100 protein-coding genes and 1 riboswitch (1 of these 101 only partly in view) are annotated in these 115,343 nt (G+C 56.1%); of the genes, 52 read left to right on the top strand and 48 right to left on the bottom strand.

What is annotated here, in order from left to right; all coding sequences use genetic code 11:
- The 5 genes from carB to folA all read left to right on the top strand — a co-directional run.
- Positions 1–1,104, top strand: the final stretch of a protein-coding gene (gene carB / locus IM273_RS12185; protein WP_041911263.1) for a carbamoyl-phosphate synthase large subunit. It extends 2,121 nt beyond the left edge of the window; the window shows 1,104 of its 3,225 coding nt (coding positions 2,122–3,225); its start codon lies off the left edge, out of view; it ends in the stop codon at positions 1,102–1,104.
- Positions 1,105–1,244: 140 nt separating this feature from the next.
- Complete coding sequence (locus IM273_RS12180; protein WP_003856439.1) at positions 1,245–1,478, top strand: YgdI/YgdR family lipoprotein; 234 nt, start codon at positions 1,245–1,247, stop codon at positions 1,476–1,478.
- Positions 1,479–1,583: 105 nt separating this feature from the next.
- Entirely contained in the window at positions 1,584–2,114 is a 531-nt protein-coding gene (kefF, locus tag IM273_RS12175; RefSeq protein WP_059355617.1) for a glutathione-regulated potassium-efflux system oxidoreductase KefF, read from the top strand.
- Positions 2,107–3,972 carry a glutathione-regulated potassium-efflux system protein KefC gene (gene kefC / locus IM273_RS12170; protein WP_045259435.1) on the top strand — a complete coding sequence of 622 codons (1,866 nt, stop codon included), beginning with the start codon at positions 2,107–2,109 and terminating at the stop codon, positions 3,970–3,972. Before kefF ends, kefC begins: the two co-directional genes overlap by 8 nt.
- Before the next feature lie 114 nt (positions 3,973–4,086).
- Positions 4,087–4,566: a type 3 dihydrofolate reductase gene (gene folA, locus IM273_RS12165; protein ID WP_006173915.1), complete on the top strand. Its 480-nt coding sequence runs from the start codon at positions 4,087–4,089 to the stop codon at positions 4,564–4,566.
- Between the two features lie 35 nt (positions 4,567–4,601).
- Here the strand turns inward: folA and apaH are convergent, their stop codons facing one another.
- Genes apaH through lptD form a run of 6 tightly spaced genes read right to left on the bottom strand, consistent with a single transcriptional unit; the run spans position 4,602 to position 11,331 of the window.
- Positions 4,602–5,450 carry a bis(5'-nucleosyl)-tetraphosphatase (symmetrical) ApaH gene (gene apaH / locus IM273_RS12160; RefSeq protein WP_048957865.1) on the bottom strand — a complete coding sequence of 283 codons (849 nt, stop codon included), beginning with the start codon at positions 5,448–5,450 and terminating at the stop codon, positions 4,602–4,604.
- Between the two features lie 4 nt (positions 5,451–5,454).
- Positions 5,455–5,832: a Co2+/Mg2+ efflux protein ApaG gene (gene apaG / locus IM273_RS12155; protein ID WP_014882505.1), complete on the bottom strand. Its 378-nt coding sequence runs from the start codon at positions 5,830–5,832 to the stop codon at positions 5,455–5,457.
- A gap of 3 nt (positions 5,833–5,835) precedes the next feature.
- Positions 5,836–6,657, bottom strand: a complete 822-nt coding sequence (gene rsmA, locus IM273_RS12150) for a 16S rRNA (adenine(1518)-N(6)/adenine(1519)-N(6))-dimethyltransferase RsmA (protein WP_028015479.1) — start codon at positions 6,655–6,657, stop codon at positions 5,836–5,838.
- Positions 6,654–7,640: a 4-hydroxythreonine-4-phosphate dehydrogenase PdxA gene (gene pdxA / locus IM273_RS12145; RefSeq protein ID WP_028015480.1), complete on the bottom strand. Its 987-nt coding sequence runs from the start codon at positions 7,638–7,640 to the stop codon at positions 6,654–6,656. Before pdxA ends, rsmA begins: the two co-directional genes overlap by 4 nt.
- Entirely contained in the window at positions 7,640–8,926 is a 1,287-nt protein-coding gene (surA, locus tag IM273_RS12140) for a peptidylprolyl isomerase SurA (protein WP_028015481.1), read from the bottom strand. The genes pdxA and surA overlap by 1 nt, the downstream gene beginning before the upstream one ends.
- Before the next feature lie 53 nt (positions 8,927–8,979).
- Positions 8,980–11,331 (bottom strand): LPS assembly protein LptD, encoded by a 2,352-nt coding sequence (lptD, locus tag IM273_RS12135; RefSeq protein ID WP_028015482.1) that lies wholly within the window; start codon positions 11,329–11,331, stop codon positions 8,980–8,982.
- A gap of 239 nt (positions 11,332–11,570) precedes the next feature.
- Here lptD and djlA point away from each other — a divergent pair, with 239 nt between their 5' ends.
- Positions 11,571–12,386, top strand: a complete 816-nt coding sequence (gene djlA / locus IM273_RS12130) for a co-chaperone DjlA (RefSeq protein WP_028015483.1) — start codon at positions 11,571–11,573, stop codon at positions 12,384–12,386.
- Positions 12,387–12,416: 30 nt separating this feature from the next.
- Here djlA and rluA read toward each other — a convergent pair whose 3' ends face one another.
- From rluA to araB, 6 genes are all read right to left on the bottom strand, one after another.
- Entirely contained in the window at positions 12,417–13,076 is a 660-nt protein-coding gene (rluA, locus tag IM273_RS12125; protein WP_028015484.1) for a bifunctional tRNA pseudouridine(32) synthase/23S rRNA pseudouridine(746) synthase RluA, read from the bottom strand.
- A 12-nt stretch (positions 13,077–13,088) separates the two neighbouring features.
- The gene (rapA, locus tag IM273_RS12120; RefSeq protein ID WP_193050415.1) at positions 13,089–15,995 is read right to left on the bottom strand and encodes an RNA polymerase-associated protein RapA; all 2,907 of its coding nucleotides are present in this window, start codon (positions 15,993–15,995) and stop codon (positions 13,089–13,091) included.
- A gap of 128 nt (positions 15,996–16,123) precedes the next feature.
- Positions 16,124–18,481, bottom strand: a complete 2,358-nt coding sequence (polB, locus tag IM273_RS12115) for a DNA polymerase II (protein WP_193050417.1) — start codon at positions 18,479–18,481, stop codon at positions 16,124–16,126.
- Between the two features lie 74 nt (positions 18,482–18,555).
- Positions 18,556–19,251, bottom strand: coding sequence for an L-ribulose-5-phosphate 4-epimerase (gene araD / locus IM273_RS12110; RefSeq protein ID WP_028015487.1), 696 nt, complete (start codon positions 19,249–19,251; stop codon positions 18,556–18,558).
- Between the two features lie 47 nt (positions 19,252–19,298).
- Positions 19,299–20,801 carry an L-arabinose isomerase gene (gene araA, locus IM273_RS12105; protein ID WP_048960667.1) on the bottom strand — a complete coding sequence of 501 codons (1,503 nt, stop codon included), beginning with the start codon at positions 20,799–20,801 and terminating at the stop codon, positions 19,299–19,301.
- A 10-nt stretch (positions 20,802–20,811) separates the two neighbouring features.
- Complete coding sequence (gene araB / locus IM273_RS12100; protein ID WP_193050419.1) at positions 20,812–22,521, bottom strand: ribulokinase; 1,710 nt, start codon at positions 22,519–22,521, stop codon at positions 20,812–20,814.
- 335 nt (positions 22,522–22,856) lie between these two features.
- Between araB and araC the strand changes: the two genes are divergently transcribed.
- Positions 22,857–23,702, top strand: a complete 846-nt coding sequence (araC, locus tag IM273_RS12095; RefSeq protein WP_028015490.1) for an arabinose operon transcriptional regulator AraC — start codon at positions 22,857–22,859, stop codon at positions 23,700–23,702.
- Positions 23,703–23,820: 118 nt separating this feature from the next.
- Positions 23,821–24,588, top strand: a complete 768-nt coding sequence (locus IM273_RS12090) for a DedA family protein (protein WP_193050422.1) — start codon at positions 23,821–23,823, stop codon at positions 24,586–24,588.
- A 43-nt stretch (positions 24,589–24,631) separates the two neighbouring features.
- On the opposite strand, the gene thiQ is transcribed toward IM273_RS12090, so the two are convergent.
- The 4 genes from thiQ to sgrR form a co-directional block, all read right to left on the bottom strand.
- Positions 24,632–25,333, bottom strand: a complete 702-nt coding sequence (thiQ, locus tag IM273_RS12085) for a thiamine ABC transporter ATP-binding protein ThiQ (protein ID WP_045259446.1) — start codon at positions 25,331–25,333, stop codon at positions 24,632–24,634.
- Complete coding sequence (gene thiP, locus IM273_RS12080) at positions 25,317–26,927, bottom strand: thiamine/thiamine pyrophosphate ABC transporter permease ThiP (RefSeq protein WP_193050424.1); 1,611 nt, start codon at positions 26,925–26,927, stop codon at positions 25,317–25,319. Before thiP ends, thiQ begins: the two co-directional genes overlap by 17 nt.
- Positions 26,903–27,886, bottom strand: coding sequence for a thiamine ABC transporter substrate binding subunit (gene thiB / locus IM273_RS12075; RefSeq protein WP_028015494.1), 984 nt, complete (start codon positions 27,884–27,886; stop codon positions 26,903–26,905). The genes thiP and thiB overlap by 25 nt, the downstream gene beginning before the upstream one ends.
- A gap of 31 nt (positions 27,887–27,917) precedes the next feature.
- Positions 27,918–28,018, bottom strand: a riboswitch (TPP riboswitch).
- A 36-nt stretch (positions 28,019–28,054) separates the two neighbouring features.
- Positions 28,055–29,710 (bottom strand): HTH-type transcriptional regulator SgrR, encoded by a 1,656-nt coding sequence (gene sgrR / locus IM273_RS12070; RefSeq protein ID WP_045259448.1) that lies wholly within the window; start codon positions 29,708–29,710, stop codon positions 28,055–28,057.
- An 88-nt stretch (positions 29,711–29,798) separates the two neighbouring features.
- On the opposite strand from sgrR, the gene sgrT reads away from it, so the two are divergent.
- The 3 genes from sgrT to IM273_RS12055 all read left to right on the top strand — a co-directional run bounded on the left by sgrT (position 29,799) and on the right by IM273_RS12055 (position 31,619).
- Complete coding sequence (gene sgrT / locus IM273_RS12065; protein WP_032644974.1) at positions 29,799–29,951, top strand: glucose uptake inhibitor SgrT; 153 nt, start codon at positions 29,799–29,801, stop codon at positions 29,949–29,951.
- Positions 29,952–30,071: 120 nt separating this feature from the next.
- Entirely contained in the window at positions 30,072–31,250 is a 1,179-nt protein-coding gene (locus IM273_RS12060) for a sugar efflux transporter (protein WP_028015496.1), read from the top strand.
- A gap of 216 nt (positions 31,251–31,466) precedes the next feature.
- Complete coding sequence (locus IM273_RS12055) at positions 31,467–31,619, top strand: Hok/Gef family protein (protein WP_010427008.1); 153 nt, start codon at positions 31,467–31,469, stop codon at positions 31,617–31,619.
- Between the two features lie 92 nt (positions 31,620–31,711).
- Here IM273_RS12055 and leuD read toward each other — a convergent pair whose 3' ends face one another.
- The 5 genes from leuD to leuL form a co-directional block, all read right to left on the bottom strand.
- Complete coding sequence (gene leuD / locus IM273_RS12050; RefSeq protein WP_028015497.1) at positions 31,712–32,317, bottom strand: 3-isopropylmalate dehydratase small subunit; 606 nt, start codon at positions 32,315–32,317, stop codon at positions 31,712–31,714.
- A gap of 10 nt (positions 32,318–32,327) precedes the next feature.
- Complete coding sequence (gene leuC, locus IM273_RS12045; RefSeq protein WP_045259449.1) at positions 32,328–33,728, bottom strand: 3-isopropylmalate dehydratase large subunit; 1,401 nt, start codon at positions 33,726–33,728, stop codon at positions 32,328–32,330.
- 2 nt (positions 33,729–33,730) lie between these two features.
- The gene (leuB, locus tag IM273_RS12040) at positions 33,731–34,822 is read right to left on the bottom strand and encodes a 3-isopropylmalate dehydrogenase (RefSeq protein WP_045259450.1); all 1,092 of its coding nucleotides are present in this window, start codon (positions 34,820–34,822) and stop codon (positions 33,731–33,733) included.
- Entirely contained in the window at positions 34,822–36,393 is a 1,572-nt protein-coding gene (gene leuA, locus IM273_RS12035; RefSeq protein ID WP_028015499.1) for a 2-isopropylmalate synthase, read from the bottom strand. Before leuA ends, leuB begins: the two co-directional genes overlap by 1 nt.
- 91 nt (positions 36,394–36,484) lie before the next feature.
- A complete protein-coding gene (gene leuL, locus IM273_RS22735) occupies positions 36,485–36,568 on the bottom strand; it encodes a leu operon leader peptide (RefSeq protein WP_193050466.1) in 84 nt (27 codons plus the stop codon).
- A gap of 608 nt (positions 36,569–37,176) precedes the next feature.
- Here leuL and leuO point away from each other — a divergent pair.
- From leuO to mutT, 23 genes are all read left to right on the top strand, one after another.
- The gene (leuO, locus tag IM273_RS12025; RefSeq protein WP_041911249.1) at positions 37,177–38,121 is read left to right on the top strand and encodes a transcriptional regulator LeuO; all 945 of its coding nucleotides are present in this window, start codon (positions 37,177–37,179) and stop codon (positions 38,119–38,121) included.
- A gap of 380 nt (positions 38,122–38,501) precedes the next feature.
- Positions 38,502–40,226 carry an acetolactate synthase 3 large subunit gene (ilvI, locus tag IM273_RS12020; protein ID WP_028015500.1) on the top strand — a complete coding sequence of 575 codons (1,725 nt, stop codon included), beginning with the start codon at positions 38,502–38,504 and terminating at the stop codon, positions 40,224–40,226.
- Between the two features lies 1 nt (position 40,227).
- Positions 40,228–40,719, top strand: coding sequence for an acetolactate synthase small subunit (ilvN, locus tag IM273_RS12015; RefSeq protein WP_045259452.1), 492 nt, complete (start codon positions 40,228–40,230; stop codon positions 40,717–40,719).
- A gap of 179 nt (positions 40,720–40,898) precedes the next feature.
- Positions 40,899–41,906 (top strand): catabolite repressor/activator, encoded by a 1,008-nt coding sequence (gene cra, locus IM273_RS12010; RefSeq protein WP_014168621.1) that lies wholly within the window; start codon positions 40,899–40,901, stop codon positions 41,904–41,906.
- A 599-nt stretch (positions 41,907–42,505) separates the two neighbouring features.
- Positions 42,506–42,964 carry a division/cell wall cluster transcriptional repressor MraZ gene (mraZ, locus tag IM273_RS12005; RefSeq protein ID WP_014882537.1) on the top strand — a complete coding sequence of 153 codons (459 nt, stop codon included), beginning with the start codon at positions 42,506–42,508 and terminating at the stop codon, positions 42,962–42,964.
- Between the two features lie 2 nt (positions 42,965–42,966).
- Positions 42,967–43,908 (top strand): 16S rRNA (cytosine(1402)-N(4))-methyltransferase RsmH, encoded by a 942-nt coding sequence (gene rsmH / locus IM273_RS12000; RefSeq protein ID WP_028015503.1) that lies wholly within the window; start codon positions 42,967–42,969, stop codon positions 43,906–43,908.
- Entirely contained in the window at positions 43,905–44,270 is a 366-nt protein-coding gene (ftsL, locus tag IM273_RS11995; RefSeq protein WP_006173860.1) for a cell division protein FtsL, read from the top strand. The genes rsmH and ftsL overlap by 4 nt, the downstream gene beginning before the upstream one ends.
- Positions 44,271–44,285: 15 nt before the next feature.
- A complete protein-coding gene (locus IM273_RS11990) occupies positions 44,286–46,052 on the top strand; it encodes a peptidoglycan glycosyltransferase FtsI (RefSeq protein ID WP_028015504.1) in 1,767 nt (588 codons plus the stop codon).
- On the top strand, positions 46,039–47,526 hold the full coding sequence (murE, locus tag IM273_RS11985) for a UDP-N-acetylmuramoyl-L-alanyl-D-glutamate--2,6-diaminopimelate ligase (RefSeq protein ID WP_045631154.1): 1,488 nt from the start codon (positions 46,039–46,041) through the stop codon (positions 47,524–47,526). Before IM273_RS11990 ends, murE begins: the two co-directional genes overlap by 14 nt.
- Positions 47,523–48,881, top strand: a complete 1,359-nt coding sequence (murF, locus tag IM273_RS11980; protein WP_048960680.1) for a UDP-N-acetylmuramoyl-tripeptide--D-alanyl-D-alanine ligase — start codon at positions 47,523–47,525, stop codon at positions 48,879–48,881. The genes murE and murF overlap by 4 nt, the downstream gene beginning before the upstream one ends.
- Positions 48,875–49,957, top strand: coding sequence for a phospho-N-acetylmuramoyl-pentapeptide-transferase (mraY, locus tag IM273_RS11975; RefSeq protein ID WP_008501985.1), 1,083 nt, complete (start codon positions 48,875–48,877; stop codon positions 49,955–49,957). The genes murF and mraY overlap by 7 nt, the downstream gene beginning before the upstream one ends.
- Before the next feature lie 2 nt (positions 49,958–49,959).
- Positions 49,960–51,276, top strand: a complete 1,317-nt coding sequence (gene murD, locus IM273_RS11970; RefSeq protein ID WP_028015507.1) for a UDP-N-acetylmuramoyl-L-alanine--D-glutamate ligase — start codon at positions 49,960–49,962, stop codon at positions 51,274–51,276.
- Positions 51,276–52,520 (top strand): cell division protein FtsW, encoded by a 1,245-nt coding sequence (gene ftsW / locus IM273_RS11965; protein ID WP_028015508.1) that lies wholly within the window; start codon positions 51,276–51,278, stop codon positions 52,518–52,520. Before murD ends, ftsW begins: the two co-directional genes overlap by 1 nt.
- A complete protein-coding gene (gene murG / locus IM273_RS11960) occupies positions 52,517–53,581 on the top strand; it encodes an undecaprenyldiphospho-muramoylpentapeptide beta-N-acetylglucosaminyltransferase (RefSeq protein ID WP_049000503.1) in 1,065 nt (354 codons plus the stop codon). Before ftsW ends, murG begins: the two co-directional genes overlap by 4 nt.
- A 56-nt stretch (positions 53,582–53,637) precedes the next feature.
- Positions 53,638–55,113: a UDP-N-acetylmuramate--L-alanine ligase gene (murC, locus tag IM273_RS11955; protein ID WP_028015510.1), complete on the top strand. Its 1,476-nt coding sequence runs from the start codon at positions 53,638–53,640 to the stop codon at positions 55,111–55,113.
- The gene (locus IM273_RS11950) at positions 55,106–56,026 is read left to right on the top strand and encodes a D-alanine--D-alanine ligase (RefSeq protein ID WP_041911244.1); all 921 of its coding nucleotides are present in this window, start codon (positions 55,106–55,108) and stop codon (positions 56,024–56,026) included. Before murC ends, IM273_RS11950 begins: the two co-directional genes overlap by 8 nt.
- A gap of 1 nt (position 56,027) precedes the next feature.
- The gene (ftsQ, locus tag IM273_RS11945; protein WP_045259458.1) at positions 56,028–56,870 is read left to right on the top strand and encodes a cell division protein FtsQ; all 843 of its coding nucleotides are present in this window, start codon (positions 56,028–56,030) and stop codon (positions 56,868–56,870) included.
- A complete protein-coding gene (gene ftsA, locus IM273_RS11940) occupies positions 56,867–58,123 on the top strand; it encodes a cell division protein FtsA (RefSeq protein WP_006173845.1) in 1,257 nt (418 codons plus the stop codon). Before ftsQ ends, ftsA begins: the two co-directional genes overlap by 4 nt.
- A 63-nt stretch (positions 58,124–58,186) precedes the next feature.
- On the top strand, positions 58,187–59,338 hold the full coding sequence (gene ftsZ / locus IM273_RS11935) for a cell division protein FtsZ (protein ID WP_008501978.1): 1,152 nt from the start codon (positions 58,187–58,189) through the stop codon (positions 59,336–59,338).
- A 101-nt stretch (positions 59,339–59,439) separates the two neighbouring features.
- A complete protein-coding gene (lpxC, locus tag IM273_RS11930; RefSeq protein ID WP_006810110.1) occupies positions 59,440–60,357 on the top strand; it encodes a UDP-3-O-acyl-N-acetylglucosamine deacetylase in 918 nt (305 codons plus the stop codon).
- A gap of 280 nt (positions 60,358–60,637) precedes the next feature.
- Positions 60,638–61,141 carry a secA translation cis-regulator SecM gene (gene secM / locus IM273_RS11925; RefSeq protein WP_028015513.1) on the top strand — a complete coding sequence of 168 codons (504 nt, stop codon included), beginning with the start codon at positions 60,638–60,640 and terminating at the stop codon, positions 61,139–61,141.
- A 58-nt stretch (positions 61,142–61,199) separates the two neighbouring features.
- On the top strand, positions 61,200–63,905 hold the full coding sequence (gene secA / locus IM273_RS11920; RefSeq protein WP_049137746.1) for a preprotein translocase subunit SecA: 2,706 nt from the start codon (positions 61,200–61,202) through the stop codon (positions 63,903–63,905).
- Positions 63,906–63,962: 57 nt separating this feature from the next.
- The gene (gene mutT / locus IM273_RS11915; RefSeq protein WP_028015515.1) at positions 63,963–64,355 is read left to right on the top strand and encodes an 8-oxo-dGTP diphosphatase MutT; all 393 of its coding nucleotides are present in this window, start codon (positions 63,963–63,965) and stop codon (positions 64,353–64,355) included.
- Between the two features lie 34 nt (positions 64,356–64,389).
- Here the strand turns inward: mutT and yacG are convergent, their stop codons facing one another.
- From yacG to coaE, 3 genes are read right to left on the bottom strand one after another with little or no spacing between them, the layout of a single operon-like run.
- On the bottom strand, positions 64,390–64,584 hold the full coding sequence (gene yacG, locus IM273_RS11910) for a DNA gyrase inhibitor YacG (protein WP_028015516.1): 195 nt from the start codon (positions 64,582–64,584) through the stop codon (positions 64,390–64,392).
- 9 nt (positions 64,585–64,593) lie between these two features.
- The gene (gene zapD, locus IM273_RS11905) at positions 64,594–65,337 is read right to left on the bottom strand and encodes a cell division protein ZapD (protein ID WP_193050426.1); all 744 of its coding nucleotides are present in this window, start codon (positions 65,335–65,337) and stop codon (positions 64,594–64,596) included.
- Positions 65,337–65,957: a dephospho-CoA kinase gene (coaE, locus tag IM273_RS11900; RefSeq protein ID WP_028015518.1), complete on the bottom strand. Its 621-nt coding sequence runs from the start codon at positions 65,955–65,957 to the stop codon at positions 65,337–65,339. The genes zapD and coaE overlap by 1 nt, the downstream gene beginning before the upstream one ends.
- Positions 65,958–66,185: 228 nt before the next feature.
- On the opposite strand from coaE, the gene IM273_RS11895 reads away from it, so the two are divergent.
- On the top strand, positions 66,186–67,229 hold the full coding sequence (locus IM273_RS11895; RefSeq protein WP_028015519.1) for a GMP reductase: 1,044 nt from the start codon (positions 66,186–66,188) through the stop codon (positions 67,227–67,229).
- A 41-nt stretch (positions 67,230–67,270) separates the two neighbouring features.
- Here IM273_RS11895 and hofC read toward each other — a convergent pair whose 3' ends face one another.
- The 4 genes from hofC to nadC all read right to left on the bottom strand — a co-directional run bounded on the left by hofC (position 67,271) and on the right by nadC (position 71,343).
- A complete protein-coding gene (gene hofC / locus IM273_RS11890; protein WP_193050428.1) occupies positions 67,271–68,455 on the bottom strand; it encodes a protein transport protein HofC in 1,185 nt (394 codons plus the stop codon).
- A complete protein-coding gene (gene gspE, locus IM273_RS11885; protein WP_193050429.1) occupies positions 68,445–69,827 on the bottom strand; it encodes a type II secretion system protein GspE in 1,383 nt (460 codons plus the stop codon). Before gspE ends, hofC begins: the two co-directional genes overlap by 11 nt.
- Before the next feature lie 10 nt (positions 69,828–69,837).
- The gene (gene ppdD / locus IM273_RS11880; protein ID WP_193050431.1) at positions 69,838–70,275 is read right to left on the bottom strand and encodes a prepilin peptidase-dependent pilin; all 438 of its coding nucleotides are present in this window, start codon (positions 70,273–70,275) and stop codon (positions 69,838–69,840) included.
- 174 nt (positions 70,276–70,449) lie between these two features.
- On the bottom strand, positions 70,450–71,343 hold the full coding sequence (gene nadC, locus IM273_RS11875; protein ID WP_193050433.1) for a carboxylating nicotinate-nucleotide diphosphorylase: 894 nt from the start codon (positions 71,341–71,343) through the stop codon (positions 70,450–70,452).
- Between the two features lie 87 nt (positions 71,344–71,430).
- On the opposite strand from nadC, the gene ampD reads away from it, so the two are divergent.
- Both ampD and ampE read left to right on the top strand, forming a co-directional pair.
- Positions 71,431–71,982 carry a 1,6-anhydro-N-acetylmuramyl-L-alanine amidase AmpD gene (gene ampD, locus IM273_RS11870; protein ID WP_116342530.1) on the top strand — a complete coding sequence of 184 codons (552 nt, stop codon included), beginning with the start codon at positions 71,431–71,433 and terminating at the stop codon, positions 71,980–71,982.
- A gap of 9 nt (positions 71,983–71,991) precedes the next feature.
- Positions 71,992–72,846: a beta-lactamase regulator AmpE gene (gene ampE, locus IM273_RS11865; protein WP_028015525.1), complete on the top strand. Its 855-nt coding sequence runs from the start codon at positions 71,992–71,994 to the stop codon at positions 72,844–72,846.
- A gap of 18 nt (positions 72,847–72,864) precedes the next feature.
- Here the strand turns inward: ampE and IM273_RS11860 are convergent, their stop codons facing one another.
- From IM273_RS11860 to IM273_RS11845, 4 genes are all read right to left on the bottom strand, one after another.
- A complete protein-coding gene (locus IM273_RS11860) occupies positions 72,865–73,815 on the bottom strand; it encodes a family 43 glycosylhydrolase (RefSeq protein WP_193050435.1) in 951 nt (316 codons plus the stop codon).
- A 10-nt stretch (positions 73,816–73,825) separates the two neighbouring features.
- Positions 73,826–75,223 (bottom strand): glycoside-pentoside-hexuronide (GPH):cation symporter, encoded by a 1,398-nt coding sequence (locus tag IM273_RS11855; protein ID WP_045259469.1) that lies wholly within the window; start codon positions 75,221–75,223, stop codon positions 73,826–73,828.
- A gap of 164 nt (positions 75,224–75,387) precedes the next feature.
- Entirely contained in the window at positions 75,388–76,758 is a 1,371-nt protein-coding gene (gene aroP, locus IM273_RS11850) for an aromatic amino acid transporter AroP (protein WP_028015528.1), read from the bottom strand.
- A 46-nt stretch (positions 76,759–76,804) separates the two neighbouring features.
- Positions 76,805–77,032 carry a hypothetical protein gene (locus tag IM273_RS11845; protein WP_071993741.1) on the bottom strand — a complete coding sequence of 76 codons (228 nt, stop codon included), beginning with the start codon at positions 77,030–77,032 and terminating at the stop codon, positions 76,805–76,807.
- A gap of 263 nt (positions 77,033–77,295) precedes the next feature.
- Here IM273_RS11845 and pdhR point away from each other — a divergent pair, with 263 nt between their 5' ends.
- The 4 genes from pdhR (at position 77,296) to lpdA (ending at position 84,360) form a co-directional block, all read left to right on the top strand.
- Positions 77,296–78,060 (top strand): pyruvate dehydrogenase complex transcriptional repressor PdhR, encoded by a 765-nt coding sequence (gene pdhR / locus IM273_RS11840; RefSeq protein WP_006173806.1) that lies wholly within the window; start codon positions 77,296–77,298, stop codon positions 78,058–78,060.
- A gap of 123 nt (positions 78,061–78,183) precedes the next feature.
- Positions 78,184–80,847 carry a pyruvate dehydrogenase (acetyl-transferring), homodimeric type gene (aceE, locus tag IM273_RS11835; RefSeq protein WP_028015529.1) on the top strand — a complete coding sequence of 888 codons (2,664 nt, stop codon included), beginning with the start codon at positions 78,184–78,186 and terminating at the stop codon, positions 80,845–80,847.
- Positions 80,848–80,861: 14 nt separating this feature from the next.
- A complete protein-coding gene (gene aceF, locus IM273_RS11830) occupies positions 80,862–82,760 on the top strand; it encodes a pyruvate dehydrogenase complex dihydrolipoyllysine-residue acetyltransferase (protein WP_193050437.1) in 1,899 nt (632 codons plus the stop codon).
- A gap of 175 nt (positions 82,761–82,935) precedes the next feature.
- On the top strand, positions 82,936–84,360 hold the full coding sequence (lpdA, locus tag IM273_RS11825; protein WP_023332094.1) for a dihydrolipoyl dehydrogenase: 1,425 nt from the start codon (positions 82,936–82,938) through the stop codon (positions 84,358–84,360).
- A gap of 52 nt (positions 84,361–84,412) precedes the next feature.
- Here lpdA and IM273_RS11820 read toward each other — a convergent pair whose 3' ends face one another.
- The gene (locus IM273_RS11820) at positions 84,413–85,204 is read right to left on the bottom strand and encodes a DUF2950 family protein (protein WP_193050439.1); all 792 of its coding nucleotides are present in this window, start codon (positions 85,202–85,204) and stop codon (positions 84,413–84,415) included.
- 10 nt (positions 85,205–85,214) lie between these two features.
- On the bottom strand, positions 85,215–86,762 hold the full coding sequence (locus IM273_RS11815; RefSeq protein WP_193050441.1) for a DUF3300 domain-containing protein: 1,548 nt from the start codon (positions 86,760–86,762) through the stop codon (positions 85,215–85,217).
- 892 nt (positions 86,763–87,654) lie between these two features.
- On the opposite strand from IM273_RS11815, the gene acnB reads away from it, so the two are divergent.
- Together acnB and yacL are read left to right on the top strand one after the other, a co-directional pair.
- A complete protein-coding gene (acnB, locus tag IM273_RS11810) occupies positions 87,655–90,252 on the top strand; it encodes a bifunctional aconitate hydratase 2/2-methylisocitrate dehydratase (RefSeq protein WP_193050442.1) in 2,598 nt (865 codons plus the stop codon).
- Positions 90,253–90,442: 190 nt separating this feature from the next.
- On the top strand, positions 90,443–90,805 hold the full coding sequence (gene yacL / locus IM273_RS11805) for a protein YacL (RefSeq protein WP_041911228.1): 363 nt from the start codon (positions 90,443–90,445) through the stop codon (positions 90,803–90,805).
- Between the two features lie 31 nt (positions 90,806–90,836).
- Here the strand turns inward: yacL and speD are convergent, their stop codons facing one another.
- The 3 genes from speD to IM273_RS11790 all read right to left on the bottom strand — a co-directional run bounded on the left by speD (position 90,837) and on the right by IM273_RS11790 (position 92,964).
- Entirely contained in the window at positions 90,837–91,631 is a 795-nt protein-coding gene (speD, locus tag IM273_RS11800; RefSeq protein WP_028015535.1) for an adenosylmethionine decarboxylase, read from the bottom strand.
- Positions 91,632–92,501: a polyamine aminopropyltransferase gene (gene speE / locus IM273_RS11795; protein ID WP_028015536.1), complete on the bottom strand. Its 870-nt coding sequence runs from the start codon at positions 92,499–92,501 to the stop codon at positions 91,632–91,634.
- A 115-nt stretch (positions 92,502–92,616) separates the two neighbouring features.
- Entirely contained in the window at positions 92,617–92,964 is a 348-nt protein-coding gene (locus IM273_RS11790) for a YacC family pilotin-like protein (RefSeq protein ID WP_014882582.1), read from the bottom strand.
- 145 nt (positions 92,965–93,109) lie between these two features.
- Here IM273_RS11790 and cueO point away from each other — a divergent pair, with 145 nt between their 5' ends.
- Positions 93,110–94,669, top strand: a complete 1,560-nt coding sequence (gene cueO, locus IM273_RS11785) for a multicopper oxidase CueO (protein ID WP_193050444.1) — start codon at positions 93,110–93,112, stop codon at positions 94,667–94,669.
- A 74-nt stretch (positions 94,670–94,743) separates the two neighbouring features.
- Here cueO and IM273_RS11780 read toward each other — a convergent pair whose 3' ends face one another.
- Entirely contained in the window at positions 94,744–97,134 is a 2,391-nt protein-coding gene (locus IM273_RS11780) for a glucose/quinate/shikimate family membrane-bound PQQ-dependent dehydrogenase (protein ID WP_193050446.1), read from the bottom strand.
- Positions 97,135–97,342: 208 nt separating this feature from the next.
- On the opposite strand from IM273_RS11780, the gene hpt reads away from it, so the two are divergent.
- Positions 97,343–97,879, top strand: coding sequence for a hypoxanthine phosphoribosyltransferase (gene hpt / locus IM273_RS11775; RefSeq protein WP_032644976.1), 537 nt, complete (start codon positions 97,343–97,345; stop codon positions 97,877–97,879).
- 61 nt (positions 97,880–97,940) lie between these two features.
- Here hpt and can read toward each other — a convergent pair whose 3' ends face one another.
- Positions 97,941–98,603 (bottom strand): carbonate dehydratase, encoded by a 663-nt coding sequence (gene can, locus IM273_RS11770; protein WP_014882586.1) that lies wholly within the window; start codon positions 98,601–98,603, stop codon positions 97,941–97,943.
- A 107-nt stretch (positions 98,604–98,710) separates the two neighbouring features.
- On the opposite strand from can, the gene IM273_RS11765 reads away from it, so the two are divergent.
- The 4 genes from IM273_RS11765 to IM273_RS11750 all read left to right on the top strand — a co-directional run bounded on the left by IM273_RS11765 (position 98,711) and on the right by IM273_RS11750 (position 102,260).
- Complete coding sequence (locus tag IM273_RS11765; RefSeq protein ID WP_028015540.1) at positions 98,711–99,637, top strand: ABC transporter ATP-binding protein; 927 nt, start codon at positions 98,711–98,713, stop codon at positions 99,635–99,637.
- Positions 99,634–100,404 carry an ABC transporter permease gene (locus tag IM273_RS11760; protein ID WP_193050448.1) on the top strand — a complete coding sequence of 257 codons (771 nt, stop codon included), beginning with the start codon at positions 99,634–99,636 and terminating at the stop codon, positions 100,402–100,404. The genes IM273_RS11765 and IM273_RS11760 overlap by 4 nt, the downstream gene beginning before the upstream one ends.
- A gap of 104 nt (positions 100,405–100,508) precedes the next feature.
- The gene (locus IM273_RS11755; protein ID WP_126300281.1) at positions 100,509–100,949 is read left to right on the top strand and encodes a PTS sugar transporter subunit IIA; all 441 of its coding nucleotides are present in this window, start codon (positions 100,509–100,511) and stop codon (positions 100,947–100,949) included.
- Positions 100,950–101,012: 63 nt separating this feature from the next.
- On the top strand, positions 101,013–102,260 hold the full coding sequence (locus IM273_RS11750; RefSeq protein WP_126300282.1) for a polysaccharide deacetylase family protein: 1,248 nt from the start codon (positions 101,013–101,015) through the stop codon (positions 102,258–102,260).
- 3 nt (positions 102,261–102,263) lie between these two features.
- On the opposite strand, the gene panD is transcribed toward IM273_RS11750, so the two are convergent.
- The 9 genes from panD to thpR form a co-directional block, all read right to left on the bottom strand.
- Entirely contained in the window at positions 102,264–102,644 is a 381-nt protein-coding gene (gene panD, locus IM273_RS11745) for an aspartate 1-decarboxylase (RefSeq protein ID WP_003856284.1), read from the bottom strand.
- A 32-nt stretch (positions 102,645–102,676) separates the two neighbouring features.
- Entirely contained in the window at positions 102,677–103,528 is an 852-nt protein-coding gene (gene panC / locus IM273_RS11740; protein WP_008501942.1) for a pantoate--beta-alanine ligase, read from the bottom strand.
- An 11-nt stretch (positions 103,529–103,539) separates the two neighbouring features.
- Entirely contained in the window at positions 103,540–104,331 is a 792-nt protein-coding gene (gene panB / locus IM273_RS11735; protein ID WP_193050450.1) for a 3-methyl-2-oxobutanoate hydroxymethyltransferase, read from the bottom strand.
- 123 nt (positions 104,332–104,454) lie between these two features.
- A complete protein-coding gene (folK, locus tag IM273_RS11730; protein WP_047367349.1) occupies positions 104,455–104,934 on the bottom strand; it encodes a 2-amino-4-hydroxy-6-hydroxymethyldihydropteridine diphosphokinase in 480 nt (159 codons plus the stop codon).
- On the bottom strand, positions 104,931–106,328 hold the full coding sequence (gene pcnB, locus IM273_RS11725) for a polynucleotide adenylyltransferase PcnB (protein ID WP_028015552.1): 1,398 nt from the start codon (positions 106,326–106,328) through the stop codon (positions 104,931–104,933). The genes folK and pcnB overlap by 4 nt, the downstream gene beginning before the upstream one ends.
- 42 nt (positions 106,329–106,370) lie before the next feature.
- A complete protein-coding gene (gene gluQRS / locus IM273_RS11720) occupies positions 106,371–107,261 on the bottom strand; it encodes a tRNA glutamyl-Q(34) synthetase GluQRS (RefSeq protein ID WP_193050451.1) in 891 nt (296 codons plus the stop codon).
- Positions 107,262–107,320: 59 nt separating this feature from the next.
- The gene (gene dksA, locus IM273_RS11715; RefSeq protein ID WP_013095632.1) at positions 107,321–107,776 is read right to left on the bottom strand and encodes an RNA polymerase-binding protein DksA; all 456 of its coding nucleotides are present in this window, start codon (positions 107,774–107,776) and stop codon (positions 107,321–107,323) included.
- A 176-nt stretch (positions 107,777–107,952) separates the two neighbouring features.
- Positions 107,953–108,657: a DNA/RNA nuclease SfsA gene (gene sfsA / locus IM273_RS11710; protein WP_045259482.1), complete on the bottom strand. Its 705-nt coding sequence runs from the start codon at positions 108,655–108,657 to the stop codon at positions 107,953–107,955.
- Positions 108,647–109,201 carry an RNA 2',3'-cyclic phosphodiesterase gene (gene thpR, locus IM273_RS11705; protein ID WP_059357885.1) on the bottom strand — a complete coding sequence of 185 codons (555 nt, stop codon included), beginning with the start codon at positions 109,199–109,201 and terminating at the stop codon, positions 108,647–108,649. The genes sfsA and thpR overlap by 11 nt, the downstream gene beginning before the upstream one ends.
- Before the next feature lie 73 nt (positions 109,202–109,274).
- Here thpR and hrpB point away from each other — a divergent pair, with 73 nt between their 5' ends.
- From hrpB to IM273_RS11690, 3 genes are all read left to right on the top strand, one after another.
- Entirely contained in the window at positions 109,275–111,704 is a 2,430-nt protein-coding gene (gene hrpB / locus IM273_RS11700) for an ATP-dependent helicase HrpB (RefSeq protein WP_193050452.1), read from the top strand.
- A gap of 101 nt (positions 111,705–111,805) precedes the next feature.
- Positions 111,806–114,331 (top strand): bifunctional glycosyl transferase/transpeptidase, encoded by a 2,526-nt coding sequence (gene mrcB / locus IM273_RS11695; RefSeq protein ID WP_193050453.1) that lies wholly within the window; start codon positions 111,806–111,808, stop codon positions 114,329–114,331.
- Between the two features lie 333 nt (positions 114,332–114,664).
- Positions 114,665–115,237 (top strand): fimbrial protein, encoded by a 573-nt coding sequence (locus IM273_RS11690; RefSeq protein ID WP_193050454.1) that lies wholly within the window; start codon positions 114,665–114,667, stop codon positions 115,235–115,237.
- Positions 115,238–115,343 lie beyond the last annotated feature (106 nt).

The raw sequence follows: 115,343 nt of genomic DNA, 5'->3' as shown, positions 1-115,343 counted from the left end.
ATTGGCTACCCGCTGGTGGTGCGCCCGTCCTACGTGCTGGGCGGCCGCGCGATGGAAATCGTCTACGACGAAGCCGACCTGCGCCGCTACTTCCAGACGGCGGTGAGCGTTTCCAACGATGCGCCAGTGCTGCTTGACCGCTTCCTCGACGACGCGGTTGAGGTGGACGTGGATGCCATCTGCGACGGCGAAATGGTGCTGATTGGCGGCATCATGGAGCACATCGAGCAGGCTGGCGTGCACTCCGGCGACTCCGCCTGTTCTCTGCCAGCCTACACGCTGAGCCAGGAAATTCAGGACGTGATGCGCCAGCAGGTGCAGAAGCTGGCCTTTGAGCTGCAGGTTCGTGGCCTGATGAACGTTCAGTTCGCGGTGAAAGACAACGAAGTTTATCTGATTGAAGTCAACCCGCGTGCGGCGCGTACCGTACCGTTCGTCTCTAAAGCGACCGGCATTCCGCTGGCGAAAGTGGCGGCGCGTGTGATGGCTGGCCAGACGCTGGCGCAGCAGGGCGTGACAAAAGAGATCATCCCGCCGTATTACTCGGTGAAAGAGGTGGTGCTGCCGTTCAACAAATTCCCGGGCGTTGACCCGCTGTTAGGGCCAGAGATGCGCTCGACCGGGGAAGTAATGGGCGTGGGCCGCACTTTCGCAGAAGCGTTTGCCAAGGCGCAGCTGGGCAGCAGCTCTACCATGAGAAAATCGGGCCGTGCGCTGCTCTCCGTTCGCGAAGGCGATAAAGAGCGCGTGGTTGACCTGGCCGCCAAGCTGCTGAAACAGGGCTTCGAGCTGGACGCAACCCACGGTACGGCGATTGTGCTGGGTGAAGCCGGTATTAACCCGCGTCTGGTGAACAAAGTGCATGAAGGTCGTCCGCACATTCAGGATCGTATCAAGAATGGCGAATATACCTACATCATCAACACCACCGCAGGACGCCAGGCGATTGAAGACTCCAAGCTGATTCGCCGCAGCGCGCTGCAATACAAAGTGCACTACGACACCACCCTGAACGGCGGTTTCGCAACAGCGATGGCGCTGAATGCGGATGCTACCGAGAAGGTGATTTCGGTGCAGGAAATGCACGCGCAGATTAGCAAGTAACCCCCATTGCCCGGTACCGTTCGGTTACCGGGCAATTTTCCCATCTTAAGAACCTTCTGGTTTTTCATCCGCTTTCAGTCAGTTAGCCTAAAATAGTTAGGTCGATAACGAAAATTCAACTGAGAGCAGGGGAAAACACCATGCAAAATAAATTACTGATCGCTTCCGTTCTGGCTGCCACCGCAATGTTTACCGTCGCGGGCTGTTCGTCCAATCAGGCAGTAAAAACCACCGATGGTAAAACCATCGTGACTGACGGGAAACCGCAGGTGGATGACGATACCGGCCTGGTGTCGTACAAAAACGCCGAAACCGGTCAAACTGAACAGATTAATCGCGACCAGGTGAAATCCATGGGCGAGCTGGATAACTAATTCAGAATTCTGACGTAAGCCCGTCAATAATATTCACTATTAGCCTGTTGAATTACTGTCTACACTCTTCTGGTAAAAGAAGGCAGTAAAACAACAGGCTACTCAATGATTCTGATAATTTATGCGCACCCTTATCCGCAGCACTCGCATGCGAATAAGCGGATGCTTGAGCAGGCAAGGACGCTCGAAAACGTAGAGATACGTTCCCTCTATCAACTCTATCCCGATTTTAATATTGATATCGCCGCTGAACAGGAGGCGCTCTCCCGTGCCGATCTGATCGTCTGGCAGCACCCGATGCAGTGGTACAGCACGCCGCCGCTCCTGAAGCTGTGGATTGATAAAGTCTTCTCCCACGGCTGGGCTTACGGCCACAACGGCAATGCGCTAAAAGGCAAAAGCCTGATGTGGGCGGTTACCACCGGCGGTGGGGAAAGCCACTTTGATATTGGTACCTTCCCGGGGTTTGACGTCCTGGCGCAGCCGCTGCAGGCTACGGCGCTTTACTGCGGGCTGAACTGGCTCCCGCCTTTTGCGATGCATTGCACCTTTGTTTGCGACGATGAAACGCTGCAGGCGCAGGCTCGCCATTATAAACAACGCTTACTCGAGTGGCAGGAGACGCACCATGGATAGCCATACGCTGATACAGGCGCTGATTTATCTCGGCGCGGCGGCGCTGATTGTGCCGGTGGCGGTACGTCTGGGGCTGGGGTCGGTTCTCGGCTACCTGATTGCGGGCTGCGTCATTGGGCCCTGGGGCTTTCGACTGGTAACGGATGCGGAGGCGATCCTCCATTTCGCTGAAATTGGCGTCGTGCTGATGCTGTTTGTGATTGGTCTGGAGCTTGATCCGCAGAGGTTATGGAAACTTCGCGCCTCGGTATTTGGCGGAGGCGCGCTGCAGATGGTGGCCTGCGGCCTGCTGCTCGGTGGGTTCTGCATCCTGTTGGGCATGGACTGGAAAGTAGCGGAGCTTATCGGCATGACGCTGGCGCTCTCCTCGACGGCCATCGCCATGCAGGCGATGAACGAGCGAAATCTGACGGTCTCGCAGATGGGACGCAGCGCGTTCTCGGTGCTGCTGTTCCAGGATATCGCCGCTATTCCGCTGGTGGCGATGATCCCGTTGCTGGCGGCAAGCGGCTCATCCACGACGCTGGGGGCGTTTGCGCTGTCGGCATTAAAAGTCGTGGGGGCGCTGGCGCTGGTGGTCCTGCTTGGCCGCTACGTGACCCGCCCGTTACTGCGGTTTGTTGCCCGTTCAGGCCTGCGAGAAGTGTTCAGCGCCGTGGCGCTGTTCCTGGTGTTTGGCTTTGGTTTGCTGCTGGAGGAAGCCGGACTGTCGATGGCGATGGGGGCGTTCCTTGCAGGCGTTCTGCTGGCGAGCTCTGAATATCGTCACGCCCTGGAAAGCGATATCGAGCCGTTCAAAGGGCTGCTGCTGGGGCTGTTTTTCATCGGCGTGGGGATGTCTGTCGACTTCGGCACGCTGGTCACGCACCCGCTGCGGATCGTCATCCTGCTCGTCGGTTTCCTGATCATTAAAATGGCGATGCTGTGGCTAATTGCGCGTCCATTGAAGGTGCCGAACAAGCAGCGCCGCTGGTTTGCCGTACTGCTGGGTCAGGGGAGCGAATTTGCATTCGTGGTCTTTGGTGCCGCGCAGATGGCAAACGTGCTCGATCCCGAGTGGGCGAAAGCGCTGACGCTGGCGGTCGCGCTGTCGATGGCGGCAACGCCTGTTCTACTGGTGGTGCTGACGCGTCTGGAAAAATCAGGCAGCGAGCAGGAGCGCGAAGCCGACGAGATCGATGAGGAGCAGCCGCGCGTCATCATCGCCGGATTTGGTCGCTACGGGCAGATCGTCGGGCGTTTACTGCTGTCAAGCGGGGTGAAAATGGTGATTCTCGATCACGATCCTGACCATGTCGATACCCTGCGTAAATTTGATATGAAGGTGTTTTACGGCGATGCGACTCGCGTCGATCTGCTGGAATCCGCCGGGGCGGCAAAAGCTGAGGTATTGATTAACGCCATTGACGATCCTGAGACCAGCATGCAGATGGTGGAGCTGGTAAAAGAGCATTTTCCGGGGCTGACCATTATCTCCCGCGCGCGCGATGTGGATCATTACATCCGGCTGCGTCAGGCGGGCGTAGAGGCGCCGGAGCGTGAAACGTTCGAAGGCGCGCTGAAGTCTGGCCGCCTGGCGCTGGAGAATCTGGGGCTCGGCGCGTATGAAGCGCGCGAACGTGCGGACCTGTTCCGCCGCTTTAACACCGGGATGGTGGAAGAGATGGCGGCGATGGCCGGCAGTACGGCCACGGAGCGTGCGGCGGTGTTTAAACGCACCAGCGCCATGCTGACAGAAATCATTAACGAGGACCGCAATCACCTGTCGCTGATCCAACGTCATGGCTGGCAGGGCACGGAAGAGGGCAAGCATACCGGCGATCCGGCTGACGAGCCCGAGAGTAAACCTTCCGCGTGAAGTGGAGTTGCCAGCAATAATAAAAAATTTCTTTATCTTTACTCTGCCGCCAGTCGACGAAAGATTAAGCTTTCCGTATAGTGGCGGCAATTTTTTGCATCCGGGAAATTTTCAATGATCAGTCTGATTGCAGCGCTGGCGGTGGACCGCGTTATCGGTATGGAAAATGCCATGCCGTGGAACCTGCCTGCCGATCTCGCATGGTTTAAACGTACTACGTTAAACAAGCCGGTAGTGATGGGCCGCCTGACCTGGGAGTCGATTGGTCGTCCATTGCCGGGCCGTAAGAATATCGTTATCAGTAGCCAGCCGGGCACTGACGATCGCGTCGAATGGGTTAAGTCCGTTGATGAAGCGATTGCCGCCTGCGGTGACGCCGAAGAGATCATGGTGATCGGCGGCGGCCGCGTGTATGAGCAGTTCCTGCCAAAAGCGCAGAAGCTGTATCTGACCCACATTGATGCGGAAGTGGAAGGGGACACCCATTTCCCGGATTACGATCCGGACGAGTGGGAATCGGTATTCAGCGAGTTCCACGACGCGGATGCACAGAACTCCCACAGCTACTGCTTCGAGATTCTGGAACGTCGTTAAGTGATGTCCCTCTCCCGTCCGGGAGAGGGAATGATTCAGGAGGCAACGGCCTCACTTCCCCCTAAGTCCAGCTGTCGGTTGGACGGCTGAACAAAGTAAGTTTTATCTTCCCAGCGTAAGCAGGTCAACTCTCCGCCCCAGCAGCATCCGGTATCCAGACCGTAGATCCCGTCCGGCGTGCCTTTTCCTTCCAGCGCAGCCCAGTGGCCAAAGACGACATTGTACTCGCTTGTCACGGGGCCAGGAATGGCAAACCACGGTTTGAGCGGGGCAGGCGCGCTTTCCGGCGTCTCTTTGGAATACATGTCCAGCTGCCCGTTCGGGAAGCAGAAACGCATGCGCGTAAAAGCGTTGGTAATAAAGCGCAGGCGGGCCAGACCGCTGAGATCCTCGCTCCAGTGATTCGGCATATCGCCGTACATGGCATCAAGGAAGAAGGGGTACGAGTCGCTCGCCAGCACCGCCTCAACGTCACGCGCGCAGGTTTTAGCCGTCTCAAGATCCCATTGCGGGGTGATCCCGGCATGAGCCATGACCAGCTTTTTCTCCTCATCGACCTGCAGTAAAGGCTGGCGGCGCAGCCAGTTAATCAGTTCGTCCGCGTCTGGCGCATCCAGCAGGGGAGAGAGGCGATCTTTAGGTTTGTTGCGGCTGATCCCGGCAAATACGGCCAACAGGTGAAGATCGTGATTGCCCAGCACCATGCGCACGCTGTCGCCCAGAGATTTGACGAAACGTAAAACCTCAAGCGAGCCCGGGCCACGCGCGACTAAATCGCCCGTCAGCCAGAGCGTGTCCTGTCCTGGCGTAAAGTCGACCTGTTTTAACAATGCGATCAGTTCATCGTAGCAACCGTGAACGTCGCCAATCAGATATGTAGACATTAGATTAATGAATGAGTGTGGTTACGGCGAGACGGAACACAGGAATAGCAACGCGGAACACATTGCCATCGACGTCGACCATTTCATAATGGCCTTGCATGGTACCCAGAGGCGTTTCAATTACCGCGCCGCTGGTGTACTGATACTCTTCGCCAGGGGCGATGTGGGGCTGTTCACCGACCACACCTTCACCCTGAACTTCAATTTCGCGGCCATTGCCGTTGGTGATAAGCCAGTAGCGCCCGCGCAGCTGCACGGGCATCCGCCCCAGATTGCGAATGGTCACGGTGTAAGCAAAGACAAAACGCTCTTCATCCGGCGAGGATTGCGATTCAACATAGACGCTTTGTACATGGACACATACGCGGGGCGAATCAATCATGGCTTAACTCTCCTTCGGCGGCGCATTTTCGCTGATGTAATTAGCCAGCTTGCAGTACTGCTCTACGGAAATGTTTTCCGCACGCATTGCCGGGTCGATCCCCAGCTCTGCTAACACCTCAACGGTAAACGAATTGCTCAGACTGTTACGGATCGTTTTACGGCGCTGGTTAAAGGCTTCCGTGGTGATGCGGCTCAGTACACGCAGATCTTTAACCGGATACGGTTTCGTTTTGTGCGGCACAAGGCGCACAACCGCAGAATCTACTTTCGGTGGCGGCGTGAACGCTGATGGCGGTACTTCGAGTACCGGGATCACGTTGCAGTAATATTGTGCCATCACGCTTAAACGACCATACGCTTTACTGTTCGGCCCTGCAACCAGACGGTTAACAACCTCTTTTTGCAACATGAAGTGCATGTCGGCAATGGCATCAGTATAGCTAAAGAGGTGGAACATTAGCGGCGTGGAGATGTTATACGGCAGGTTGCCGAACACGCGCAGCGGCTGGCCCATTTTTTCCGACAGTTCGCCAAAGTTCATGGTCATGGCATCCTGCTGATAGATGGTCAGCTTTGGTCCGAGGAACGGGTGCGTTTGCAGGCGTGCGGCCAGGTCGCGGTCCAGTTCGATAACGGTCAGCTCGTCGAGGCGTTCGCCTACCGGCTCGGTCAGTGCGGCAAGGCCCGGGCCGATTTCGACCATAGCCTGGCCCTTCTGCGGATTAATAGCAGACACGATGCTGTCGATCACGAACTGATCGTTGAGAAAGTTTTGCCCGAAGCGTTTACGGGCTAAGTGGCCCTGATGGACTCGATTAGTCATTGAGTATTAACAATCATTTTGATGGCGAGATTAAGCGCCGTAATAAAACTGCCGACATCCGCTTTCCCGTGGCCTGCCAGATCCAGCGCAGTGCCGTGGTCAACGGACGTTCGAATAAAGGGTAAACCGAGGGTGATATTCACCCCGCGGCCAAAGCCCTGGTATTTTAGCACGGGCAGACCCTGATCGTGGTACATCGCGAGGACGGCGTCGGCATTATCCAGGTATTTTGGCTGGAAAAGGGTGTCCGCAGGCAGCGGCCCGCTGAGATTCATCCCTTTGGCGCGCATTTCTTCAAGCACCGGAATAATGGTGTCGATCTCTTCGGTACCCATGTGACCCCCTTCACCCGCGTGCGGATTGAGGCCGCAGACCAGAACGTGCGGCCGCTTGATGCCGAACTTCGTTTGCAGGTCGTGATGCAGGATCCCGATGATCTCCCGCAGCAGTTCCGGGGTGATGGCATCAGGAATGGCCTTGATCGGTAGATGGGTGGTCACGAGAGCAACGCGCATCGCTTCCGTCGCCAGCATCATCACCACTTTCGGGCTGTGCGAGCGCTCTTCGAAGAACTCGGTATGCCCGGTAAAAGGGATGCCCGCTTCGTTGATGACGCCCTTATGCACGGGGCCGGTGATCAGAGCGGCAAACTCCCCCTTCAGGCAACCGTCGCAGGCGCGGGCAAGGGTTTCCACGACGTAGTGGCCATTTTCCGTGCTGAGCTTGCCTGGAATAACGGGTGTACGAAGGGGAACAGAAAGAAGAGTGAGCGTACCGGCCTGCTGTGGTGCGGGCTGTTGGCCTTCAACGTAAGGGATGAGCGTTAAGGGCAGACCGAGCAGATTCGCCCGGTCTTGTAACAGTGTTGCATCCGCGCAGACAACCAGTTCTACTGGCCAGCTGCGCTGGGCGAGCTGGACAACGAGGTCAGGCCCAATCCCGGCGGGTTCGCCGGGAGTGATAACAACACGATGCTGTTTCATTAGTTGCTCAGGACTTTCACGTAAGCACTGGCGCGCTGTTCCTGCATCCAGGTTGCCGCTTCTTCGGAGAACTTACGGTTAAACAGCATACGATAGGCTCTGTCTTTCTGCGCCGCATCCGTTTTGTCCACGTTGCGGGTGTCCATCAGCTCGATCAGATGCCAGCCAAATGAAGAGTGAACCGGGGCACTGATCTGGCCTTTATTCAGCTTCATCAGCGCATCGCGGAAGGCAGGATCGTAAATGTCCGCAGCCGCCCAGCCCAGATCGCCGCCCTGGTTCGCAGAGCCAGGATCCTGAGAGAACTCTTTCGCTGCATTGGCAAACGACGTTTTACCGCTCTTAATATCTGCGGCAATTTGCTCCAGCTTCGCACGCGCCTGATCGTCAGTCATGATCGGTGACGGCTTCAGCAGAATGTGGCGAGCGTGAACTTCAGTCACGGAGATATTCTGGCTCTGACCGCGCAGATCGTTCACTTTCAGAATGTGGAATCCCACCCCTGAACGGATTGGACCGACGATATCGCCTTTCTTCGCCGTGCTCAGCGCCTGAGCAAAGATAGATGGCAGCTCCTGGATACGTCCCCAGCCCATCTGGCCGCCTTTCAGGGCCTGTTGGTCAGCAGAGTAGGTGATAGCCAGCTTGCCAAAGTCGCCGCCGTTACGCGCCTGGTCGACAATTGAACGTGCCTGACTTTCTGCTTCCGCAGCCTGATCGGACGTTGGGTTCTCTGGCAGTGGGATCAGAATGTGGCTCAGGTTCAGCTCTGTGCTCGCATCGTTCTGGTTGCCCACCTGTTTTGCCAGCGCATCCACTTCCTGCGGCAGGATCGTGACGCGACGACGCACTTCGTTGTTACGCACTTCTGAAATCAGCATCTCTTTACGGATCTGGTTACGGTAGGTAGCGTAGCTGATGCCGTCATAGGCCAGACGGCTGCGCATCTGGTCCGGCGACATGTTGTTCTGCTTTGCAATGTTAGCGATAGCCTGATCGAGCTGCTCGTCGGTCACCTTCACGCCCATTTTCTGACCCATCTGCAGGATAATCTGATCCATGATCAGACGCTCCAGGATTTGGTGGCGCAGCGTGGCGTCATCCGGAAGTTGCTGACCCGCTTCGCCCGAATTGAGCTTCACGGATTTCATCAGACCATCAACGTCACTTTCGAGCACGACGCCGTTGTTAACGACAGCGGCGACCTTATCAACAACCTGGGGGGCCGCGAAGCTGGTATTCGCAACCATAGCGACACCAAGCAGCAGCGTTTTCCAGTTCTTCATACTTTTTCCATTTCAATTAACCGCAAAGCGGATTACGTTGTAAATCAAGCACATTACAAAGAACTACTGTACGGCAGAATGTTCGAACGCAGCATCTGATGCGTGCCCAGGCCGTAGTTGGAGCTCAGGCCGCGCAGTTCGACATTAAAGCCAATCACGTTATCGTATTTGCTCTGATTGTTTACAGTGTCCCAGCCGTTAAGCTTACGCTCGTAACCGACGCGCAGCGCGTAACAGCAGGAGTTATATTGCAGACCTACCATCTGGTCCGCTGGCTTATTCGCGTTAGTGTCAAAGTAGTAAGCGCCTACGATTGACCAGCGGTCGGCGATAGGCCAGCTTGCTGCACCACCAACCTGCGAGATGCCGTCTTTATACTGTTCTGCGCCTGCATAAGAAGGCAATGTTGCCTGAATATATTCCGGACTGGCATAACGATACGTCAACTGTACCATGCGGTCTTCATCGCGACGGTACTCAATAGCGGCACTGCTTGTGGCGATATTATCGAGGCGAGTGTCATATTGCACACCACCACGCAGGCCCCAACGGTCAGTCATGCGCCAGTACGTATCTCCCGCCCATACCAGCGATCCCGTTTTGTTGTCTTTCTCCCACTGAATGTTGTCATCACCGGTACGTGACTCGGTGAAATAGTAGATTTGACCAACAGAAACGTTAAAACGTTCAACGGCGGCATCATCATAAACGCGTGTTGTGACGCCGGTCGTTAACTGGTTAGCGGATGCGATACGGTCCAGACCGCCGTAAGTACGATCGCGGAACAGGCCGCTGTAGTCAGACTGCAGTAAAGACGAGTCGTAGTTCTGAATCTTGCTCTGATCGCGATACGGCACGTACAAATACTGCATACGCGGCTCAAGCGTCTGGGTATAACCATCCGCCAGCAGGCCCATATCACGCTCGAAGATCAGCTTCCCGTCCATTTTGAACTGCGGGAGCGTTCGGTTAACCGACTCTTCCAGATGCGCATTGTTCGTGGTGTTGTAATTATCAACATTTTTTTGCTGATAGTGCGTCGCCATCAGTTTGGCTTCGGTATTCAGGCTTGCCCAGTCGTTAGACCACGGCAAATTGATCGTCGGCTCCAGGTGAATACGCGTAGCTTCCGGCATGTCCGAATCCGTGTTCACGAAATGTACCGCCTGAGCGTAAACCCGGGTGTCGAATGGACCTACATTATTCTGATACCAGTTAACGTCCAGCTGCGGCTCTGCACCATAGGTAGGCGTGGACTGATCAGAGAATACCTGGAACTGTTTGGTTGAGACGGTTGCATCAAAGTTCTGCACCGCATAGCCTACGCTGAACTTCTGCGTGGCATAGCCATCCGTGCTTGAACCGTATTTAGACGAAAAGTCGTTAAAATAAGATGAGTCGCTAACTTTGGTATAGTCAACGTTAAAGCGCCACACCTGATCCATCACTCCGGCATGCTGCCAGTAGAATAGCCAGCGGTGTTTATCGCCTTCTGTAGGATGCTCATCCTGGAAGACCTTATCCGACGGCAGATAATCCAGCTCCATCAGGCCAGCACCGGCCTGAGTCAGGTAGCGGAACTCGTTTTCCCACATGATGTTGCCGCGCTTGTGAATATAGTGCGGCGTGATCGTGGCGTCCATGTTGGGCGCGATGTTCCAGTAATACGGCAGGTAGAACTCAAAGTAGTTCGAGGTGCTGTATTTAGCATTCGGGATCAGGAAGCCCGAGCGACGCTTGTCACCCACGGGAAGCTGGAGATAAGGGCTGTAGAATACCGGCACCGGACCCAGCTTAAAGCGTGCGTTCCAGATCTCTGCGACCTGCTCTTCACGGTCATGGATAACTTCGCTCCCGACCACGCTCCAGGTATTTGAACCCGGCAGACATGATGTAAAGGAGCCATTCTCCAGAATCGTATAGCGGTTTTCACCGCGCTGTTTCATCAGGTCCGCTTTACCGCGTCCCTGGCGACCCACCATCTGGTAATCACCTTCCCAGACGTTAGTATCTTTGGTATTCAGGTTTGACCAGGCTTTCGGACCTTTCAGGATGACCTGATTGTCGTCATAGTGCACATTACCCAGCGCATCCACCGTTCGTACCGGCTCGACCGCGCCTTCCGGCTGCTTCTGGTGCAACTGCACTTCATCAGCCTGCAGGCGGCTATTGCCCTGGTTAATATCCACATTGCCCGTAAACGTGGCATTGTCAGGATAAGTACCTTTGGAGCTATCGGCAGTAATGGTTACCGGCAAGCTATTTGTATCGCCCTCCACCAGTGGGCGATTATAACTTGGGACGCCAAGCATACACTGCGAGGCGAGATCGGCCGCCAGCCCCTGTTGACTGTACAGGGCGGAGCCAATCATTGTGGCCAGGAGGGTGGGGATACGTTTTTTCATACGTTATATTTTATTGTTCCGTCATCAGTGGCTACGGCTTACAAACGCTCAGAGACTATCTTACTCATCAGCGCAGTACCAGCGTTAATCCTGCCCGTTTGCGCGCCAGAGTGTTAGGCTCGCTATCGAATGACGAGTATGATAAAGCAAATTATAGGCGATGTCCTTCAATTGACCGTGGCTTGAACACTGTGATGATGACGTTGCGTCGGCAGGGAATATGACTATCCGGGGAGTATATGCAGTATTGGGGTAAAATAATCGGCGTTGCGTTCGCCATCATCATGGGTGCCGGGTTCTGGGGAATTGTGCTTGGGCTTATCATTGGCCATATGTTTGATAAGGCACGCAGCCGCAAAATGGCCTGGTTTGCCAATCAGCGCGAGCGCCAGTCGCTCTTTTTCTCCACCACCTTTGAGGTCATGGGGCACTTAACCAAATCCAAAGGACGCGTGACCGAAGCGGATATTCAGATTGCCAGCGTTTTTATGGATCGCATGAACCTGCATGGTGAGTCCCGCCTGGCGGCGCAGAATGCGTTTCGCATCGGTAAATCGGATAACTATCCGCTGCGTGAAAAGATGCGCCAGTTCCGCAGCATCTGCTTCGGACGTTTTGATTTAATTCGGATGTTTCTGGAAATCCAAATCCAGGCGGCGTTTGCCGACGGCTCGCTTCATCCCAATGAACGCGATGTCCTGTACGTTATTGCGGAAGAGCTGGGTATCTCCCGTATGCAGTTTGACCAGTTCCTGCGCATGATGCAGGGCGGTGCCCAGTTTGGCGGCGGCTATCACCAGCAGTCTTCCGGCGGTGCATGGCAGCAGGCGCAGCGTGGCCCGACGCTGGAAGATGCCTGCAACGTGCTTGGCGTGAAGCCCACGGACGATCAAACCACGATTAAACGTGCTTACCGTAAGCTGATGAGCGAGCATCATCCTGACAAGCTGGTGGCGAAAGGCTTACCGCCGGAAATGATGGAGATGGCGAAGCAAAAAGCGCAGGAAATCCAGAAGGCGTACGAACTCATTAAAGAGAAGAAAGGTTTCAAATAAGAAAAAGCCCGACAATGTCGGGCTTTTTTTTCAGAAGTCCACCGGGGCTTTAAACGTCATCGCGTTACCGAAAGTAGGGTGGGTGATGGTGAGCGTCTGCGCATGGAGCTGCAGGCGTGGCGCTAACGCCAGGGCCTCTGGCGGGGCGTAGAAGCGGTCACCCAGAATCGGGTGACCCAGCGCAAGCATATGCACGCGCAGCTGGTGTGAACGTCCGGTAATCGGCTTAAGCAGGACGCGCGCGGTGTTATCCGGCGCGTACTCCAGCACTTCATATTCGGTTTGCGCGGCCTTGCCGGTTTCATAACACACCTTCTGCTTTGGCCTGTTCGGCCAGTCGCAAATCAGCGGTAAATCCACCAGCCCTTCCGCCTGCGCCGGGTGGCCCCAGACGCGGGCAACATACTGCTTCTTCGGCTCGCGCTCGCGGAACTGACGCTTCAGCTCGCGCTCCGCCGCTTTATTCAGCGCCACCACAATCACGCCGCTGGTGGCCATGTCCAGGCGATGTACGGACTCGGCCTGCGGATAATCGCGCTGAATGCGCGTCATCACGCTGTCCTTGTGCTCATCCAGACGGCCCGGCACGGACAACAGGCCGCTCGGTTTGTTGACCACCATAATGTGTTCATCCTGATACAGAATGACCAGCCAGGGATCCTGCGGCGGATTATACGGCTCCATCACCATCTTGCGCTCCGTTTACTGATGCGTCACAACGATAAGACGCAGGGCGTCGAGACGCCAGCTTGCCTGATTCAGGCTTTCCAGCACCTGCTGACGGTTGCTTTCAATTGCCGCCAGTTCGTCGTCGCGGATGTTCGGGTTGACCGCTTTTAACGCTTCCAGACGGGACAGCTCGGCAGACAGTTTCTCGTCGGCTTCATTGCGCGCGGCGTCAATCAGGTCTCGGGCCGCTTTTTCGATCTGGATTTCGCCCTGCTGGAGAATGGCGTGCACGTCCTGCTGCACCGCGTTCACCAGCTTGCTGCCGGTATGGCGGTTCACCGCGCTCAGCTGGCGGTTGAAGCTTTCGAACTCCACCTGTCCTGCCAGGTTCGTACCGTTTTTATCCAGCAGCAAACGCACCGGCGTTGGCGGCAGGAAGCGGTTGAGCTGAAGTTGTTTCGGCGCCTGTGCTTCCACAACATAGATCAGCTCCAGCAGCAGCGTGCCTACGGGCAGCGCCTTGTTTTTCAACAGGGAGATGGTGCTGCTGCCGGTATCACCGGAGAGGATCAGATCCAGCCCGTTGCGGATCAGCGGGTGTTCCCAGGTGATGAACTGAGCATCTTCGCGGGACAGCGCCACGTCACGCTCGAAGGTGATGGTACAGCCATCTTCCGGCAGGCCCGGGAAATCGGGCACCAGCATGTGGTCTGACGGGGTTAACACGATCAGGTTCTCGCCACGATCGTCCTGGTTAATCCCGACAATGTCGAACAGGTTCATGGAGAAGCCGATCAGGCTGGTGTCGTCATCTTGTTCTTCAATGCTCTCGGCAAGCGCCTGCGCTTTTTCGCCACCGTTGGAGTGGATCTCCAGCAGGCGGTCGCGCCCCTGTTCAAGCTGCGCCTTCAGCGCTTCATGTTTCTCGCGGCAGGATTTAATCAGATCGTCAAAACCGTCGGTATTTTCCGGTGCGGCCAGGTAACCGATCAGATCGCCATGCACCTGGTCATAAATGGTGCGGCCCGTCGGGCAGGTATGCTCAAACGCATCCAGACCTTCGTGGAACCAGCGCACCAGCACGGACTGAGCGGTTTTTTCCAGGTACGGCACGTGGATCTGAATATCATGCGCCTGGCCGATACGATCCAGACGGCCGATACGCTGCTCCAGCAGATCCGGGTTGAACGGCAGATCGAACATCACCAGATTGCTGGCGAACTGGAAGTTACGCCCTTCAGAACCGATTTCGGAGCACAGCATCACCTGCGCGCCGCTGTCCTCTTCACTGAACCACGCCGCCGCGCGGTCGCGCTCGACGATGGACATGCCTTCGTGGAACACGGCGGCACGAATGCCTTCGCGCTCGCGCAGAACCTGTTCCAGCTGCAGCGCGGTGGCAGCTTTGGCGCAGATCACCAGCACTTTCTGGGAGCGGTGCGCGGTCAGGTAGCCCATCAGCCACTCCACGCGCGGGTCGAAGTTCCACCAGGTGCCGGTATCGCCTTCAAATTCCTGATAAATCTGTTCCGGGTAGAGCATGTCACGCGCGCGCTCTTCCTGAGTTTTGCGCGCGCCCATAATGCCGGAGACTTTAATCGCCGTCTGATACTGCGTCGGCAGCGGGAGCTTGATGGTGTGCAGTTCGCGTTTCGGGAACCCTTTCACGCCGTTACGGGTGTTGCGGAACAGCACGCGGCTGGTGCCGTGACGGTCCATCAGCATGTCGATCAGCTCTTTACGCGCGGATCCCGCATTCTCGCTGTCGCTGTTCGCGGCCTGCAGCAGCGGTTCGATATCCTGCTCGCCAATCAGATCGCTCAGAGTGTTAAGTTCGTCGTTTGAGAGACGTTTACCCGCCAGCAGCAGCGCGACGGCATCCGCAACAGGACGGTAGTTGTTCTGCTCTTCCACGAACTGAGCGAAGTCGTGGAAACGGTTTGGATCGAGCAGGCGCAGACGGGCGAAGTGACTTTCCAGACCGAGCTGCTCCGGCGTTGCGGTCAGCAGCAGGACGCCGGGCACGCGCTCGGCAAGCTGTTCAATCGCCATATATTCGCGGCTTGGGGCATCTTCGCTCCACACCAGGTGGTGCGCTTCGTCGACGACCATCATGTCCCATTCGGCATCGCACAGATGCTCAAGACGCTGCTTGCTGCGGCGCACGAAATCCAGCGAGCAGATCACCAGCTGTTCGGTTTCAAACGGGTTGTCCGCGTCGTGCTGCGCTTCGGCATAGCGCTCGTCGTCGAACAGGGAGAAGCGCAGGTTAAAGCGGCGCAGCATCTCCACCAGCCACTGGTGCTGGAGGGTTTCAGGCACGACAATCAGCACGCGCTCGGCAGCGCCAGAGAGCAATTGCTGGTGCAGGATCATGCCTGCTTCGATGGTTTTGCCCAGGCCCACTTCGTCGGCAAGCAGCACGCGGGGCGCATGGCGACGGCCCACGTCATGGGCGATATTCAGCTGGTGGGGGATCAGGCTGGTGCGCTGACCGCGCAGGCCACTCCACGGCATGCGGTACTGTTCGCTCTGGAACTTACGCGCGCGGTAGCGCAGGGAGAAGCGATCCATACGGTCGATTTGCCCGGCAAACAGGCGGTCCTGCGGCTTGCTGAACACCAGTTTGCTGTCGAGCAGCACTTCACGCAGGATGACGTTCGTCTCTTCGGTATCAAGACGCGTTCCGATGTAGGCGAGCAGTCCATTCTCTTCTTTTACGTCTTCAACCTTTAGCTGCCAGCCTTCGTGGCTGGTCACGGTGTCGCCCGGATTGAACATTACGCGGGTCACAGGGGAGTCATTGCGGGCGTACAGGCGGTTTTCACCGGTAGCAGGGAAGAGGAGGGTAACCATGCGTGCATCAACGGCAACGACGGTTCCTAATCCAAGTTCGCTTTCTGTATCGCTGATCCAGCGTTGACCAAGTGTAAAAGGCATAGTTGTTCGGCTCTAATCTTTAATTGCAGGCAATAGTTCGACCCCCGTCAAAAAAGACGGTCATCGAAAAATGGGTCCGGGAATGGAAAGGGCGCTATGGTACTGGATGGCAGCCATTTCGTCACGCGTCAAAATAGGCCAAGTTGCCCTGTCACAAGTGTAGCAAAATCGTCGTCGATGAACGGTAAAATTCCCTCCGCAACCGGCTGAAGCTGGCGGGTCAGGTAGTGATCGTAATCGAGAGGCGACTGCTGGTAATCAACGGGCTCCGGCCCGTTCGTTGTCCAGACGTATTTTATCGTCCCCCGGTTCTGATACTGTGGCGCGCGGCCCCGGCGTACATTCTCTTCGTCCGCCAGGCGCGCGGCGCGCACGTGGGGCGGGACGTTGCGCTGGTACTCCGCCAGCGGGCGGCGCAGGCGCTTGCGATACACCAGCTGGTCATCCAGCTCGCCGGCCATCAGGCTGGCGATGGTTTCGCGGATGTAGTCCTGATAGGGCTCGTTGCGGAAGATCCGCAGATAGAGCGTCTTCTGGAACTGCTGGGCCAGCGGCGTCCAGTCAGTGCGCACCGTCTCCAGCCCCTTAAACACCATTCTCTGCTTTTCACCCTCCTGGATCAGCCCGGCGTAGCGCTTCTTGCTGCCCTGGTCAGTACCGCGGATGGTGGGCATTAAAAAGCGGGCAAAATGGGTTTCAAATTCCAGTTCTAATGCGCTGGTTAACCGCTCTTTTTGCAAATGTTCCTGCCACCAGTCGTTTACGAAGGCCACCAGTTCTTTGCCGATTCGTGAGGCGTCGTCTTCTGAATGTGCGCCCTTAAGCCACACAAAGGTTGAATCCGTGTCGCCGTAGATAACGTCATAGCCCCGGGATTCAATCAGCGCTTTGGTCTGACGCATGATGTCGTGTCCGCGCATGGTGATGGACGACGCCAGACGCGGATCGAAGAAGCGGCAGGCGCTGGTACCCAGCACGCCGTAGAAAGCGTTCATAATAATTTTCAGGGCCTGCGAGAGCGGCTTGTTGCCATGACGTTTCGCCTCGTCGCGGCCGTGCCAGATGTTCCCCACAATCTCCGGCAGACAGTGTTTTTCGCGCGAGAAGCGTGCCCCCAGAAAACCTTCGGTGCTGTGCGTATCGTCTGGCTGCGCCATCCCCTCCACCAGCCCCACCGGGTCAATAAGGAAAGTGCGGATAATTGACGGGTAGAGGCTTTTGTAGTCCAGCACCAGAACCGAATCATACAGTCCTGGGCGGGAGTCCATCACGTAGCCGCCGGGGCTGGCCTGCGGCGGTACGTCCCCGAGGTTGGGCGCAACATAGCCCGCACGGTGCATTCGTGGGAAATAGAGGTGGCTAAAGGCGGCTACCGAGCCGCCGTGCCTGTCAGCCGCGAGGCCATTTACCGTCGCGCGCTCCAGCAGGAACGGCATGATCTCGGTTTTGTGGAATATCTGCGTCACCAGCTCGCAGTCTTTCAGGTTATAGGTGGCGAGCGCCGGTTTGTCTTCGTTGAAGCGCCGGTCAATCTCGTCCATGCGGTCCCACGGATTGTCGATGGATTTGCCTTCACCGAGCAATTCCTGCGCTACCGCTTCCAGAGAGAAGGAGGAGAAATTCCAGAACGCGGATTTCAGCGCCTCGATGCCGTCGATAATCAGGCGGCCGTTGGCCTGCGCAAAGAATACGCCGTTCTTAAAGCCGTGCTCGCGCCACTCCAGCTCCGTATTTCCGCGCCCGAGCATCAGTGGGATGCGATACCGCTCTGCGTGTTTTTGCAGCACGCGCAGGTCAAACTGCACCACGTTCCAGCCGATCAGCACGTCCGGGTCGTGCTCGGCAAACCACTGGTTAAGCTTCTCCAGCAGCTGCGGTCGGCTGTTGACGTACTCAAGCTGAAAATCGAGCGCGGACGCATCGCCGTTCGGCGGCCCGAGCATATAGACAACCCGCTGCCCGCAGCCTTCCAGGCCGATGCAGTACAGTTCGCCGTGGCGGGTGGTTTCGATATCCAGGGAAACCCACTTTAGCGGGGGGCGATAATGTGGATTAGGCTTCAGGCGAGCGTTGATAAGGGTGCCGTTTTGCTCAGCGCCGTCAACCCAGACGGGGGCGGTAATAAACCGCTCCATCAGAAAGCGTTCCGGCGGCCGAATGTCCGCTTCGTAGAGCGTCACGCCCGCTTCGCGCAGCAGTTTTTCGTAGCGCATCAGCTGGCGATGGGCGCGGCAGTAAAGGCCATACACCGGCTGACGATGGAAATCTTTTAGCTCAAGAGGCGTGAGGCGCCAGCCGTTCTCATCGCGCAGCAGTTGTTTTACCTTCTCGACGTAATGTTCAGGGATAAACGCGACGGATTCCTGAGGAGGAAGCGTAACGTGCAGCGGGCCGTTATCTGTCGCCAGCCAGAACGCAACCTCGGTGCCCTGAGGGGTATCCCGCCAGTGTCGGGTTAGTAAAAAGCCTTCTTGCGCCTGTGCCACGCCGCCATCCCATAAAACAAAACCAGGCCTGATTATAGCCTGGTTGAATGTTTTATGCTGGGGATATATACAGTTTATTGTCCGTAATAGGCCTTCGCGCCGTGCTTGCGCAGGTAGTGTTTATCCAGCAGGGTTTGCTGCATATCCGGCAACTGCGGTGCCAGCTGGCGGCAGAAGATCCCCATGTAGGCGATTTCCTCCAGCACTATCGCGTTATGCACCGCGTCTTGCGCGTTTTTACCCCAGGCAAACGGGCCGTGGGAGTGCACCAGTACGCCGGGCATTTGCGCCGCGTCGATCCCCTGTTTTTCAAAGGTTTCGACGATCACGTTACCCGTTTCCCATTCGTACTCACCGTTAATCTCCGCATCGGTCATCAGACGCGTGCAGGGAATGGTGCCGTAAAAGTAGTCCGCGTGGGTGGTGCCGGTGGCCGGAATGGACTGGCCCGCCTGCGCCCAGATGGTCGCGTGACGCGAATGGGTATGCACGATGCCGCCGATAGTCGGGAAGGACTGATACAGCAGACGGTGGGTGGGCGTATCGGACGACGGTTTTTTGTTACCTTCCACCACTTCACCCGTTTCGATGCTGACCACGACCATATCCTCTGCGGTCATCACCGTGTAATCCACGCCCGAAGGCTTGATCACGAATACCCCTTTTTCCCGGTCAACGGCGCTGACGTTGCCCCAGGTCAGGGTCACCAGGTTATGTTTTGGCAGCGCCAGGTTGGCTTCAAGTACCTGACGTTTGAGATCTTCTAACATCGTTGTCTCCCTGCCCGGCGAGCGCAGCGCCACCGGGCATTACGTACTTAGCGTTTTGAACCGTAATAGACTTCGTTCCAGCGCAGCGCGTCTTTAAAGGCTGGCAGACGGGTGTCGTTATCAATCACGGTCAGCTCGATATCGTGCAGCTCGGCAAACTGGCGCATATCGTTCAGGTCCAGCGCGTGGCTGAAGACGGTATGGTGCGCGCCACCCGCCAGAATCCACGCCTCTGACGCGGTTGGCAGGTCCGGCTGCGCTTTCCACAAGGCATTGGCGACCGGCAGCTTCGGCAGAGAGTGCGGGGTTTCAACCGCATCGACGCAGTTCACCAGCAGGCGGAAGCGGTCGCCGAGGTCGATCAGGCTGGCGTTGATGGCCGGACCAGTACGGGTGTTGAAGATCAGACGGGCCGGATCCGCTTTGCCGCCGATGCCGAGGTACTGCACGTCAAGGATCGGTTTCTCTTCAACCGCGATGGAGGGACACACTTCCAGCATGTGCGAACCGAGCACCAGATCGTTGCCGTTCTCGAAGTGGTAGGTGTAGTCCTCCATAAAGGAGGTGCCGCCCTGCAGACCGGTCGACATCACCTTCATGATGCGAAGCAGAGCGGCAGTTTTCCAGTCGCCTTCACCCGCAAAGCCGTAGCCCTGCTGCATCAGACGTTGTACTGCCAGACCCGGCAGCTGTTTAAGGCCGTGCAGGTCTTCAAATGTAGTGGTAAAGGCGTGGAAGCCGCCCTGTTCCAGAAAACGCTTCATGCCCAGCTCAATGCGTGCGGCATCCAGCACGTTCTGGCGCTTGTCGCCGTTGATTTGCGCCGCAGGCGTCAGGCGGTAGCTGCTTTCGTACTCGTCCACCAGCGCGCTCACGTCGCCGTCGCTGATGTCATTCACCACCTGCACCAGGTCGCCCACCGCCCAGGTATTCACGGAGAAGCCGAACTTGATCTGCGCGGCCACTTTATCGCCGTCGGTCACCGCCACTTCACGCATGTTGTCGCCGAAACGCACCACTTTCAGGTGGCGGGTATCCTGCTTAGAGACCGCCTGACGCATCCAGGAGCCGATACGCTGTTGCGCCTTGCCGTCCTGCCAGTGGCCGGTGACCACAGCGTGCTGCTGGCGCATGCGCGCGCCGATGAAGCCAAACTCGCGGCCGCCGTGCGCGGTCTGGTTCAGGTTCATGAAGTCCATGTCGATGCTGTCCCACGGCAGGGAGGCATTGAACTGAGTGTGGAACTGCAGCAGCGGTTTGTTGAGGATTGCCAGGCCGTTGATCCACATTTTGGCCGGTGAGAAGGTGTGCAGCCACACGACCAGGCCGGCGCATTTGTCGTCGTAGTTGGCGTCACGGCAGATATTGGTGATTTCGTCCGGCGTCGTACCCAGCGGCTTCAGCACGAGTTTGCACGGCAGTTTGGCTTCCGCGTTCAGCGCGTTAACCACGTGCTCCGCGTGTTTCGTTACCTGCTGCAGCGCTTCCGGTCCGTACAGATGCTGGCTGCCAATCACAAACCACACTTCATAATTATTAAAAATGGTCATCATCGTGTCCTTAATGGGTCAGGGTTGCCGTAGTGTCCGCGGTGCTTTTGGCCGGGGCGGCGACAGGGAGATAGTGAAGCTCGGCGCTTTTTGCCCATTGCTGGTAGCGCTGATAAAGCTGTTCAAAGCGTTGTGCCTGCTGGACACGCGGCTGGAGCGTGTTTTCGACGGCGCTTGCCATGTGCTGCTGCGCGGTCGGGATATCCGCATGAACGCCTGCGGCCACGGCAGCGAAAATCGCGGCGCCCAGCGCGCAGCACTGATCGGAGGCCACAATCTGCAGCGGACGGTTCAGCACGTCGCAGCAGGCCTGCATAATCACCGGGTTTTTACGGGCGATACCGCCCAGCGCCATCACGTTGTTCACGTCGATGCCCTGTTCGGTGAAGCACTCCATAATGGCGCGCGCGCCGAACGCGGTGGCGGCAATCAGACCGCCGAACAGCGCCGGGGCATCGGTCGCCAGGTTGAGATCGGTAATCACCCCTTTCAGGCGCTGGTTGGCAAACGGCGTGCGGCGTCCGTTAAACCAGTCCAGCACCACCGGCAGGTGGTCGAGGGTCGGATTTTTTGCCCATGCTTCGGTGAGCTGCGGCAGAAGCTGTTTTTTGCTCGCGGTAATCTGTGTTTTCAGCTCAGGATGCGCGGCAGCCAGCTGATCCAGCGGCCAGCCGAGCACCCGGCCAAACCAGGCGTAGATATCGCCAAATGCGGACTGACCGGCTTCGAGGCCGATAAAATCTGGCACCACGCTGCCGTCAACCTGGCCGCAAATCCCTTTCACCGCGCGGTCTCCGACGCTGGTTTTATCTGCCGTCAGGATGTCGCAGGTGGAGGTGCCGATCACTTTCACCAGCGTGTTAGGCTGCGCACCCGCGCCCACGGCACCCATGTGGCAGTCGAACGCGCCGCCGGAAATGGTCACGTTTTGCGGCAGGCCGAGACGCGTCGCCCACTCTTCGCAGAGCGTGCCGACCGGAATATCGGCGGTGAAGGTGTCGGTAAAGAGCGGGTATTTCAGATTTTTGTTGATGATCGGGTCAAGTTCATCGAAGAACGCTGCCGGAGGAAGACCGCCCCAGCCTTCATGCCACAGGGATTTATGCCCGGCGCTGCAGCGGCCGCGGCGGATATCCTGCGGGCGAGTGGTGCCGGAGAGCAGGGCGGGAACCCAGTCGCACAGCTCAATCCATGATGCCGCGGCCTGGGCGACCGAAGCGTCCGTGCGGGTAACGTGCAGGATTTTGGCCCAGAACCATTCGCTGGAGTAGATGCCGCCGATGTAGCGCGAGTAGTCGGTTTTGCCCGGCTGGTGGCATAAGCGGGTGATGGCTTCCGCCTCTTCCACGGCGGTATGGTCTTTCCAAAGCACGAACATGGCGTTCGGGTTGTCGGCAAACTCCGGGCGCAGCGCCAGCACGCGGCCTTCAGCGTCCACCGGGGCTGGCGTTGAACCGGTGCTGTCGACGCCAATCCCCACGACGTCGGCCCGCTGGGCGTCCGTCAGTTCAGCCAGCACGGTTTTGATCGCCGCTTCCATCGATTCAATGTAATCGCGTGGGTGGTGACGGAACTGGTTGTTTGGCGCATCGCAGTAGCGCCCCTCTTGCCAGCGCGGATACCACTCAACGCTGGTTGCTATCTCCTGGCCAGTCGTACAGTCCACTGCCAGCGCGCGAACCGAGTCGCTGCCAAAATCGAGGCCAATTGCAATTGCCATGGTGTTGCTCCATCCGAAACAGGTATGGAAGAACATTAGAGACTGGGGATAAAAATCGTCAGGCAGGATCCGCTAATCTTATGGACTAAATTGCTGTTACGACGGAAAGTGTGACGCCGTGCAAATATTCAATGTGGACATTTCTGCCGCACTTATAGACACTTTTGTTACTGCTTCTCTGCCCGTGCCGGCAGAAAAATCAGGGGAAAAGGCTGAAACATGGCGGACGTAAAAGAGGCGTGATGCTTTTTGGATCTTTTCGCAGGCCATTTTTATACTGCTTTTAACGATATGGACAAATGGTTTCCTTCAGGACCCTTGGGAGAACTGAATCTATGGCCGAACCGCAAAACGATCCCCTGCTGCCGGGATACTCATTTAACGCCCATCTGGTGGCGGGGCTGACGCCAATTGAGGCCGAGGGGTATCTCGATTTTTACGTCGACCGGCCGCTCGGCATGAAAGGGTATATTCTGAACCTGACCGTACGCGGGGAAGGGGTGATAAAAAACGGCGATCGGCAGTTTGTTTGCCGCCCGGGCGATATGCTGCTGTTCCCGCCGGGGGAGATCCACCACTACGGGCGTCACCCGGACGCCAAAGAGTGGTATCACCAGTGGGTCTATTTCCGCCCGCGCGCCTACTGGCAGGAGTGGCTTTCATGGCCGGCTATTTTCGCGCAAACCGGTTTTTATCGTCCGGATGAGGCGCATCTGGCGCAGTTTCGTGAACTGTTCGCACAAATTATTGAGGCGGGGCAGGCGGGCGGGCGCTATGCCGAACTGCTGGCTATCAACCTGCTTGAGCAGGTGCTGCTGCGCCGCATGGAGGCGATCAACGAGTCGCTTAACCCACCGCTGGATAACCGCGTCCGCGACGCCTGCCAGTACATCAGCGACCATCTGGCCGACAGCCAGTTTGATATCGCCAGCGTTGCCCAGCACGTCTGTCTTTCGCCGTCCCGCCTGTCACACCTGTTCCGCCAGCAGCTTGGCGTGAGCGTGCTGAGCTGGCGTGAGGATCAGCGCATCAGCCAGGCAAAGCTGTTACTCAGCACCACCCGGATGCCTATCGCGACCGTCGGACGCAACGTGGGCTTTGAAGATCAGCTCTATTTCTCTCGCGTGTTTAAGAAGTGCACCGGCGCCAGTCCCAGTGAATTCCGCGCGGGATGTGAATAAACGGTAAACATTCAGGTGAACTTCAGGAGCATCCTGTAAACTATTCAGACAATTGATGCCTTGACGCGGTGCGGGGCGCTAAGCAGAATCGCTGATTCGTTTTCTGACCGGAATAGTTATGCAGGCATTGCTGGAACACTTTATTACCCAGTCCGTTATGTACTCGCTCATCGCCGTGGCGCTGGTGGCGTTTCTGGAATCGCTGGCGCTGGTTGGGCTGATCCTGCCCGGCACCGTGATGATGGCGGGGCTTGGGGCGCTTATCGGCAGCGGTGAGGTCAATTTCTGGCAGGCGTGGCTGGCCGGGATTATCGGCTGCCTGCTGGGGGACTGGATCTCCTTCTGGCTGGGCTGGCGCTTTAAGAAGCCGCTGCACCGCTGGTCGTTCATGAAAAAGAACAAAGCGCTGCTGGATAAAACCGAACATGCGCTGCACCAGCACAGCATGTTCACCATTCTGGTAGGCCGCTTTGTCGGGCCAACGCGTCCGCTGGTGCCGATGGTGGCGGGGATGCTGGATCTGCCCGTCGCAAAATTCGTGGTGCCGAACATTATCGGCTGCGTATTCTGGCCGCCGTTTTACTTCCTGCCGGGGATCCTCGCGGGTGCGGCCATTGATATCCCTGACGATATGCAAAGCGGTGAGTTCAAGTGGCTGCTGCTGGGAACGGCGGTGCTGCTGTGGCTGGCGGTCTGGCTCTGCTGGCGGCTATGGCGCAGCGCGAAAGCCAGCGTCGATCGCCTGACGCGCTATCTCCCGCGCGCGCGCCTGCTCTGGCTGGCCCCGCTGACGCTGGGCGTGGCGGTGGTGTCGCTGGTCGCGCTGATTCGTCACCCGCTGATGCCGGTGTACGGCGAGATCCTGTTGAAGGTGGTGAGCCGTTAAGGTGTTTTCCCTCTCCCCGTGGGAGAGGGCCAGGGTGAGGGCGTCAGACCGCACGAATGCCCAACAATGAAGACGCCCCCGTGTTACCACTCAGAAGTTCTTCTGTTTCTCCATCCCACAAAATCCGTCCCTCCGCGATCACTACCGATCGCGGCGCAATGCGTGCGGCATCTTCAATGCTGTGCGAAACCATCAGCATCGTGATCTGCTGGCGCTGGCAAACCTCTTCCACCAGCGAGAGCATCTCCTGGCGCAGGGCCGGGTCGAGTGCCGAGAAGGGTTCGTCGAGCAGCAGCAGCGGCTGTTCGCGCACCAGACAACGTGCCAGCGCCACGCGCTGACGCTGGCCGCCGGAAAGCTCACCGGGCAGTCTTGAAATCAACGCGGACAGGCCCATTTGTTCGGCAATCGCCTCCAGCTTCTGACGCTGCGCAGCATTGAGTTTTAACCCCGGATCGATTCCCAGCGCGATGTTCTGCCACACCGTAAGGTGATTAAACAGATTGTTTTCCTGAAACAGCATCGACACCGGGCGCTTAGCCGGCGGAGCGTAGGTATACTCGCCATTATCAATGAATATCGACCCGCTGACAGGCTGCAAAAAACCGGCAATCAAATTGAGCAGGGTACTTTTACCGGCCCCGCTTGGGCCAAGCACCGCAATTCGCTCTCCCTGACGAACAGAGAGGGTAAAACGCATCGGCAGATGCTGGTAAAGCCAGGTTACATCAGTCAGTTTTAACATCACGCCCCGGGAGTTTTTCGATAACGGTAAATAACGCAAAGCACAGCACCAGCAGTAAAAGTGCCGTGACCGCGCCGTCCTGGCTGCGATAGGAGCCAATTTGCTGATAAAGCCAGAACGGCAGCGTGCGGAAATCCTCGTTGCCAAAGAGGGCCACCACGCCAAAATCCCCAATCGACAGCACGCAGGCGAAGGCCATCGCCTGGGCGAGCGGCCGCTTCAGGGCGCGTAGTTCGACCACTTTCAGCCGCCGCCAGCCCATAATGCCAAGGGACTGGCACAGGGCGCTGTACCGGCTGTTAACATCCCGCATCGGGTTTTCCAGCACCTTCAGCGCGTACGGTATGGCCATTAAGGCGTTGGTAAAAATGACGATGCCGTCGGCGCTTTCCGGCAGGCCGATGGTGCTGTTAAACATTAAAAAGAAGCCGGTCGCCAGCACAATGCCCGGCATCGCCAGGATCAGCATGCCCGTCAGTTCCAGCGCGTGTCCGGCTTTACGGGCATGTCGCGCGTACAGCTCGCGGCTGCTCCAGAGCAGCATCATGGTCAGCGCCACGCAGATTAGCCCGGCTGCCAGCGCGATACGCAATGAGGTCCATGTGGCTTGCCACAGGACCGGCTGTTGAAGTACCGATACCACATTCCTGTTGAGGCCATCGGCGATCACGGCCAGCAGCGGCGGCAGCAGAAGCAGGAGCGCCAGCGCAATCAGCATCACGTCCGAGATGCGGCTGTGCAGGCTGTCCTGCGGATCGCGCCAGCCAGAAAGATTATTGCTTCCTGCGGGGATCGCTTTGCTCAGCCGCTGGCTGAGTAACACCAGCGCCAGGCAGCACACCATCTGTACGATCGCCAGCAACGCGGCGCGGCCCGGATCGTAGTCGTAACTTAATGCCTGATAGATCGCCAGCTCAATGGTGGTGGCCTGCGGGCCGCCGCCGAGAGAAAGCACGGTCGCAAAGCTGGCGAAACAGAGCATAAAGATCAGCGCGGCCACCGGGGCAATCTGGCGTCGCAGCCACGGCCATTCGACAAAGCGGAAGAATGACCATCCGCGCATGCCGAGCTGGGCGGCAATCTGTCGCTGCTCGCCGGGAATGTTCTCCAGCGCCTGTAAAAACAGGCGCGTCGCCATCGGCATATTGAAGAAAATGTGTGCCAGCAGGATGCCCTTCAGGCCGTAAGGGGAGAAGGTCCATTCCAGACCAAGCAGGTTGAAGAGGGAGGCCAGCCAGCCCTGACGACCGTAGACGCTCAGGATGCCAAAGACGGCCACCAGTACGGGCAGGATCAGCGTCATGGCGCACAGGCGCAGCAGTGCCAGCCTGCCGGGGAAACTTCTGCGATAGAGGGCGCGCGCAAGGAAAATGGCCGGGATGACTGACAGCAGCGCGGAAAGAAACGCCTGCCAGAAGGAGAAACGGATGACGTGCCAGAGATAGCTATCGTGCCAGAGCGCGAGCAGATCGCTCTCTGGCGCGTTAAACCACAGCGCCAGAAACGCTCCCAGACTGACGACCACCATCAGTATGGCGGCAATCAGTCCGGGAACTAACCAGCCGGGGATCAGCGGCTGACGGCGCGTTGCCATTCGCTTATCCATGCGGCGCGCTGCGCGGCAACCTGCTGCGGCGTAAATTCCAGCGCGGTCTGCGGTTTGTTCAGCTGCTCAAAGCCTGCCGGCAGCGCCGCGTCGGTAACCGGGTACATCCAGTTGCCCGTCGGAATGGCGTTCTGGAATGCCGGGGAGACCATAAATTTCAGGAACTTCTCGGCCAGTTCCGGCTGCTTGCTGGCAGCGGTCCGCGCCGCCACTTCCACCTGGAGATAATGCCCTTCGGCAAAGTTCGCGGCGGCGTAGTTGTCTTTCTTCTCGGCAATAATATGATAGGCCGGAGAGGTGGTGTAGCTCAGCACCAGATCGCTTTCGCCTTTCAGGAACAGGCCGTAGGCTTCGCTCCAGCCTTTAGTGACCGTAACGGTTTTCGCAGCCAGCTTTTGCCACGCCTCCGGCGTTTTGTCGCCGTAGACTTTCTGCATCCACAGCAGCAGGCCCAGACCCGGCGTGCTGGTGCGCGGATCTTCGTATATCACGCGCCATTTCTGGTCGCTTTCGACCAGCTCTTTCAGGCTCTTCGGCGGGTTCTTCAGCTTGTTTTTATCGTAGACGAACGCAAAGTAGCCGTAATCGAAGGGAACGAAGGTGTCGTTTTTCCAGCCGCCCGGCACGTTTACGGCATCTGCCGCCACGCCGCTTTTGGCAAACAGTTTAGTTTGCGTGGCGGCTTCCAGCAGGTTGTTATCCAGCCCGAGCACCACGTCGGCCTTGCTGTTTTTCCCTTCCATGCGCAGGCGGTTAAGCAGCGACACGCCATCTTCCAGCGCCACGAACTTCAGCTCGCAGTTGCAGTCGGCTTCAAAGGCTTTTTTAACCACCGGGCCGGGGCCCCAGTCGGCGGAGAAGGAGTCGTAGGTATAGACCGTCAGAACAGGCTTAGCAAAAACAGGCAGCGCAACCAGCGCCAGCAGAGGAAGAACGTTTTTTAACACTTTGCACCTCAGGGTTGAGTGGCAAAGGATTTTGAGAAACAGCCTCAAATCCCTTCGCCGGCGTTATCCGGATCAGGTTCGACGGGTATTATCTCAGCGCACATCTGTGATGCAGCACCCCGTTGAGAACGGCGCTATTGTAATGATTTGGTGAATATTACGAAAGCGTTATGGCTCCGGCGGCGCAAACCAGGCGGATTTAAAATCAAACCAGCCCAGGGTATTCATCCGCAGGCCGCGCATGCTGCGCTGTCCCTGGATCAGCAGCCAGTGGTGGATCAACGGTACGATCGTCTGCCCGGCCAGCAGCTCCTGGCACCACGCGGCCAGATCCATCTCTCCTGCCCGCCACTTCGCGGCGTCCTGCTGCCAGTCCCGGCTGATGCAGTACTGAATGAGAGGCACTTCATACAGGTGTGAAAAGAGCGAGAAATCAAGCGGCAGCGTGAAGTTGGCGCTGTTGAGCCAGATATCGCTGACGACATCCCCGCGGTGCCATTCATCATAATCGACTTCCTGTATCGCCAGCGTCACGCCCTCGGCTGCCAGCAGCTTACTCATGATCCTTGCGATAAACCGGTGCTCAATGTGATCGCGATAGTAGCTGAGGGTGATGGTCTCCAGCCCGGCGGGTTTTTCACTGCGCACCGGCTGAGCATGGTGCCAGCGCGGAAGCAGGCCATAGGCCGGAAACCACCAGGTCTGGTATTGCTCTTCAGCGTGATAAATCAGGTTCGCCGGGGCCAGAATATGGCTGATCCACTTGCGGACGTCGTGGTTCGCCCCGCGGTGGCTGCGGCTGTCAAAAAGAAGATAGTAGCAGCCCTCCTCCAGGCGACTCTCGAACGCCTTTTCGCTGGTTGTTGGCCCCTCCAGGGTGAGGCCTGCGCTCAGCTCTTCGTTGAGGTCCGGTAACACCCAGACGTTCACTTCGTCGATCAGCGCCCGATAGCCGAAATAGTCATCGAAGGCGCGGATCTTCAGCTGATTGCTGTTATTGCGCGTAACGGAGTAGGGGCCTGTACCGATCGGCTGGCTGGAAAAATTGTTCAGGGATCGCCACTCGGCAGGCAGGATCATTGAGGGCACATAGCCCAGCAGCCACGGCAGCCATCTGTCCGGCTGGGACAGCTCAATGTCCAGCGTCCAGGCCGTTGGGGAGTGGATCCGCGTGATATGCGAATAGAGCGGCAGCGTGCGGGCGCGCTCTAAAGAAGCGATGACGTCACGCATCTCCAGCTCGCGGCCATGGTGGAAGTGAATGCCCGGGCGTAAAAAGAAACGCCAGTGCAGGGGGGAAAGCTGCTGCCAGTGATGGGCGATATCCGCTTCCAGTTCCCCGTTTTCCTCATTTATTTTCGTCAGGCCGCTGAATATCTGTCGGGCCATGTGGGTTTCAGAGCGACGCAGCGCCGTACCGGGCAGCAGATTTTTCATTGGGCGGTAGTAAAGCACCCGCAGAATGTGGCGTCCCTGACGAAAGCTGCGTCCCAGGTGCGAGACCAGCATCTGGCGCACGGCGGCTTTGTCGCCCACCAGCTGGACCAGCTGATCGATGCGGTCCTGCTCCAGCAGATCCTCCGCCCGCTGCTGCTGCAGCGCCAGGCCGGTATACAGGAAGGTCAAGCGTGAGCGCTTGCCGCGTCCCGCCTCGGCCTCCCAGCTTAGCCAGCCCTGCTGCTGCATAGTGTTGAGTAACGTGCGCATATGGCGGCGAGAGCAGTTGAGGAGTTCTGCCAGCTCGTTAAGCGTTGTCTCCTGCGATTGACCCTCGCAGCACTGCCACAGGCGGATAAATTGTTGTTGCAGTCGACCGGATGGCATAAAAGAGGAACTCCTGACAAAAAATCAGCAATTTATTAATCCCTATATTAAGCCAATAATGCTTCCCGATGAAGTGAGGAGGTAAATTATGAAGAGGTCTACCGCACGTCAGTTTTATCAGCAGTACTTTTCAGCGACAAAGGGAGTGTCCTGGCTGGCCCGCCAGTGTGCAGAGCACCGGCTGAGAATCCTGGAAGATCTGATGCAGTGGGACGTTACGAAACCGACCTCTTCTCGCTAACTCGCCTCGATCATGTGTGACTGAGTATTGGTGTTTATCACCCGCCAGCAAAATGTTTTTGCTGGCTTTTTTCGTTTATTCTTTCACCCAATTTCGATTCGCTTTCACAAGGACTTGCGCATGCTGTGGTTGATGACGATGGGGCGCCGCCTGAACGGCGTGTACGCCGCTTTTATGCTGGTGGCCTTCATGATGGGCGTGGCCGGTGCGCTACAGGCACCGACGCTGAGCCTGTTTCTCAGCCGCGAGGTGGGGGCGCAGCCGTTTTGGGTGGGCCTGTTTTATACCGTTAACGCGATTGCCGGGATCCTCGTTAGCCTGGGGCTGGCGAAACGATCCGACAGCCAGGGCGATCGCCGCAGGCTGATCCTCTTTTGCTGCGCCATGGCCGTGGGCAACGCGCTGCTTTTTGCCTTTAACCGTCATTACCTGACGCTCATCACCTGCGGCGTGCTGCTGGCCTCTCTGGCGAACACTGCCATGCCGCAGCTGTTCGCGCTGGCCCGTGAATATGCCGACAGCTCGGCGCGAGAGGTGGTGATGTTCAGCTCGGTGATGCGCGCACAGCTCTCGCTCGCGTGGGTCATCGGTCCGCCGCTGGCCTTCATGCTGGCGCTGAACTATGGCTTTACGGTCATGTTTTCTATCGCGGCAGGCATTTTTATTATCAGTCTGGCTCTGATTGCCTTTGCGCTGCCGTCTGTCGCCCGGGTTGAGCAGACGACGGATAAGCCGATCACTCAGGTGAGCGGCTGGCAGGATAAAAACGTGCGGATGCTGTTTATCGCCTCCACGCTGATGTGGACCTGCAACACCATGTACATTATTGATATGCCGCTGTGGATCAGCAGCGATCTAGGCCTACCGGACAAGCTTGCGGGGATCTTAATGGGGACCGCCGCCGGGCTGGAAATTCCGGCGATGATTCTGGCGGGGTATTACGTTAAGCGCTTCGGAAAGCGTCGGATGATGATTGTTGCCGTGGCGGCCGGGGTGCTGTTCTACGCGGGACTGCTACTTTTCCATTCGCGTGAAGCGTTGCTGGCGCTACAGCTGTTTAATGCCGTGTTTATTGGCATCGTTGCCGGGATCGGCATGCTCTGGTTCCAGGATCTCATGCCCGGCCGCGCCGGCTCTGCGACTACGCTTTTTACCAACAGCATTTCGACGGGCGTTATTCTGGCGGGGGTGATTCAGGGCGCGCTGGCGCAAAGTTATGGTCATGCCTCGGTTTACTGGATGATTGCGGCGATTTCAGTGGTAACGCTTGGGCTGACCTGCCGGGTCAAGGATGTTTGATTCTGGAAGGTGGCTTCACGAAATGAAACGATTTTCTGACAGATACAGAGAAGGCGCATAGAGTGCGTGACGGGTGCTTGAGGCTGTTTGCCTCAGGCTTTCGCAAGAGGCAAACAGTGGAGAGTCCCACATCAAAAAACTGATGGGGAGACAAACTTCACAACCAACATTGCGAGGTTAGTCTCTTCATTGCCGAAAAGCAATAAGGAGGCTGGAATGCCAAAACGTACTCTGCTGTTAGGTTTGTTTCTGATCTGTACGACGCTATTGATCTTCACCTGGATGGTGCGTGATTCGCTGTGTGAGTTGCACTTCAGACAGGAGAAAACAGAGCTGGCGGCAGTGTTGGCTTACGAAGCGAAACGTTAGCGGTATTGGCGGGGGAAGTGTCCCCGCCTCTCCAGAGTGGTTGAGCCTCAACGCACCCTTATCAATGGCCCGCGCCCTGCGGGCCATTGCCTTTAGCCCATAAACGCAGGCTGTTTTTTCTCGTACGCTGAGATGGCGTCCTCGTGCTGGAGCGTCAGGCCAATGCTGTCCAGACCGTTCAACATGCAGTGGCGACGGAAGGCATCAATGCTGAAGCTGTAGGTCTTATCCCCGGCTTTCACCACTTCCGCTTCCAGATCCACCTCAAACGCCATCCCCGGATTTGCCTTAACCAGCGCGAACAGTTCATCGACCTGCTCGTCGCTCAGCGTCACAGGCAGCAACTGGTTGTTGAAGCTGTTGCCATAGAAGATATCCGCGAAGCTCGGGGCGATAACCACCTTAAAGCCGTAGTCGGTCAGCGCCCAGGGCGCATGCTCACGCGAGGAGCCGCAGCCGAAGTTTTCCCGCGCCAGAAGAATGGATGCACCTTTGTATTCCGGGAAGTTCAGGACGAACTCCGGGTTTGGCACTTCGCCTTTGTCGTCCAGAAAACGCCAGTCGTTGAACAAGTGTGCGCCAAAACCGGTGCGGGTCACTTTCTGCAAAAACTGCTTCGGAATGATCGCGTCCGTATCGACGTTAGCGGCGTCCAGCGGGACAACACGGCCCGTATGTTGGGTAAATTTCTCTGCCATGATTGTCTCCTTATTTCAGGCTGCGAATATCGGCGAAATGGCCGGTGACTGCCGCAGCGGCGGCCATTGCCGGGCTGACCAGGTGGGTGCGTCCACCCCGGCCCTGACGGCCTTCAAAATTACGGTTGCTGGTGGAGGCGCAGCGTTCGCCCGGATTCAGGCGGTCGTTGTTCATCGCCAGACACATGGAGCAGCCCGGCAGACGCCATTCGAAGCCTGCTTCGATAAAGATCTTATCCAGTCCTTCCGCTTCCGCCTGGGCTTTCACCGGACCGGAGCCAGGAACCACCAGCGCCTGCACGCCCGGCGCCACTTTGCGGCCTTTGGCAATCTCTGCCGCCGCGCGTAAATCCTCGATACGGGAGTTGGTGCAGGAGCCGATGAACACCTTATCAATGTTCACGTCGGTCAGCGGTACGCCGGGTGTCAGCCCCATATAGGCCAGCGCTTTTTCCGCGCTGGCGCGTTCGACCGGATCGGCGAAGGAAGCCGGGTCAGGAATGCTGTCGTTGACGGAGATGACCTGGCCAGGATTGGTACCCCATGTGACTTGCGGCGCAATCTCTTCCGCCTGCAGCGTGACAACGGTATCAAAGGTGGCACCGTCGTCAGTTTTCAGGGTTTTCCAGTACGCGACCGCGTCGTCAAAATCCTGACCTTTCGGCGCGTGCAGACGGCCTTTCACATAGTTGAAGGTGGTTTCGTCCGGTGCGACCAGGCCTGCTTTAGCGCCCATCTCAATAGCCATATTGCACAGGGTCATGCGACCTTCCATGCTCAGCGCCTGAATGGCTTCACCGCAGAATTCCACCACGTGACCGGTACCGCCTGCGCTGCCGGTTTTGCCGATAATCGCCAGCACGATATCTTTCGCAGTGATACCCGGCGCGGCTTTGCCCTTCACCTCAATCTTCATGGTTTTGGCGCGGCCCTGTTTCAGAGTCTGCGTCGCCAGAACGTGCTCAACTTCCGATGTGCCGATGCCGAACGCCAGCGCGCCAAACGCGCCGTGGGTCGCGGTATGGGAGTCGCCGCAGACGATGGTCATGCCCGGCAGCGTAATACCCTGCTCAGGTCCCATCACGTGGACGATGCCCTGATACGGGTGGTTCAGATCGTACAGCTCCACGCCAAATTCGTTGCAGTTCTTGATCAGCTCCTGCATCTGGATGCGCGCCATCTCCCCGGAAGCATTGATGTCTTTGGTCTGGGTGGAGACGTTGTGATCCATCGTGGCAAAGGTTTTACCCGGCTGGCGCACCGGACGCTTGTGCGCGCGCAGGCCGTCGAAGGCCTGTGGAGAGGTCACTTCGTGCACCAGGTGGCGGTCAATGTACAGCAGCGGGGTTTCGTTTGGCGCCTCGTAGACAACGTGCGCATCAAACAATTTTTCATATAACGTCTTGGCCATGATTACACCCCTTCAGCGACATAGCGGGCAATGATGTCGCCCATTTCATCAGTACTGACTGCTGCCGTGCCGCGCGCTAAGTCACCGGTACGGACGCCTTCTTCTAACGCCCGGTTAATGGCGTTTTCAATTGCGGTTGCTGCGTCGCCTGCATCGAGGCTGTAGCGCAGCAGCAGGGCCAGGGAGAGGATCTGCGCAATCGGGTTCGCAATGTTCTTGCCTGCGATATCCGGCGCGGAACCGCCCGCCGGTTCGTACAGGCCAAAGCCTTCTTCATTCAGGCTGGCCGATGGCAGCATGCCCATAGAGCCGGTGATCATCGCGCACTCGTCAGACAAAATATCGCCGAACAGGTTGGAGCAGAGCAGCACGTCAAACTGGGACGGATCCTTAATCAGCTGCATGGTCGCGTTGTCGATGTACATATGCGACAGCTCAACGTCCGGGTACTGCTTAGCGACTTCACTGACGATCTCGCGCCACAAAATGGACGACTGCAGCACGTTCGCCTTATCAATGGAGGTCACCTTATGGCGGCGCTTGCGTGCAGATTCAAAGGCGATATGGGCGATACGTTCAATTTCGAAACGGTGGTACACCTCGGTATCAAACGCTTTCTCGTGCTGCCCGCTGCCTTCGCGACCTTTTGGCTGACCGAAGTAGATCCCGCCCGTCAGCTCACGCACGCACAGGATGTCGAAACCGTTGGCCGCGATATCCGCGCGCAGCGGACAAAACTCTTCCAGCCCCTGATACAGCTTAGCCGGACGCAGGTTACTGAACAGCTTAAAATGTTTACGCAGCGGCAGGAGCGCGCCGCGCTCTGGCTGCTCTGCCGGCGGCAGGTGTTCCCATTTTGGGCCACCGACGGAGCCAAACAGCACGGCATCGGCATTTTCGCAGCCTTCAACGGTGGTTTTCGGCAATGGCGTTCCGTGGTTATCAATCGCAATACCGCCCACGTCGTAGTGGCTGGTGGTAATTTTCATCGCAAAACGCGAGCGAACGGCTTCCAGTACTTTCAGCGCCTGTGCCATCACTTCCGGACCAATACCGTCACCCGGCAACACAGCAATATGGTAGTTCTTCGACATTACACGGTTTCCTTGTTGTTCTCTTTATTCTGAGCTTTGCGTTGCAACTCTTTTTCGACTTCAGCGGCGCGCCAGATGTTGTTCAGGACGTGCACCATCGCTTTCGCGGAGGATTCGACAATATCCGTCGCCAGGCCCACACCGTGGAAACGGCGGCCATTATAGTTGACGACGATATCCACCTGACCCAGCGCGTCTTTACCGTGCCCTTTCGCCGTCAGGTCGTATTTCACCAGCTCTACGTCGTACTCGGTAACGCGGTTGATCGCCTGATAGATGGCATCCACAGGGCCGTTACCGTTGGCGGCTTCCGCTTTGATTTCATCACCGCAGGCCAACTTGACCGAGGCGGTAGCGATGTCGCTGGAGCCGGACTGCACGTTGAAGTAGTCCAGACGGAAGTGCTCTGGCTCTTCCTGCTGCTTGTTGATGAAGGCCAGCGCTTCCAGGTCGTAATCGAATACCTGGCCTTTCTTGTCGGCCAGCTTCAGGAACGCGTCGTACAGCTGATCCATGTTGTAATCGCTGTCCTGATAGCCCATCTCTTCCATCCGGTGTTTCACTGCCGCACGACCGGAACGGGAGGTCAGGTTCAGCTGAACCTGGTTCAGGCCGATGGATTCCGGAGTCATGATTTCGTAGTTTTCACGGTTTTTCAGCACGCCGTCCTGGTGAATACCGGAGGAGTGGGCGAACGCGCCGGTTCCAACAATCGCCTTGTTAGCCGGGATCGGCATGTTGCAAATCTGGCTGACGGTCTGGCTGGTGCGCCAGATTTCATTGTGATTGATGCGGGTGTGCACGTTCATGATGTCTTTGCGGACCTTGATGGCCATGATCACTTCTTCCAGTGAACAGTTGCCCGCGCGTTCACCGATACCGTTCATTGCACCTTCTACCTGACGTGCACCGGCGTGCACCGCAGCGATGGCATTGCCTACGGCCAGGCCCAAATCATCATGGGTATGTACTGAGATGATTGCTTTATCAATGTTAGGTACGCGCTCATACAGGCCGGTAATGATGTTGGAGAACTCAAACGGCATGGTATAGCCGACGGTGTCCGGGATGTTGATGGTTTTAGCGCCCGCGTTGATGGCGGCTTCGACTACGCGCGCCAGGTCTTCAATCGGCGTACGGCCCGCATCTTCACAGGAGAATTCAACGTCATCGGTGTAGTTGCGTGCGCGCTTAACCATGTATACCGCGCGTTCAATGACCTCATCCAGCGTGCTGCGCAACTTGGTTGCGATGTGCATTGGTGAGGTTGCAATAAAGGTATGAATACGGAAGGCTTCGGCCACCTTCAGCGACTCAGCCGCAACGTCGATGTCTTTCTCTACGCAGCGCGCCAGACCGCACACGCGGCTGTTTTTAATGGTGCGGGCGATAGTCTGTACGGATTCAAAATCACCCGGAGAGGAGACGGGGAAACCGACCTCCATCACGTCGACGCCCATACGCTCGAGAGCCAGCGCAATCTGCAGTTTTTCTTTTACACTCAGGCTTGCCTGTAATGCCTGTTCACCGTCACGTAAAGTAGTATCGAAAATAATGACTTGCTGGCTCATGGGTTAGGTCCTTGTCAGTCTTAGGGCGCCTTGCTACGAGCATAAAAAAACCCGCGCAGTGGCGCGGGTTTTTAGTCTTACTGGTGACGATTCAACGCTGAATTTCGCCCGCCAGTCTACCGCGCACAGTGGATGCGTTTAGTAGTAGACCGATGAAACGAATGGTGCGTGTCATGAATCGTGCTCCGTTAAATTCAATATGCTTTTAGTGGTACTGGATACAGCTGGGCATGTCAACCCCTGATGGTAAAAACGGCCCCAGAAGGCTAAACAGAGAGGGTGTGTTGTTTAGCTTATTGTGCTGGGTTTTCGATTTTTAACTTAACTAATTGTCTATTTTTGGACTTAAAAAACATTTGCAGAAACGAATAAACATAACTGGTATTTTTCAGGTGACGCAGTCCTCACAAATGCTTTCTCTTTAAACCGTTTTACTATCATCGAGTTATCTTTTTTGAGAGAACTTTTTCTCCCTTCAAATAGAATCATTGATAACAGATTGTTAACTTAATTCTGCTCAATGTCGATAACAGTTTAATTATACTTAAGTCATCCTTAACTGGATGGTTATTGTATATTGATTTGGTTTATGGTTTCATTCAAACACTAAAGTTAAGCATATCCTTTGTGCCGTTTTGTATTATAGCATTATTAGATAATCTTTATATATTCCGATTTTTAAACAATTTTCTTTCGCTGGTCGTATCTGCATGGTAAATCATATTTTTCGAAATTATTACAGTGCGTTGGCGAAGGGAGTGTAGCGTGACAGTGGAGTCAGAAGTGCCAGAAAATAATATTAAACAACCACAGATTACTGATGGAATTAAACCACAGTTACGCACGGTGGATCTTAATCTACTGACGGTGTTTGATGCTGTCATGCAGGAGCAGAATATCACGCGTGCGGCACAAGCCCTGGGGATGTCACAGCCTGCCGTAAGTAATGCCGTTGCCAGGCTTAAGGTTATGTTCAACGACGAATTGTTTGTTCGTTATGGAAGAGGGATCCAGCCTACAGCGCGGGCTTTCCAGCTTTTCGGCTCCATCCGCCAGGCGCTGCAGCTGGTGCAAAATGAGCTGCCGGGCTCGGGCTTTGAACCCTTAAGCAGTGAGCGAGTATTCCATCTCTGCGTCTGCAGTCCATTAGATAATTATCTGACATCAATTATTTATAATAAAGTTGAAGAGATCGCACCTAATATTAATCTCGTCTTTAAATCGTCCTTAAATCAAAACACCGAACACCAGTTACGTTACCAGGAAATCGAATTCGTCCTGGGTTATGAAGAATTCCGCCGTCCTGAATTTTCCTGTGTACCGCTGTTTAAAGATGAAATGGTGCTGGTTGCCAGCAAAAAACATCCACGACTGAATGCGCCGTTACGTGAAAGTGACGTTTATAGCGAACAGCATGCCGTTGTTGCGCTCGACAGATATGCCTCCTTTAGCCTGCCCTGGTACGACACTGCGGAGAAACAGGCGAGCGTGGCTTATCAGGGGATGGCCATGGTCAGCGTATTAAACGTCGTTTCCCAGACGCAGCTGGTGGCAATTGCCCCACGCTGGCTGGCAGAAGAGTTCTCTGGCGCGTTAAATCTGCAAATTTTGCCTCTGCCGCTCAAGCTAAATAGCCGCACCTGCTATCTCTCCTGGCATGAAGCTGCTGGACGGGATAAAGGACATCAGTGGATGGAAGAGCTACTTATTAGCATCTGCCGTCGGTAATCGAGTCAGGATAAATTGCATCTTTGCATGTGATTTATCCTGGTTTTGTTTCTTTTATTAATATTTTGTTCTGTTGCGTATTTTATCTGGTGGCTGCCAGGCCCGTAAAAATAGATGATTTTCTACATCGCCGCGCTTTTCAGCGATGATTTATCATCTCATCCCCTAATTTCAGATGAATTAACCATATCCTCTGACAATGTCTGTTTTTTCTGCTTTCACGGCCTCTTATCTCTCCTGGTTTGCGAATTGCCTGCCTCATAACGAGCGGTTAAGGTAAGTATCACTCTGCAAAATAGAAGACGGGTTCATCCCGATCGCAAGACGGTGCGGAAATGAATTCGGCGGTCCGTCTATAACAAAATGCCTGGAGGCAAAGCATGGAGATGTTGTCTGGCGCGGAAATGGTCGTCCGGTCGCTGATCGATCAGGGCGTAAAGCAAGTGTTCGGCTATCCTGGCGGCGCGGTCCTCGATATTTATGACGCACTGCATACGGTAGGGGGTATTGACCATGTGCTGGTACGCCATGAGCAGGCGGCGGTACATATGGCCGATGGCCTGGCGCGTGCGACGGGTGAAGTGGGCGTGGTCCTGGTCACGTCGGGGCCCGGTGCAACAAACGCCATTACCGGCATTGCGACCGCGTACATGGACTCTATTCCGCTGGTGATCCTTTCCGGACAGGTCGCGACATCACTGATTGGCTATGATGCGTTTCAGGAGTGCGACATGGTCGGGATTTCGCGTCCCGTCGTGAAGCACAGCTTCCTGGTCAAGCAAACCGAAGACATTCCTGGCATTCTGAAGAAGGCGTTCTGGCTGGCGGCAAGCGGGCGCCCGGGGCCGGTGGTGGTCGATCTCCCTAAAGATATCCTGAACCCTGCAAACAAGCTGCCTTATGTCTGGCCGGAATCGGTGAGCATGCGCTCTTACAACCCAACAACGCAGGGCCACAAAGGTCAGATCAAACGCGCGCTGCAAACGCTGCTGGCCGCTAAAAAACCGGTGGTCTATGTCGGTGGCGGGGCCGTCAATTCAGCGTGTGAGGCACAGCTTCGTGAACTGGTTGAAAAGCTCAATCTTCCTGTTGCGTCATCGCTGATGGGACTCGGAGCGTTTCCCGCTACCCACCGACAGGCGCTCGGCATGTTGGGTATGCACGGTACCTATGAAGCCAACATGACGATGCATCATTCTGACGTCATCTTTGCCGTCGGCGTGCGTTTTGACGATCGTACGACCAACAACCTGGCGAAGTATTGCCCGAATGCCACCGTGCTGCACATTGATATCGATCCGACGTCAATTTCAAAAACGGTGTCGGCTGATGTACCTATCGTCGGCGACGCGCGACAGGTCCTTGAACAAATGCTGGATCTGCTGGCGCTGGAAAACACAGCGCAACCGCTGGATGAAATCCGTGACTGGTGGCAGCAAATTGAGCAATGGCGCGCGCGGCAGTGTCTGAAATATGACACCCAAAGCGAGCATATTAAGCCGCAGGCGGTCATCGAAACGGTATGGCGACTGACGAAAGGCGACGCGTATGTGACCTCTGACGTGGGCCAGCATCAAATGTTTGCCGCCCTCTATTATCCGTTTGATAAACCGCGTCACTGGATCAACTCGGGAGGTTTAGGCACGATGGGCTTTGGCCTGCCTGCCGCGCTGGGCGTGAAGCTGGCGCTGCCAAATGAAACCGTCGTCTGCGTGACCGGAGACGGCAGTATTCAGATGAACATTCAGGAACTTTCCACCGCGCTGCAATATGAGCTGCCGGTACTGGTGCTCAACCTCAATAACGGCTATCTCGGTATGGTGAAGCAGTGGCAGGATATGATCTACTCGGGCCGCCACTCTCAGTCATATATGAAATCGCTGCCGGATTTTGTTCGTCTTGCTGAAGCTTACGGTCATATAGGGATGCGGGTGACCGATCCGGCTGAGCTGGAAACGAAGCTCGCCGAAGCGCTTGAGCACGTTAAAAACAACCGCCTCGTCTTTATGGATGTCATCGTTGATGGAACCGAGCACGTTTATCCGATGCATATTCGCGGCGGCGGTATGGACGAGATGTGGTTAAGCAAAACGGAGAGAACCTGATATGCGCCGGATATTATCGGTATTACTGGAAAACGAGTCTGGCGCACTGTCGCGCGTCATTGGGCTTTTTGCGCAGCGTGGCTATAACATTGAAAGCCTGACCGTGGCGCCAACGGACGATCCGACGCTGTCGCGTATGACGATTCAGACCGTTGGCGATGCCAAGGTAATTGAGCAGATCGAGAAACAGCTGCATAAGCTGGTCGATGTGCTGCGCGTAAGCGAGCTGGGGCAGGGCGCTTACGTTGAGCGTGAGGTCATGCTGGTAAAAATACAGGCCAGCGGTTACGGGCGCGAAGAGGTCAAACGCAATGCGGATATTTTCCGCGGACAGATCATCGACGTCACGCCTTCTCTTTATACGGTTCAACTGGTCGGAACCAGTGACAAGCTGGACGCTTTCCTGGCATCCGTGCGGGATGTAGCAAAAATTGTTGAGGTGGCGAGATCGGGGATCGTTGGTCTGTCACGCGGCGAGAAAATCATGCGGTAGTTGTTAAAAAGGTTCGCCTCTTTCAGCCCGGTCACCAAAGCCGGGCTTTTTTTTGCGTAATCAGCCGACAACGCAGATAAAAGCGGTTGCCGCGAAGGCTTTTCTGCGTTTAGATGTTAAAAGATTTAACCATAACCTTGACAGGGCCATGGACTCTTTTCTTTTTTTAAGGGGCAATTGTGAAACTGGATGAAATCGCCCGGCTAGCCGGCGTGTCACGAACAACGGCCAGCTATGTGATTAACGGCAAAGCAAAGCAGTACCGCGTCAGCGATAAGACCGTTGAAAAAGTTATGGCGGTGGTTCGTGAGCATAACTACCATCCGAATGCTGTCGCTGCCGGCCTGCGTGCCGGGCGCACCCGCTCTATTGGTCTGGTGATCCCGGATCTGGAAAACACCAGCTATACCCGTATCGCCAACTATCTCGAACGTCAGGCCCGCCAGCGCGGTTACCAGCTGCTGATAGCCTGTTCTGAAGACCAGCCCGATAACGAGATGCGCTGCATTGAACATCTGCTCCAGCGTCAGGTCGATGCCATCATCGTCTCGACCTCCTTACCGCCGGAGCATCCGTTTTACCAGCGCTGGGCGAACGATCCGTTCCCCATCGTGGCGCTGGACCGCGCGCTCGATCGTGAGCATTTCACAAGCGTAGTGGGTGCCGATCAGGATGACGCGGAAATGCTGGCCGCTGAGCTGAGAACCTTCCCCGCTGAAACGGTGCTATATCTTGGCGCGCTGCCCGAGCTTTCCGTAAGCTTCCTGCGTGAGCAAGGGTTCAGAACCGCCTGGAAAGACGATCCGCGTGAAGTCCACTATCTCTATGCCAACAGCTATGAACGCGAAGCCGCTGCGCAGCTGTTCGAAAAATGGCTGGAGACGCACCCGATGCCCCAGGCGCTGTTCACCACGTCATTTGCCCTTCTGCAGGGGGTAATGGATGTCACCTTGCGTCGTGAAGGCAAGCTTCCCTCTGACCTGGCGATCGCCACGTTTGGGGATAACGAGCTTCTCGATTTCCTTCAGTGCCCAGTGCTGGCGGTGGCCCAGCGTCACCGAGATGTAGCGGAACGCGTCCTGGAGATTGTTCTGGCGAGCCTGGATGAGCCGCGCAAACCGAAGCCGGGTCTGACGCGTATCAAACGTAATCTCTATCATCGCGGAATTTTGAGCCGCCATAAATGAAATGACGGGGCGGCGAAAAACCGCCCCTTTTTACAGGAATAATTCGCCGAGTTAATTCCCGCAGTGAAATTAGGATAATTCTTGAGAGATCCTAATCTACTATTTTTCTTAATTCGTTTTGCCGTTTAAAAGGGTCCTTAAAGAATCATGAAGCGATTTTTAAAAGCCTCTCTTTGTATTACTTTGTTACAAACCCTCTTCGGTCGATGAATATTCAGACGTTTTTCCTTCCCCTCGACCGGCCAGCAACGCAACCGCCGCTTCCACCGACCGATTGAGTGAATCTGGCGCTGTTATCCCCTGACAATCTGTCATAAAATGCTGCCCGCGTCGCAAACTGACACTTTATATTTATCTGCGATGATATTGAGTGAGCCTTAACGCTAGTGTGCATATTCGGTTTTTTTCTTACAAATATTCATAACGTTAATTTGCCTCGCCAGTTGTGCAGTTATTAACCAGGACTGTTTATCTCTGTAAATAGAGGGCTTTCGGGTCTCTACGGGGAGAGTCCTGGCTTGACAAGCTTTTCCCTCGCTCCGTAAACTCCTTTAGGTGGGAATTTGTGGGTTAAAGTGGTGAGGAGGGGTGAGACTGGCATGTTCCGTGGAGCTACGTTAGTCAATCTCGACAGCAAAGGGCGTTTATCGGTCCCAACCCGATACCGCGACCAGCTGATTGAGAATGCTTCGGGTCAAATGGTTTGCACCATTGACATCAACTCCCCCTGCCTGCTGCTTTACCCCTTACCTGAATGGGAAATCATTGAGCAAAAGCTGTCGCGACTGTCGAGCATGAACCCGCAAGAGCGCCGCGTGCAGCGGCTGTTATTGGGACATGCCAGTGAGTGTCAGATGGATAGCGCCGGGCGATTACTGATTGCGCCCGTGCTGCGGCAACATGCCGGTCTGACCAAAGAAGTGATGCTGGTCGGGCAGTTCAACAAGTTTGAACTGTGGGACGAAACGACCTGGTATCAACAGGTCAAGGAAGATATCGACGCTGAGCAGTCTGATTCCGCAACTTTATCGGAACGGCTGCAGGACTTGTCTCTATAAATATGATGGAAAATTATAAACATAAAACGGTGTTACTGGACGAGGCCGTGAACGGCCTGAATATTCGTCCGGATGGCATCTACATTGATGGCACGTTTGGTCGCGGTGGTCACTCGCGTTTGATCCTTTCCCAGCTTGGAGAGGAAGGGCGACTGCTGGCAATCGATCGCGATCCGCAGGCGATTGCCGTGGCACAGACCATCAATGACCCACGCTTTTCCATCGTGCATGGACCTTTTTCTGCGCTCGCTGATTACGTGGCTGAGCGCGATCTCACGGGCAAGATCGACGGGATTCTTCTCGATCTTGGCGTATCTTCACCCCAGCTTGATGATGCAGAACGCGGCTTCTCCTTTATGCGCGACGGTCCGCTGGACATGCGTATGGACCCGACGCGCGGCCAGTCTGCCGCCGAATGGCTGCAGACCGCTGACGAAGCAGATATTGCCTGGGTGATCAAAACCTTCGGCGAAGAACGTTTTGGCAAGCGCATTGCGCGCGCCATCGTTGAGCGCAACCGCGTTGAGCCAATGACCCGCACCAAAGAGCTGGCCGAAGTGATTGCGGCGGCGACGCCGGTGAAGGATAAGCACAAACATCCCGCGACCCGTACCTTCCAGGCGGTTCGCATCTGGGTAAACAGTGAACTGGAGGAAATAGAGCTGGCGCTAAAAAGCTCGCTCGACGTGCTGGCCCCGGGTGGGCGGTTATCCATCATCAGCTTCCATTCGCTGGAAGACCGCATTGTAAAACGCTTCATGCGTGAACAGAGCCGCGGTCCTCAGGTTCCAGCGGGGCTGCCGATGACGGAAGAACAACTCAGGAAGCTGGGGGGCCGTCAGTTGCGAGCATTAGGCAAGTTGATGCCGGGCGAAGAAGAGGTGGCAGAGAATCCACGTGCCCGTAGTTCAGTGCTGCGAGTTGCAGAGAGGACGAACGCATGATCGGCAGAGTGACAGAAACCCTAAGCAAAGTTAAGGGATCGTTAGGAAGCAACGAGCGCCATGCCTTGCCTGGCGTGATCGGCGACGATCTTTTGCGATTCGGGAAACTGCCACTCTGCCTGTTCATTTGCATCATTGTTACGGCAGTTACGGTGGTGACCACAGCTCACCATACACGTTTATTGACTGCGCAACGCGAGCAGCTGGTGCTGGAACGCGATGCGCTGGATATTGAATGGCGAAATCTGATCCTTGAAGAAAACGCGCTCGGCGATCACAGCCGGGTTGAACGGATCGCAACGGAAAAGCTGCAACTGCAGCATGTTGATCCTTCCCAGGAAAATATCGTAGTACAAAAATAAGGGAACACGCGACGCATGAAAGCAGCGGCAAAAACGCTTAAACCAAAACGTCAGGAAGAACAGGCCAACTTCATCAGTTGGCGTTTTGCGTTGCTTTGCGGCTGCATTTTACTGGCGCTGGGTTTCCTGCTGGGACGTGTGGCGTGGTTGCAAATCATCGCCCCTGACATGCTGGTACGCCAGGGAGATATGCGCTCCCTTCGCGTTCAGGAAGTGTCGACTTCTCGCGGAATGATCACTGATCGTTCAGGTCGCCCGCTGGCGGTGAGCGTGCCGGTGAAAGCGATTTGGGCCGACCCGAAAGAGCTGCACGACGCCGGTGGCATCACGCTTGATAACCGCTGGAAAGCGCTTTCAGATGCGCTCAAAATGCCGCTGGATCAGCTAGCCTCCCGCGTCAACGCGAACCCGAAAGGGCGTTTTATCTATCTGGCGCGCCAGGTTAACCCTGACATGGCGGACTACATTCGAAAACTGAAGCTGCCGGGCATTCATCTGCGCGAAGAATCCCGTCGTTACTATCCGTCCGGCGAAGTAACCGCTCACCTCATCGGCTTCACCAACGTCGACAGCCAGGGGATTGAAGGCGTTGAAAAAAGCTTCGATAAGTGGCTCACCGGCCAGCCTGGCGAGCGAATTGTGCGTAAGGACCGCTACGGGCGCGTCATTGAAGATATCTCCTCTACGGACAGCCAGGCGGCGCACAACCTGGCTCTGAGTATCGACGAGCGCCTGCAGGCGCTGGTCTACCGCGAGCTGAACAACGCCGTGGCGTTTAACAAGGCAGAATCCGGCAGCGCCGTGCTGGTGGATGTCAGTACCGGAGAAGTGCTGGCCATGGCCAACAGTCCTTCCTACAACCCGAACAACTTTACCGGCACCGCAAAAGATGCGATGCGTAACCGGGCGATTACCGACGTGTTCGAACCCGGCTCCACGGTGAAGCCGATGGTGGTGATGACGGCGCTTCAGCGCGGTATCGTCAATGAAAACACGGTCCTGAACACGATCCCTTACCGTATTAACGGCCACGAGATTAAAGACGTGGCGCGCTACAGCGAATTGACCCTGACCGGGGTGTTACAGAAGTCGAGTAACGTCGGTGTTTCAAAGCTGGCGTTAGCGATGCCGTCCTCAGCGTTAGTAGAGACTTACTCACGTTTTGGACTTGGAAAGGCGACCAATTTGGGGTTGGTCGGAGAACGCAGTGGCTTATATCCTCAAAAACAACGGTGGTCTGACATAGAGAGGGCCACCTTCTCTTTCGGCTACGGGCTAATGGTAACCCCGTTACAGTTAGCGCGAGTCTACGCAACGATTGGCAGCTACGGCGTCTATCGCCCGCTGTCCATCACCAAAGTTGATCCACCGGTTCCGGGCGAGCGTATCTTCCCGGAATCCATCGTTCGTACCGTTGTGCACATGATGGAAAGCGTGGCGCTGCCGGGCGGTGGCGGCGTGAAGGCGGCCATCAAAGGCTATCGCATCGCCATTAAAACCGGTACGGCGAAAAAGGTGGGGCCAGACGGCCGCTACATCAACAAATACATTGCCTATACCGCAGGCGTTGCGCCTGCAAGCAATCCGCGTTTTGCGCTGGTGGTCGTGATTAACGATCCACAGGCGGGTAAATACTACGGCGGCGCCGTTTCCGCGCCTGTGTTTGGCGCCATCATGGGCGGCGTGTTACGCACCATGAACGTTGAACCAGATGCGCTGGCGACGGGCGAAAAAAGTGAATTTGTAATTAATCAAGGCGAGGGTACAGGTGGCAGATCGTAATTTGCGCGACCTTCTCGCTCCGTGGGTGCCAAATGCACCGGAGCGAGCACTGCGAGAGATGGTACTGGACAGCCGCGTGGCTGCTTCTGGCGATCTTTTTGTGGCGGTGGTTGGTCATCAGGCGGACGGGCGTCGTTATATCCCGCAGGCGATTGCGCAAGGTGTGGCTGCCATTATTGCTGAGGCTAAAGACGAGGCAACCGACGGTGAGATCCGTGAAATGCACGGGGTGCCGGTTATCTATCTCAGCCAGTTGAATGAGCGTCTCTCTGCACTGGCGGGACGTTTTTATCACGAACCTTCCGACCAGCTGCGTCTGGTTGGCGTGACGGGTACGAACGGAAAAACCACCACCACGCAGCTGATGGCGCAGTGGGCTCAGCTGCTGGGTGAAACCGGTGCGGTGATGGGTACCGTGGGTAACGGCCTGCTGGGCAAAGTGAGCCCGACGGAAAACACCACCGGTTCTGCGGTTGACGTACAGCACGTGCTTGCCGGTCTGACAGGGCAGGGGGCAACCTTTGCCGCGATGGAAGTTTCTTCGCACGGCCTGGTACAGCACCGCGTCGCGGCACTGAAGTTTGCTGCTTCAGTGTTCACCAACCTGAGCCGCGATCACCTTGATTATCATGGTGATATGGAACACTACGAAGCCGCCAAATGGCTGTTGTTCTCTACTCACCATTACGGCCAGGCCATCATCAACGCCGACGACGAAGTGGGCCGCCGCTGGCTTGCGAAGCTGCCAGACGCGGTAGCGGTGTCGATGGAAGACCATATCAATCCGAACTGCCACGGCCGCTGGCTGAAGGCCGTTGACGTTAACTATCACGACAGTGGCGCGACGATCCGCTTTGCCTCTTCCTGGGGTGAAGGTGAAATTGAAAGCCGCCTGATGGGGGCGTTCAACGTCAGCAACCTGCTGCTGGCGCTGGCAACGCTGCTGGCGCTGGGTTATCCGATGGCGGAACTGCTGAAAACGTCAGCGCGTCTCCAGCCGGTTTGCGGCCGTATGGAAGTGTTTAGCGCGCCGGGCAAACCGACCGTGGTTGTCGATTATGCCCACACGCCGGATGCGCTGGAAAAAGCGCTGGAAGCGGCACGCCTGCACTGCACCGGTAAACTCTGGTGCGTCTTCGGCTGCGGTGGCGATCGCGACAAAGGTAAACGTCCCCTGATGGGCGCCATTGCGGAGCAGTTCGCGGACATTCCTGTGGTCACCGATGACAATCCGCGTACCGAAGAGCCGCGCGCCATCATCAACGACATTCTGGCGGGTATGCTGGACGCCGGTCGCGCCCGTGTGGTGGAAGGCCGCGCGGAAGCCGTGACAAACACCATCATGCAGGCAAAAGAAAATGATGTCGTTCTGCTGGCCGGTAAAGGCCATGAAGACTATCAGATTGTTGGCAATCGTCGTCTGGACTACTCCGACCGCGTAACGGCAGCGCGTCTGCTGGGAGTCGTCGCATGATTAGCATCACCTTAAGCCAGGCCGCTGCGGTACTGCACGGCGAGCTGCTGGGCCAGGATCTGACCATTGACGCGGTCACCACCGACACCCGTAAAGTGACCGCGGGCTGTCTGTTTGTGGCGCTGAAAGGCGAACGTTTTGACGCGCATGATTTTGCCGGACAGGCCAAAGAAAACGGCGCTGGCGCGCTGCTGGTCAGCCGCAGGCTGGATATCGATTTGCCGCAGATTGTGGTGAGCGATACGCGTCTCGCGTTCGGTGAACTGGCCGCCTGGGTTCGTCAGCAGGTGCCTGCTCGCGTTGTCGCGCTGACCGGGTCATCGGGCAAAACGTCAGTGAAAGAGATGACGGCGGCCATCCTCAGCCAGTGCGGTAATACGCTTTATACCGCAGGCAACCTCAATAATGACATCGGCGTGCCGATGACATTACTTCGCCTGACCAAAGAGCATGAGTTTGCGGTGATCGAGTTAGGGGCAAACCACCAGGGCGAAATCGCCTGGACCGTGAGCCTGACTCGCCCGGAAGCGGCGCTGGTGAATAACCTTGCAGCAGCGCATCTGGAAGGTTTTGGCTCGCTGGAAGGCGTGGCGAAAGCGAAAGGCGAAATTTACACCGGTCTGCCTGCTGACGGCATTGCCATTCTCAATGCCGACAACAACGACTGGCTGAACTGGCAGAGCATCATTGGCTCGCGTAAAACCTGGCGCTTCTCGCCGAACGCGGCCAACAGTGACTTTACCGCGACCAATATCCATGTGACGTCGCACGGTACGGAATTCACGCTTGCTACCCCAACGGGTGACGTAGACGTGCTGTTACCGCTGCCGGGACGCCATAACATCGCCAATGCGCTGGCAGCAGCGGCCTTGTCGACGGCGGTGGGAGCGTCACACGAGGCGATTAAAACCGGGCTGGCGAATTTGAAAGCCGTGCCGGGACGCCTGTACCCGATCCCGCTTGCAGAAAACAAATTGCTGCTTGATGACTCCTACAACGCGAACGTCGGCTCAATGACGGCGGCGGTGCAGGTGCTATCTGAAATGCCGGGCTACCGCGTCATGGTGGTTGGCGACATGGCGGAGCTGGGCGATGAAAGCGAAGCCTGTCATACCCAGGTGGGTGAAGCGGCGAAAGCGGCGGGACTGGACTGCGTGCTGAGCGCAGGAAAACTGAGCCAGGCGATTAGCCATGCCAGCGGCGTTGGCGAACATTTTGCCGACAAAGCCGCGTTGATTGAGCGCCTTAAGGCATTAATTACAGAAAAACAAATTGTGACAGTGTTAGTGAAAGGTTCACGTAGTGCCGCCATGGAAGAGGTTGTGCACGCATTACAGGAGAACGGGACATGTTAGTTTGGCTGGCCGAACATTTGGTCAAATATTATTCAGGCTTTAACGTCTTTTCGTATCTGACGTTTCGCGCCATCGTCAGCCTGCTGACTGCGCTGTTCATCTCGTTGTGGATGGGCCCGCGCATGATTGCCCGTCTGCAAAAACTCTCTTTCGGCCAGGTCGTACGTAACGACGGTCCGGAGTCGCACTTCAGCAAGCGCGGTACGCCGACGATGGGCGGGATCATGATCCTGACCGCGATCGTCGTTTCCGTACTGCTGTGGGCCTATCCGTCTAACCCGTACGTCTGGTGCGTGCTAACCGTACTGGTGGGCTACGGCATTATCGGGTTTGTGGATGATTACCGTAAAGTCGTCCGCAAAGACACGAAGGGCCTGATTGCCCGCTGGAAGTATTTCTGGATGTCAGTGATTGCGCTGGGCGTCGCCTTCGCGCTGTATCTGGCAGGAAAAGATACGCCCGCCACCGAACTGGTGGTGCCGTTCTTTAAAGACGTGATGCCGCAGCTGGGGCTGTTCTACATCCTGCTGGCCTACTTTGTAATTGTTGGTACCGGTAACGCCGTTAACCTGACCGATGGCCTGGATGGTCTGGCGATTATGCCAACCGTCTTCGTGGCGGCTGGTTTTGCGCTGGTGGCGTGGGCGACCGGTAACATGAACTTTGCGAACTACCTGCACATTCCTTATCTGCGTCACGCGGGTGAGCTGGTGATCGTCTGTACGGCGATAGTCGGCGCGGGGCTGGGCTTCCTCTGGTTCAACACTTATCCGGCGCAGGTCTTTATGGGTGACGTCGGTTCTCTGGCGCTGGGCGGCGCGCTCGGCATTATCGCCGTGCTGCTGCGTCAGGAGTTCCTGCTGGTGATCATGGGCGGCGTGTTTGTGGTTGAAACCCTGTCGGTGATTTTGCAGGTCGGCTCCTTCAAGCTGCGCGGTCAGCGCATCTTCCGTATGGCGCCGATCCACCACCACTATGAACTGAAAGGCTGGCCGGAGCCGCGCGTGATTGTGCGCTTCTGGATTATTTCGCTGATGCTGGTGCTGATTGGCCTGGCAACGCTGAAGGTACGTTAATCATGGCAGATTACCAGGGTAAAAAAGTCGTTATCATCGGGTTAGGCCTCACTGGCCTCTCCTGCGTGGACTTTTTCCTTGCGCGCGGTGTGACGCCGCGCGTGATGGATACGCGTGTCTCTCCGCCGGGTCTGGACAAACTGCCGGAACAGGTTGAACGCCACCTTGGTGGTCTGAATGATGACTGGCTGCTGGCAGCCGATCTGATTGTCGCCAGCCCGGGTATGGCGCTGGCGCACCCTTCACTGAGCGCTGCTGCGGATGCGGGCGTTGAGATTGTCGGCGATATCGAGCTGTTCTGCCGCGAAGCGCAGGCGCCGGTTATCGCGATCACCGGTTCTAACGGCAAAAGCACCGTCACTACCCTGGTGGGTGAAATGGCGAAAGCCGCAGGCATGAACGTAGGGGTAGGCGGCAATATCGGTCTGCCCGCGCTGATGCTGCTGGACAAAGGCTGCGAGCTGTACGTTCTGGAACTTTCCAGCTTCCAGCTTGAAACCACCTCCAGCCTGCATGCGGCGGCGGCAACGATCCTCAACGTGACGGAAGATCATATGGATCGATATCCATTTGGTCTGCAGCAGTATCGCGCAGCCAAGCTGCGTGTTTACGAAAATGCCAAAGTTTGCGTGGTTAACGCCGACGACGCGCTGACCATGCCGGTGCGCGGCGCGGACGAGCGCTGCATCAGCTTTGGTATCACCATGGGTGATTATCATCTGAACCGTCAGCTGGGCGAAACCTGGCTGCGCGTGAAAGGTGAAAAAGTGCTGAACGTGAAGGAGATGAAGCTTTCCGGCCAGCACAACTATACCAATGCCCTGGCGGCGCTGGCGCTGGCAGATGCCGTAGGGCTGCCGCGCTCTTCCAGCCTGAAAGCGTTGACCACGTTTTCCGGCCTGGCACACCGTTTCCAGCTGGCGCTGGAGCATAACGGCGTTCGCTGGATTAACGACTCTAAAGCGACCAACGTGGGAAGCACGGAGGCCGCGCTGAACGGTCTGCACGTTGACGGCACCCTGCATCTTCTGTTGGGTGGCGACGGCAAATCTGCTGATTTCTCCTCCCTGAAACAGTACCTCACCGGCGATAACATCCGCCTGTACTGCTTTGGCCGTGACGGCAGCGAGCTGGCTGAACTACGCCCGGAAGTTGCTGAGCAAACTGAAACGATGGAACAGGCGATGCGCCTGATTGCCCCGCGCGTGCAGCCTGGCGACATGGTTCTGCTCTCCCCGGCGTGCGCCAGCCTCGATCAGTTTAAGAATTTCGAACAGCGTGGCGATGTCTTTACCCGCCTTGCGAAGGAGTTAGGCTGATGCGTTTATCTCTCCCTCGCCTGAAAATGCCGCGCCTGCCAGGATTTGGAATTCTGGTGTGGTTGTTTGCGGCGCTGAAAGGCTGGGTGATGGCTTCCCGGGATAAAGATTCCGATAGCCTGATTATGTACGACCGCACCCTGTTCTGGCTGACGCTGGGGCTGGCGGCGATCGGCTTTATCATGGTGACCTCAGCCTCCATGCCTGTCGGACAACGCCTGGCAAACGATCCCTTCCTGTTCGCCAAGCGTGACGGGCTGTACATCATTCTGGCGTTCTGCCTGGCGCTGGTAACGCTTCGTCTGCCGATGGCGTTCTGGCAGCGCCACAGTACCGCGATGCTGATCGCCTCCATTATCATGCTGCTGATCGTGCTGGTTGTCGGGAGCTCCGTTAACGGGGCTTCACGCTGGATCGCCTTCGGACCGCTGCGTATTCAGCCTGCGGAGTTCACCAAGCTTTCGTTATTCTGCTACCTGGCAAACTACCTGGTGCGAAAAGTCGATGAGGTGCGTAACAACCTTCGCGGCTTCTTAAAGCCGATGGGCGTCATTCTGGTGCTGGCGATCCTGCTGCTGGCGCAGCCTGACCTCGGGACCGTTGTCGTACTGTTTGTCACCACGCTGGCGATGCTGTTCCTGGCAGGGGCCAAGCTGTGGCAGTTCATCGCCATCATCGGGATGGGGATTTCAGCAGTGGTGCTGCTGATCCTCGCCGAGCCTTACCGTATCCGCCGCGTGACCTCGTTCTGGAACCCGTGGGAAGATCCGTTCGGTAGCGGTTACCAGCTGACGCAGTCGCTGATGGCGTTTGGCCGCGGTGAAGTCTGGGGACAAGGCCTGGGCAACTCGGTGCAGAAACTGGAGTATTTACCGGAGGCGCACACCGACTTTATCTTCTCCATTATTGGGGAAGAACTGGGTTATATCGGTGTGGTATTAGCGCTTTTAATGGTATTCTTCGTCGCTTTCCGCGCCATGTCGATTGGCCGAAAAGCGCTGGAGATCGATCACCGCTTCTCAGGCTTCTTAGCCTGCTCAATTGGTATCTGGTTTAGCTTCCAGGCGCTGGTTAACGTCGGGGCCGCAGCGGGTATGCTGCCGACCAAAGGTCTGACGTTGCCGCTGATCAGCTATGGTGGTTCGAGCCTGTTGATCATGTCGACGGCCATTATGTTTTTGTTACGCATAGATTATGAGACGCGTCTGGAGAAAGCCCAGGCGTTTACACGAGGTTCACGATGAATCAACCGAAGCGGTTAATGGTGATGGCAGGCGGTACCGGTGGACACGTGTTCCCGGGGCTGGCGGTTGCGCACCATTTAATGGAGCAGGGCTGGCAGGTACGCTGGCTGGGAACCGCAGACCGCATGGAAGCCGACCTGGTACCGAAGCACGGTATTGAGATCGACTTTATTCGTATTTCCGGCCTGCGAGGCAAAGGCCTCAAGGCCATGCTGCTGGCGCCGGTGCGTATTTTTAACGCCTGGCGTCAGGCGCGCACCATCATGAAGCGCTTTAAGCCCGATGTGGTGCTGGGTATGGGCGGCTATGTTTCTGGTCCCGGCGGGCTGGCCGCGTGGTCGTTAGGCATTCCCGTTGTTCTGCACGAGCAGAACGGTATTGCCGGTCTGACCAACAAGTGGCTGGCGAAAATCGCCACCAAAGTGATGCAGGCGTTTCCCGGCGCGTTTCCGAAAGCGGACGTGGTGGGTAACCCGGTGCGCGTCGACGTGTTGGCTCTGCCGCTGCCGGATGCCCGCCTGGCGGGACGTGAAGGCCCGGTTCGTGTTTTGGTCGTTGGTGGTTCTCAGGGTGCGCGCATTCTGAATCAGACAATGCCGCAGGTGGCGGCAAAGCTGGGTGATGCCGTGACTATCTGGCACCAAAGCGGTAAAGGCGCTCAGCAGACCGTTGAGCAGGCGTACGCTGATGAAGGCCAGCCGCAGCATAAAGTGACGGAATTTATTGACGATATGGCCGCAGCCTATGCCTGGGCCGATGTCGTGGTCTGCCGCTCTGGCGCGCTGACGGTGAGCGAAATCGCCGCCGCCGGCTTGCCAGCGCTGTTCGTGCCGTTCCAGCACAAAGACCGACAGCAGTACTGGAACGCGCTGCCGCTTGAGAAAGCCGGTGCGGCGAAAATTTTTGAGCAGCCACACTTTACCGCCGATGCGGTCGCCACCACCCTCGCGGGCTGGAACAGAGACGCACTGCTGGATATGGCACAGCGCGCGCGCGCTGCCGCTATCCCGGATGCGACAGAACGGGTGGCAAAAGAAGTGAGCCTGGCAGCCCAGGCTTAACCCTCGCAGCGCGTGTTGCGCTGCACGAATTTTAAGTAGTCGATGGCGTTTAGAGAATGAATACACAACAACTGGCAAAACTGCGTTCAATCGTGCCCGAGATGCGTCGCGTCCGGCACATTCACTTTGTTGGCATCGGTGGTGCCGGCATGGGCGGTATTGCCGAAGTGTTAGCTAACGAAGGTTATCAGATCAGCGGGTCTGACCTGGCGCCAAACCCTGTTACGCAGCAGCTGGCGTCGCTTGGGGCGACTATCTATTTCAACCATCGCCCGGAAAACGTGCGCGATGCAAGCGTGGTGGTGGTATCGAGCGCCATCTCCTCTGACAATCCGGAAATCGTTGCCGCGCACGAAGCGCGCATTCCAGTGATCCGCCGCGCAGAAATGCTGGCGGAACTGATGCGGTTCCGTCACGGCATTGCGATTGCCGGTACCCACGGTAAAACCACGACCACGGCGATGGTTTCCAGCATTTATGCGGAAGCGGGTCTCGATCCGACGTTTGTCAATGGCGGTCTGGTGAAAGCCGCAGGCGTCCATGCGCGTCTGGGCCACAGCCGTTATCTGATTGCGGAAGCGGATGAGAGCGACGCGTCGTTCCTGCACCTGCAGCCGATGGTGGCGATTGTCACCAATATCGAAGCTGACCATATGGATACCTACCAGGGCGACTTCGAAAACTTAAAGCAGACCTTCATCAACTTCCTGCACAACCTGCCGTTTTATGGTCGCGCGGTGATGTGCGTGGACGACCCGGTGATCCGCGAGCTGCTGCCGCGCGTCGGTCGTCAAATCACCACCTACGGCTTCAGCGAAGACGCTGACGTCCGCGTGGAAGAGTACAAACAGATTGGTGCGCAGGGGCATTTCACTCTGGCGCGTCAGGACAAAGAGCTACTGCACGTCACGCTGAATGCGCCAGGGCGCCATAACGCACTTAACGCCGCAGCGGCAGTGGCTGTTGCGACGGAAGAAGGCATTGATGATGAGGCGATCCTGCGCGCGCTGGAAAGCTTCCAGGGGACGGGGCGTCGCTTCGACTTCCTCGGCGAGTTCCCGCTGGATGCGGTGAATGGTAAGCCAGGTACCGCGATGCTGGTGGACGACTACGGTCACCATCCGACGGAAGTGGACGCGACCATTAAAGCCGCACGCGCGGGCTGGCCGGAGAAGAATCTGGTGATGATCTTCCAGCCGCACCGCTTCACGCGTACCCGCGATCTGTATGACGATTTCGCCAGCGTGCTGTCACAGGTGGATACCCTGCTGATGCTGGATGTTTACGCCGCCGGCGAAACGCCAATTCCAGGCGCAGACAGCCGTTCCCTGTGTCGTACCATCCGCGGGCGCGGTAAAGTTGACCCTATTCTGGTTTCTGACCCGGCACAGGTGGCGGAAATTCTGGCACCGGTCCTGACCGGTAACGATCTCATCCTGATTCAGGGTGCGGGAAATATCGGCAAGATCGCCCGTACCTTAGCTGAAATCAAACTGAAGCCGCAAACCCAGGAGGATGAGCATCATGGCTGATAAGATTGCAGTCCTCTCTGGCGGCAACTCCGCCGAGCGCGAGGTTTCTCTGAATTCCGGCGCTGCCGTGCTGGCGGGCCTGCGTGAAGGCGGCGTAAACGCACATATTGTCGATCCAAAAGAGGTCGACGTGACGCAATTAAAAGCGATGGGCTTCGATAAGGTCTTTATCGCGTTACATGGTCGTGGCGGTGAAGACGGAACCCTGCAAGGGCTTCTGGAGCTGATCGGCCTGCCTTACACCGGCAGCGGCGTGATGGCATCCGCCATATCTATGGATAAACTGCGCAGTAAGTTACTCTGGCAGGGAGCGGGTTTACCCGTTGCGCCGTGGGTGGCGCTGACGCGCGGCGAATTTGAATTGGGCCTGTCGGACAGCGTTAATACACGCATTGCGGCACTGGGCTTACCGGTTATTGTAAAGCCGAGCAGGGAAGGGTCGAGCGTCGGAATGTCAAAGGTCGATAAAGCTGAAGATTTAACATCTGCTTTAGCGCTGGCATTTCAACACGATGAAGAAGTTCTGATTGAAAAATGGCTCAGCGGGCCGGAATTTACCGTCGCGATGCTTGGCGAAGAAATTTTACCGTCAATTCGCATCCAACCCGCCGGAGTCTTCTATGATTATGAGGCGAAGTATCTCTCTGATGAGACGCAATATTTCTGCCCTTGTGGTCTTGAAGCAGAGCGCGAAGCCGAATTACAGTCCCTGGTGCTTAAAGCCTGGAATGTTTTGGGCTGCAGCGGCTGGGGACGCATTGATGTGATGCAGGACAATGACGGGCAGTTTTATCTGCTGGAAGCCAATACGTCACCGGGAATGACCAGCCACAGCCTTGTGCCGATGGCGGCGCGTCAGGCGGGAATGAGCTTCTCGCAGTTAGTCGTACGTATTCTGGACCAGGCGGGCTGATATGTCTCAGGCTGCATTGAACACGCGCAACCGCGATGACGAAGAAGAATACACTTCTTCACGCCGGAGTAATGGAACGCGTCTTGCAGGAATAATTTTCCTGCTCGGGGTGCTGTGCACCGTGTTTATCAGCGGCTGGATGGTGCTGGGCTGGATGGAAGACGCACAGCGGTTGCCGCTGTCAAAGCTGGTGGTGACCGGCGAGCGTCACTACACGCGTAACGATGATATTCGCCAGTCTATTCTGGCGCTGGGATCGCCTGGCACCTTTATGACGCAGGACGTCAATATTATCCAGAGCCAGATTGAACGTCTGCCATGGATAAAACAGGCGAGTGTCAGAAAACAATGGCCTGATGAATTGAAGATTCATCTGGTTGAATATGTGCCCATTGCGCGTTGGAATGATCAGCACATGGTTGACGTAGATGGAAATTCCTTCAGCGTCCCGAGCGATCGTGTCAACAAGCAAAATTTACCGATGTTGTATGGCCCTGAAGGCAGCGAAAACGAAGTATTGCAGGGTTTTCGTGAAATGGGGCAGGTGCTGGCGAAGGACAGGTTTACGTTAAAAGATGCTGCGATGACGGCGCGCCGCTCCTGGCAGCTGACGTTGACGAACGGCATTAAGCTCAACCTGGGACGCGGCGACACAATGAAACGTCTTGCGCGTTTTGTAGAACTTTACCCGGTTTTACAACAGCAGGCGCAGGCGGACGGCAAACGGATAAGCTACGTTGATTTGCGCTATGACTCAGGCGCAGCAGTCGGTTGGGAGCCGGCTCCGGTCGAGGAACCTAATCAGCAACAGAATCAGGCACAGGTACAGGCAGAACAACAATGATCAAGGCGACGGACAGAAAACTGGTAGTTGGACTGGAGATTGGCACCGCGAAGGTTGCCGCTTTAGTAGGGGAAGTTCTGCCCGACGGTATGGTCAATATCATTGGCGTGGGCAGTTGCCCGTCCCGTGGTATGGATAAAGGTGGGGTAAACGACCTTGAGTCGGTGGTGAAATGCGTACAGCGCGCCATCGACCAGGCTGAATTAATGGCAGATTGCCAGATTTCTTCTGTCTATCTGGCCCTTTCTGGCAAGCACATTAGCTGCCAGAACGAAATCGGTATGGTGCCGATTTCTGAAGAAGAAGTGACGCAGGAAGATGTTGAAAACGTTGTGCATACGGCGAAGTCCGTGCGCGTTCGCGATGAGCATCGCGTGCTGCACGTGATCCCGCAGGAATATGCGATTGACTACCAGGAAGGGATCAAGAACCCGGTTGGTCTGTCTGGCGTGCGTATGCAGGCAAAAGTGCACCTGATCACATGTCACAACGATATGGCGAAGAACATCGTAAAAGCCGTTGAACGTTGTGGCCTGAAAGTTGACCAACTTATTTTCGCCGGTCTGGCGGCAAGTTATTCCGTGCTGACCGAAGACGAACGTGAACTGGGTGTCTGTGTGGTCGATATCGGTGGTGGTACAATGGACATGGCCGTGTATACCGGCGGTGCGCTGCGCCACACCAAAGTGATCCCTTACGCAGGGAACGTTGTGACCAGCGATATTGCTTACGCTTTTGGTACGCCACCGAGCGATGCAGAAGCGATTAAAGTACGCCACGGCTGTGCGCTGGGGTCTATCGTTGGTAAAGATGAGAGCGTTGAGGTGCCGAGCGTGGGTGGCCGTCCGCCGCGTAGCCTGCAGCGCCAGACGTTGGCAGAGGTAATTGAGCCGCGCTATACCGAGCTGCTCAACCTGGTCAACGAAGAGATTTTACAGCTTCAGGAACAGCTTCGTCAGCAGGGTGTTAAGCATCATCTTGCGGCGGGGATTGTATTAACCGGCGGTGCAGCGCAAATTGAAGGTCTTGCGGCCTGCGCTCAGCGCGTGTTCCATACGCAGGTGCGTATTGGTGCGCCGCTGAATATTACCGGTTTAACGGATTATGCTCAGGAGCCGTACTATTCAACGGCTGTGGGCCTGCTTCACTACGGGAAGGAATCTCATCTCAGTGGTGAAGCGGAAGTGGAAAAACGCGTCTCAGTGGGGTCGTGGGTCAAACGACTGAACAACTGGCTGCGAAAAGAGTTTTAATTTTTTAAAGAGACCGGAGAGAATTAGCGGTCTCGGGCGACAGGCACAACGGAGAGAGAAATTATGTTTGAACCTATGGAACTGACCAACGACGCGGTGATTAAAGTCATCGGCGTCGGTGGCGGCGGCGGTAACGCCGTAGAGCATATGGTGCGTGAACGCATTGAAGGTGTTGAATTCTTCGCAGTTAACACCGATGCGCAGGCACTGCGTAAAACGGCAGTAGGCCAGACTATCCAGATCGGCGGTGGCATCACCAAAGGGCTGGGCGCTGGGGCTAACCCGGAAGTCGGTCGCAACGCGGCTGAAGAAGATCGTGAAGCCCTGCGTGCTGCACTGGAAGGTGCGGACATGGTCTTCATCGCAGCAGGCATGGGCGGCGGTACCGGTACCGGTGCAGCACCTGTTGTCGCTGAAGTAGCTAAAGATTTAGGTATCCTGACCGTTGCTGTCGTGACCAAGCCTTTCAATTTTGAAGGCAAGAAGCGTATGGCCTTCGCGGAGCAGGGTATCACCGAGCTGTCCAAGCATGTGGACTCGCTGATCACCATCCCGAACGACAAACTGCTGAAAGTTCTGGGTCGCGGTATTTCCCTGCTGGACGCCTTCGGCGCAGCAAACGACGTGCTGAAAGGTGCGGTCCAGGGTATCGCAGAACTGATTACCCGTCCTGGCCTGATGAACGTTGACTTTGCAGACGTTCGCACCGTCATGTCCGAAATGGGCTACGCGATGATGGGCTCTGGCGTGGCGAGCGGCGAAGACCGTGCGGAAGAAGCGGCTGAAATGGCTATCTCTTCTCCACTGCTGGAAGATATCGATCTGTCCGGTGCGCGCGGCGTGCTGGTCAACATTACCGCTGGCTTTGACCTGCGTCTGGATGAGTTCGAAACCGTGGGTAATACCATCCGCGCGTTCGCTTCTGACAACGCGACCGTGGTAATCGGTACTTCCCTTGACCCGGAAATGAACGACGAGCTGCGTGTTACCGTTGTTGCGACCGGTATCGGTATGGACAAGCGTCCTGAGATCACCCTCGTGACCAACAAGCAGACTCAGCAACCGGTAATGGATCGTTACCAGCAGCACGGTATGTCTCCTCTGACTCAGGAGCAAAAACCGGCCGCGAAAGTGGTGAACGACCCAACGCCGCAAACGGCAAAAGAGCCAGATTATCTGGATATCCCGGCGTTCCTGCGTAAGCAAGCTGACTAAGAATTGGCTGGAATTTGGGGATTTGCGCTCTTTGTGCTAAACTGGCCCACCGTTAGTGATATACACTCTCGGTTGGATAGTTAATTTGGCGAGATTATACGATGATCAAACAAAGGACACTTAAACGTATCGTTCAGGCGACGGGTGTCGGTTTACATACCGGCAAGAAAGTCACACTGACGTTACGCCCTGCGCCGGCCAATACCGGGGTCATCTATCGTCGCACCGACTTGAATCCACCGGTAGATTTTCCGGCCGATGCCAAATCTGTGCGTGATACAATGCTCTGTACTTGTCTGGTGAACGAGCATGACGTGCGGATTTCTACCGTAGAGCACCTGAACGCCGCCCTGGCGGGTCTGGGTATCGACAACATTATTGTTGAAGTCGATGCGCCAGAAATCCCGATTATGGATGGTAGTGCTGCGCCGTTCGTTTATCTGTTGCTGGATGCCGGCATCGAAGAACTGAACTGTGCGAAGAAATTTGTTCGCATCAAAGAGACCGTTCGCGTCGAAGATGGTGACAAGTGGGCTGAATTCAAACCGTACAATGGTTTCTCGTTGGACTTTACCATCGACTTTAACCATCCGGCGATTGACTCCAGCACTCAGCGCTACGCGATGAACTTCTCTGCTGATGCGTTTATGCGCCAGATCAGCCGCGCACGTACGTTTGGCTTCATGCGTGATATCGAATATCTGCAGTCCCGCGGCCTGTGCCTGGGCGGCAGCTTCGATTGTGCCATCGTTGTTGACGATTATCGCGTACTGAACGAAGACGGCCTGCGTTTTGAAGATGAATTCGTTCGTCACAAAATGCTGGATGCGATCGGCGACCTGTTCATGTGTGGTCACAACATCATTGGTGCATTTACCGCGTTCAAATCCGGTCATGCACTGAACAACAAATTGTTGCAGGCCGTCCTGGCAAAACAGGAAGCCTGGGAATATGTGACCTTTGAAGACGAAGCGGAACTGCCGCTGGCGTTCAAAGCACCGACTATGGTCCTGGCGTAACGGTTAACGCCGTTTCGTAAGAAAAGCGACTGGTTCACCTGGTACTCTCTCCGACCAGGGAAGCCAGTCGTTTTTATTTCTGCCCTTCTTTGATTTGCCCCTCTACTCCCTGGCCATTGTCGGGTGCCGAATAACGGTGTGTTCGCTGCATTATTGACCGTTTTTACCTGCTGCAAGGTGTCATTCCTGCTGCTGCGTATTGGCTTTAGTGGTAATATCTGGGCGCTAAAAAAGAATAATTGAACTCAGCCTGCACTGGCGGGCGATTGTGGTGGAGCAAGTGAGCGGAATACTGACGCGCTGGCGACAATTTGGCAGACGTTACTTCTGGCCGCATCTCTTATTAGGGATGGTCGCGGCGAGTTTCGGCTTGCCTGCGCTCAGTAACAGTGCGGAAGCGGCGACGCCAGCACGTTCCACGACAACTAAACACGATCTCTCGACGCGGGTTAACTTTACTAATCTCGCGTGGCTTGAAGCCAGCCGTCGTCCTAATTTCTCCGTTGATTACTGGCAGCAGCACGCCATCCGCACGGTTATTCGTCATCTGTCGTTCGCGATGGCGCCGCAGACGATGCCTGTTGCTGAAGAGTCGCTGCCGGTTCAGGCTCAGCACCTTGCCCTGCTCGATACGCTTAATGCGCTTCTGACGCAGGATAACCAGCCGCCCGTGACCGTGAGTCAGACGGCGCAAACCTGGTTTGTTCCTCCTGTATCATTCTCCGTTTCGACATGGATTAGCCAGGTTCACGGCATCCGTGCCGGGCCTCAACGCCTCAGCTAAATTAACCTTTTTCAATACCTTAATTTATCTGCCCGTCTGGGGCGTTTGAGAATTTATTATGCTAATCAAATTATTAACCAAAGTTTTTGGTAGTCGTAACGATCGTACCCTGCGCCGTATGCGCAAAGCTGTAAACATCATCAACGGTATGGAACCGGCGATGGAGAAGCTCTCTGATGATGAGCTGAAGGCGAAAACCGCGGAGTTCCGCGCACGCCTGGAAAAAGGCGAAACCTTAGAGAGCCTGATCCCGGAAGCTTTCGCCGTTGTGCGTGAAGCGAGTAAACGTGTGTTCGGCATGCGTCACTTCGACGTTCAATTGCTGGGCGGTATGGTGCTTAACGAACGCTGCATCGCGGAAATGCGTACCGGTGAAGGTAAAACCCTGACCGCAACGCTGCCGGCTTACCTGAATGCACTGACCGGTAAGGGCGTTCACGTCGTTACCGTCAACGACTATCTGGCCCAGCGTGATGCCGAAAACAACCGTCCGCTGTTCGAATTCCTCGGCATGACCGTCGGCATCAACATGTCCGGACTACCGGCACCCGCCAAGCGCGAAGCCTACAACGCGGACATCACCTACGGCACCAACAACGAATACGGCTTCGACTACCTGCGCGACAACATGGCGTTCAGCCCGGAAGAGCGCGTCCAGCGTAAGCTGCACTATGCGCTGGTGGATGAGGTTGACTCCATTCTGATCGATGAAGCGCGTACCCCGCTGATCATCTCCGGCCCGGCCGAAGACAGCTCTGACATGTACCGTAAAGTCGACAAAATCATTCCACACCTGCTGCGTCAGGAGAAAGAAGACTCCGATACCTTCCAGGGTGAAGGCCACTTCTCCGTGGATGAAAAAGCGCGCCAGGTGAACCTGACCGAACGCGGTCTGGTGAAAATCGAAGAGCTGCTGGTGGCTGAAGGCATTATGGAAGAAGGTGAGTCTCTGTACTCTCCGAGCAACATCATGCTGATGCACCACGTGACCGCCGCGCTGCGCGCCCACGCGCTGTTCACCCGCGACGTTGACTACATCGTGAAAGACGGTGAAGTCATCATTGTCGATGAACACACCGGCCGTACCATGCAGGGTCGTCGCTGGTCCGATGGCCTGCACCAGGCGGTGGAAGCGAAAGAAGGCGTGGACATTCAAAACGAAAACCAGACGCTGGCCTCAATCACCTTCCAGAACTACTTCCGTCTGTATGAGAAGCTGGCGGGGATGACCGGTACCGCAGATACCGAAGCGTTTGAATTCAGCTCCATCTACAAGCTGGATACCGTGGTGGTGCCAACCAACCGTCCGATGATCCGTAAGGATATGCCGGACCTGGTGTACATGACCGAAGCGGAAAAAATTCAGGCGATCATCGAAGATATTCGCGACCGTACTGCCAATGGTCAGCCGGTTCTGGTGGGGACCATCTCCATCGAGAAATCCGAGGTGGTTTCCAATGAGCTGACCAAAGCAGGCATCAAGCACAACGTTCTGAACGCCAAGTTCCACGCTAAAGAAGCGGACATTGTTGCTCAGGCGGGCTATCCGGGAGCCGTGACCATCGCCACCAACATGGCGGGTCGTGGTACCGATATTATGCTCGGCGGTAGCTGGCAGGCTGAAGTCGCTGAGCTGGAAAACCCAACGCCAGAGCAGATCGAGCAGATCAAAGCCGACTGGCAGGTGCGTCACGACGCGGTGCTGGCATCCGGTGGTCTGCACATCATCGGTACCGAGCGTCACGAATCTCGTCGTATCGACAACCAGCTGCGCGGCCGTGCGGGCCGTCAGGGTGATGCCGGTTCTTCCCGCTTCTACCTGTCTATGGAAGATGCGCTGATGCGTATTTTCGCCTCCGACCGCGTGTCCGGCATGATGCGTAAGCTGGGCATGAAGCCTGGTGAAGCCATTGAGCACCCATGGGTGACTAAAGCGATCGCTAACGCCCAGCGTAAAGTGGAAAGCCGCAACTTCGATATTCGTAAGCAGCTGCTGGAATATGATGACGTGGCCAACGATCAGCGTCGCGCGATCTACACCCAGCGTAACGAACTGCTGGACGTGTCCGACGTGAGCGAAACCATCAACAGCATCCGCGAAGATGTGTTCAAAGCCACCATCGACGCGCATATTCCACCGCAGTCTCTGGAAGAGATGTGGGACGTTGAAGGCCTGCAGGAACGTCTGAAAAACGACTTCGATCTCGATCTGCCAATCAAAGAGTGGCTGGATAAAGAGCCTGAGCTGCATGAAGAGACCCTGCGCGAACGTATCTTTGAAACCGCGCTGGAGGTTTATAAGCGTAAGGAAGAAGTGGTTGGCGCTGAGATGATGCGTCACTTCGAAAAAGGCGTGATGCTGCAGACGCTGGACTCCCTGTGGAAAGAGCACCTGGCGGCGATGGACTACCTGCGTCAGGGTATCCACCTGCGCGGCTATGCGCAGAAAGATCCGAAGCAGGAGTACAAGCGTGAATCCTTCTCCATGTTTGCCTCTATGCTGGAGTCACTGAAGTACGAAGTGATCAGCACCCTGAGCAAGGTTCAGGTGCGCATGCCGGAAGAAGTGGAAGCGATGGAGCAGCAGCGTCGTGAAGAAGCTGAGCGTCTGGCGCAGATGCAGCAGCTGAGCCACCAGACTGACGAAAGCGAAGCCGCAGCAGCGATCGCCGCGCAGACCGGCGATCGTAAAGTCGGTCGTAACGATCCGTGCCCGTGTGGTTCCGGTAAAAAATACAAGGCGTGCCACGGCCGCCTGAGCTAAGAACATAACTAACTGAAAAGGCGCAGATATCTGCGCCTTTTTTATGGAAGTGACGCTATGAAAATACTGCAAATTGCCGTCGGGATTATTCGCAACCCGCAAAACCAAATCTTCATCACCCAGCGCGCTGCTGACGCCCATATGGCGAACAAGTGGGAGTTTCCTGGCGGGAAAATCGAATCAGGAGAAACGCCGGAAGAGGCGCTGGTGCGTGAGCTGCAGGAAGAGGTGGGGATTACCCCGCTTGGCGCCACGCTGTTCGATAAGCTGGAGTATCAGTTTCCCGACAGGCACATCACGCTGTGGTTCTGGCTGGTGGAAAGCTGGGAAGGTGAACCCTGGGGAAAAGAGGGACAGCCGGGTAACTGGGTTGAACTTCAGGTCAGTGATGCCGACAAATTCCCGCCAGCCAATGAGCCTGTGATCCGCCGCTTAGCGACAAACATGTAGGCCTGCCGAACGAATCGCCAGCAGGCTTTGAACGTTACTGCTGGCTTTCGCTCCAGTCATCGCTATCCGAGAGGTCGCCTTCGCTCGGAATTCGTTTCTCTTCCGCCGCCCATTCGCCCAGATCAATGAGCTGACAGCGCTTGCAGCAGAACGGGCGAAACGGACTCACTTCTCCCCAGACGACAGTTTTCCCACAGGTTGGGCAGTTTACGGTGGTGACGTCAGACATTGGCACTCCTTAACAACAGGCCAGTTCAAAATCGAGGCGTTCCGGCACGGTGCCATTTTCACTGTCCAGCGGCATAAAGCGGATCGCGAAACGGCTTTTATGCCCGGAAATTTGTGGATAAAGCTGCTCGCCAAGAGACAAATTTAGACGCAGAAGATCGGCGTCGTCGCCGTTGTCCTGATAAAAACCGTTGAGACTGGTTTGCTTGCGGAACGGGGCAGAGTTACGCACAAGATCGAGGATCAGCGATAGCGTCTGATTCATCGGCTCCAGGCTACCCAGCCAGCTGTTTACCTGGTGATCGCGCTGTTCCTGCGGCATATGCAGCCACATATGCAGCGTTGGCAGATCAAAGCTACAGCAACCGCCCGGTATGCTCAGGCGCTGGCGCACCAGCGCTATCAAACGGTCTTCTCGTAAATATTGCCCAACGCGCGGCGCGGCCATCAGCGTCGTGCTGCTGTTTTTCAACTGCTGGCGTAAGGCGTCAATTCGACTTTGATCCACGCCCGGTACTTCGGCCCAGGCCTGTAATTTACGCTGCTGGCGCTCCAGCTCTTTCAACAGCTCCGTGCGGACATCGCCACGTTCAATCACATCCAGCAGATCGCCTACGTTGCGAAAGAAGTGCAACGCCGTGGCATGATCGTTAACAGGCAGATGTTGTGAAAGCTGTTGGATGAGAAATTCAATGCGCAGCCAGGTACGCATTTTTTCATTAAGCGGGTGCTCAAAAAGGATGTGAGTCGACATTATGGTTTTTCCTGTGCAACGGCCTGCGCGGCGAAGGTTAGATACTGCTCGTGCAGGCGGGCAACATCCGATGCAATGGCATCTGGTGCGCCGTTATTATCAATAACATCATCCGCAACGGCAAGGCGCTGAGCGCGAGTGGCCTGAGCGGCAAGAATTTGTTCAGCATGTTCACGCGAGACGTGGTCGCGCGTCATGGTTCGCTGGATTTGCGTCTCGGGTGTGACATCAATCACCAATACCCGATTGGCTTTCTTATGCAGCTGATTTTCTACCAGGAGCGGAACCACCCACAGGACATAGGGCGAGCGGGCTGCGGCTATCTGACGCTGAGTTTCCTGGTGGATAATGGGGTGGAGCAGGGCATTAAGCCAGGCTTTTTCCGCAGAATCGGAAAAAATATATTCGCGAAGCTGACGGCGGTTCAGTGTGCCATCGGCATTGATGATTGCCTGACCGAAATGGTCGGCGATGGCCTTTAGCGCGGGTGTATTGGGCTCTACCACCTGACGGGCAATAATATCAGCATCAATAATCGCGATGCCGAGACGAGAAAACGCGTCCGCAACGGTACTTTTGCCACTACCGATGCCGCCGGTTACTGCGACGATATACCCCATTAAATCAAATCCTGGGAATTATTCATTATGGAAATCAGTTGCTTAAAAAACAAACGTGCGACAGTAATTGTTTGATTCTCTTTACCGGCTTTTTACCAGGTAAATTTATAGGATTGTAGCGTAAAAAAAGAGAATTTCGCAGTCTTGCGGAGCAGGTATTAGTGCGTATGATAGCGTCACTGGAGTTGTGCTTTTAACATATTTGCCTCTAACCCCAGGAATCCGCACATGCGTATCGAAGAAGATCTGAAGTTAGGTTTCAAAGACGTTCTTATCCGCCCTAAACGCTCTACACTGAAAAGTCGCTCAGACGTTGAACTCGAACGTCAATTCACCTTTAAGCATTCCGGTCAGACGTGGTCTGGCGTGCCAATCATTGCTGCCAACATGGATACAGTCGGTACCTTTGAGATGGCAACGGCGCTGGCTCAGTTCGATATTCTTACTGCAGTCCACAAGCACTACACTCCTGAAGAGTGGAATGCGTTTGTTGCGTCCGCCTCTGCTGACGTGGTGAAGCACGTGATGGTTTCCACCGGTACTTCCGACGCCGATTTCGAGAAAACCAAACAGATCCTGAATGCCAACCCGGCGCTTAGCTTCGTTTGTATTGATGTGGCGAACGGTTACTCCGAGCACTTCGTGCAGTTCGTCAGCAAGGCGCGCGAAGCCTGGCCGACCAAAACTATCATTGCGGGCAACGTGGTGACCGGTGAAATGTGTGAAGAGCTGATCCTTTCCGGTGCCGACATCGTGAAAGTGGGCATTGGCCCGGGCTCCGTATGCACCACGCGCGTGAAAACCGGAGTTGGTTATCCGCAGCTTTCCGCGGTCATTGAATGTGCCGACGCGGCGCACGGCCTGGGCGGCCAGATCATCAGCGACGGCGGTTGCACCATGCCGGGCGATGTCGCAAAGGCCTTTGGCGGCGGCGCGGACTTCGTGATGCTCGGCGGTATGCTGGCAGGCCACGAAGAGAGCGGCGGCACCGTGGTGGAAGAGAACGGCGAAAAATTCATGCTGTTCTACGGTATGAGCTCTGAATCCGCGATGACCCGCCACGTCGGTGGCGTGGCAAAATACCGTGCGGCAGAAGGCAAAACCGTGAAGCTGCCTCTGCGCGGCCCGGTTGAAAACACCGCGCGCGACATCCTGGGCGGTCTGCGCTCAGCCTGTACCTACGTGGGTGCATCCCGCCTGAAAGAGCTGACGAAACGCACAACGTTTATTCGCGTTCAGGAGCAGGAAAACCGCGTTTTCAATAGCCTGTAATGGCTTTCGCTGGCGCATGCTCGTGCGCCAGCGCTGCTGCACTACCCCGCGCTCATCGCATCACCCAGATGGAAAATCGGCAGATACATTGCCACCACCAGCGTGCCGATGATAACCCCCGTAACAACCAGGAGCAGTGGCTCCAGAAGCGCCGCCAGGTTGTCTGCCCGTTGAAAGGTCTGTTCCATGTGATGGCGAGCAAGGTTTGCCAGCATGACGTCCAGCGAACCTGACATCTCACCGGTTCGTAAAAGCTGAATACAGAGCGGGGTAAACATTGCCGCCTTCTGAAAGGACGACCAGACGGGGAGACCTTTTTCAATGTTCTCGCGTATGCTGCGGAGTATTCCCTGCCAGTACCGGCTTTCAACAGTCTCTTCTGCACTTTCAAGCCCCTGTAAGAATGCAATGCCCGCCTGCTGCGTGAGCGACAGCACGGTGAAGATCTGCCCCAGTTTTTGCCCTTTCGCCAGCGCGCCCATTACGGGAAAACTCAGCAGAATACGCTGCCAGCGAGGATGGTGTCGCAGAGGCCAGGCTGCGGTTACGGGAACAAGCAGCGTCGCGAACAGCGCAAAGGCATATGACTGCATAAACGCGGCTATCCCCATAACAATTCGCGTCAGCGCCGGAAGCGGGGTATTAAAGGTTTTGTAGATCGCGGCAAATTCGGGCAAAACCAGGGTGACCATTGCCAGCACGACGAGCACGGCCAGCGTCAGGACGATCGCCGGGTAGCGCAGCGCTTTTTTCACCTTCGCGCTGAGCTGCTGCTGCGCTTTTTGCTGCTCTGCAAGCTCTCGGCAGCACGCTTCAAGCTTCCCCGTTAGCTCTCCGGTTTTCACCATTGAGATATGCAGTGGGCTAAAGACCGCTGGCCACCGTTTGAGCGCCTCAGAAAAAGGACAGCCTTCACTGAGTTCATCGGCAACGTTTTGCAGTAGTCCCCGCCACGGTTCTACTGGATGTTGGTCTGCCAGCATTTGCAGACTATGCGCGAGCGTCAGCCCGGCCTGCAGGAGCGTTGCGAGCTGACGAAACATCTCGTAGCAGTGATGTGGACGCCAGCGGTGCCTTTGAGCGCATCGGGTCAGGGCCAGAGGATGGAGGTCGTTACGCATCAGCCTGGTGAAGGCTGCGTTGCGGTCGGTGGCCCAGAGTACCCCGTTTCGGGATTCTCCTTCAGCGGAGATTGCTCGCCAGCGCCAGAGTTGATTAGCAGCCATCGGGCATACCCAGAACACGCACTAACTCTTCAAGCGTGGTCATCCCTTGTTCAACGGCCATGCAGCCGTGTTCAAACAGCGAGATGAGTCCAGCCTGTCGGGCGCTGGCTTCAATCACCTCGGTGCCTGCCCCGCTGGCAATAGCCTGGCGCAGGGGATTATCGATCTCAAGTACTTCAAAAATGGCCACGCGCCCGTAAAAACCGTGATAACAACGATCGCAGCCTGCAGGCTGCCAGCGAGGAAGTTGCCGCGGCCAAACCGAGCGCGGCAGGTCCGTATGCTCCCCTGTTTTCTGTCGGCAGTGCGGGCAAAGGCGCCGAACCAGCCGCTGGGCAATCACCATCGAAAGCGCGGAAGAGATCATCCAGCGCGCCACGCCCATCTGCTCCAGACGAATGAGGGTTTCCGTCGTCGAGTTGGTGTGTAGCGTCGACAATACAAGATGCCCGGTCTGCGCGGCTTTAATGGCAATTTCTGCCGTTTCACCATCGCGAATTTCCCCGACCATAATGATGTCCGGATCCTGACGGAGCAGCGCTCTCAGTACGCTCTGGAATGTTAAGCCCGCGCGGGGGTTAACCTGCGTCTGATTTAACCCCGCAAGCGGGATCTCGATGGGATCCTCCACGCTGCAGATGTTGACGTCAGGGGTGTTACGCGCCTGAAGTGCGCTGTAGAGCGTTACGGTTTTGCCGCTGCCCGTCGGGCCGGTGACCAGAATTAGCCCCTGAGGCTGGTGGAGTACCTCATTAAAACAGGCCAGCTGTTTAGCGCTCATGCCAAGCGCGTTCGGCTCCAGCGCCTGCTTAACCTGATGTAGCAAACGCAGCACAATTTTCTCACCGCCGTTGCAGGGAAGCGTGGCGATACGAAACGAGACCGGCTCGTTTGTCAGCTCAATCGTAAACTGACCGTCCTGAGGTAAGCGCCGTTCCGCAATATCCAGGTTACCCAGCACTTTTAACCGGGCGCTGAGCATCGTCGCCAGCGCGGCGGAAAGGGGAGGCTGCGGATAAAGTACCCCGTCGATACGTAAGCGGATCTGGCACGCGTGCTCCATTGGTTCGATATGGATGTCAGACGCGCGCTGGTTTACTGCCTGCTGCAGCGTCTGGTTGAGGATATCCACCGCAGAGTAGGGTTGCGAAACGACGGGCAGATGCGATTGCGCGGTTAACTGCCGGTGCTTTTCCATGCGTTCAGCGCTCCAGCATTCGATATCAATCCGCTTCTGGGTCGCGAAGCGCAGGGCCTCCATCAGTTCAGGCGCGGGGGTTCCCACGACGGCGATGCTAATCATGTCGCTGTCGCTGGTGAGCAGTAGCGCATGGTGGCGAAGACAAAGCGCCACGAGTTGATCGGTGTTCATTATCCGCTCCTTAGTTAGTGTCGAAGCGGAAGACGTCTTCGCAGGCCTGCTTAAGCGCGCTGTCAGCACTGATATTACAGTCACGCGTCCAGCCCGTAATACCGTTGCCGTTGCTCCACTGCGGCGTCATGGTTACCGTCAGCCCGTTCAGGCTCTCCTGGCCTGTTAAGGTCACGATCCCTTTTGCCACGCTCATTCCTGAAACGTAACGCGTCGTTGCAGGAGAGGGAATACCGTTACTGCCGGCATCGCAGCTCTCCACGCCGCCGCGATCGAGCGCGCAAAGCTCAATGGCAGTGCGATAGGGAACGAAAGTTTGCAGCATATCGGTGAGGGCTGCTTTACGCAGGTAGTTCTGATAGGCGGGAACGCCGATGGCGCTCAGAATCGCAATAATGCCAATGACCACCATCAGCTCAATGAGTGTGAATCCTTGTTGTCTGTCCATATCTGCTCCTTATGCAAAGTGGCGCTACTTTGTCAGCGGGACAGGGCAGAAACGAGGGGCAAAAAAGATAACGAGAAAGGAGCTTCAGAGAATTCATTCCGTGTTGCAGAGAAGGACAATGGATTTGCGAGCGAGGCTGAAATTCCCCTCTCCGGGCAGAGAGGGGAGCGTGCGTTATTTGAAGCGCATTGAGAGATCGAGGGCGTGAACGTGCTTGGTCAGCGCGCCAACGGAGATGTAATCCACGCCGGTTTCGGCGAACTCACGGATCGTCTCGAAAGTGACGTTTCCGGACACTTCAAGCTGGGCCCGGCCGTTGGTCAGTTTCACCGCCTCGCGCATCTGCTCCGTCTCGAAATTATCGAGCATGATGATATCGGCCCCGGCCTTGATCGCCTGCTCCAGCTCTTCCAGGCTTTCGACCTCCACCTCAACCGGCACATCCGGATGCAGCCAGAAGGCCTTTTCCACCGCCTGACGCACGGAGCCAGAAGCAATAATGTGGTTCTCTTTAATCAGGAAAGCATCGGATAAGCCCAGACGATGGTTTGCGCCGCCGCCGCAGAGCACCGCGTACTTCAGCGCAGTGCGCAGGCCCGGCAGCGTTTTGCGGGTATCAAGCAGCTGGGTACGGGTGCCGGCCAGCAGGTCAACGTAGCGGCGCACTTCACTGGCGACGCCAGAGAGCGTTTGGACAAAATTGAGCGCGGTACGCTCGCCGGTCAGTAATACGCGGGAAGGACCGTCCAGCTCGAACAGCGGCTGATTGGCGGTCACTGCATCACCATCATCAACGTGCCATGTCACCTGTACATCGTCACCCGCCAGCTGAGTAAAGACCTCTTCAACCCAACGCTTGCCGCAGAAAACGCCCTCCTCACGGGTGATAATGACCGCGTGCGAGCGTGTCTCTTTTGGCAACAATTGTGCGGTAATATCTTTATCGGCGTTAACGTCACCCCCCAGGTCTTCTTTCAACGCATGGGCGACGCTTGCCGGAATATCCATATTAATACGTTCCAGAAGCGCTTCACGTCGGTGGTCGGGGTTGTAGCGGCGAGGCGGCATGATAAAACTCCAAATTGGTAACGAATCATAATATTGAAACATGCTACTCTGAACCGAGTCATTGCACCATACAGAAGGAGTTCCAGCATGTTGTTAGAAAACGGATGGCTGGTGGATGCGCGGCATGTGCCCTCGCCGCACCACGACTGCCGCCCGGAGGATGAAAAGCCCACACTGCTGGTGGTTCATAATATTAGCCTCCCGCCGGGTGAGTTTGGCGGCCCGTGGATCGATGCGTTATTCACGGGAACGATAGATCCCAATGCTCATCCCTTCTTCGCTGAGATTGCGCATCTGCGCGTGTCGGCTCACTGCCTGATTCGCCGTGATGGTGAGGTAGTTCAGTATGTTCCTTTTGATAAGCGCGCCTGGCATGCCGGGGTATCGATGTATCACGGGCGCGAACGGTGCAACGATTTCTCGATTGGGATTGAGCTGGAAGGCACGGATACTACCCCCTACACCGATGCCCAGTATCAGCAGCTGGTTGCTATTACCCACACGCTTATCGGACTCTACCCGGCAATCGCCGACAATATTACCGGGCACAGCGATATCGCTCCGGCGAGAAAAACCGATCCCGGCCCGGCATTTGACTGGTCGCGGTTTCGCGCCATGCTTGCCGCGTCGTCAGAATAAGGAGATACCATGACGTTGTTTACCATGCTGCTGGTTATCATCGCCGAACGCCTGTTCAAGCTCGGCGAGCACTGGCAACTGGATCACCGGCTGGAGGTGTTGTTCCGCCGCATCAAGCACTTTTCCATGCTGCGCACGCTGCTGATGATGGCGGGCGTCATGCTGATTACCTTCCTGCTGCTGCGCTCGCTGTACGGACTCTTTTTCAACGTGCCGCTGCTGGTGGTGTGGATCCTGCTCGGCGTGCTGTGCATTGGTGCGGGCAAGGTGCGTTTGCACTATCACGCCTACCTGAAAGCCGCCTCCCGTGACGATGCCCACGCGCGCGGCGCGATGGCGAGCGAGCTGACGATGATCCACGGCGTGCCGCCGGACTGCGACGAGCGCGAGTTCCTGCGCGAGCTGCAAAACGCGCTGCTGTGGATTAACTTCCGCTACTACCTGGCTCCGCTGTTCTGGTTTGTGGTGGGCGGCCCGTGGGGGCCGGTACTGCTGATGGGCTATGCGTTTCTGCGCGCCTGGCAGACCTGGCTTGCCCGTTATCTGACGCCGCATGAGCGTTTGCTGTCCGGCATTGATGCCATCCTGCACGTGCTCGACTGGCTCCCGGTGCGTCTGGTGGGCGTGGTGTACGCCTTAATTGGCCACGGTGAAAAAGCGCTGCCCGCATGGTTCGCTTCTCTTGGGGACCGCCATACGTCCCAGTACCAGGTGTTGACGCGCCTGGCGCAGTTCTCGCTGGCGCGCGAACCGCATACCGACAAGATCGAAACGCCAAAAGCCGCCGTCTCCATGGCGAAGAAAACCTCGTTTGTGGTGGTGGTGATTGTGGCGCTGCTGACGATTTACGGCACGCTGGTGTAACCCAGCGCGCCGCAGACGCTATAACGTATCCGCAGGCGGGATGCCGAAATCAGGCATCCCGTTTTCGTCCCAGCGGACAAGCTTCAGGCGAGTATGACGGTTCGGATCGTAAAGCGGATCGCCTTCAATTTCGGTGTAATTTCTTGCGTGGTACACCAATACATCTTCCCCTTCCGGCGTTTGCGTAAAGCTGTTGTGGCCTGGCCCGTACTGGTTGTTCTCATAGCTGGTGACGAAAACCGGGCGAGGGGATTTGTGCCAGTTTGCCGGGTTTTGCGGATCGGCGTTCAGGTCTATCCACAGTAACCCCATGCAGTAGTTCTCATCGGTGGCGCTGGCGGAGTAGCTGATAAACAGCTTATCGCTGTGAACCAGCACCGCCGGACCTTCGTTGACCCAGAAACCACGGCATTCCCAGTCGTATTCTGGCTTGCTGAGCATCACCGGCTCGCCTTTCAGCGTCCACGGGTTCTCCATTTCACACAGATAGAGGTTAGAGTTGCCGGAAATATCCGGGGCTTTTTGCGCCCACAGGTACCAGCGTTTGCCCTGATGAACAAAGGTGGTGGCATCCAGGGCGAAGGTGTCGAACGGGGTGTTGATTTGCCCTTTCTCGATCCAGGTACCGCTGAGCGGATCGCGGTCCGCACACTCAATCGCAAACATGCGGTGCTGGAACATCCCGAGTGCGTCGAGCGCCTGGGTGTGCGTCGCGGCAAAATAGATGTACCACTTGCCGTCAACGTGGTGCAGTTCTGGCGCCCAGATTAGCTGGCTCATCGGGCCGGTCTCGGGTTTGCGCCAGACCACCACCTCTTCAGCGTCGCGTAGTCCTTCCAGAGAGTCTGCGCGGCGGATCGCCAGCCTGTCGTACTGCGGCACGGAGGCAATAAAATAGTACTGTCCCTCATGGCGTAAAATGTACGGGTCGGCGCGTTGTTCGATAAACGGGTTTGGCCAGTTATGCATGCGGCTTTCCTTATTTAGTCTCAGCGGCTTTGAGTTCCTGATAGTCATTCAGCTCGCGGTAGTTGGTACGGCGCTTTTCCAGATCGGCCTGGATCTGCTTCATGGTTTCGCGGTCCACCTTCAGCAGACGTACCACCCCAGCGGTAATTAAGTATCCAATGCCCGGAATGACGGTAAAGAGCAGCACGATCCCGTTAATGGCGTCCGCGCTTTGCGCTTTTGCGCCCGCGTCATAACCGTACCAGGAGAGCAGGAAGCCGACCATCGCACCGGCAATCGCCAGGCCCAGTTTCAGGAAGAAGATGTTACCCGAGAAGCTGATCCCGGTGATGCGCTTCCCGGTTTTCCACTCGCCGTAGTCGTCCACGTCAGCCATCAGCGACCAGTGCAGCGGAGACGGGATCTGGTGCAGGATGTTAAGCAGGAAATAGAGCACCACGATGGTAACGGTGGCTTTCGGGTCGAAGAAATAGAAGGCGCAGGAGAATGCCGCCAGCACGATATTGGTCCAGAAGAAGACCTTCAGCTTACACCAGCGGTCGGTCAGCACTTTCGCCAGCACGCTGCCAAGCATCATGCCGACAACGCCCAGGCTGATAAACAGCGTGGCGAAGTGGGTGCTCTGGCCCATCACCCAGGTGACGTAATACATGGTCGCCGCCATGCGGATAAAGCCCGGGCAGACGTTGCACAGCGTGAGCAGCAAAATGCGCACCCACTGGTCGTTTTTCCACACGTCTTTCAGGTCGTTTTTCAGTTCGTCGTTGGTTTGCACTGCCGGACGCACGCGCTCGCGCACGGTGGCGAAGCAGAACAGGAACATACAGGTACCAATCAGCGCCAGGACAGTCATCGCCATCTGGTAGCCTTTGGCTTTGTTATCCCCGCCAAACCAGTCGGCCATCGGCAGCAGCGTTAAGGAGAGCAGCAGCGTGGCGATGCCGACCAGCACGAAGCGATACGACTGGCAGGCCACGCGCTCTTTTGGATCGTTGGTGATCACCCCACCTAACGAGCAGTAAGGGATGTTGATGGCCGTATAGGTTAACGAGAGCAGGAAGTAGGTGACAAACGCATAGATAACTTTGCTGTTATAGCTCCACTCCGGGGTGGTGAACATCAGAATGCTGAACAGCGCGTAGGGGAACGCAATCCACAGCAGCCATGGACGAAACCGGCCATATTTACTGCGGGTACGGTCGGCAATCGCCCCCATAATCGGGTCCGTTACGGCATCAATTACGCGGACGGACAGCAGCAGCACGCCGACCAGCGCAGGCGCCAGGCCAAAAATATCCGTATAGAAATAGTTAACAAACAGCATGATGGCGCCGAAGATGATGTTGCATCCCGCGTCGCCCATCCCATAGCCGATCTTTTCTTTTACTGACAGTTTGTTGTTATCCATCGACAGCTCTCCGGTTTACGGTATGGGGAGAATTATTCGCTGGCAAAGGAATATATGCGTTGCAGTATCAGGGCGGTGATATGGATAAATGTGCTGTTGGCGTGAAAGTGTGAAGGAGGTAACAACGCGCGGCACCCGCAAAAACAGGTGCCGCGGCGAGAGGTTTAGTGCGCCTTCATGGCATTACGGCTTTTCTGGCTGAAGAGATAGCCAACACCAAGGATCGCAATCCAGACCGGGATCAGGTAGACGGAAATCGCCATGCCCGGCGTGATCAGCATGATCACCAGCACGGCCGCCATAAACAGCAGGCAAATCCAGTTACCCAGCGGATAGAGCAGGGCAGGGAAGCGCGTGGTGACGCCCTGCTGCTGTTTCGCGCGGCGGAACTTCATGTGCGCCAGGCTGATCATCGCCCAGTTGATAACCAGAGCGGAGACTACCAGCGCCATCAGCAGGCCAAACGCCGATTCCGGTGCCATGTAGTTAATCAGCACGCACAGCGCGGTCACGATGGCTGAAACAATGATGGTATTCACCGGCACGCCGCGTTTATCCACGTTGAGCAGCATCTTCGGCGCGTTGCCCTGCTGGGCCAGGCCGAACAGCATACGGCTGTTGCAGTATACGCAGCTGTTGTAAACGGAGAGCGCTGCGGTCAGCACCACGATGTTCAGGGCGTTGGCGACAAAGGTATCGCCCAGCTCGTGGAAGATGAGAACAAACGGGCTGGTGTCAGCGGTCACGCGCGTCCACGGCAGCAGGGAGAGCAGCACGGCCAGTGAGCCCACATAGAAGATCAGAATACGGTAGATAACCTGATTTGTGGCTTTCGGGATGCTTTGCTCCGGGTTATCGGCTTCGGCAGCGGTAATACCCACCAGCTCCAGGCCGCCGAAGGAGAACATAATGATTGCCATCATCATCACCAGACCGGTCATGCCGTGAGGCAGGAAGCCGCCCTGTTCCCAGAGGTTACGCACGGTAGCCTGCGGGCCGCCGTTGCCGCTGAACAGCAGCCAGCCACCGAAGATGATCATCGCCACAACGGCAATGACTTTGATAATGGCAAACCAGAACTCCATCTCGCCGAACACTTTTACGTTGGTCAGGTTAATGGCGTTGATAATCACGAAGAAGGCTGCAGCAGACGCCCATGTGGGGATCTCCGGATACCAGAACTGAATGTACTTCCCGACGGCGGTCAGCTCGGCCATAGCAACCAGAACGTACAGCACCCAGTAGTTCCAGCCGGAGGCGAAACCCGCAAAGCTGCCCCAGTATTTATAGGCAAAGTGGCTGAACGAGCCTGCGACCGGCTCTTCAACGACCATTTCGCCAAGCTGGCGCATGATCAGAAAAGCGATGAAACCCGCAATCGCGTAACCCAAAATAATACCCGGACCGGCTGACTGGATAACGGATGCGCTGCCCAGAAACAGGCCGGTACCAATCGCACCGCCCAGTGCGATGAGCTGTATATGGCGGTTTTTAAGTCCGCGCTTTAGCTGATCGCCGTGCTGTTGAGCTTCCATTTGAAACCTCGTGTGTGGTTGTTATGTTCACGCTGTGCGTGTGTAATTATGAAAGTCCATATTCTGTATTTATTTCTTTACGGTTAAACAAACCGAAAAAAGCGGAGATGACTTCCGTACGCGCCAGAATAGTGGTAAGCGCCTGCGAATGCACCTGCTTTATGAAGGGATGCTGACGACTTGAATAAAAAGAAAGCATTTGTAAATCGGCCCGCTTATTCTTCCTAACCCAACCTATAGAATAGAAATGCTTCTTAAGTGGGCGAATTTTCATTATTTGCCATGTTGAATCGCTTCAGATTGCAAAACCCCTCGTTTCATTATGGTTAAAACTCCCTCTTTGGGAGTAATCAACTCATTTGTGCAAAGTTACATTTCTGAAACGTTATTTCTGTAAGGTTGTTAAAATGTGCAGGGTTTACTGATTTCAATCAAAACCAATATGGACAGAAGGTGAATACTTTGTTACTTTAGCGATACGAACTAGAAATTGGTAAGACCAATTGACTCCGGGCAAAAAGGCGTAAGACAGGGAATATGGCCTACAGCAAAATTCGCCAACCAAAACTATCTGATGTGATTGAGCAGCAGCTGGAGTTTTTAATCCTCGAAGGGACTCTGCGCCCGGGTGAGAAACTTCCGCCAGAACGCGAGCTGGCAAAACAGTTCGACGTTTCACGTCCCTCTCTGCGTGAGGCGATTCAACGCCTCGAAGCAAAGGGCTTGCTGCTTCGTCGCCAGGGCGGCGGAACCTTTGTGCAAAACAGCCTGTGGCAGAGCTTCAGCGATCCGCTGGTAGAACTTCTCTCTGACCACCCAGAATCCCAGTTTGACCTGCTTGAGACCCGTCACGCGCTTGAAGGTATTGCGGCCTATTACGCCGCCCTTCGCAGCACTGATGAAGATCGCGTGCGTATCCGCGAACTGCATCAGGCCATTGAACGGGCACAGCAGTCCGGCGATTTAGACGCCGAGTCCAGCGCCGTTGTCCAGTATCAAATCGCCGTCACCGAAGCGGCACACAACGTGGTGCTCCTCCATCTGCTACGCTGCATGGAGCCGATGCTGGCCCAGAACGTTCGTCAGAATTTTGAATTGTTGTATGCCCGTCGGGAGATGCTCCCGCTGGTAAGCAACCATCGCACCCGAGTATTCGAGGCGATAATGGCCGGGGAGCCGGAGCAGGCGCGCGAAGCGTCGCACCGTCACCTGGCTTTCATTGAGGAAATCTTGCTGGACCGCAGCCGTGAACAATCGCGTCGCGAACGTTCATTACGCCGCATACAGCAACGAAAGGATTAAGCGCCAGGTACTTTTAGAGCGCGGCAACTAAACGCAGAACCTGTCTTATTGTGTTCTTGCCCAAGAGCACAATGGGACAGGTTCCAGACAAATCAACGTATTAGATAGATAAGGAATACCCCCATGTCAGAACGTCTCCAAAATGACGTGGATCCGATCGAAACTCGCGACTGGCTACAGGCGATCGAATCGGTCATCCGTGAAGAAGGTGTTGAGCGCGCTCAGTATCTGATTGATCAGCTGCTTTCTGAAGCCCGCAAAGGCGGCGTGAAGGTTGCTTCAGGTGCAGGGGCTAGCAACTACGTAAACACGATTGCCGTTGAAGACGAACCGGAATACCCGGGCAATCTGGATCTGGAACGTCGTATCCGTTCTGCAATCCGCTGGAACGCCATCATGACCGTTCTGCGCGCGTCCAAGAAAGACCTGGAGCTGGGTGGCCACATGGCGTCCTTCCAGTCTTCTGCGACCGTTTACGAAGTGTGCTTCAACCACTTCTTCCGTGCAGCGAACGAGAAAGACGGCGGCGATCTGGTGTACTTCCAGGGCCACATCTCTCCGGGCATCTATGCACGTGCATTCCTGGAAGGTCGTCTGACTGAAGAGCAGATGAACAACTTCCGTCAGGAAGTTCACGGTAAAGGTCTGTCTTCTTATCCGCACCCTAAACTGATGCCTGAATTCTGGCAGTTCCCGACCGTATCTATGGGTCTGGGCCCAATCGGTGCGATCTACCAGGCTAAATTCCTGAAGTATCTGGAACACCGTGGTCTGAAAGACACCTCCGAGCAGACCGTTTACGCCTTCCTGGGCGACGGCGAAATGGATGAGCCAGAATCTAAAGGTGCGATCACCATCGCGACCCGTGAGAAGCTGGACAACCTGTGCTTCATCATCAACTGTAACCTGCAGCGTCTGGATGGTCCGGTAACCGGTAACGGCAAGATCATCAACGAACTGGAAGGCATCTTCGCAGGTGCTGGCTGGAACGTGATCAAAGTCATGTGGGGTTCCCGTTGGGACGAACTGCTGCGTAAAGACACAAGCGGTAAACTGATCCAGCTGATGAACGAAACCGTTGACGGCGACTACCAGACCTTCAAATCCAAAGACGGTGCCTACGTGCGTGAGCACTTCTTCGGTAAATACCCTGAAACCGCAGCGCTGGTTGCAGACTGGACTGATGAGCAGATCTGGGCCCTGAACCGCGGTGGTCACGATCCGAAGAAAATTTACGCTGCACTGAAAAAAGCGCGTGAAACCAAAGGTAAAGCGACTGTAATCCTGGCCCACACCATCAAAGGTTACGGCATGGGTGATACCGCAGAAGGTAAAAACATCGCTCACCAGGTTAAGAAAATGAACATGGACGGCGTGCGCTATATCCGCGACCGTTTCAACGTTCCAGTGACCGATGAGCAGGTAGAAAACCTGTCTTACATCACCTTCCCGGAAGGCTCTGAAGAGCACAAGTACCTGCACGAACGTCGTCAGGCGCTGAAAGGCTACCTGCCAGCTCGTCAGCCTAACTTCACCGAGAAGCTGGAACTGCCGGCGCTGGAAGACTTCTCTCAGCTGCTGGAAGAGCAGAACAAAGAGATCTCTACCACTATCGCTTTCGTTCGTGCCCTGAACGTGATGCTGAAGAACAAGTCGATCAAAGATCGCCTGGTGCCAATCATCGCCGACGAAGCGCGTACTTTCGGTATGGAAGGTCTGTTCCGTCAGATCGGTATCTACAGCCCGAACGGCCAGCAGTACACCCCGCAGGACCGTGAGCAGGTTGCATACTACAAAGAAGACGAGAAAGGTCAGATCCTTCAGGAAGGTATCAACGAGCTGGGCGCAGGCGCATCCTGGCTGGCTGCTGCGACCTCTTACAGCACCAACAACCTGCCGATGATTCCGTTCTACATCTACTACTCCATGTTCGGGTTCCAGCGTATCGGTGACCTGTGCTGGCAGGCAGGCGACCAGCAGGCTCGCGGCTTCCTGATCGGTGGTACTTCTGGTCGTACGACTCTGAACGGTGAAGGTCTGCAGCACGAAGATGGCCACAGCCACATTCAGTCTCTGACTATTCCTAACTGTATCTCTTACGACCCGTCCTACGCGTACGAAGTTGCTGTCATCATGCATGACGGTCTGCAGCGCATGTACGGTGAAGCGCAGGAGAACATTTACTACTACATCACCACCCTGAACGAAAACTACCACATGCCGGCAATGCCAGCAGGTGCCGAGGAAGGTATCCGTAAAGGTATCTACAAACTCGAAACCATTGAAGGTAGCAAAGGTAAAGTTCAGCTGCTGGGCTCCGGTTCTATCCTGCGTCACGTTCGTGAAGCAGCGCAGATCCTGGCGAAAGACTACGGCGTGGGTTCCGACGTGTACTCTGTGACTTCCTTCACCGAACTGGCGCGTGATGGCCAGGATTGTGAGCGCTGGAACATGCTGCACCCAATGGAAACCCCACGCGTTCCGTACATCGCTCAGGTGATGAACGACGCGCCAGCGGTGGCGTCCACTGACTATATGAAACTGTTCGCTGAGCAGGTTCGTACATACGTTCCAGCTGATGATTATCGCGTACTGGGTACTGACGGCTTCGGTCGTTCTGACAGCCGCGAAAACCTGCGTCACCACTTCGAAGTTGATGCTTCTTACGTGGTTGTAGCAGCACTGGGCGAACTGGCTAAACGTGGCGAAATCGATAAGAAAGTGGTTGCGGACGCAATTACCAAATTCAACATCGATGCAGAAAAAGTTAACCCGCGTCTGGCGTAAGAGGTAAAAGAATAATGGCTATCGAAATCAATGTACCGGACATCGGGGCTGATGAAGTTGAAATCACCGAGATCCTGGTCAAAGTGGGCGACAAAGTTGAAGCTGAACAGTCGCTGATCACCGTAGAAGGCGACAAAGCCTCTATGGAAGTCCCGTCTCCTCAGGCTGGCATCGTTAAGGAGATCAAAGTCTCCGTTGGCGATAAAACCGAGACTGGCAAACTGATCATGATTTTCGATTCCGCCGACGGTGCAGCAGCTGCTGCACCTGCGCAGGAAGAGAAGAAAGAAGCCGCTCCGGCCGCCGCTGCTCCAGCAGCTGCCGCAGCAGCGAAAGAAGTGAACGTGCCTGACATCGGCGGTGACGAAGTTGAAGTCACTGAAATCCTGGTGAAAGTGGGCGATACCGTTGCGGCCGAGCAGTCACTGATCACCGTAGAAGGCGACAAAGCCTCTATGGAAGTACCAGCGCCATTCGCCGGTACCGTAAAAGAGATCAAGATCAACACCGGCGACAAAGTGTCTACCGGGTCGCTTATCATGATCTTCGAAGTGGCGGGTGCTGCACCTGCTGCCGCGCCTGCACAGGCCGCTGCTCCGGCTCCGGCCGATGCACCAGCCGCTGCTGGCGGCGCGAAAGACGTTAACGTACCGGACATCGGCGGTGACGAAGTTGAAGTCACCGAAGTGATGGTAAAAGTGGGCGACAAAGTTGCCGCTGAACAGTCACTAATCACCGTTGAAGGCGACAAGGCTTCCATGGAAGTGCCTGCGCCGTTCGCCGGTACCGTTAAAGAGATCAAAATCAGCACCGGCGACAAAGTGTCTACCGGCTCCCTGATCATGGTCTTCGAAGTGGAAGGCGCTGCGCCTGCCGCAGCTCCGGCTGCCGCGGCTGCTCCAGCACCGGCTGCTGCACCGGCTCAGGCTGCTAAACCAGCCGCTGCCCCTGCTGCAAAAGCAGAAAAATCAGAGTTCGCTGAAAACGACGCTTACGTCCACGCGACTCCGCTGATTCGTCGCCTGGCGCGCGAATTCGGTGTGAACCTGGCGAAAGTGAAAGGGACCGGCCGTAAGGGTCGTATCCTGCGCGAAGACGTTCAGGCCTACGTGAAAGACGCGGTGAAACGCGCCGAAGCTGCACCAGCTGCAGCCGCTGGCGGCGGTATCCCGGGCATGCTGCCATGGCCGAAAGTGGACTTCAGCAAGTTCGGCGAAATCGAAGAAGTGGAGCTGGGCCGTATCCAGAAAATCTCTGGTGCTAACCTGAGCCGTAACTGGGTGATGATCCCGCACGTTACCCACTTCGACAAAACCGATATCACCGATCTGGAAGCGTTCCGTAAACAGCAGAACGCCGAAGCCGAGAAGCGTAAGCTGGACGTGAAATTCACCCCAGTGGTCTTCATCATGAAGGCGGTTGCTGCGGCTCTGGAACAGATGCCACGCTTCAACAGCTCCCTGTCCGAAGACGGCCAGAAGCTGACGCTGAAGAAATACATCAACATCGGTGTTGCGGTAGATACGCCAAATGGTCTGGTTGTTCCGGTATTCAAAGACGTGAACAAGAAGAGCATCACTGAGCTGTCCCGTGAACTGACCACCATCTCCAAGAAAGCGCGTGATGGTAAGCTGACTGCCGGCGAAATGCAGGGCGGCTGCTTCACTATCTCCAGCATCGGCGGCCTGGGTACCACCCACTTCGCGCCGATTGTGAACGCGCCGGAAGTGGCTATCCTCGGTGTGTCCAAGTCCGCGATGGAGCCGGTGTGGAATGGCAAAGAGTTCGTGCCGCGTCTGATGATGCCAATCTCTCTGTCCTTCGACCACCGCGTGATCGACGGGGCTGATGGTGCGCGTTTCATCACCATCATCAACAACATGCTGAGCGACATTCGCCGCCTGGTGATGTAATCGAAAAGCCGGCCAGTCGGCCGGCTTTTTTCTGATAATCTCATGGTGTTTATGAGGTTATTGGTGAAAGCGACAATTCGTGAGCCGTTTGTTGTTTCAAAATTGTTAACAATTTTGTAAACTGCGGGCGGATAGAACGACCCGGTGGACGACGGGTATAAACTAAGAGGTCATGATGAGCACAGAAATCAAAACTCAGGTCGTAGTACTTGGGGCAGGCCCGGCAGGTTACTCCGCAGCATTTCGTGCAGCGGATTTAGGTCTGGAAACCGTCATCGTAGAGCGTTACAGCACCCTCGGCGGTGTTTGTCTGAACGTCGGCTGTATCCCTTCTAAAGCGCTGCTGCACGTAGCGAAAGTTATCGAAGAAGCCAAAGCGCTGGCTGAACACGGTATCGTCTTCGGCGAGCCGAAAACCGATATCGACAAAATTCGTACCTGGAAAGAGAAAGTTATCACTCAGCTGACCGGCGGTCTGGCGGGTATGGCGAAAGGCCGTAAGGTCAAAGTGGTTAACGGTCTGGGTAAATTCACCGGTGCGAACACCCTGGAAGTGGAAGGCGAAAACGGCAAAACCGTTATCAACTTCGACAACGCGATCATCGCGGCAGGCTCTCGCCCAATCGAACTGCCATTCATTCCACATGAAGATCCACGCGTGTGGGATTCCACTGATGCCCTGGAGCTGAAAACCGTTCCTAAGCGTCTGCTGGTTATGGGCGGCGGTATCATCGGTCTGGAAATGGGTACCGTGTACCATGCGCTGGGTTCAGACATTGACGTGGTTGAAATGTTCGACCAGGTTATCCCGGCTGCTGACAAAGACATCGTTAAAGTCTTCACCAAGCGCATCAGCAAGAAATTCAACCTGATGCTGGAAACCAAAGTGACTGCCGTTGAAGCGAAAGAAGACGGTATTTACGTTTCCATGGAAGGCAAAAAAGCCCCATCCGAACCACAGCGTTACGACGCCGTGCTGGTGGCTATCGGTCGTGTACCGAACGGTAAAAACCTCGACGCGGGCAAAGCTGGCGTTGAAGTGGACGACCGTGGCTTCATCCGCGTTGACAAACAGCTGCGCACCAACGTGCCGCACATCTTTGCTATCGGCGACATCGTCGGTCAGCCAATGCTGGCGCACAAAGGCGTTCACGAAGGTCACGTTGCCGCTGAAGTTATCGCCGGCATGAAGCACTACTTCGATCCGAAAGTGATCCCATCTATCGCGTACACCGAGCCAGAAGTTGCATGGGTCGGTCTGACCGAGAAAGAAGCGAAAGAGAAAGGCATCAGCTATGAAACCGCCACCTTCCCGTGGGCTGCTTCTGGCCGTGCTATCGCGTCCGACTGCGCAGACGGTATGACCAAACTGATCTTCGACAAAGAGACTCACCGCGTAATCGGTGGTGCGATTGTCGGTACCAACGGCGGTGAGCTGCTGGGTGAAATCGGTCTGGCTATCGAAATGGGCTGTGACGCGGAAGACATCGCGCTGACCATCCACGCGCACCCGACGCTGCACGAGTCCGTGGGCCTGGCGGCTGAAGTGTTTGAAGGTAGCATTACTGACCTGCCAAACGCGAAAGCGAAGAAGAAATAAGTTTCTTCAGATGAAAAAAGCGGCCTGAGGCCGCTTTTTTTATGCGCGGCGTTCAGGGGGCTACAGGCTGCCAGGTGTTATCAGGTGCGTATGAGGCCAGCGCCCGGGCCTTCTGCTCCGAATCGCTGCCGAGATCGGACTGGTACACCTTGTCGTCCTGGTTTATCACAAAGCTCATGACGCCTGTCTGACCATAGCTGACAGGCCACGCCACCATAGCGAAACCGTGATTATCTGGCAGGATGCGGAAGCGATAGCCATGGTAACCCGCGCCCGGCTCTTTCGGACTGAACGCCGGGCCAAGCGGGCTTGGCGCTTCACCAGGCGAAACGGGCCAGTACAGACCGTCCTTTTTACCCTCAGAACTGACAATCTTCTGCGCGTATTTCTGATTCATCGCAAAATAGCTCTGCTGAGCGGCCACGTAAGCATGCAGGGCTTCGATGGCGGCAAGTTCGTTGCGCCCAATTTCGCGGGTCAGGATCTCCTCGGCGCCTTCTTTGATGTCAAACTGCCAGCCGGAGGCGATTTTGATCACCGGAATGGGAAGTTGCCAGCCGCTGTCTCCGACAACCAGATGCGCTTTATCGCCTTCGACAATGGTGTTATGACGGACTTTCCAGTCGCGCAGAAAGCGATCGACTGCGTCAGGATCAACGCCTTCAGGGGGCAGGAAGTCGCGCCAGTTCTCACCGAGCAGGTTGCTCATCGCGCTTTCGTTTTGATCGCGGATGGCGCTTTCCAGCGCATTGGTAGCCTGTTCTGGTGAGCTGAAGGATTGCTGCGCCATGACGGTCGCCGAGACCATGAACAACACCATTCCACTGAGTAATTTACGTTTCATGTCGGCTCCCTTAGCGATGACGGAATTCACGGTGTTCAGCACGTCCAGCCGCTGCCGGGCGTAGCTGCTGCTGACGAGCGGCGAGGTGTCTGCTTTGCGCCCCACGCTGCTGCTGCGCCTGCCAGTTGGCGGAACGGCTGTCGTTGCCGCTCAGTGCATTGGCCCGGAGCTGACTGTTTCGCTGCTGGAAGGGACGTTGCTGAGAAGGCTGAACCCGTTTCTCTTGTCTCTGCGCGGTGGTCTGTCGGTTTTCTCGCTGCTGCGTGGTGGCCCGCTTCGCCGTCTGCGGTTTGGTGTCATAGCCACGGTAGTTATTGCGCTGAGAAATCTGTTTCAGCTGTTCACTTGAGGCCTGTCGCTGCGCCGCTTTCGTGCCCGGGCGAGCAGTCTGTGGGAAGGTTTTACCTGTCGATTTCTCCATCTGGCTCAGTGCCGCCTGACGCTGGCTATCGCGATTAACCGGTTGTTGCGTTGCACTAAGCCCCGTGGCCGTGTTGGTGGAGTGGAAACGCGTGTTGAGCTGGTTTGTCGGGTAAGGGACACCTTCCCGATAGGCCGGGTTGTGCTGCCAGGTACGGTTGGCGTCCGTCAGACGTTGTCCGCTAATTTTATTGAAGTTCTCAACGTTAATATTGATGTTGTTATCACCGTTGCGGTTGTAGCCGCCGTGATTATCCCAGTCGCCGTCATGATGATGGTCCCAGTCATCGTCATCATCCCAGTCGATATTGCTGAAGATGGCATAAGTTGTGGCGACACCCAGGCTGAAACCTAAGCCGTTGACGAAGCTGTTGCCAAACTGCTCTCCGGGTGACGGCGGGAGATAGGTTGGCGGATAGGCGGTATTAGGCCAGGTCCCGTAAACCGTATTGGGATTATAGGTGGGGACGTAAATCACCTGCGGGTCGGCAGATTCAATTTTGATCACCGTCGGGGCCGGTGCGGACGTGGTGGTTGACGTTGACTCGGTGGTGCTGGTTTTTGCCGGTGCGGGTTTGGTCACCGTGGTGACCGTCTGCTGAGGCGTAGATTGCAAGGCGCCGGTCTTCTGCGCCAGCGCGCGCAACCGTTGCACCGAATCCATCACATCTTTCGGCTGCGTGAGAAACGCATCGCCCAGATTTTGTACCCACGGCGGATTCTCTCCCATCAGCGACATAAGCTGAGGAAACGCGACCAGGGATTTTACGCTGGGATCCCAGGGCTGGCTGGCAACGGCCTGAATCGCGGCGTCCCCTTCCATTTTGGGGTTGTCTTTGGACCACTGCGCCGCTTGAATCACGTTGGCCGGGTAGGTCGAGGCCATCAAGATTTGTGACAGCAGAGCATCCGGATAGAGCGCGATGGGGGCAACCCACTGATCGATTTGCGCGGCAGTGTAGGTTGGCGCGACAACAGGGGCCGGCTGGGCTGCGGTAGGCGCTGACGGTGGTTGCGCGACGGGGGCTGGCGCAACGGGTTCCGTTGCACGACTTTTGACAAACATGACGCCTGAGGCGGCAAACAGCCCGGCACTGCACAGAAGGACAAGCAGATGTGGCTTAAAGGGCAACTTCATAAAATGACTCCAACGAGACAGGCGCTGTGCCGTGAGGCGTTACGGTTGGCGTGAGTATTATTCACCCGTCTTTTACTGTTTTGACTTTTATTGGGAAGCGTCCGGTACGTCCGGATAAAGAGTGTGAGTATTTATTACACAATTATATGCGATGCGGGAAAAGGCGCCGGGAATTCAGAAGGCCGCTCTTGCGAGCGGCCAGCAGCTAGTTGCCGAGGTTGACGACAAACAGCACCGTGATGTCGGATATGTTCCAGCCACCGTGCAGTGCGGTAAGCAGTAAACCGATCGCAACGATCATTGCAGTGATTCGCATCTCCATTGCGTGCGTTCCTGTACAAGCTACGCGGGTTCCTTCTTCACCGGGAAAGGCAGAACCTGGCAAGTTGGGATTGCCGCGTAGGTTACGGAACTGCTCCCGGGCCCGGTGACTGGTTGCTACACCAGCGAAGCAGGCCGAGGGGAAAGAGTAATCGACTCAGTGGTAATTCTAAAGGCGAGAGATGAATTTAAACGGGGTTTCATTCGAAATGGGAAGGTGCTACGCAAAATTGACATAATGGCTTGCAAGCCTGCAGGGTGTGATGCAAAATTCATTGCGTTGGGGTTGCCGCAAATCTGCCAACCCGGTGTGCTACCACCGCAAGGCAACAAAATAACCGCTATCAGGCGGTTTTTTTGTCCCCAAAATTCACCTCGCCTCCCCGCTACACCATGCTTAACGATTCAGCAAACTTTTTAATGTTGCTTTTTTGTAAACGGATTAACACTGTGCAGAAATCCTGCTATGCTGCCCGACGCGGTATCGGGCATTTACCCTACAAACTGCTGTCTCACAGGAGCGTGAAGAGAACGCCCGCCGCATATGACAATGAGAGCGAGGAGAACCGTCGTGCTAGAAGAATACCGTAAGCACGTAGCAGAACGTGCCGCCGAGGGAATTGTACCCAAACCTTTAGATGCAACCCAAATGGCCGCGCTCGTCGAGCTGCTGAAGAACCCGCCTAAGGGCGAAGAAGAATTCCTGTTAGATCTGTTGATCAACCGCGTACCGCCTGGCGTAGATGAAGCTGCCTACGTAAAAGCCGGATTCCTTGCTGCTATCGCCAAAGGCGAAGCCACCTCCCCACTGGTTACTCCTGAAAAAGCCATTGAACTGCTCGGCACCATGCAGGGTGGTTACAACATTCATCCGCTGATTGACGCGCTGGATAACGACAAGCTGGCACCGATTGCCGCTAAAGCGCTCTCTTCCACGCTGCTGATGTTCGATAACTTCTACGACGTAGAAGAAAAAGCCAAAGCGGGCAACGTTAATGCGAAGCAGGTGATGCAGTCCTGGGCCGATGCCGAATGGTTCCTGAACCGCCCTGCGCTGGCGGAAAAAATTACCGTGACCGTCTTTAAGGTGACCGGTGAAACCAACACCGATGACCTGTCTCCGGCACCGGACGCGTGGTCTCGTCCTGATATCCCGCTGCACGCCCTGGCGATGCTGAAAAACGCCCGTGAAGGCATTGAGCCAGATCAGCCGGGCGTGGTGGGCCCGATCAAACAGATCGAAGCGCTGCAACAAAAAGGTTTCCCGCTGGCCTACGTCGGTGACGTTGTGGGTACCGGTTCTTCCCGTAAATCCGCCACCAACTCCGTACTGTGGTTCATGGGCGACGATATTCCGCACGTGCCGAACAAGCGCGGCGGCGGCCTGTGCCTCGGTGGCAAAATTGCGCCAATCTTCTTCAACACCATGGAAGATGCGGGCGCGCTGCCAATTGAAGTGGATGTGAGCAACCTGAACATGGGCGACGTGATTGACGTCTATCCGTATAAAGGCGAAGTGCGCAACCACGAAACCAACGAGCTGCTGGCAAGCTTCGAACTGAAAACCGACGTGCTGATTGACGAAGTGCGTGCCGGTGGCCGTATTCCGCTGATCATCGGGCGCGGCCTGACCACCAAAGCGCGTGAAGCGCTGGGTCTGCCGCACTCCGACGTTTTCCGTCACGCGAAAGACGTGGCAGAAAGCAACCGCGGCTTCTCGCTGGCACAGAAAATGGTGGGTCGCGCGTGCGGCGTAGCCGGTATTCGCCCTGGCGCATACTGCGAGCCGAAGATGACCTCCGTGGGCTCTCAGGACACCACTGGCCCAATGACCCGTGACGAACTGAAAGACCTGGCGTGCCTGGGCTTCTCTTCTGACCTGGTGATGCAGTCCTTCTGCCACACGGCGGCCTATCCGAAGCCGGTTGACGTGACCACGCACCACACGCTGCCAGACTTCATCATGAACCGCGGCGGTGTCTCTCTGCGTCCGGGTGACGGCGTCATCCACTCCTGGCTGAACCGTATGCTGCTGCCGGATACCGTGGGTACCGGCGGTGACTCCCATACCCGTTTCCCAATCGGTATCTCCTTCCCGGCGGGCTCCGGCCTGGTGGCGTTTGCTGCAGCGACCGGCGTAATGCCGCTGGACATGCCTGAATCGGTGCTGGTGCGCTTCAAAGGTAAAATGCAGCCGGGCATCACTCTGCGCGACCTGGTTCACGCGATCCCGCTGTATGCCATCAAACAGGGCCTGCTGACCGTTGAGAAGAAAGGGAAGAAAAACATCTTCTCTGGCCGTATCCTGGAAATTGAAGGTCTGCCGGATCTGAAAGTGGAGCAGGCGTTCGAGCTGACCGACGCCTCCGCCGAGCGGTCTGCGGCAGGCTGTACCATCAAGCTGAACAAAGAGCCGATCATTGAGTATCTGACCTCCAACATCGTTCTGCTGAAGTGGATGATTGCGGAAGGCTACGGCGATCGTCGTACGCTGGAGCGTCGTATTCAGGGCATGGAGAAATGGCTGGCGGATCCGCAACTGCTGGAAGCTGACGCAGACGCAGAGTACGCGGCGGTGATCGACATCGATCTGGAGGATATTAAAGAGCCAATCCTCTGTGCGCCGAACGATCCGGACGATGCGCGTCTGCTCTCTGACGTGCAGGGCGATAAGATCGACGAAGTGTTCATCGGCTCCTGCATGACCAACATCGGCCACTTCCGCGCCGCCGGTAAGCTGCTGGATACCCACAAAGGCCAGTTGCCGACCCGCCTGTGGGTGGCACCGCCAACCCGTATGGACGCGGCTCAGTTGACCGAAGAGGGTTACTACAGCGTGTTCGGTAAGAGCGGGGCGCGTATCGAAATCCCTGGCTGCTCCCTGTGTATGGGTAACCAGGCGCGCGTGGCCGACGGTGCGACGGTGGTTTCCACCTCTACCCGTAACTTCCCGAACCGTTTAGGTACTGGTGCGAACGTCTACCTGGCCTCTGCGGAGCTGGCGGCGGTTGCGGCGCTGATTGGCAAACTGCCAACGCCGGAAGAGTACCAGACCTTTGTGGCGCAGGTGGATAAGACGGCGGTGGATACCTATCGCTATCTGAATTTCGACCAGCTTTCTCAGTACACCGAGAAGGCTGACGGGGTGATCTTCCAGACGGCGGTATAATCAGCAAAACCGTCTCTACGAGACGGTTTTTAGTGTTTGCACCCTCTCCCACGGGCGAGGGACGGGGTGAGGGCATCAGGCCGCAGGGACTTGCTCTCACCTTTTTATTTTCATTCCTCCCACCTCTCCCGCTTTTTTTCTTTCCCTCTGCTGCGATAATTACCCTAATGGCTTTGCAGAGGAAAACGCTATGGATTACGAATTTTTGCGCGACATCACCGGCGTGGTGAAAGTGCGCATGTCGATGGGGCACGAAGCCGTTGGACACTGGTTTAACGAAGAGGTGAAAGAAAATCTCGCCCTTCTTGATGAAGTCGAACAGGCGGCAAATACGGTGAAAGGCAGCGAGCGCTCCTGGCAACGCGCCGGACATGAATACACCCTGTGGATGGACGGCGAAGAGGTGATGGTGCGCGCCAATCAGCTTGAGTTTTCAGGGGATGAGATGGAAGAGGGGATGAGCTACTACGACGAAGAGAGCCTGTCGCTGTGCGGCGTGGAAGACTTCCTGCAGGTAGTGAATGCCTACCGTGAGTTCATGAAACAGAAGTAACTCCCCGAAGCGTCCCTGCTCCGGGCAACACTTACACGGCCGGAATATTGCGGCCGTAGTAGATTTCGCGCATCTCTTTCCAGAGCAGGTCGGTGATGACCTTGCGCTCTTCTTCACTTAAATCTTCCGGCTTCGTGTGGAACATGTAGTGCTTAAGGTCGAACTCCTTAAGCATCATCTTGGTATGGAAGATGTTTTCCTGGTACACGTTCACGTCCATCATGTCATACAGCGATTTCATGTCCTCGGACATAAAATTCTGAATGGAGTTGATCTCGTGGTCGATGAAGTGCTTCATGCCGTTGATATCACGGGTAAAACCGCGCACGCGATAATCAATCGTGACGATGTCCGATTCCAGCTGGTGGATTAAATAGTTCAGCGCGTTCAGCGGGGAAATCACGCCGCAGGTCGACACTTCAATATCGGCGCGGAACGTGCACAGCCCGCCTTCCGGGTGGCTTTCCGGGTAGGTGTGAACGCAGATATGGCTTTTGTCGAGGTGGGCGACGACCACTTCCGGCAGCGGACCCGGGTGTTCAGTTTTGTCGATAAGCTGCGGGTCGACCGGCTCTTCGCTGACCAGAATGGTGACGCTGGCACCCTGGGGCTCATAATCCTGTCGGGCGATGTTCAGAATATTGGCACCGATGATCGAGCAGGTTTCTGACAGGATCTCGGTCAGACGGTTGGCGTTGTAGAGTTCATCGATATAGGCGATGTAACCATCGCGTTCTTCCGCTGTTTTGGCATAGCAGATATCGTAAATACAAAAACTCAGGCTTTTAGTCAGGTTGTTAAAGCCATGTAGTTTAAGCTTTTTCAATTAGCTCACCCCCTTAGTGGATAATGCGTCTTGCAGGTACTGCGGCAGAGCAAACGCTGCGGTATGAATAGCCGGATTGTAGTAGCGGCACGTGAGCCCGGCCTGATGGAAGCGGGCCTGGATTATTTCGGTAGAGAGATGACGCAGCACGTCGTTATCCGTTGCCCATGCAAAGGTCATGATCCCGCCGTAGTACGTCGGAATGGCCGCCTGATAGAAGCTGACGTCACCGAAATAGGTGCTGAGCTTGCGATGGCTGTCGAGCGCTTCGTCCTGCTGCAGGAAGCAGACGCCATTTTGTGCGACGAAGATACCGCCAGGGTTCAGGCAGCGCTTGCAGCCTTCGTAGAACGAGGAGGTAAACAGCGACGCGCCAGGGCCGATGGGGTCGGTACAGTCAGAGATAATCACGTCGAAGGTCTGCGTGGTCTGGTTAACAAAGTTAACGCCGTCGTCGATAACCAGATTAAAGCGCGGATCGTCATAGCTGCCGGCATTATGGTTGGGCAGGTACTGGCGGCAGAAAGAGACCACGCCCGCATCGATCTCAACCATGGTGATGGTTTCAATGGAACGATGGCGTGAAACCTCGCGCAGCATTGCGCCGTCGCCGCCGCCGATAATCAGAACATGCTTCGCGTGTCCGTGGGCCAGCAGCGGAACGTGGGTCATCATCTCATGATAAATAAACTCGTCGCGCTCGGTCGTTTGCACTACGCCATCCAGGGCCATCACGCGGCCAAAGGCGGCGTTTTCGAAGATGATCAGATCCTGGTGATCCGTTTTCTCATGATAGAGCACGTTATCAACGGCAAAGTACTGACCAAACTGGTCATGCAGTGTTTCATGCCACAACGTGTGGTCGGCCATACGCGGACTCCTCCTTTGTTAACATCCGTAACGCTCACAAAAAATGAGCGAAACATGATAGCTAACTATAACCGTGGTTGCACGGGTATAGGTTGAACAGGGGGCGTCGGGAAGGTTATTTCACGTAGGCGAGCAGGCTGAGCGAATCGCGGGCCAGCGCTTTGCATTTTTTAGCCGTGGGAATGCCAATACCGCTCAAGTCACGGTAGCTGTCTTCACCGAGCGCTTTCATGTCAAAGCTGTCGTAATTGCTGAGATCCCACTGGTTCTGCTGGGCGAAAAAGACCAGCGCGCGGCGAATTTGCCCGTTGGGTAAATTCTGGTAGCCACAATCATTTTTCAGGAATACAAAAACCGCCGTTAAATCGGCCATATCTTCCGCTTCATTTTCACTGAGCGCATAGCTGTTCGCACACATTGCCATCAGGCTTCCGAACAAAATTGTCCTGAAAAACGTCTTCATTGCTTCTACCACTTCTTCACGGAAAATTAACGTTAGCACACTTGATGCCAGTGCGACGATCTTTATTATTGCCGCTTTACTTGACCTTCCGGTAAGGGGAGGGTTTATGCTCAAAAGATCGCCTGCTGGAAATAAGGAAATGAACATGCAACGTCGTGATTTTTTAAAATATTCCGCTGTGCTGGGGGTTGCCAGCGCATTACCACTCTGGAGCCGCGCGGTTTTTGCGGCTGAAAGGCCTGCCTTACCCATTCCTGACTTACTGACCGCAGACGCCCGTAGCCGTATTCAGCTCGTTGTTCAGGCCGGTAAAACCTCCTTCGGCGGGCACAGCGCCACAACCTGGGGCTACAACGGCAATCTGCTCGGCCCGGCACTTCAGTTACGCAAAGGGAAAGCGGTGACGGTGGATATCCACAATACGCTTGCCGAGGAGACCACGCTGCACTGGCACGGGCTGGAAGTCCCGGGCGAAGTGGATGGTGGTCCCCAGGGCGTTATCAAGCCTGGGGGTAAACGCAGCGTAACCTTTACCCCTGACCAGCGGGCGGCAACCTGCTGGTTCCACCCGCATCAGCATGGCAAAACGGGCCATCAGGTGGCAATGGGGCTGGCCGGACTGGTGTTGATTGAGGATGACGAAAGCCGTCTCCTGCGCCTGCCAAAACAGTGGGGTATCGATGATGTGCCGGTGATTGTGCAGGACAAAAAATTCAGCGCGGACGGGCAGATTGACTACCAGCTGGACGTGATGAGCGCGGCGGTCGGCTGGTTTGGCGATACGCTGCTGGCCAACGGTGCGATCTATCCGCAGCACGCCGCCCCGAAAGGCTGGCTGCGCCTGCGCTTGCTTAACGGCTGTAACGCCCGCTCGTTGAACTTCGCCACCAGCGATAAGCGCCCGCTTTACGTGGTGGCAAGCGACGGCGGCCTGCTGCCGGAACCGGTAAAAGTGATCGAGCTGCCGATGCTGATGGGCGAACGCTTCGAAGTGCTGGTGGACATCAGCGACGGCAAGCCGTTTGACCTGGTAACGCTGCCTGTCAGCCAGATGGGGATGGCCGTCGCGCCGTTTGATAAACCACACCCGGTGCTGCGCATTCAGCCGCTACAGGTCACGGCCTCCGGCACGCTGCCGGACACCCTGACCACGCTGCCTGCGCTCCCGTCGCTGGATGGGCTCACGCAGCGTAAGCTTCAGCTCTCCATGGACCCGATGCTCGACATGATGGGCATGCAGGCGCTGATGAAAAAGTATGGCAATCAGGCCATGGCGGGAATGCACCACGGCCAGATGATGGGCCACATGAATATGGACCACGGCAAAATGGGCGGTATGGATCACGGCGGTCACGGGTTCGATTTCCACAACGCCAACAAGATCAACGGCAAAGCGTTCGATATGAACACGCCGATGTTTGCCGCCACGAAGGGGCAGTTTGAGCGCTGGGTGGTTTCAGGTGAAGGGGACATGATGCTGCACCCGTTCCATATCCACGGCACGCAGTTCCGTATTCTGTCTGAGAACGGCAAAGCGCCGGAAGCGCATCGAGCAGGCTGGAAAGATACGGTGAGAGTGGAAGGCGGCGTCAGCGAGGTGCTGGTGAAGTTCGACCATGAAGCGCCTGAAGAGTTTGCCTATATGGCGCACTGTCATCTGCTGGAGCATGAAGATACGGGGATGATGCTCGGTTTTACCGTATAAAAAAAGCCGGGTGGCGGCTTCGCCTTACCCGGCCTGCATTGCTAAAAACGGCAACTTTCGTTGCCGTTTTGCTTTTATTTGCCTTCGTCCGGCAATGCATACGCGACAATATAGTCGCCCATCTTCGTACCAAACGAACCGTGACCACCCGCAGAAATGACGACGTACTGCTTGCCATTCACTTCATAGGTCATCGGCGTTGCCTGTCCACCGGCCGGCAGACGGCCTTGCCACAGTTTTTCACCGTTGGTCATGTTATACGCGCGCAGGTAGTTATCTGCGGTTGCCGCGATGAACAGCACGTTACCAGCGGTGGAGATTGGACCACCCAGCATTGGCATACCCATATTGAACGGCACCGGAACCGGCATCGGGAACGGCATGCTGTCCTGTGGGGTACCAATACGTTTTTTCCAGACGATCTGGTTGGTTTTCAGATCCAGACCGGAGATGTAACCCCAGGCAGGCTGTTTACACGGCAGACCAAACGGAGACAGGAACGGGTTCAGGGTAACGCCAAACGGTACGCCATACTGCGGCTGGATACCGGCTTCGGTCCCGCTGCCTTTCGCGTCTTTCGGCTGCTCCATCGGGTTACCCGGACCGCGTGGGATCAGACGGGAAACGAACGGCAGCGCCATTGGGTTGGCAATCGCCACCTGACGGTTAGGGTCGACGGAAATACCGCCCCACTCAAACATTCCCAGGTTGCCCGGGAAGACCAGCGTGCCCTGCTCAGACGGCGGCGTGAAGATGCCTTCATAGCGCAGCTGATGGAACATCACGCGGCACACCAGCTGGTCAAACATCGTGGCACCCCACATGTCTGCCCCGCTGAGGTCTTTCTTCGGACGGAAGCTCAGGTCAGAGAACGGCTGCGTTTTGGTGACGTAGTCGCCCTTGGCAGCGCCCTGCGGAACCGGTTTTTCCGGGGCAGGCACCACCAGCTCGCCGTTACGACGGTCCAGCACGAAGATGTTACCGGTTTTCGCCGGGGCGTAAATCACCGGTACGGTTTTGCCATTCACGGTAATGTCCGCCAGCGTCGGCTGGGACGGCATATCCATATCCCACAGATCGTGGTGAACGGTCTGGTAGCTCCAGGCCAGCTTACCGGTGGTGGCATTCAGCGCCACGATGGAGCTGGCATAACGCTCCTGCTCCGGCGTGCGGTTACCGCCCCAGATATCCGGCGTGGTCACCCCCATCGGCAGGTAGACCAGGTCCAGCTTCGCGTCATACGCTGCAGGCGCCCAGGAGTTTGGCGAGTTAAAGGTAAAGGTGTGCTCGTCAGAAGGGATTGCGTTTGGATCTTTCGCGCCCGGGTCGAAAGCCCACAGCAGTTTACCGGTGTTCACGTCGAAACCGCGGATAACGCCGGAGGTTTCACGCGTAGAGAAGTTATCCGTTACCGAACCGGCAATCACGATGGTTTTATCGGTGATGATTGGCGGGGAGGTTGGCTCATAGAGACCCGGCGTGGTGTCCGGCATGTTGGTCTGCAGGTTCAGAATGCCTTTGTTGGCGAAGGTTTCGCACAGCTTGCCGGTCTCAGCGTTGATGGCAAACAGACGGCCATCGTTCACCGGCAGCATAATGCGGCGAGGACAGTCGGCAATGACTTCCGGGCTGGCATTATCGGCGCGCGCTTCGTGGTAAGAAACGCCGCGGCAGGTGACATGCTGGAAGGACGGGTTGGAGTTCAGCTGCGGATCGAAGTGCCATTTCTCTTTACCGGTGGCCGCGTCGAGCGCGAACAGACGCTGGTGCGCCGTACACAGATAAAGCATATCGCCGACTTTAATTGGCGTCACTTCATTGGTCAGCTCGCCCGGATCGTTCGGCATCTTCAGGTCGCCGGTACGGAATACCCAGGCTTCTTTCAGGTTCTTAACGTTGTCCGCGTTGATCTGCTTCAGCGGGGAGTAGCGTTGACCTTCCTGGTTACGACCATAGGCAGGCCAGTCACCGTCAGCGACCTGCGAGATAGCTGCCGCAGGCGTGGACTCCGCGTTCAGCGTACCGTTGATCTCCTGCGGGTCGTTAAAGCCGGCCCAGGTGAGAATGCCGCCGCTGATTAACAGCGCCACCAGCAGGGCTGCAACGGCACCGCTGGAAGGGACAATCAGGCGGCGCCAGACGAACGGCAGGATAAGCCAGATACCGAAGAAGACCAGGATGTCGCTGCGCGGCGTCAGGGCCCAGAAATCGAAACCGACTTCCCAGACGCCCCAGAGCATGGTGGCAAGAAGGAGGGCGGCATAAAGCCACAGTGCGGATTGTTTTCTACGCCAGAGCAGGACGGTTACGCCAAGCATAACCAGGCCCGCAATCGGGTAGTACCAGGAGCCGCCGATCGCGACCAGCCAGACGCCACCGATTAACAGGTACAGGCCGCAGAAGGCGGCGAATAACGCTGTTAGTGTCACCAGTAGACGCGGCTGTTTAGTGTTTGTTTCAGCCATAGAAAGTGTACTCGTCAGTTTTTGTTAATAATTTGCTAGCAACTAATTATAGGTGTTAACAAGTGTGATCGGAATCACAATATTTGCTTTTTATAACTCATACGCCAGGCTTATCCATTTACTGATATAATGGCTGGCTTGCGTATCGATGCCGGAACAAGATTCATCCGCATTGAAAGATTTTCATCAAAATCCTTTGGTTAGTAATATGAAACATACTGTTGAAGTGATGATCCCGGAAGCCGAGATCAAAGCGCGTATCGCCGAACTGGGTCGTCAAATCACCGAGCATTACAAGGACAGCGGCAGCGAAATGGTGCTGGTTGGTCTGCTGCGCGGTTCTTTCATGTTCATGGCAGACCTGTGCCGTGAAGTGCAGGTACCGCACGAGGTCGATTTTATGACCGCTTCCAGCTACGGCAGCGGCATGTCCACAACCCGTGATGTGAAAATCCTGAAAGATCTGGATGAAGATATTCGTGGCAAAGATGTGTTGATCGTTGAGGACATTATCGACTCCGGCAACACCCTTTCAAAGGTGCGCGAGATCCTGAGCCTGCGCGAGCCGAAATCGCTGGCGATTTGTACGCTGCTGGATAAACCGGAGCGTCGTGAAGTGCAGGTGCCGGTGGAGTTTGTCGGTTTCTCCATCCCGGACGAGTTCGTGGTGGGTTACGGCATTGATTACGCGCAGCGTTATCGTCATCTGCCGTATGTTGGGAAAGTGGTATTGCTGGACGAGTAATTGCGGGCTGATGCCCTCACTCCGACCCTCTCCCACGGGGAGAGGGCGAAAACCCCCGGCTTTATTTATGGTTCACATGCTTAAGCTTGAGGTTGGCAATCCCCGAACGGTAACGCTGCTCCAGCGTTTCACGGTTGGTGGCGGTGACTTCCAGATTGCGCAGCAGGCCGTCGTGAATACCGTACGCCCAGCCGTGGATTGATACCTTCTGCCCGCGTTTCCACGCCGACTGCATGATGGTCGAATGCCCAAGGTTATATACCTGCTCCATCACGTTCAGCTCGCACAGCGTGTCCATGCGTCGCTCTTGCGGCATTTCGCCGAGCAGTGAACTATGTTTGAACCAGATATCGCGGATGTGCAGCAGCCAGTTATCAATTAAACCCAGTTCCGGGTTTTCAACCGCCGCCTGCACGCCGCCGCAGCCGTAGTGGCCGCAAATAATGATGTGCTCGACTTCCAGGACGTCAACGGCATACTGAACCACTGAAAGGCAGTTGAGATCGGTATGAATCACCAGGTTGGCGACGTTGCGGTGAACAAACAGTTCGCCGGGCTCAAGGCCGGTAAGACGCTCGGCAGGTACGCGGCTGTCTGAACAGCCAATCCAGAGAAAGCGCGGGTTCTGGGCTTGTGCGAGTTTTCCAAAAAATCCGGGGTCTTCCTCCACCAGCATTTTTGACCATAGTGCATTGTTGCTAATGAGTGTATCTATGTCGTTCATGGAGGTTAGCGACCTGTAACCAAGTAATTGCGTTGCGCTACTATAGGGTAACCCGACTTTTAATGAAACCACACAACGTGTGTAAGAACTGAAGGTAAGTTAAATTCATGGCAATTGCACTGGAGCTTGAGCAGCTTAAAAAAACCTATCCGGGTGGCGTTCAGGCGCTACGCGGGATAGATCTAAAAGTAGAGGCCGGGGATTTTTACGCGCTTCTGGGGCCGAACGGGGCGGGGAAATCCACCACCATCGGGATCATCAGCTCGCTGGTGAATAAAACGTCCGGACGGGTGAGCGTCTTTGGTTACGACCTGCAAAAAGATGTGGTAAACGCCAAGCGCCAGCTGGGGCTGGTACCGCAGGAGTTCAACTTCAACCCGTTTGAGACGGTGCAGCAGATTGTCGTTAACCAGGCGGGTTATTACGGCGTTGAGCGCAAAGAGGCGCTTGAGCGTAGCGAAAAGTACCTGAAACAGCTCGATCTGTGGGAAAAGCGTAACGAACGTGCGCGGATGTTGTCCGGGGGGATGAAGCGCCGCCTGATGATTGCCCGCGCGCTGATGCACGAGCCGAAGCTGCTGATCCTTGATGAACCCACCGCAGGCGTGGATATCGAACTGCGTCGTTCTATGTGGGGTTTCCTAAAGGATCTTAACGACAAAGGCACCACCATCATTTTGACCACCCACTACCTTGAAGAAGCAGAGATGCTGTGCCGCAACATCGGCATCATTCAGCACGGCGAGCTGGTGGAGAACACCTCGATGAAGGATCTGCTCTCCAAGCTGAAATCCGAAACGTTTATTCTCGATCTGGCGGCAAAAAGCCCGCTACCGAAGCTTGAAGGATACCAGTATCGCCTGGTGGATACCTCAACGCTGGAAGTGGAAGTGCTGCGCGAGCAGGGAATCAACAGCGTGTTCTCCCAGCTGAGCGCGCAGGGGATTCAGGTTTTAAGCATGCGTAACAAAGCGAACCGACTGGAAGAGCTGTTTGTCTCTCTGGTGCAGGATAAACAAGGAGACAAGGCATGACGCATCTTTATTGGGTCGCGCTGAAAAGTATCTGGGCGAAAGAGATTAACCGCTTTATGCGTATCTGGGTGCAAACCCTGGTACCGCCGGTCATCACCATGACGCTCTATTTCATCATCTTCGGCAACCTGATTGGTTCCCGCATTGGTGAGATGCACGGTTTTACCTATATGCAGTTTATCGTGCCGGGCCTGATTATGATGGCGGTGATCACCAACGCCTACGCAAACGTGGCCTCGTCGTTCTTCAGCGCTAAGTTCCAGCGCAATATTGAAGAGTTGCTGGTGGCGCCGGTGCCAACGCACGTCATCATAGCCGGTTACGTGGGCGGCGGCGTGGCGCGCGGGCTGTGCGTGGGCATCCTGGTGACGGCGATTTCGCTGTTCTTCGTGCCGTTCCAGGTGCACTCGTGGCTGTTAGTGGCGCTGACTCTGCTGCTGACGGCAATTCTATTCTCGCTGGCCGGTCTGCTGAATGCGGTGTTCGCTAAAACGTTTGACGACATCAGCCTGATCCCGACCTTTGTGCTGACGCCGCTGACCTATCTCGGCGGGGTGTTCTACTCCCTGACGCTGCTGCCGCCGTTCTGGCAGGCACTGTCGCATCTGAACCCGATCGTCTACATGATCAGCGGCTTCCGCTTTGGCTTCCTCGGCATTACCGATGTTCCGCTGTTTACCACGGTGGCGGTGCTGGTGTTGTTCATCATCGCCTTCTACCTGCTGTGCTGGTATCTGATCCAGCGCGGGCGCGGTCTGCGTAGTTAACCCTCTGCCCGGCGACGCTCTGGTTGCCGGGCACTTTCTTTGACGGTTATCACCGTAAGCAAACCTTCACTCAGCTAAACTACTTGCCTGCTAAGGAGAGAGTTATGCTGGGATGGGTGATCACCTGCCACGATGAACGAGCGCAGGATATGCTGGATACGCTTGAGGCCAAATTTGGCCCGCTGGCGCAATGCCGGGTGGTTAACTACTGGCGCGGGCTAAGCACTAACATGCTTAGCCGCATGATGTGCGATGCCCTGCATGAAACCGACTCCGGAGAGGGCGTCATTTTTCTTACCGATAAATCCGGCGCGGCGCCTTACCGCGCGGCCGCTTTGCTGAGCCACAAGCATGATAATTGTGAAGTGATCTCCGGTATCAGCCTGCCTTTACTCGAAGCCCTCTATCCGCTTCGCGCCTCATTGAGCAGCGCAGAGTTTCGGCACGCTATCGTGGCGGAGGGCCAGCCGGAGGTGAGCAGCCTGTGGCACCAGCAGCAGAAAAACCCGCCTTTCGTTCTGCTTCACGATCTGTATAAGCATTAAACATTGGTATTGATGTCGCTTTTGCTACAATGGCGACTGATTTCCCGTGTCGATTTATATCCTATGTTCATGCGCGTGTTCTTTCTCCTTTTGCTGCTGGTTTCCGGTGGGGTATCCGCCAGCCTGATAAGTCAGCAAGGGCTTCCTGCTCAATATATGCAAACCACTGAGGATGCTGCCATCTGGGCTCAGGTAGGTAACTCCGTGGTTAATGTGGGCAATATTCGCGCAGGGCAGATCATCGCGGTCTTTCCCGCCGCGGCGGATTATTACGAATTTCGCTTCGGGTTCGGTACCGGCTTTATTGATAAAGACCACCTTGAGAAAGTGCAGGGCAAGCAACGCGTTGAGGACAGCCTGGGCGATCTGAACAAGCCGCTCAGTAACCAGAACCTCATCACCTGGAAAGATACGCCCGTTTATAACGCGCCTAATAGCGGAAGCGCGCCCTTTGGCACCCTGAGCGGCAACCTGCGCTATCCCATTCTGAACAAACTTAAAGACCGCCTGAACCAGACCTGGTATCAGATCCGCATCGGCAACCGCCTGGCGTGGATAAGCAGCCTGGACGCGCAGGAAGATAACGGCATTCCGGTTCTGACCTATCACCATATCCTGCGCGATGAGGAGAACACCCGCTTCCGCCATACCTCCACGACCACCAGCGTACGTGCGTTCAGCAACCAGATGACCTGGCTTCGCGATCAGGGCTACGCCACGCTGACGATGTATCAGCTGGAAGGCTACGTGCGCAACAAGATGAACCTGCCCGCGAAGGCGGTGGTGATTACCTTTGACGACGGACTGAAGTCGGTGAGCCGCTACGCGTATCCTGTGCTGAAAGAGTATGGCTTCAACGCGACGGCGTTTATCATTTCGTCACGTATTAAAGGCCATCCGCAGAAGTGGGATCCGAAATCGCTGCAGTTTATGAGCGTTCAGGAAATCAAAGGCATTCAGGATGTGTTCGACATTCAGTCGCACACGCACTTCCTGCACCGCGTGGACGGGTATAAACACCCGATCTTACTGAGCCGCAGCTATCACGTGATCCTGTTTGATTTTGAGCGTTCTCGTCGCGCGCTGTCACAGTTCAACCCGCGTGTGCTCTACCTTTCGTATCCCTTTGGCGGTTATGACAATAAGGCGATCAAGGCGGCGAATGATGCCGGTTTCCATCTGGCCGTGACCACGGTGAAGGGGAAGGTAAAGCCGGGGGATAATCCGTTCTTACTGAAACGACTCTATATCTTAAGAACGGATTCGCTGGAGACGATGTCGCGGCTGATCAGCAATCAGCCGCAGGGATAAACATCAGGCAACCTGAACCGGAATCGCCTTTGCGGTGCGCTTCATTTCATTGTCGCCTTCGAAGTAGGCCACTTTAGGCTGCCAGCGGCGGGCTTCTTCGTCAGACATCATCACAAAGCTGGCGATAATCACAATGTCGCCCACGTCCGCACAGTGCGCCGCAGCGCCGTTAACGGAGATGATTTTAGAACCGCGCTCGGCGGCAATCGCGTAAGTAGAGAAGCGTTTACCGTTGTTCACGTTCCAGATATCAATCGCTTCGTTTTCAAGGATACCCGCCGCGTCGAGAAAATCCTGGTCAATGGCGCAGGAGCCTTCATAGTGCAGGTCGGCCTGCGTGACTTTCACACGGTGAAGCTTACCTTGCAGCATTTTGCGAATCATTACGTTTACCTTTAATTATCAAGGGTGAAGAACTACGCCAGCTCAACCACTTTATTATCAATCAGGCGTGCCTGGCCGAGCCATGCCGCCACCAGGATGACTGCGCGCTTGCTGTTCTGAGTTAATTCCAGCAGCGTATCAGCATCACGAATTTGTACGTCGTCAGCACGAAGGCCCTTATCGTTAAGCGCCTGCTCGGCAAGGGCAATAATCTCTTCTGCTGTTAACTCTTTTGCCAGCATCTGCTCTGCCATGGTGTTCATCACCTTGCTCAGGCCCGGCGCGATTTTACGCTGTTCGGCGGTCAGGTAACCATTCCGCGAGCTGAGTGCCAGCCCGTCTTTGGCACGCACAATCGGTACGCCGACGATCTCAATATCGTAACCCATGTCAGCAACCATCTTGCGGATCAGCGCCAGCTGCTGGAAATCTTTCTCACCGAAGCAGGCAACGTCCGGCTGCACCAGGTTAAATAGCTTGCTGACGATGGTGGAGACGCCGCGGAAGTGGCCCGGACGGCTTGCTCCTTCCAGCATGGTGGAAATGCCCGGGACGTCAACGTAGGTCGCCTCTTCGGTACCCTGCGGGTAAACGTCCGCCGGTGCAGGTGAGAAGACGATATCCGCGTGGCGTTTTTTGAGCTTCTCGCAATCTTCCTGCAGGGTGCGCGGATAGCGTGCCAGATCGTCGGCGCGGTCAAACTGCATGGGGTTCACGAAGATACTGACCACCACGATATCTGCTCGCGCACGGGCTTCGTCGACGAGCTTCATGTGGCCATCATGCAGATTGCCCATGGTCGGGACCAGTGCGATACGTTTACCTTCCTGACGCGCGCGGCGGATATGCTGGCGAAGCAGCGGCAGGGTTTCAATGATTAGCACAACGAGACTCCTTAATGGAAACTGTGTTCTTCACCCGGGTAAACACCGGATTCAACGTCGGCAATATACTGCCTGACCGCAGCGCGCATGTCGCCCGCTTCAGCGAGGAAATTTTTGGCAAATTTCGGGATATGCCCGCCGGTGATACCAAAGGCGTCGTGCATCACCAGAATCTGCCCGTCGGTCACGTTGCCTGCGCCAATACCAATCACCGGAATGGAGAGTGCGTCGGTGATGCGTTTCGCCAGCTCAACCGGCACGCACTCCAGCACCAGCAGCTGGGCGCCTGCGGCTTCCAGCGCCAGGGCATCCTCAAACAGCGTCTGCGCTGCGTCGCCGCGGCCCTGCACCTTATACCCGCCAAAGATGTTGACGGACTGCGGGGTCAGGCCCAAATGACCACACACCGGCACGGCGCGTTCGGTGAGCATTTTCACCGTATCCACCAGCCAGGCGCCGCCTTCAATTTTGACCATGTTAGCGCCAGCGCGCATCACTGCCGCCGCGTTTTCAAATGCCTGCTCTGGCGTGGCATAGGCCATAAACGGCAGGTCGGAAAGCAGAAGGCAGCCTGGCGCACCGCGGCGTACCGCACGGGTGTGATATGCAATATCTTCGACCGTGACCGGCAGGGTGGAATCATGTCCTTGTACCGTCATCCCTAACGAATCTCCGACCAGCATGACGTTGATCCCCTCTTCGGCAAACAGTTTGGCGAAGCTGTAGTCATACGCGGTGATGGTGGCGAAGCGTTTTTTTTCCTGTTTGCATTTCTGCAGTAAGGAGATGGTGGTTGGTTTCATACTGTTTCCTGATAGCCCAAAAGCGAATCTTTGCGCATTCTAACAGTAACATTCGAGGGAACAATGATTTTAGGCAACCGATTAACCACAATTATTTTGTGTTTAATCGGTGAGGGAAGAGGATCACCAGCGAGCGGGTCTTTCCGCGTTCAGGTTGTCCAGAACGGCCTTGAGCGGGATGCCTTCCGGGAAGGTGAGATCGGGCGCCACTTCAAAGAGCGGCCAGAGCATAAAGCCACGATTTTTCATGTCGTAATGCGGTACGGTAAGGCGTTCAGTGTTAATCACCTCATGGCCGAAGAGCATAATATCGAGATCAAGCGTGCGCGGCCCCCAGCGTTCGGCTTTGCGTACGCGCCCCTGCTGCAGTTCGATGCGCTGAGTGTTGTCCAGCAGCGTTTCGGCATCGAGGGATGTTTCCAGCACCACGGCGGCGTTCAGATAATCAGGCTGATCCTGCGGGCCTAGCGGCGGCGTGCGGTAAAAGGAGGAGACCGCCACGATACGGCTTTGCGGGATCTCACCCAGCGCCTGTACGGCAGCATTCACCTGCTCCAGCGGAGAGGCTAAATTACTGCCGATGGCGATATACGCGAGGGTCATGCTGTCCCTTCACGACGCGGTGCGCGTTTGCGCGGACGACGATGACGGCGACGCGGGGCAGGTTCTTCATCCAGCCCGGTCAGCATATCTTTCTGCTCCGGCGGAGCGGAAACCTGGAATTCGGCCCACCACTGCGCCAGGCGCTGCAGCTCCTGATTGCGTTCAGTTTCCGCACGCAGCGACAGCAGGTCGAAGGCGGCGCGGAACTTTGGATGCTCCATCAGCTTCCAGGCACGTTTGCCCTGACGGCGGGACATGCGCAGCTGAAGCTGCCAGATGTCGCGCACCAGGGTAGTAATACGTTTTGGGATAGCCAGCGTGCGGCACCCTTCGTCCAATACATCGTTCGCGGCCAGCGCGAAGGCATCGTAATAGGCGAGGCCGCTCTCCTGGGTGATTCTTTGAGCCGTTTCCAGCAGCGGGTACCAGAACATTGCCGCAAACAGGAATGCCGGGTTCACGCGCATATCGTTATGGATACGGGTGTCGGTATTTTTCAGTACCTGCGCAATCATCCGCTCCATTGGGCTGTCACCGTTTTCGGTGAAGTAACGGGTAATGGTCGGGAACAGTGGCTGGAACAGGTTGTATTCGCGCAGCAGATTGTAGGTTTCGAACCCGTAGCCGGCCTGCAGCAGCTTCAGCGCCTCTTCAAACAGGCGGGCAGGCGGCACGTCGTTAATCAGCGTCGCCAGACGCGGGATCGGCTCTGCGGTTTCCGGGCTGATGCGCATGTTCAGCTTGGCGGCAAAACGCACGGCGCGCAGCATGCGCACCGGATCTTCACGATAGCGCGTTTCCGGCGTGCCGATCAGGCGGATCAGACCCTCTTTCAGGTCCTGCATGCCGCCGACGTAATCACGCACGGTGAAATCCGCCACGCTGTAATAAAGGCTGTTGATGGTGAAGTCGCGACGCTGGGCATCTTCTTCGATAGAGCCGAAGATATTGTCGCGCAGCAGCATACCGTTCTGGCCGCGCTGTGACGTGGTGCGGTCGGATGCACCCGCTTCGTGGTGGCCGCGGAAGGTCGCCACTTCGATGATTTCCGGCCCAAACATCACGTGAGCCAGACGGAAACGGCGGCCAACGAGACGGCAGTTGCGGAATAATTTACGCACCTGCTCGGGCGTGGCGCTGGTCGTCACGTCGAAATCTTTCGGTTTTTTGCCCAGCAGTAAATCACGCACCCCACCGCCAACGAGATAGGCCTCGTAGCCCGCTTTATTCAGACGATAGAGTACCTTGAGGGCATTTTCACTGATATCTTTGCGGGAAATATTGTGCTGCTCACGCGGAATAACCGACATGTGTGGCTGTGCAATAGCGTCGTTCGCCATGCTCTCTTCGCGGCTTAGCACTTTACGGCAAAAATTAGCGACTCGGGTAAAAATGGTACACCTCGTAGTGTGTTTTGTTATGAAAAAAGCGGCTAATCATAGCTCAGCGCAACGCATTTGAGAATGCTGGATTTTTGGCACTGCCGCGAGCGTCCAGTTGGCAATGGCTATTTTCAGCAATTCGTCAATGCGCAGATCCTGCCATTCGTTGGTTACATTCTGGTTGAGAAATCGCAGCGCGTCGATCAAAACAGGACGCGGATCGCCGTCTGGCAGGGCCGGGGCGTGGTTCTGCTTGGAGAGCTTAACGCCCTGCGCATTGACCGCCAGCGGCAGATGAATGTAATCCGGCGCCGTCCAGCCAAACTGATGATAAAGCGAGATTTGCCGTACGGTCGGTTCGACCAGGTCCGCCCCGCGCACAATTTCCGACACGCCCTGGAAACGATCGTCGACGACCACCGCCAGGTTATACGCAAACAGACCATCACGACGGTGAATAATAAAATCTTCACATGCCAGACGTTCATCCGCCCTAATTTCACCGGAGAGCCGATCGTGGAAGCGGGTGACGGGCGCGCGCTGTAGCAAGCGTACGGCGGCATTTTCCGGGGGAAGATTCAGCGTGCGGCAGTGGCCGTCATACACACCTCCCACGCTCTGGATACGCGCGCGGGTGCAGGTGCAGTTATAGGAGAGCCCCTGAGCGCTGAGCCAGGCCAGACGTTCCCGATAAGCCTCATGACGTTGTGACTGCCACAGAACGTCGCCGTCCCAGTGAAGACCGTAATGTTCCAGCTGACGCAAAATGGTGTCTGCAGCACCGGGAACTTCACGCGGAGGGTCAATATCTTCGATGCGGACGAGCCATTTACCCTGACTGGCGCGAGCCTGCAGGTAGCTGCCAAGCGCGGCAATTAATGAGCCGAAGTGCAATTCACCGGAAGGAGATGGCGCAAAGCGCCCGATATAGTGTGATTCAGACATATCAACAGTAACAAGGCGGGAGAGACTCCCGCCTTTGAAGTGTATAAACAGCGCTGGCGTTAGCCGGCCATCTGTTTTTCGCGGATTTCGGCCAGCGTTTTACAGTCGATGCACAGATCGGCGGTTGGACGCGCTTCCAGGCGACGAATGCCGATTTCAACACCGCAGGATTCGCAGTAGCCAAAATCTTCGTCTTCGACTTTTTTCAGCGTTTTCTCGATCTTTTTGATCAGCTTGCGTTCGCGGTCACGGTTACGCAGTTCGAGGCTGAACTCTTCTTCCTGAGCGGCACGGTCTACCGGATCCGGGAAGTTAGCAGCTTCATCCTGCATATGCGAAACGGTGCGATCCACTTCATCCCTGAGTTGATTACGCCATGCTTCAAGAATACGCTTGAAGTGCGACAGCTGGGCTTCGTTCATATACTCTTCGCCCGGCTTCTCTTGATACGGCTCCACCCCAGCGATGGCGAGAATACTCAGGGACGATGTTTTACGGTTTTGCCCTTCTTGCATGTTGCTTCTCCTTAACACGCACTATCGATCCCCGTGTTGGGGGAAAAATCAGGTCGCTATAAATAGCAGATGCTTTTCCGTATGGCAATTATCTAAACGTAACACTTGACAAGCCTGTGAGGAAAAGCGTATTTGCGCACGCGGCCAGAACACTTATTCATCAATCGTCTAATCCCTTATAAGACAATGGGAAGAGACGATCTCAGAGTCATATTATCGGCAGAAAGTTCCGCTTTATAAGCTAAAACCTCTACCCCCTGCTTTTGTGCCTCATTCAACAGTTGTGCGTATTTAGGATCGATATGGCGGGCAGGGGAAAACCGTTCAATCGCTGTATGCAACACCGCAAACAGCAATACGGCGCGTTTGCCCGCCGCCGCAACACTCATTAGCTCTCGCAGATGCTTCTGCCCGCGTAGCGTTACCGCATCCGGAAAGAAGCCGTTTTCCTGTTCCGCTAACGTCACTGATTTTACTTCAATATAGCACTCCGGCCTGTCTTCCGCCTGTAACATGAAGTCAATTCTGCTGCCTTCATCGCCGTATTTCACTTCTGTTTTATGCGTACCGTAACCCACCAGTTCGGGAATGGCGCCATTGGTCAGCGCTTCCTTAACCAGCTGATTTGCACGCAGAGTATTAACACAAATAAACGCCCCGTTTTGCGTTTCGGTTATTTCCCAGGTATGGGGATATTTGCGTTTAGTATTTTCTGAAGTGGAATACCAGACCGTGTCACCCGGTGCGGCGCAACCGGTCATGGCGCCGGTGTTGGGGCAGTGCAAGGTGAGCTCTTCGCCTTCCGGCGTCACCACGTCGGCGAGGAAGCGTTTGTAGCGTTGGATCAGCGTCGCGGACTGGAGTGCAGGACTAAACTTCATCGGAATTCCTTGTGGTGTCGCCCAACGTCCAGCGCTGTAGCGGCCTGTAGCGGGTGCGTCCCCGTGCAAAGACGGATTCATAAAGCGCGAATTCATTAACCGGAAAAGCCCAGTGAAAACCCGGCGGCGGAATGGCAACGGCCTGACCGGCATCGCGCAGCAGCGTGACGTGCGGATGAAACGGCTGCGGGCTCTGGTAACAGCCGCTGCGCGCTGCCTGCGCGCGCAACATATTGGCGAGCTGTAACAACCCGCGCGGCGGCTGGCGCGTACCCAGCCAGACCACGCGCGAACGCAGCCACTGACCCGCATCGTCAAGGTGCAGCGTAAACGCCGGCTGGACAATACGCCCGGCCATGGCGGCTAATGCCCGCTGTTTTTCGGCGCTCACGTCACCCAAAAAGGCCAGCGTCAGGTGCAGGTTTGCCGCCGCAACGGGCCGGCCCGCTTCCGGTGGAAAATGTTCCGCGCGCCAGCGAACGATTTGCCGCTGTAAGGGGGTGGGCAATTCAATGGCAAAAAACAGCCGTTTCGAATCAGACATACGGGGGACTCGGTAATGATATGCGCCGATGCTACAATGTACGCCGACTAATGTTAACCCTCTGGAGCTGTTAGTGTCCTCATTGCCGGTCGCCGTCGTTCTTCCTGAGCTTCTCGCTGCCTTACAACATGCCCCGCAGGTTTTGCTTAACGCGCCTACGGGGGCGGGTAAATCTACCTGGCTGCCGCTGCAGATCCTTAAAGAGGGGAAGATTGCCGGGAAAATTATCCTGCTGGAGCCGCGCAGGCTGGCCGCGCGCAACGTGGCGCAGCGCCTGGCGGAACTGCTGAATGAAAAACCGGGTGAAACGGTAGGCTACCGGATGCGCGCCGAAACCTGCGTCGGCCCGTCCACGCGGCTTGAGGTGGTCACCGAAGGCATTCTTACCCGCATGCTGCAAAACGACCCGGAGTTGAACGGCGTCGGGCTGGTGATCCTGGATGAATTCCACGAGCGCAGCCTGCAGGCCGATCTGGCCCTCGCGCTGTTGCTCGACGTTCAGCAGGGGCTGCGCGACGATCTGCGGCTGCTGATTATGTCGGCGACGCTGGATAACGAGCGGCTACGACAGGCATTACCCGATGCGCCGGTCATCAGCTCAGAAGGACGGGCATTTCCTGTTGAGCGTCGCTATCAGCCGCTTCCTGCCCATCAGCGCTTTGACGAAGCGGTAGCTATTGCAACTGCTGACCTGCTTCGCCAGGCGCCCGGCTCGCTGCTGCTATTTTTACCTGGCGTGGGCGAGATTCAGCGCGTGCAGGAGCGGCTGGCCGCCAGGGTGGGCAGTGACGTACTGCTTTGCCCGCTCTATGGCGCCCTGTCGTTGACCGAACAGCGTAAAGCCATCCTTCCCGCCCCGGCGGGGCAGCGTAAAGTCGTGCTGGCAACCAATATTGCCGAAACCAGTTTAACCATCGAAGGCATTCGCCTGGTGGTGGATAGCGCGCAGGAGAGGGTGGCGAGCTTTGATCCGCGCACCGGGCTGACTAAACTGCTGACACAACGCATCAGCCAGGCGTCAATGGTGCAGCGCGCGGGCCGTGCGGGGCGTCTTGAGCCGGGTATTTGCCTGCATTTGACCAGCGCGGAGCAGGCTGAACGCGCGGCACAGCAAAGCACGCCGGAGATTTTACAAAGCGATCTCTCCGGGCTGGTGATGGATCTCCTGCTTTGGGGCTGCCCGGATCCTGAACAGCTCACCTGGCTTAATCCGCCGCCTGTCGTGAATCTCGCCGCCGCGCGCAGCCTGCTCACCCAGCTTGGCGCGCTGGAAGGTGAACGTCTGACGGCGCGCGGCCAGAAAATGGCGGCGCTGGGCAACGATCCGCGTCTGGCGGCGATGCTGGTGGCCGCGCAGGGCGAAGATGAAATTGCCACAGCGGCGAAACTGGCGGCTATTCTTGAGGAGCCGCCGCGCGGAGGCAGCAGCGATCTGGGGCAGGCGTTTTCGCGCAATCAGGGAAACTGGCAGCAGCGGGCGCAGCAGCTGTGCAAACGCCTGAACTGCCGGGGCGGTTCACCTGACGGCGATAAGATTGCCTCTCTTCTGGCGCTGGCCTTCCCGGACAGGATTGCGCGCCGCCGCGGGCTGGATGGACGCTACCAGCTGGCAAACGGCATGGGGGCGATGCTGGACAGCGATGATGCCCTGACGCGACATGAATGGCTGATCGCGCCGCTCCTGCTTCAGGGCAGCCAGTCTCCTGATGCCCGTATTTTACAGGCGATTGCCGTGGACATAGATGCCCTGACGCGTACCTGCCCGCAGCTGCTCCAGCAATCGGACATCGTGGAATGGGATGACGCTCAGGGGACGCTAAAGGCGTTTCGGCGTAGTCAGATTGGCAAACTGATCCTCGGGACGAAACCGCTGGCGAAGCCGTCGGAAGAAGAGTTACACCAGGCAATGCTGAACGGCATTCGGGAAAAGGGCCTTAACGTCCTGAACTGGACGCCGGAAGCTGAACAGTATCGCATTCGTCTGCACTGCGCCGCGAAGTGGCTACCGGAATACGGCTGGCCCGCGGTGGATGATGAGACGCTGCTCGCGACGCTTGAGCAGTGGCTGCTGCCGCAAATGAGCGGCGTGCACTCTCTGCGCGCCCTTAAGGCGCTTGATGTTAAGACCGCGTTACAGAATTTACTGGACTGGTCATTACGTCAACGTCTGGATAGTGAGCTTCCTGGGCATTACACTGTGCCCACCGGGAGCCGGATTGCCATTCGTTATCATGAGGATAATCCTCCGGCGCTGGCGGTTCGGATGCAGGAGATGTTTGGTGAGGCAACCACGCCGTCTATTGCGGAAGGGCGGGTGCCGTTGGTGCTTGAGCTGCTCTCGCCTGCGCATCGTCCGTTGCAGATCACCCGCGATCTGGGAGCGTTCTGGGCCGGGAGCTACCGTGACGTGCAGAAAGAGATGAAGGGACGGTATCCCAAACACGTCTGGCCGGACGATCCGGCGAATACGGCGCCGACGCGGCGGACGAAGAAGTATTCCTGACAGGAAAGTCTTGCTGTTTATTTTGAGAGATTTCTTCTTTCACAGGCCTGTGAAAGAAAAGAAAATCTGGCCTTTGCGCCTGAAAGTTGCGGAGAAAAAGCATGGCGGGGAATGACCGCGAGCCAATAGGACGTAAGGGAAAACCCGCGCGTCCGGCGAAAGAAAAGGTAAGCCGTCGTCGCCTCAGAGATGAGGAGTATGACGATGACTATGAAGACGATTATGAGGATGAAGAACCCATGCCGCGTAAAGGAAAAGGCAAAGGGCGTAAGCCTCGTGGGAAGCGCGGCTGGTTCTGGCTGCTGCTGAAGCTGTTCATTGTTTTTGTTGTGCTGATCGCGATTTACGGCGTTTATCTGGATCAGAAGATCCGCAGCCGTATCGACGGGAAAGTCTGGCAACTGCCGGCGGCAGTGTATGGTCGCATGGTGAACCTTGAGCCGGACATGTCCATCAGCAAGAACGAGATGGTGAAACTGCTGCAAGCTACGCAGTATCGTCAGGTCACGAAAATGACCCGCCCGGGCGAATTTACCGTCCAGGCGAAAAGCATTGAGATGATCCGCCGCCCGTTCGACTTCCCGGACAGCAAAGAGGGGCAGGTGCGCGCGCGTCTGACCTTTGACGGCGATCGGCTGGAAACCATTGAGAACATGGACAATAACCGCCAGTTCGGTTTCTTCCGTCTTGATCCGCGTCTGATCACCATGCTCTCGTCCGCCAATGGCGAACAGCGCCTGTTCGTGGCGCGTAACGGCTTCCCTGATCTGCTGGTGGATACCCTGCTGGCAACCGAAGACCGCCATTTCTACGAGCACGACGGTATCAGTCTCTACTCCATCGGCCGTGCGGTGCTGGCGAACCTGACTGCGGGCCGTACCGTGCAGGGAGCGAGTACGCTTACCCAGCAGCTGGTGAAGAACCTGTTCCTCTCCAGCGAGCGTTCTTACTGGCGTAAAGCCAACGAAGCGTACATGGCCGTGCTGATGGATGCGCGCTACAGCAAGGATCGTATCCTTGAGCTGTACATGAACGAGGTGTACCTCGGCCAGAGCGGCGATAACGAGATCCGCGGCTTCCCGCTGGCGAGCCTGTACTACTTTGGCCGTCCGGTGGAAGAGCTCAGCCTTGACCAGCAGGCGCTGCTGGTGGGCATGGTGAAAGGGGCGTCCATTTATAACCCGTGGCGCAACCCGAAACTGGCGCTGGAGCGTCGTAACCTGGTACTGCGTCTGCTGCAACAGCAGCAGGTGATTGACCAGGAATTATACGACATGCTTAGCGCACGTCCGCTGGGCGTGCAGCCGCGCGGTGGGGTGATCTCTCCGCAGCCTGCTTTCATGCAGATGGTGCGCCAGGAGCTGCAAAGTAAGCTCGGTGATAAGGTCAAAGATCTCTCTGGCGTGAAGATCTTCACAACCTTTGACTCGGTAGCCCAGGACGCTGCAGAAAAAGCGGCCGTGGAAGGCATTCCGGCGCTGAAGAAGCAGCGCAAGCTCTCCGATCTGGAAACCGCGATGGTGGTGGTTGACCGTAACACCGGCGAAGTGCGCGCGATGGTGGGCGGCGCAGAGCCGCAGTATGCGGGCTACAACCGTGCCATGCAGGCGCGTCGTTCGATTGGCTCTCTGGCTAAACCGGCGACCTATCTCACCGCGCTGAGCCAGCCGAATTTGTATCGCCTGAACACCTGGATCGCCGATGCGCCAATCTCCCTGCGTCAGCCTAACGGCCAGGTCTGGTCACCGCAGAACGATGATAAACAGTTCAGCGGCCAGGTGATGCTGGTGGATGCGTTAACCCGCTCCATGAACGTACCTACGGTTAACCTCGGTATGGCGCTGGGCCTGCCGGCCATTGTCGACACCTGGCAGAAGCTGGGCGTACCGAAAGATCAGCTGCACCCTGTTCCGGCGATGATTCTGGGGGCGCTTAACCTGACGCCGATCGAAGTGGCGCAGGCGTTCCAGACCATTGCCAGCGGGGGTAACCGCGCACCGCTCTCAGCCCTGCGTTCGGTGATTGCCGAAGATGGCTCCGTGCTGTATCAGAGCTTCCCGCAGGCTGAACGTGCCGTTCCTGCGCAGGCGGCCTACATGACGCTGTGGACGATGCAGCAGGTTGTGCAGCGCGGTACCGGTCGTCAGCTGGGGGCGAAGTATCCTGGTCTGCATCTGGCGGGTAAAACCGGGACCACCAACAACAACGTTGATACCTGGTTTGCCGGTATTGATGGCCGTGAAGTGGTGATCACCTGGGTAGGCCGTGACAACAACCAGCCGACCAAACTTTACGGGGCGAGCGGGGCGATGTCGATTTACCAGCGCTACCTGGCGAACCAGTCACCTGTGCCGCTGAACCTGGTCGCGCCGGAAGATATCGTCGATATGGGCGTGGATGCTTCCGGGAACTTTATCTGCGGCGGCGGGATGCGTACCCTGCCGGTCTGGACGACCAACCCGGACTCACTGTGCCAGCAGAGCCAGCCTGAACAGCCAACGGGCAACCCGTTCGATCAATCTTCTCAGCCGCAGCAGCCGCAGCAACAACCGGCCCAGCAGCAGAACGAGAAGAAAGACAGTGATGGCGTGGCCGGCTGGATCAAGGATATGTTTGGTGGGAATTAATTAATTCCCTGAATAAAAAGCCGCTTTAATATAAAGCGGCTTTTTTGTTTTTTACATTCTGCAATTTTTAAAAATATTAAATATCTAATTTAGAATTTTTAAGTTCTCATTTTTTTCATCTAAAACATGCATTTGAAATCTTCTGCATGTTGCGTAACTTTATCCTCTCTGGACACAATGAAAAATAATCTGATGTAATCGCCATAAGAAATTCACTGGCTCAAAGGATATTCCTATTTAGTCAGTCATGTGTAACATGCTGGATAACATTTCGACTCAAAATATTTGTAGTGCGAATGGATGCCACAATTGTCAAATATAAGGATATTTTTCATGAACAAAAAAATTGTCGCTACATTTTTAGCCGGAAGCGTTATGGCCGCGCTGTCTCTGCCTGTATTTGCATCAAACGATTCCGGTACGGTGAACTTCGCCGGAAAAATTGTTGCCGATACCTGTGAAATTAACGTTGATGGCACAGGGACTAATGCTTCCACCGTCACTTTCGCAGATACCTATCCTTCGGATTTTGGCGCTGACGGTACGGTTGGCACCTCAAAAGCCTTTAAGATTGAAGTGAAAAAATGTGACCCGCTGGTCGCTAAACTGAACCTCAAGTTTAGCGGCACGACAACAGACGCCGCTAACAAGCGCTTGAAGAACGATCTGGCTGGCGCAGGCAATGCGACCAACGTTGGCATCATCGTCAGCAATGAGAACGGCGCTAAAGGCGATGTTGTTTTCGACGGTTCAGTACCGGATACGGGTACCGATGTGAATAACGACGCGACCGGGGCAACGGCTTCTGTCTTTAACTACACCGCGAAAGTGATTCAGGTGGGGGATACCGCGCCAACCGCGGGCCATTATTCCTCCTCTGCAACATTCGAGGTTGTCTATCGCTAAGCAATGACGGGCAGCCTGAACGGCTGCCTTTTTGGAACAGTGTATGAAGACTTTATTTAAATTGTTATGTGGTTGTTTAATTATTTCCTGCTGTTCAGTACAGGCA

The sequence above is a fragment of the Enterobacter cloacae complex sp. P13B genome (assembly GCF_014895915.1).
Lineage (GTDB): Bacteria > Pseudomonadota > Gammaproteobacteria > Enterobacterales > Enterobacteriaceae > Enterobacter > Enterobacter bugandensis.
Note: the sequence above shows the minus strand (reverse complement) of the source record. Positions and strands in the feature narration are given on the sequence as shown.

Bases quoted from the DNA above. Each gene is read 5' to 3' on its own strand.
- IM273_RS11990 (WP_028015504.1), top strand. From the start codon at position 44,286: ATGAAAGCAGCGGCAAAAACGCTTAAACCAAAACGTCAGGAAGAACAG.
- IM273_RS11855 (WP_045259469.1), bottom strand. From the start codon at position 75,223: ATGGATAACAACAAACTGTCAGTAAAAGAAAAGATCGGCTATGGGATG.
- rsmH (WP_028015503.1), top strand. From the start codon at position 42,967: ATGATGGAAAATTATAAACATAAAACGGTGTTACTGGACGAGGCCGTG.
- ilvN (WP_045259452.1), top strand. From the start codon at position 40,228: ATGCGCCGGATATTATCGGTATTACTGGAAAACGAGTCTGGCGCACTG.
- ampE (WP_028015525.1), top strand. From the start codon at position 71,992: ATGACGTTGTTTACCATGCTGCTGGTTATCATCGCCGAACGCCTGTTC.
- mutT (WP_028015515.1), top strand. From the start codon at position 63,963: ATGAAAATACTGCAAATTGCCGTCGGGATTATTCGCAACCCGCAAAAC.
- aceF (WP_193050437.1), top strand. From the start codon at position 80,862: ATGGCTATCGAAATCAATGTACCGGACATCGGGGCTGATGAAGTTGAA.
- IM273_RS11790 (WP_014882582.1), bottom strand. From the start codon at position 92,964: ATGAAGACGTTTTTCAGGACAATTTTGTTCGGAAGCCTGATGGCAATG.
- IM273_RS11820 (WP_193050439.1), bottom strand. From the start codon at position 85,204: ATGAAACGTAAATTACTCAGTGGAATGGTGTTGTTCATGGTCTCGGCG.
- thiP (WP_193050424.1), bottom strand. From the start codon at position 26,927: ATGGCAACGCGCCGTCAGCCGCTGATCCCCGGCTGGTTAGTTCCCGGA.
- IM273_RS11755 (WP_126300281.1), top strand. From the start codon at position 100,509: ATGCTGGGATGGGTGATCACCTGCCACGATGAACGAGCGCAGGATATG.
- secA (WP_049137746.1), top strand. From the start codon at position 61,200: ATGCTAATCAAATTATTAACCAAAGTTTTTGGTAGTCGTAACGATCGT.
- araB (WP_193050419.1), bottom strand. From the start codon at position 22,521: ATGGCAATTGCAATTGGCCTCGATTTTGGCAGCGACTCGGTTCGCGCG.
- mraY (WP_008501985.1), top strand. From the start codon at position 48,875: ATGTTAGTTTGGCTGGCCGAACATTTGGTCAAATATTATTCAGGCTTT.
- sgrT (WP_032644974.1), top strand. From the start codon at position 29,799: ATGAAGAGGTCTACCGCACGTCAGTTTTATCAGCAGTACTTTTCAGCG.
- ftsZ (WP_008501978.1), top strand. From the start codon at position 58,187: ATGTTTGAACCTATGGAACTGACCAACGACGCGGTGATTAAAGTCATC.
- lptD (WP_028015482.1), bottom strand. From the start codon at position 11,331: ATGAAAAAACGTATCCCCACCCTCCTGGCCACAATGATTGGCTCCGCC.
- IM273_RS11760 (WP_193050448.1), top strand. From the start codon at position 99,634: ATGACGCATCTTTATTGGGTCGCGCTGAAAAGTATCTGGGCGAAAGAG.
- kefF (WP_059355617.1), top strand. From the start codon at position 1,584: ATGATTCTGATAATTTATGCGCACCCTTATCCGCAGCACTCGCATGCG.
- IM273_RS11690 (WP_193050454.1), top strand. From the start codon at position 114,665: ATGAACAAAAAAATTGTCGCTACATTTTTAGCCGGAAGCGTTATGGCC.
- kefC (WP_045259435.1), top strand. From the start codon at position 2,107: ATGGATAGCCATACGCTGATACAGGCGCTGATTTATCTCGGCGCGGCG.
- gluQRS (WP_193050451.1), bottom strand. From the start codon at position 107,261: ATGTCTGAATCACACTATATCGGGCGCTTTGCGCCATCTCCTTCCGGT.
- ftsQ (WP_045259458.1), top strand. From the start codon at position 56,028: ATGTCTCAGGCTGCATTGAACACGCGCAACCGCGATGACGAAGAAGAA.
- ppdD (WP_193050431.1), bottom strand. From the start codon at position 70,275: ATGGACAGACAACAAGGATTCACACTCATTGAGCTGATGGTGGTCATT.
- ilvI (WP_028015500.1), top strand. From the start codon at position 38,502: ATGGAGATGTTGTCTGGCGCGGAAATGGTCGTCCGGTCGCTGATCGAT.
- yacL (WP_041911228.1), top strand. From the start codon at position 90,443: ATGGATTACGAATTTTTGCGCGACATCACCGGCGTGGTGAAAGTGCGC.
- IM273_RS12060 (WP_028015496.1), top strand. From the start codon at position 30,072: ATGCTGTGGTTGATGACGATGGGGCGCCGCCTGAACGGCGTGTACGCC.
- djlA (WP_028015483.1), top strand. From the start codon at position 11,571: ATGCAGTATTGGGGTAAAATAATCGGCGTTGCGTTCGCCATCATCATG.
- mraZ (WP_014882537.1), top strand. From the start codon at position 42,506: ATGTTCCGTGGAGCTACGTTAGTCAATCTCGACAGCAAAGGGCGTTTA.
- ampD (WP_116342530.1), top strand. From the start codon at position 71,431: ATGTTGTTAGAAAACGGATGGCTGGTGGATGCGCGGCATGTGCCCTCG.
- hpt (WP_032644976.1), top strand. From the start codon at position 97,343: ATGAAACATACTGTTGAAGTGATGATCCCGGAAGCCGAGATCAAAGCG.
- coaE (WP_028015518.1), bottom strand. From the start codon at position 65,957: ATGGGGTATATCGTCGCAGTAACCGGCGGCATCGGTAGTGGCAAAAGT.
- gspE (WP_193050429.1), bottom strand. From the start codon at position 69,827: ATGAACACCGATCAACTCGTGGCGCTTTGTCTTCGCCACCATGCGCTA.
- folK (WP_047367349.1), bottom strand. From the start codon at position 104,934: ATGACCCTCGCGTATATCGCCATCGGCAGTAATTTAGCCTCTCCGCTG.
- IM273_RS11750 (WP_126300282.1), top strand. From the start codon at position 101,013: ATGTTCATGCGCGTGTTCTTTCTCCTTTTGCTGCTGGTTTCCGGTGGG.
- rapA (WP_193050415.1), bottom strand. From the start codon at position 15,995: ATGCCTTTTACACTTGGTCAACGCTGGATCAGCGATACAGAAAGCGAA.
- lpdA (WP_023332094.1), top strand. From the start codon at position 82,936: ATGAGCACAGAAATCAAAACTCAGGTCGTAGTACTTGGGGCAGGCCCG.
- can (WP_014882586.1), bottom strand. From the start codon at position 98,603: ATGAACGACATAGATACACTCATTAGCAACAATGCACTATGGTCAAAA.
- IM273_RS11780 (WP_193050446.1), bottom strand. From the start codon at position 97,134: ATGGCTGAAACAAACACTAAACAGCCGCGTCTACTGGTGACACTAACA.
- IM273_RS12090 (WP_193050422.1), top strand. From the start codon at position 23,821: ATGCAGGCATTGCTGGAACACTTTATTACCCAGTCCGTTATGTACTCG.
- nadC (WP_193050433.1), bottom strand. From the start codon at position 71,343: ATGCCGCCTCGCCGCTACAACCCCGACCACCGACGTGAAGCGCTTCTG.
- IM273_RS12180 (WP_003856439.1), top strand. From the start codon at position 1,245: ATGCAAAATAAATTACTGATCGCTTCCGTTCTGGCTGCCACCGCAATG.
- IM273_RS12055 (WP_010427008.1), top strand. From the start codon at position 31,467: ATGCCAAAACGTACTCTGCTGTTAGGTTTGTTTCTGATCTGTACGACG.
- araC (WP_028015490.1), top strand. From the start codon at position 22,857: ATGGCCGAACCGCAAAACGATCCCCTGCTGCCGGGATACTCATTTAAC.
- thiQ (WP_045259446.1), bottom strand. From the start codon at position 25,333: ATGTTAAAACTGACTGATGTAACCTGGCTTTACCAGCATCTGCCGATG.
- rsmA (WP_028015479.1), bottom strand. From the start codon at position 6,657: ATGACTAATCGAGTCCATCAGGGCCACTTAGCCCGTAAACGCTTCGGG.
- leuC (WP_045259449.1), bottom strand. From the start codon at position 33,728: ATGGCCAAGACGTTATATGAAAAATTGTTTGATGCGCACGTTGTCTAC.
- aroP (WP_028015528.1), bottom strand. From the start codon at position 76,758: ATGGAAGCTCAACAGCACGGCGATCAGCTAAAGCGCGGACTTAAAAAC.
- yacG (WP_028015516.1), bottom strand. From the start codon at position 64,584: ATGTCTGACGTCACCACCGTAAACTGCCCAACCTGTGGGAAAACTGTC.
- pdxA (WP_028015480.1), bottom strand. From the start codon at position 7,640: ATGAAACAGCATCGTGTTGTTATCACTCCCGGCGAACCCGCCGGGATT.
- dksA (WP_013095632.1), bottom strand. From the start codon at position 107,776: ATGCAAGAAGGGCAAAACCGTAAAACATCGTCCCTGAGTATTCTCGCC.
- panD (WP_003856284.1), bottom strand. From the start codon at position 102,644: ATGATTCGCAAAATGCTGCAAGGTAAGCTTCACCGTGTGAAAGTCACG.
- apaG (WP_014882505.1), bottom strand. From the start codon at position 5,832: ATGATTGATTCGCCCCGCGTATGTGTCCATGTACAAAGCGTCTATGTT.
- speE (WP_028015536.1), bottom strand. From the start codon at position 92,501: ATGGCCGACCACACGTTGTGGCATGAAACACTGCATGACCAGTTTGGT.
- ftsA (WP_006173845.1), top strand. From the start codon at position 56,867: ATGATCAAGGCGACGGACAGAAAACTGGTAGTTGGACTGGAGATTGGC.
- ftsW (WP_028015508.1), top strand. From the start codon at position 51,276: ATGCGTTTATCTCTCCCTCGCCTGAAAATGCCGCGCCTGCCAGGATTT.
- leuL (WP_193050466.1), bottom strand. From the start codon at position 36,568: ATGACACGCACCATTCGTTTCATCGGTCTACTACTAAACGCATCCACT.
- ftsL (WP_006173860.1), top strand. From the start codon at position 43,905: ATGATCGGCAGAGTGACAGAAACCCTAAGCAAAGTTAAGGGATCGTTA.
- pdhR (WP_006173806.1), top strand. From the start codon at position 77,296: ATGGCCTACAGCAAAATTCGCCAACCAAAACTATCTGATGTGATTGAG.
- zapD (WP_193050426.1), bottom strand. From the start codon at position 65,337: ATGTCGACTCACATCCTTTTTGAGCACCCGCTTAATGAAAAAATGCGT.
- araD (WP_028015487.1), bottom strand. From the start codon at position 19,251: ATGTTAGAAGATCTCAAACGTCAGGTACTTGAAGCCAACCTGGCGCTG.
- IM273_RS11815 (WP_193050441.1), bottom strand. From the start codon at position 86,762: ATGAAGTTGCCCTTTAAGCCACATCTGCTTGTCCTTCTGTGCAGTGCC.
- hofC (WP_193050428.1), bottom strand. From the start codon at position 68,455: ATGGCTGCTAATCAACTCTGGCGCTGGCGAGCAATCTCCGCTGAAGGA.
- sfsA (WP_045259482.1), bottom strand. From the start codon at position 108,657: ATGAAGTTTAGTCCTGCACTCCAGTCCGCGACGCTGATCCAACGCTAC.
- rluA (WP_028015484.1), bottom strand. From the start codon at position 13,076: ATGGTGATGGAGCCGTATAATCCGCCGCAGGATCCCTGGCTGGTCATT.
- leuD (WP_028015497.1), bottom strand. From the start codon at position 32,317: ATGGCAGAGAAATTTACCCAACATACGGGCCGTGTTGTCCCGCTGGAC.
- IM273_RS11765 (WP_028015540.1), top strand. From the start codon at position 98,711: ATGGCAATTGCACTGGAGCTTGAGCAGCTTAAAAAAACCTATCCGGGT.
- IM273_RS11860 (WP_193050435.1), bottom strand. From the start codon at position 73,815: ATGCATAACTGGCCAAACCCGTTTATCGAACAACGCGCCGACCCGTAC.
- sgrR (WP_045259448.1), bottom strand. From the start codon at position 29,710: ATGCCATCCGGTCGACTGCAACAACAATTTATCCGCCTGTGGCAGTGC.
- murG (WP_049000503.1), top strand. From the start codon at position 52,517: ATGAATCAACCGAAGCGGTTAATGGTGATGGCAGGCGGTACCGGTGGA.
- apaH (WP_048957865.1), bottom strand. From the start codon at position 5,450: ATGTCTACATATCTGATTGGCGACGTTCACGGTTGCTACGATGAACTG.
- lpxC (WP_006810110.1), top strand. From the start codon at position 59,440: ATGATCAAACAAAGGACACTTAAACGTATCGTTCAGGCGACGGGTGTC.
- IM273_RS11950 (WP_041911244.1), top strand. From the start codon at position 55,106: ATGGCTGATAAGATTGCAGTCCTCTCTGGCGGCAACTCCGCCGAGCGC.
- murC (WP_028015510.1), top strand. From the start codon at position 53,638: ATGAATACACAACAACTGGCAAAACTGCGTTCAATCGTGCCCGAGATG.
- folA (WP_006173915.1), top strand. From the start codon at position 4,087: ATGATCAGTCTGATTGCAGCGCTGGCGGTGGACCGCGTTATCGGTATG.
- aceE (WP_028015529.1), top strand. From the start codon at position 78,184: ATGTCAGAACGTCTCCAAAATGACGTGGATCCGATCGAAACTCGCGAC.
- surA (WP_028015481.1), bottom strand. From the start codon at position 8,926: ATGAAGAACTGGAAAACGCTGCTGCTTGGTGTCGCTATGGTTGCGAAT.
- thpR (WP_059357885.1), bottom strand. From the start codon at position 109,201: ATGTCTGATTCGAAACGGCTGTTTTTTGCCATTGAATTGCCCACCCCC.
- leuB (WP_045259450.1), bottom strand. From the start codon at position 34,822: ATGTCGAAGAACTACCATATTGCTGTGTTGCCGGGTGACGGTATTGGT.
- murF (WP_048960680.1), top strand. From the start codon at position 47,523: ATGATTAGCATCACCTTAAGCCAGGCCGCTGCGGTACTGCACGGCGAG.
- murD (WP_028015507.1), top strand. From the start codon at position 49,960: ATGGCAGATTACCAGGGTAAAAAAGTCGTTATCATCGGGTTAGGCCTC.
- cueO (WP_193050444.1), top strand. From the start codon at position 93,110: ATGCAACGTCGTGATTTTTTAAAATATTCCGCTGTGCTGGGGGTTGCC.
- mrcB (WP_193050453.1), top strand. From the start codon at position 111,806: ATGGCGGGGAATGACCGCGAGCCAATAGGACGTAAGGGAAAACCCGCG.
- panB (WP_193050450.1), bottom strand. From the start codon at position 104,331: ATGAAACCAACCACCATCTCCTTACTGCAGAAATGCAAACAGGAAAAA.
- leuA (WP_028015499.1), bottom strand. From the start codon at position 36,393: ATGAGCCAGCAAGTCATTATTTTCGATACTACTTTACGTGACGGTGAA.
- araA (WP_048960667.1), bottom strand. From the start codon at position 20,801: ATGACCATTTTTAATAATTATGAAGTGTGGTTTGTGATTGGCAGCCAG.
- IM273_RS11895 (WP_028015519.1), top strand. From the start codon at position 66,186: ATGCGTATCGAAGAAGATCTGAAGTTAGGTTTCAAAGACGTTCTTATC.
- IM273_RS11845 (WP_071993741.1), bottom strand. From the start codon at position 77,032: ATGAAAATTCGCCCACTTAAGAAGCATTTCTATTCTATAGGTTGGGTT.